Source organism: Palleronia pontilimi, assembly GCF_016412875.1.
Lineage (GTDB): Bacteria > Pseudomonadota > Alphaproteobacteria > Rhodobacterales > Rhodobacteraceae > Palleronia > Palleronia pontilimi.
Genome location: NZ_JAEKPD010000010.1, coordinates 108,486 through 215,334, shown reverse-complemented (window position 1 = coordinate 215,334; position 106,849 = coordinate 108,486). Strand labels below are relative to the sequence as shown.

104 protein-coding genes and 1 tRNA gene (1 of these 105 running past the window's edge) are annotated in these 106,849 nt (G+C 66.4%); 40 read left to right on the top strand and 65 right to left on the bottom strand.

The window, feature by feature from the left end; genetic code table 11:
* Both ILP92_RS12535 and serS read left to right on the top strand, forming a co-directional pair.
* Nucleotides 1-406: pentapeptide repeat-containing protein (locus tag ILP92_RS12535; protein ID WP_198916733.1), on the top strand; the 406-nt coding region annotated here is incomplete at its 5' end.
* 104 nt (nt 407-510) lie between these two features.
* Nucleotides 511-1,776, top strand: coding sequence for a serine--tRNA ligase (gene serS / locus ILP92_RS12530; protein WP_198916732.1), 1,266 nt, complete (start codon nt 511-513; stop codon nt 1,774-1,776).
* 51 nt (nt 1,777-1,827) lie between these two features.
* Here serS and ILP92_RS12525 read toward each other — a convergent pair whose 3' ends face one another.
* A complete protein-coding gene (locus ILP92_RS12525; RefSeq protein WP_198916731.1) occupies nt 1,828-3,054 on the bottom strand; it encodes a hypothetical protein in 1,227 nt (408 codons plus the stop codon).
* A gap of 251 nt (nt 3,055-3,305) precedes the next feature.
* On the opposite strand from ILP92_RS12525, the gene ILP92_RS18860 reads away from it, so the two are divergent.
* Both ILP92_RS18860 and ILP92_RS12515 read left to right on the top strand, forming a co-directional pair.
* Nucleotides 3,306-3,737, top strand: a complete 432-nt coding sequence (locus ILP92_RS18860) for a DUF2383 domain-containing protein (RefSeq protein WP_198916730.1) — start codon at nt 3,306-3,308, stop codon at nt 3,735-3,737.
* Between the two features lie 84 nt (nt 3,738-3,821).
* On the top strand, nt 3,822-4,505 hold the full coding sequence (locus tag ILP92_RS12515; protein WP_198916729.1) for a TspO-related membrane protein: 684 nt from the start codon (nt 3,822-3,824) through the stop codon (nt 4,503-4,505).
* Between the two features lie 8 nt (nt 4,506-4,513).
* On the opposite strand, the gene der is transcribed toward ILP92_RS12515, so the two are convergent.
* From der to ILP92_RS12500, 3 genes are read right to left on the bottom strand one after another with little or no spacing between them, the layout of a single operon-like run.
* Nucleotides 4,514-5,974 carry a ribosome biogenesis GTPase Der gene (der, locus tag ILP92_RS12510; RefSeq protein WP_198916728.1) on the bottom strand — a complete coding sequence of 487 codons (1,461 nt, stop codon included), beginning with the start codon at nt 5,972-5,974 and terminating at the stop codon, nt 4,514-4,516.
* Nucleotides 5,975-6,021: 47 nt separating this feature from the next.
* Nucleotides 6,022-7,329: a PQQ-like beta-propeller repeat protein gene (locus tag ILP92_RS12505; protein WP_198916727.1), complete on the bottom strand. Its 1,308-nt coding sequence runs from the start codon at nt 7,327-7,329 to the stop codon at nt 6,022-6,024.
* A 24-nt stretch (nt 7,330-7,353) separates the two neighbouring features.
* Complete coding sequence (locus tag ILP92_RS12500) at nt 7,354-8,007, bottom strand: hypothetical protein (RefSeq protein ID WP_198916726.1); 654 nt, start codon at nt 8,005-8,007, stop codon at nt 7,354-7,356.
* A gap of 229 nt (nt 8,008-8,236) precedes the next feature.
* Here ILP92_RS12500 and ILP92_RS12495 point away from each other — a divergent pair, with 229 nt between their 5' ends.
* The gene (locus ILP92_RS12495) at nt 8,237-9,454 is read left to right on the top strand and encodes an efflux RND transporter periplasmic adaptor subunit (RefSeq protein WP_198916725.1); all 1,218 of its coding nucleotides are present in this window, start codon (nt 8,237-8,239) and stop codon (nt 9,452-9,454) included.
* Nucleotides 9,451-13,197 carry an efflux RND transporter permease subunit gene (locus ILP92_RS12490; RefSeq protein ID WP_198916724.1) on the top strand — a complete coding sequence of 1,249 codons (3,747 nt, stop codon included), beginning with the start codon at nt 9,451-9,453 and terminating at the stop codon, nt 13,195-13,197. The genes ILP92_RS12495 and ILP92_RS12490 overlap by 4 nt, the downstream gene beginning before the upstream one ends.
* A 4-nt stretch (nt 13,198-13,201) precedes the next feature.
* Here ILP92_RS12490 and ILP92_RS12485 read toward each other — a convergent pair whose 3' ends face one another.
* Nucleotides 13,202-15,025: an ABCB family ABC transporter ATP-binding protein/permease gene (locus tag ILP92_RS12485; protein ID WP_198916723.1), complete on the bottom strand. Its 1,824-nt coding sequence runs from the start codon at nt 15,023-15,025 to the stop codon at nt 13,202-13,204.
* A 111-nt stretch (nt 15,026-15,136) separates the two neighbouring features.
* Nucleotides 15,137-16,282, bottom strand: a complete 1,146-nt coding sequence (locus tag ILP92_RS12480) for a LysM peptidoglycan-binding domain-containing protein (protein WP_198916722.1) — start codon at nt 16,280-16,282, stop codon at nt 15,137-15,139.
* A gap of 88 nt (nt 16,283-16,370) precedes the next feature.
* Between ILP92_RS12480 and ILP92_RS12475 the strand changes: the two genes are divergently transcribed.
* Nucleotides 16,371-16,952 carry an LOG family protein gene (locus ILP92_RS12475; RefSeq protein WP_198916721.1) on the top strand — a complete coding sequence of 194 codons (582 nt, stop codon included), beginning with the start codon at nt 16,371-16,373 and terminating at the stop codon, nt 16,950-16,952.
* Here ILP92_RS12475 and rarD read toward each other — a convergent pair.
* A complete protein-coding gene (gene rarD, locus ILP92_RS12470) occupies nt 16,874-17,782 on the bottom strand; it encodes an EamA family transporter RarD (protein WP_214650038.1) in 909 nt (302 codons plus the stop codon). The two genes, ILP92_RS12475 and rarD, sit on opposite strands and share 79 nt — an antisense overlap.
* Nucleotides 17,783-17,789: 7 nt before the next feature.
* Nucleotides 17,790-19,970: a divergent polysaccharide deacetylase family protein gene (locus tag ILP92_RS12465; RefSeq protein ID WP_198916720.1), complete on the bottom strand. Its 2,181-nt coding sequence runs from the start codon at nt 19,968-19,970 to the stop codon at nt 17,790-17,792.
* A 158-nt stretch (nt 19,971-20,128) separates the two neighbouring features.
* Between ILP92_RS12465 and ILP92_RS12460 the strand changes: the two genes are divergently transcribed.
* Nucleotides 20,129-20,710 carry an anthranilate synthase component II gene (locus ILP92_RS12460; RefSeq protein ID WP_198916719.1) on the top strand — a complete coding sequence of 194 codons (582 nt, stop codon included), beginning with the start codon at nt 20,129-20,131 and terminating at the stop codon, nt 20,708-20,710.
* Nucleotides 20,707-21,723: an anthranilate phosphoribosyltransferase gene (gene trpD, locus ILP92_RS12455; RefSeq protein ID WP_198916718.1), complete on the top strand. Its 1,017-nt coding sequence runs from the start codon at nt 20,707-20,709 to the stop codon at nt 21,721-21,723. The genes ILP92_RS12460 and trpD overlap by 4 nt, the downstream gene beginning before the upstream one ends.
* Before the next feature lie 10 nt (nt 21,724-21,733).
* On the opposite strand, the gene ILP92_RS12450 is transcribed toward trpD, so the two are convergent.
* On the bottom strand, nt 21,734-23,317 hold the full coding sequence (locus ILP92_RS12450; RefSeq protein ID WP_198916717.1) for an NAD(P)H-hydrate dehydratase: 1,584 nt from the start codon (nt 23,315-23,317) through the stop codon (nt 21,734-21,736).
* Nucleotides 23,318-23,486: 169 nt separating this feature from the next.
* On the opposite strand from ILP92_RS12450, the gene ILP92_RS12445 reads away from it, so the two are divergent.
* The 3 genes from ILP92_RS12445 to ILP92_RS12435 all read left to right on the top strand — a co-directional run bounded on the left by ILP92_RS12445 (nt 23,487) and on the right by ILP92_RS12435 (nt 26,049).
* Nucleotides 23,487-23,825, top strand: a complete 339-nt coding sequence (locus ILP92_RS12445) for a P-II family nitrogen regulator (RefSeq protein ID WP_198916716.1) — start codon at nt 23,487-23,489, stop codon at nt 23,823-23,825.
* A gap of 48 nt (nt 23,826-23,873) precedes the next feature.
* Nucleotides 23,874-25,280, top strand: a complete 1,407-nt coding sequence (gene glnA, locus ILP92_RS12440) for a type I glutamate--ammonia ligase (RefSeq protein ID WP_198916715.1) — start codon at nt 23,874-23,876, stop codon at nt 25,278-25,280.
* Nucleotides 25,281-25,587: 307 nt separating this feature from the next.
* Nucleotides 25,588-26,049: a hypothetical protein gene (locus ILP92_RS12435; RefSeq protein ID WP_198916714.1), complete on the top strand. Its 462-nt coding sequence runs from the start codon at nt 25,588-25,590 to the stop codon at nt 26,047-26,049.
* A gap of 82 nt (nt 26,050-26,131) precedes the next feature.
* Here ILP92_RS12435 and ILP92_RS12430 read toward each other — a convergent pair whose 3' ends face one another.
* Both ILP92_RS12430 and ILP92_RS12425 read right to left on the bottom strand, forming a co-directional pair.
* Nucleotides 26,132-27,214 (bottom strand): ABC transporter ATP-binding protein, encoded by a 1,083-nt coding sequence (locus ILP92_RS12430; RefSeq protein WP_198916713.1) that lies wholly within the window; start codon nt 27,212-27,214, stop codon nt 26,132-26,134.
* A gap of 191 nt (nt 27,215-27,405) precedes the next feature.
* Nucleotides 27,406-28,185: an SDR family oxidoreductase gene (locus ILP92_RS12425; protein ID WP_198916712.1), complete on the bottom strand. Its 780-nt coding sequence runs from the start codon at nt 28,183-28,185 to the stop codon at nt 27,406-27,408.
* Between the two features lie 261 nt (nt 28,186-28,446).
* On the opposite strand from ILP92_RS12425, the gene ILP92_RS12420 reads away from it, so the two are divergent.
* Nucleotides 28,447-29,454, top strand: coding sequence for a Hint domain-containing protein (locus ILP92_RS12420; RefSeq protein ID WP_198916711.1), 1,008 nt, complete (start codon nt 28,447-28,449; stop codon nt 29,452-29,454).
* 7 nt (nt 29,455-29,461) lie between these two features.
* Here ILP92_RS12420 and ILP92_RS12415 read toward each other — a convergent pair whose 3' ends face one another.
* Complete coding sequence (locus ILP92_RS12415; RefSeq protein ID WP_198916710.1) at nt 29,462-29,836, bottom strand: nuclear transport factor 2 family protein; 375 nt, start codon at nt 29,834-29,836, stop codon at nt 29,462-29,464.
* An 83-nt stretch (nt 29,837-29,919) separates the two neighbouring features.
* Here ILP92_RS12415 and ILP92_RS12410 point away from each other — a divergent pair, with 83 nt between their 5' ends.
* From ILP92_RS12410 to ILP92_RS12380, 7 genes are all read left to right on the top strand, one after another.
* Nucleotides 29,920-31,527: a peptide chain release factor 3 gene (locus ILP92_RS12410; RefSeq protein ID WP_198916752.1), complete on the top strand. Its 1,608-nt coding sequence runs from the start codon at nt 29,920-29,922 to the stop codon at nt 31,525-31,527.
* Nucleotides 31,528-31,625: 98 nt separating this feature from the next.
* Nucleotides 31,626-32,078: a hypothetical protein gene (locus ILP92_RS12405; protein WP_198916709.1), complete on the top strand. Its 453-nt coding sequence runs from the start codon at nt 31,626-31,628 to the stop codon at nt 32,076-32,078.
* A 95-nt stretch (nt 32,079-32,173) separates the two neighbouring features.
* Nucleotides 32,174-32,677, top strand: a complete 504-nt coding sequence (locus ILP92_RS12400) for a glycosyltransferase family protein (protein ID WP_198916708.1) — start codon at nt 32,174-32,176, stop codon at nt 32,675-32,677.
* A gap of 33 nt (nt 32,678-32,710) precedes the next feature.
* The gene (locus tag ILP92_RS12395) at nt 32,711-33,031 is read left to right on the top strand and encodes a hypothetical protein (RefSeq protein WP_198916707.1); all 321 of its coding nucleotides are present in this window, start codon (nt 32,711-32,713) and stop codon (nt 33,029-33,031) included.
* 109 nt (nt 33,032-33,140) lie between these two features.
* On the top strand, nt 33,141-33,896 hold the full coding sequence (locus tag ILP92_RS12390; RefSeq protein ID WP_198916706.1) for a C40 family peptidase: 756 nt from the start codon (nt 33,141-33,143) through the stop codon (nt 33,894-33,896).
* Nucleotides 33,897-34,009: 113 nt separating this feature from the next.
* The gene (locus ILP92_RS12385) at nt 34,010-35,476 is read left to right on the top strand and encodes a DEAD/DEAH box helicase (protein ID WP_198916705.1); all 1,467 of its coding nucleotides are present in this window, start codon (nt 34,010-34,012) and stop codon (nt 35,474-35,476) included.
* A gap of 10 nt (nt 35,477-35,486) precedes the next feature.
* Nucleotides 35,487-36,122: a hypothetical protein gene (locus ILP92_RS12380; protein WP_198916704.1), complete on the top strand. Its 636-nt coding sequence runs from the start codon at nt 35,487-35,489 to the stop codon at nt 36,120-36,122.
* A 71-nt stretch (nt 36,123-36,193) separates the two neighbouring features.
* On the opposite strand, the gene ILP92_RS12375 is transcribed toward ILP92_RS12380, so the two are convergent.
* The 32 genes from ILP92_RS12375 to ILP92_RS12220 all read right to left on the bottom strand — a co-directional run bounded on the left by ILP92_RS12375 (nt 36,194) and on the right by ILP92_RS12220 (nt 66,273).
* Entirely contained in the window at nt 36,194-37,861 is a 1,668-nt protein-coding gene (locus ILP92_RS12375; RefSeq protein WP_198916703.1) for a ribonuclease J, read from the bottom strand.
* A 1-nt stretch (nt 37,862) separates the two neighbouring features.
* Nucleotides 37,863-38,639 carry a type III pantothenate kinase gene (locus tag ILP92_RS12370; RefSeq protein WP_198916702.1) on the bottom strand — a complete coding sequence of 259 codons (777 nt, stop codon included), beginning with the start codon at nt 38,637-38,639 and terminating at the stop codon, nt 37,863-37,865.
* A 12-nt stretch (nt 38,640-38,651) separates the two neighbouring features.
* Nucleotides 38,652-39,389: a biotin--[acetyl-CoA-carboxylase] ligase gene (locus ILP92_RS12365; protein ID WP_198916701.1), complete on the bottom strand. Its 738-nt coding sequence runs from the start codon at nt 39,387-39,389 to the stop codon at nt 38,652-38,654.
* Nucleotides 39,379-40,818 carry an NADH-quinone oxidoreductase subunit NuoN gene (gene nuoN, locus ILP92_RS12360; RefSeq protein ID WP_198916700.1) on the bottom strand — a complete coding sequence of 480 codons (1,440 nt, stop codon included), beginning with the start codon at nt 40,816-40,818 and terminating at the stop codon, nt 39,379-39,381. Before nuoN ends, ILP92_RS12365 begins: the two co-directional genes overlap by 11 nt.
* An 11-nt stretch (nt 40,819-40,829) precedes the next feature.
* A complete protein-coding gene (locus ILP92_RS12355; RefSeq protein ID WP_198916699.1) occupies nt 40,830-42,383 on the bottom strand; it encodes an NADH-quinone oxidoreductase subunit M in 1,554 nt (517 codons plus the stop codon).
* Nucleotides 42,384-44,609, bottom strand: coding sequence for an NADH-quinone oxidoreductase subunit L (gene nuoL, locus ILP92_RS12350; protein WP_198916698.1), 2,226 nt, complete (start codon nt 44,607-44,609; stop codon nt 42,384-42,386).
* A gap of 6 nt (nt 44,610-44,615) precedes the next feature.
* Entirely contained in the window at nt 44,616-44,921 is a 306-nt protein-coding gene (nuoK, locus tag ILP92_RS12345) for an NADH-quinone oxidoreductase subunit NuoK (RefSeq protein ID WP_198916697.1), read from the bottom strand.
* A 96-nt stretch (nt 44,922-45,017) separates the two neighbouring features.
* On the bottom strand, nt 45,018-45,632 hold the full coding sequence (locus tag ILP92_RS12340; RefSeq protein WP_198916696.1) for an NADH-quinone oxidoreductase subunit J: 615 nt from the start codon (nt 45,630-45,632) through the stop codon (nt 45,018-45,020).
* 32 nt (nt 45,633-45,664) lie between these two features.
* A complete protein-coding gene (gene nuoI, locus ILP92_RS12335) occupies nt 45,665-46,159 on the bottom strand; it encodes an NADH-quinone oxidoreductase subunit NuoI (RefSeq protein WP_198916695.1) in 495 nt (164 codons plus the stop codon).
* A gap of 3 nt (nt 46,160-46,162) precedes the next feature.
* On the bottom strand, nt 46,163-47,200 hold the full coding sequence (nuoH, locus tag ILP92_RS12330) for an NADH-quinone oxidoreductase subunit NuoH (RefSeq protein WP_198916694.1): 1,038 nt from the start codon (nt 47,198-47,200) through the stop codon (nt 46,163-46,165).
* Nucleotides 47,201-47,221: 21 nt separating this feature from the next.
* Entirely contained in the window at nt 47,222-47,635 is a 414-nt protein-coding gene (locus ILP92_RS12325) for a YNQ4 family lipoprotein (RefSeq protein ID WP_198916693.1), read from the bottom strand.
* A gap of 6 nt (nt 47,636-47,641) precedes the next feature.
* Nucleotides 47,642-49,660 carry an NADH-quinone oxidoreductase subunit NuoG gene (nuoG, locus tag ILP92_RS12320; RefSeq protein WP_198916692.1) on the bottom strand — a complete coding sequence of 673 codons (2,019 nt, stop codon included), beginning with the start codon at nt 49,658-49,660 and terminating at the stop codon, nt 47,642-47,644.
* Between the two features lie 126 nt (nt 49,661-49,786).
* Nucleotides 49,787-50,134 (bottom strand): hypothetical protein, encoded by a 348-nt coding sequence (locus tag ILP92_RS12315; protein ID WP_198916691.1) that lies wholly within the window; start codon nt 50,132-50,134, stop codon nt 49,787-49,789.
* Complete coding sequence (locus ILP92_RS12310; RefSeq protein ID WP_198916690.1) at nt 50,134-50,544, bottom strand: DUF5333 domain-containing protein; 411 nt, start codon at nt 50,542-50,544, stop codon at nt 50,134-50,136. Before ILP92_RS12310 ends, ILP92_RS12315 begins: the two co-directional genes overlap by 1 nt.
* Nucleotides 50,545-50,641: 97 nt before the next feature.
* Nucleotides 50,642-50,968: a hypothetical protein gene (locus ILP92_RS12305; RefSeq protein ID WP_198916689.1), complete on the bottom strand. Its 327-nt coding sequence runs from the start codon at nt 50,966-50,968 to the stop codon at nt 50,642-50,644.
* Nucleotides 50,969-51,197: 229 nt separating this feature from the next.
* The gene (nuoF, locus tag ILP92_RS12300; RefSeq protein WP_198916688.1) at nt 51,198-52,484 is read right to left on the bottom strand and encodes an NADH-quinone oxidoreductase subunit NuoF; all 1,287 of its coding nucleotides are present in this window, start codon (nt 52,482-52,484) and stop codon (nt 51,198-51,200) included.
* Between the two features lie 50 nt (nt 52,485-52,534).
* Nucleotides 52,535-52,762, bottom strand: coding sequence for a DUF5337 domain-containing protein (locus ILP92_RS12295; RefSeq protein ID WP_198916687.1), 228 nt, complete (start codon nt 52,760-52,762; stop codon nt 52,535-52,537).
* Nucleotides 52,763-52,810: 48 nt separating this feature from the next.
* Nucleotides 52,811-53,653, bottom strand: coding sequence for a helix-hairpin-helix domain-containing protein (locus ILP92_RS12290; RefSeq protein WP_198916686.1), 843 nt, complete (start codon nt 53,651-53,653; stop codon nt 52,811-52,813).
* Nucleotides 53,654-53,702: 49 nt separating this feature from the next.
* Nucleotides 53,703-55,016 (bottom strand): NADH-quinone oxidoreductase subunit E, encoded by a 1,314-nt coding sequence (locus tag ILP92_RS12285; RefSeq protein ID WP_198916685.1) that lies wholly within the window; start codon nt 55,014-55,016, stop codon nt 53,703-53,705.
* Between the two features lie 16 nt (nt 55,017-55,032).
* Nucleotides 55,033-55,512, bottom strand: a complete 480-nt coding sequence (locus ILP92_RS12280) for a hypothetical protein (protein WP_198916684.1) — start codon at nt 55,510-55,512, stop codon at nt 55,033-55,035.
* The gene (locus ILP92_RS12275) at nt 55,509-56,720 is read right to left on the bottom strand and encodes an NADH-quinone oxidoreductase subunit D (RefSeq protein WP_198916751.1); all 1,212 of its coding nucleotides are present in this window, start codon (nt 56,718-56,720) and stop codon (nt 55,509-55,511) included. Before ILP92_RS12275 ends, ILP92_RS12280 begins: the two co-directional genes overlap by 4 nt.
* Before the next feature lie 6 nt (nt 56,721-56,726).
* Nucleotides 56,727-57,596, bottom strand: coding sequence for a sulfotransferase family protein (locus ILP92_RS12270; RefSeq protein WP_198916683.1), 870 nt, complete (start codon nt 57,594-57,596; stop codon nt 56,727-56,729).
* A gap of 4 nt (nt 57,597-57,600) precedes the next feature.
* Entirely contained in the window at nt 57,601-58,209 is a 609-nt protein-coding gene (locus tag ILP92_RS12265) for an NADH-quinone oxidoreductase subunit C (protein ID WP_198916682.1), read from the bottom strand.
* A gap of 12 nt (nt 58,210-58,221) precedes the next feature.
* Entirely contained in the window at nt 58,222-58,755 is a 534-nt protein-coding gene (locus ILP92_RS12260; RefSeq protein WP_198916681.1) for a NuoB/complex I 20 kDa subunit family protein, read from the bottom strand.
* Complete coding sequence (gene ndhC, locus ILP92_RS12255; RefSeq protein WP_198916750.1) at nt 58,746-59,114, bottom strand: NADH-quinone oxidoreductase subunit A; 369 nt, start codon at nt 59,112-59,114, stop codon at nt 58,746-58,748. Before ndhC ends, ILP92_RS12260 begins: the two co-directional genes overlap by 10 nt.
* Nucleotides 59,115-59,355: 241 nt before the next feature.
* Nucleotides 59,356-60,024, bottom strand: coding sequence for a glutathione S-transferase family protein (locus ILP92_RS12250; protein ID WP_198916680.1), 669 nt, complete (start codon nt 60,022-60,024; stop codon nt 59,356-59,358).
* Between the two features lie 189 nt (nt 60,025-60,213).
* Nucleotides 60,214-62,172, bottom strand: a complete 1,959-nt coding sequence (locus tag ILP92_RS12245) for an acetyl/propionyl/methylcrotonyl-CoA carboxylase subunit alpha (protein WP_198916679.1) — start codon at nt 62,170-62,172, stop codon at nt 60,214-60,216.
* 45 nt (nt 62,173-62,217) lie between these two features.
* Nucleotides 62,218-63,192, bottom strand: coding sequence for an NAD(P)H-dependent flavin oxidoreductase (locus ILP92_RS12240; protein ID WP_198916678.1), 975 nt, complete (start codon nt 63,190-63,192; stop codon nt 62,218-62,220).
* A gap of 4 nt (nt 63,193-63,196) precedes the next feature.
* Complete coding sequence (locus ILP92_RS12235; RefSeq protein ID WP_198916677.1) at nt 63,197-63,868, bottom strand: alpha/beta hydrolase; 672 nt, start codon at nt 63,866-63,868, stop codon at nt 63,197-63,199.
* Complete coding sequence (locus ILP92_RS12230; protein WP_198916676.1) at nt 63,865-64,494, bottom strand: DNA-3-methyladenine glycosylase family protein; 630 nt, start codon at nt 64,492-64,494, stop codon at nt 63,865-63,867. The genes ILP92_RS12235 and ILP92_RS12230 overlap by 4 nt, the downstream gene beginning before the upstream one ends.
* Nucleotides 64,487-65,230, bottom strand: coding sequence for a cobalt-precorrin-6A reductase (locus tag ILP92_RS12225; protein ID WP_368667880.1), 744 nt, complete (start codon nt 65,228-65,230; stop codon nt 64,487-64,489). The genes ILP92_RS12230 and ILP92_RS12225 overlap by 8 nt, the downstream gene beginning before the upstream one ends.
* Entirely contained in the window at nt 65,230-66,273 is a 1,044-nt protein-coding gene (locus tag ILP92_RS12220; protein ID WP_198916675.1) for a cobalt-precorrin-5B (C(1))-methyltransferase, read from the bottom strand. Before ILP92_RS12220 ends, ILP92_RS12225 begins: the two co-directional genes overlap by 1 nt.
* An 85-nt stretch (nt 66,274-66,358) precedes the next feature.
* On the opposite strand from ILP92_RS12220, the gene cobA reads away from it, so the two are divergent.
* From cobA to ILP92_RS12205, 3 genes are read left to right on the top strand one after another with little or no spacing between them, the layout of a single operon-like run.
* The gene (gene cobA / locus ILP92_RS12215) at nt 66,359-67,210 is read left to right on the top strand and encodes a uroporphyrinogen-III C-methyltransferase (protein ID WP_198916674.1); all 852 of its coding nucleotides are present in this window, start codon (nt 66,359-66,361) and stop codon (nt 67,208-67,210) included.
* Nucleotides 67,207-68,565 (top strand): cobyrinic acid a,c-diamide synthase CobB, encoded by a 1,359-nt coding sequence (locus ILP92_RS12210; protein WP_198916673.1) that lies wholly within the window; start codon nt 67,207-67,209, stop codon nt 68,563-68,565. The genes cobA and ILP92_RS12210 overlap by 4 nt, the downstream gene beginning before the upstream one ends.
* Nucleotides 68,562-69,788, top strand: coding sequence for an MFS transporter (locus tag ILP92_RS12205; protein ID WP_198916672.1), 1,227 nt, complete (start codon nt 68,562-68,564; stop codon nt 69,786-69,788). The genes ILP92_RS12210 and ILP92_RS12205 overlap by 4 nt, the downstream gene beginning before the upstream one ends.
* A 7-nt stretch (nt 69,789-69,795) precedes the next feature.
* Here ILP92_RS12205 and ILP92_RS12200 read toward each other — a convergent pair whose 3' ends face one another.
* The 4 genes from ILP92_RS12200 to cysS all read right to left on the bottom strand — a co-directional run bounded on the left by ILP92_RS12200 (nt 69,796) and on the right by cysS (nt 74,403).
* Complete coding sequence (locus ILP92_RS12200; protein WP_198916671.1) at nt 69,796-70,410, bottom strand: hypothetical protein; 615 nt, start codon at nt 70,408-70,410, stop codon at nt 69,796-69,798.
* Nucleotides 70,411-70,511: 101 nt separating this feature from the next.
* Nucleotides 70,512-71,255, bottom strand: a complete 744-nt coding sequence (locus tag ILP92_RS12195; RefSeq protein WP_198916670.1) for a squalene/phytoene synthase family protein — start codon at nt 71,253-71,255, stop codon at nt 70,512-70,514.
* A gap of 66 nt (nt 71,256-71,321) precedes the next feature.
* On the bottom strand, nt 71,322-72,938 hold the full coding sequence (gene cimA / locus ILP92_RS12190; protein WP_198916669.1) for a citramalate synthase: 1,617 nt from the start codon (nt 72,936-72,938) through the stop codon (nt 71,322-71,324).
* A complete protein-coding gene (gene cysS / locus ILP92_RS12185; RefSeq protein ID WP_198916668.1) occupies nt 72,931-74,403 on the bottom strand; it encodes a cysteine--tRNA ligase in 1,473 nt (490 codons plus the stop codon). Before cysS ends, cimA begins: the two co-directional genes overlap by 8 nt.
* Before the next feature lie 173 nt (nt 74,404-74,576).
* Between cysS and ILP92_RS12180 the strand changes: the two genes are divergently transcribed.
* Together ILP92_RS12180 and ILP92_RS12175 are read left to right on the top strand one after the other, a co-directional pair.
* On the top strand, nt 74,577-75,263 hold the full coding sequence (locus tag ILP92_RS12180) for an RraA family protein (protein ID WP_198916667.1): 687 nt from the start codon (nt 74,577-74,579) through the stop codon (nt 75,261-75,263).
* On the top strand, nt 75,256-76,074 hold the full coding sequence (locus ILP92_RS12175; RefSeq protein ID WP_198916666.1) for an isocitrate lyase/PEP mutase family protein: 819 nt from the start codon (nt 75,256-75,258) through the stop codon (nt 76,072-76,074). Before ILP92_RS12180 ends, ILP92_RS12175 begins: the two co-directional genes overlap by 8 nt.
* A 55-nt stretch (nt 76,075-76,129) precedes the next feature.
* Here ILP92_RS12175 and ILP92_RS12170 read toward each other — a convergent pair whose 3' ends face one another.
* From ILP92_RS12170 to ILP92_RS12160, 3 genes are all read right to left on the bottom strand, one after another.
* The gene (locus ILP92_RS12170) at nt 76,130-76,756 is read right to left on the bottom strand and encodes an outer membrane protein (protein ID WP_198916665.1); all 627 of its coding nucleotides are present in this window, start codon (nt 76,754-76,756) and stop codon (nt 76,130-76,132) included.
* Between the two features lie 237 nt (nt 76,757-76,993).
* Nucleotides 76,994-78,802, bottom strand: a complete 1,809-nt coding sequence (locus tag ILP92_RS12165) for an ABC-F family ATP-binding cassette domain-containing protein (RefSeq protein WP_198916664.1) — start codon at nt 78,800-78,802, stop codon at nt 76,994-76,996.
* A 39-nt stretch (nt 78,803-78,841) separates the two neighbouring features.
* Nucleotides 78,842-79,576 (bottom strand): GNAT family N-acetyltransferase, encoded by a 735-nt coding sequence (locus tag ILP92_RS12160; RefSeq protein WP_198916663.1) that lies wholly within the window; start codon nt 79,574-79,576, stop codon nt 78,842-78,844.
* 128 nt (nt 79,577-79,704) lie between these two features.
* Between ILP92_RS12160 and msrB the strand changes: the two genes are divergently transcribed.
* Nucleotides 79,705-80,097, top strand: coding sequence for a peptide-methionine (R)-S-oxide reductase MsrB (msrB, locus tag ILP92_RS12155; RefSeq protein ID WP_198916662.1), 393 nt, complete (start codon nt 79,705-79,707; stop codon nt 80,095-80,097).
* A gap of 11 nt (nt 80,098-80,108) precedes the next feature.
* On the opposite strand, the gene ILP92_RS12150 is transcribed toward msrB, so the two are convergent.
* Entirely contained in the window at nt 80,109-80,555 is a 447-nt protein-coding gene (locus tag ILP92_RS12150; protein ID WP_198916661.1) for an outer membrane protein assembly factor BamE, read from the bottom strand.
* A 90-nt stretch (nt 80,556-80,645) separates the two neighbouring features.
* Between ILP92_RS12150 and ILP92_RS12145 the strand changes: the two genes are divergently transcribed.
* Both ILP92_RS12145 and ILP92_RS12140 read left to right on the top strand, forming a co-directional pair.
* Entirely contained in the window at nt 80,646-81,188 is a 543-nt protein-coding gene (locus tag ILP92_RS12145; RefSeq protein ID WP_198916660.1) for a YceD family protein, read from the top strand.
* On the top strand, nt 81,189-83,417 hold the full coding sequence (locus ILP92_RS12140; protein WP_198916659.1) for a xanthine dehydrogenase family protein molybdopterin-binding subunit: 2,229 nt from the start codon (nt 81,189-81,191) through the stop codon (nt 83,415-83,417).
* Here the strand turns inward: ILP92_RS12140 and ILP92_RS12135 are convergent.
* Nucleotides 83,399-84,241, bottom strand: coding sequence for a metal ABC transporter substrate-binding protein (locus ILP92_RS12135; protein ID WP_198916658.1), 843 nt, complete (start codon nt 84,239-84,241; stop codon nt 83,399-83,401). The genes ILP92_RS12140 and ILP92_RS12135 overlap by 19 nt on opposite strands.
* Nucleotides 84,242-84,283: 42 nt before the next feature.
* Here ILP92_RS12135 and ILP92_RS12130 point away from each other — a divergent pair, with 42 nt between their 5' ends.
* Genes ILP92_RS12130 through ILP92_RS12120 form a run of 3 tightly spaced genes read left to right on the top strand, consistent with a single transcriptional unit; the run spans nt 84,284 to nt 86,273 of the window.
* Complete coding sequence (locus tag ILP92_RS12130) at nt 84,284-84,751, top strand: helix-turn-helix domain-containing protein (RefSeq protein WP_198916657.1); 468 nt, start codon at nt 84,284-84,286, stop codon at nt 84,749-84,751.
* Nucleotides 84,748-85,488 carry an ATP-binding cassette domain-containing protein gene (locus ILP92_RS12125; protein WP_198916656.1) on the top strand — a complete coding sequence of 247 codons (741 nt, stop codon included), beginning with the start codon at nt 84,748-84,750 and terminating at the stop codon, nt 85,486-85,488. Before ILP92_RS12130 ends, ILP92_RS12125 begins: the two co-directional genes overlap by 4 nt.
* Nucleotides 85,488-86,273 carry a metal ABC transporter permease gene (locus ILP92_RS12120; protein ID WP_198916748.1) on the top strand — a complete coding sequence of 262 codons (786 nt, stop codon included), beginning with the start codon at nt 85,488-85,490 and terminating at the stop codon, nt 86,271-86,273. Before ILP92_RS12125 ends, ILP92_RS12120 begins: the two co-directional genes overlap by 1 nt.
* Here ILP92_RS12120 and ILP92_RS12115 read toward each other — a convergent pair.
* From ILP92_RS12115 to ILP92_RS12085, 7 genes are all read right to left on the bottom strand, one after another.
* The gene (locus ILP92_RS12115) at nt 86,264-86,599 is read right to left on the bottom strand and encodes a dihydroneopterin aldolase (protein ID WP_198916655.1); all 336 of its coding nucleotides are present in this window, start codon (nt 86,597-86,599) and stop codon (nt 86,264-86,266) included. The genes ILP92_RS12120 and ILP92_RS12115 overlap by 10 nt on opposite strands.
* Nucleotides 86,586-87,359 (bottom strand): SDR family oxidoreductase, encoded by a 774-nt coding sequence (locus ILP92_RS12110; protein WP_198916654.1) that lies wholly within the window; start codon nt 87,357-87,359, stop codon nt 86,586-86,588. Before ILP92_RS12110 ends, ILP92_RS12115 begins: the two co-directional genes overlap by 14 nt.
* 62 nt (nt 87,360-87,421) lie before the next feature.
* Nucleotides 87,422-87,496, bottom strand: a tRNA-Val gene (locus ILP92_RS12105).
* 13 nt (nt 87,497-87,509) lie between these two features.
* A complete protein-coding gene (locus ILP92_RS12100) occupies nt 87,510-87,917 on the bottom strand; it encodes an HU family DNA-binding protein (RefSeq protein WP_235971369.1) in 408 nt (135 codons plus the stop codon).
* Between the two features lie 219 nt (nt 87,918-88,136).
* Nucleotides 88,137-90,539, bottom strand: coding sequence for an endopeptidase La (lon, locus tag ILP92_RS12095; RefSeq protein WP_198916653.1), 2,403 nt, complete (start codon nt 90,537-90,539; stop codon nt 88,137-88,139).
* 290 nt (nt 90,540-90,829) lie between these two features.
* Entirely contained in the window at nt 90,830-91,957 is a 1,128-nt protein-coding gene (gene tgt, locus ILP92_RS12090) for a tRNA guanosine(34) transglycosylase Tgt (RefSeq protein ID WP_198916652.1), read from the bottom strand.
* Nucleotides 91,958-92,063: 106 nt separating this feature from the next.
* Nucleotides 92,064-92,927, bottom strand: coding sequence for a class I SAM-dependent methyltransferase (locus ILP92_RS12085; protein ID WP_198916651.1), 864 nt, complete (start codon nt 92,925-92,927; stop codon nt 92,064-92,066).
* Nucleotides 92,928-92,976: 49 nt separating this feature from the next.
* On the opposite strand from ILP92_RS12085, the gene rimK reads away from it, so the two are divergent.
* From rimK to ILP92_RS12060, 5 genes are all read left to right on the top strand, one after another.
* The gene (gene rimK, locus ILP92_RS12080; RefSeq protein WP_198916650.1) at nt 92,977-94,377 is read left to right on the top strand and encodes a 30S ribosomal protein S6--L-glutamate ligase; all 1,401 of its coding nucleotides are present in this window, start codon (nt 92,977-92,979) and stop codon (nt 94,375-94,377) included.
* A gap of 34 nt (nt 94,378-94,411) precedes the next feature.
* A complete protein-coding gene (locus ILP92_RS12075; protein ID WP_198916649.1) occupies nt 94,412-96,076 on the top strand; it encodes a mechanosensitive ion channel family protein in 1,665 nt (554 codons plus the stop codon).
* A 79-nt stretch (nt 96,077-96,155) separates the two neighbouring features.
* Nucleotides 96,156-96,521, top strand: coding sequence for an SUF system Fe-S cluster assembly protein (locus ILP92_RS12070; protein ID WP_198916648.1), 366 nt, complete (start codon nt 96,156-96,158; stop codon nt 96,519-96,521).
* 29 nt (nt 96,522-96,550) lie between these two features.
* Complete coding sequence (locus tag ILP92_RS12065; protein ID WP_198916746.1) at nt 96,551-97,066, top strand: sugar O-acetyltransferase; 516 nt, start codon at nt 96,551-96,553, stop codon at nt 97,064-97,066.
* A 93-nt stretch (nt 97,067-97,159) separates the two neighbouring features.
* Nucleotides 97,160-97,537, top strand: coding sequence for a HesB/IscA family protein (locus tag ILP92_RS12060; RefSeq protein ID WP_198916647.1), 378 nt, complete (start codon nt 97,160-97,162; stop codon nt 97,535-97,537).
* 53 nt (nt 97,538-97,590) lie between these two features.
* Here ILP92_RS12060 and ispG read toward each other — a convergent pair whose 3' ends face one another.
* From ispG to hemA, 3 genes are all read right to left on the bottom strand, one after another.
* Nucleotides 97,591-98,718, bottom strand: a complete 1,128-nt coding sequence (gene ispG / locus ILP92_RS12055; RefSeq protein ID WP_198916646.1) for a flavodoxin-dependent (E)-4-hydroxy-3-methylbut-2-enyl-diphosphate synthase — start codon at nt 98,716-98,718, stop codon at nt 97,591-97,593.
* A 72-nt stretch (nt 98,719-98,790) separates the two neighbouring features.
* Nucleotides 98,791-100,029 carry a helix-turn-helix domain-containing protein gene (locus ILP92_RS12050; RefSeq protein ID WP_198916645.1) on the bottom strand — a complete coding sequence of 413 codons (1,239 nt, stop codon included), beginning with the start codon at nt 100,027-100,029 and terminating at the stop codon, nt 98,791-98,793.
* A 147-nt stretch (nt 100,030-100,176) separates the two neighbouring features.
* Entirely contained in the window at nt 100,177-101,400 is a 1,224-nt protein-coding gene (hemA, locus tag ILP92_RS12045) for a 5-aminolevulinate synthase (protein ID WP_198916644.1), read from the bottom strand.
* A 151-nt stretch (nt 101,401-101,551) separates the two neighbouring features.
* Here hemA and ILP92_RS12040 point away from each other — a divergent pair, with 151 nt between their 5' ends.
* The 3 genes from ILP92_RS12040 to ILP92_RS12030 are packed head-to-tail and all read left to right on the top strand — an operon-like array spanning nt 101,552 to nt 104,355.
* On the top strand, nt 101,552-102,922 hold the full coding sequence (locus ILP92_RS12040; RefSeq protein WP_198916643.1) for a M20/M25/M40 family metallo-hydrolase: 1,371 nt from the start codon (nt 101,552-101,554) through the stop codon (nt 102,920-102,922).
* Between the two features lie 40 nt (nt 102,923-102,962).
* Nucleotides 102,963-103,895 carry a nucleoside hydrolase gene (locus tag ILP92_RS12035; protein WP_198916642.1) on the top strand — a complete coding sequence of 311 codons (933 nt, stop codon included), beginning with the start codon at nt 102,963-102,965 and terminating at the stop codon, nt 103,893-103,895.
* Nucleotides 103,896-103,914: 19 nt separating this feature from the next.
* On the top strand, nt 103,915-104,355 hold the full coding sequence (locus ILP92_RS12030) for a GNAT family N-acetyltransferase (RefSeq protein WP_198916641.1): 441 nt from the start codon (nt 103,915-103,917) through the stop codon (nt 104,353-104,355).
* Here the strand turns inward: ILP92_RS12030 and ILP92_RS12025 are convergent.
* Nucleotides 104,350-104,889 (bottom strand): CBS domain-containing protein, encoded by a 540-nt coding sequence (locus ILP92_RS12025; protein ID WP_198916640.1) that lies wholly within the window; start codon nt 104,887-104,889, stop codon nt 104,350-104,352. The two genes, ILP92_RS12030 and ILP92_RS12025, sit on opposite strands and share 6 nt — an antisense overlap.
* A 115-nt stretch (nt 104,890-105,004) precedes the next feature.
* Between ILP92_RS12025 and ILP92_RS12020 the strand changes: the two genes are divergently transcribed.
* Nucleotides 105,005-106,420, top strand: coding sequence for a protein adenylyltransferase SelO (locus tag ILP92_RS12020; RefSeq protein ID WP_198916639.1), 1,416 nt, complete (start codon nt 105,005-105,007; stop codon nt 106,418-106,420).
* On the opposite strand, the gene ILP92_RS12015 is transcribed toward ILP92_RS12020, so the two are convergent.
* A protein-coding gene (locus ILP92_RS12015) for a DUF3179 domain-containing protein (RefSeq protein ID WP_198916638.1) crosses the window boundary here: on the bottom strand, nt 106,417-106,849 show its 3' end. Its footprint extends 527 nt past the window's final position; 433 of the gene's 960 nt are visible here — the last part of the coding sequence; the start codon falls outside the window, past its right edge; its stop codon occupies nt 106,417-106,419. The genes ILP92_RS12020 and ILP92_RS12015 overlap by 4 nt on opposite strands.

Here is a 106,849-nt window from a genome sequence, read left to right as displayed (position 1 = left end):
CCTCTACGGGGCGCATCTGGAGGGGGCGGACCTCTCCGGGACGCATCTGGAGTGGGCGAACCTCTCCGGGACGCATCTGGAGGGGGCGGACCTCGGCGGGACGCATCTGGAGGGGGCGGACCTCGGCGGGGCGTATCTTGACGGAGAAATATCCTTCGCTCCGGCTATTCTACGAGGTGCCGGAGCGAGGGATATTAATCTAGAACATATCCAATGCGAAACTTTCACGGAAGCCTTCGGCGATGCCAGCGTCACCCTGCCCGATGGCTATGCCGCGGGCGAAGGCAAGCTGTCGCACTGGAGCCCCGAGAAACTCGATTGGGAAAATTTTTACGAAGCCTGGCGCAAATGGCAGGCTGAACAACACCCCGACCTCCTGCCGCCCTACTATACCGCCGAGGACTGACTCCCAGCTTCATTTTTCCACAAATACCTGACCCGGCGCCTGCCACCCTTCCCCCCGCCCCGATCCTGTTGCATATCCCCCGCAGACCCATCCCGGAGGCCCCCATGCACGACATCCGCCTGATCCGCGACGACCCCGCAGGTTTCGACGCCGCCATGGCCCGGCGGGGGCTCGACAACGCCTCCACCCCCATCCTGGCCCTGGACGACGCCCGCCGCGCCGCCATCCATGCGGCCGAGACCGCCAAGGCCGCCCAGAACGCGGCCAGCAAGCAGGTGGGCGCCGCCAAGGCCGCGGGCGACGAGGCCGAGTTCGAACGCCTGCGCGCCGAGGTCGCCGCCACCAAGGCCCGCATCGCGGATGCCGAGGCCGAGGCCAAGGACCTGGACGCCCAGCTCACCAACATGCTCATGGGCCTGCCCAACATCCTGGCCCAGGACGTGCCCGACGGCGCGGACGACTCCGACAACGTCGAGATCAAGCGCCACGGCACGCCGCCCAGCTTCGACTTTCCCCCGCTCGAGCACTACCAGATCCCCGCCGCAAGCGGCATCGATTTTGAGACCGCCGCCAAGCTGTCGGGCGCCCGGTTCGCGGTCCTGTCCGGACCCGTCGCCCGCCTGCACCGGGCGCTCGCGCAGTTCATGCTGGACCACCACGTCACGCAGAACGGCCTGACCGAAACGATGACCCCCGTGCTGGTCCGCGACGAGGCGATGCTGGGCACCGGCCAGCTGCCCAAGTTCGCCGATGACAGCTACCGCACCACCAACGGCTGGTGGCTGATCCCCACGGCCGAGGTGACGCTGACCAACATCGTCGCGGGCCACGTGGTCGACGAGGATTACCTGCCCCGCCGCTACGTCGCCCACACGCTGTGCTTCCGGTCCGAGGCGGGTAGCGCGGGCAAGGACACCGCGGGCATGCTGCGCCAGCACCAGTTCGAGAAGGTAGAGATGGTGTCGGTCACCCACCCCGATGCGTCCGAGGACGAACAAATGCGCATGCTGGGCTGCGCCGAGGGCGTGCTCGAGGCGCTGGATCTGCCCTACCGCACGGTGAAGCTCTGCTCGGGCGACACAGGGTTCGGCGCGCGGCGGACCTTCGATATCGAGGTCTGGCTGCCCGGCCAGGACACCTATCGCGAGATCAGTTCCGTCTCGACCACCGGCGACTTCCAGGCCCGCCGCATGAACGCCCGCTTCAAGCCCGCGGGCGGCGGCAAGCCGCAATTCGTGCATACCTTGAACGGCAGCGGCCTCGCCGTGGGCCGCACCCTGATCGCGGTGCTGGAGAACTACCAGCAGGCCGACGGCAGCGTGGTGGTGCCGGAGGTGCTGCGCCGGTATATGGGCAAACAGGAATTGTAGGACCTAGGCGTTGCAACGTCTCGCCGGGCGTCCGTCGACCGCCGTACGGCGTTAAAGTTCCGGCGATACGTCTGGAACAGAGCTATCGTACTTCTCCACCATCTCAAGCTTGATGTCGCGATCCTTGATAACATTCTCTAACTCAAGGCGGATATCTCTGGCGGCAACATTATAACTTCTCAGTCTGTCGTTTCTTCCAACCGAATAAGAAATTGCCAAGATCGCTTCACAGGTTGCGCCACGCTCAACTTGATTCAGCATATCGGACGCATTTGCATATTCTTCGCGTGACGGTGTGCTCATCCCGAAGTTCCCGCGTATGCCATCGCAGCGAATATCGGAAACCTTCGCGTCCTTGATAGGATATTCCAGAACCTTGAAACGCTGAGCACCCATGCCTCCAGCGCCCACGACATAAGAACTCTCTCTTATCGGCTGACCATACTTTTCCGTTACAGCCTCAATAAGCCCTGCTTCTGTCGGCATTTTCTCCGGATCGTTCGAACTAACAGTTCTTTCGACACGGTAGGCGATCTGACCGCTGTGCCAGTGGGTCGGATAAATCGAGACAACTTTCTTTACCCCCGGTGTCTTGTTATCATAGACACTCGTTATCGTGTACTCTTGCCGCACCCCGACAGGATTGCGCCCGCCACGTGCAGCCCATTGCCAAGTTTCAGGTTTCTTTTTTTCATCCGCCACTGATAGCGTAGTCAAAAAATCGTAGCCTAGAGGGATGGAGTTGATATCTAAGTTTAATCCAGCAAACGAGGAACCTTCGGCGGGTTGACGAGATTCGACCAAGCTCTCGCTTGGCGAATCTTCAACGCTTGTCTCGCCTTCCGAGGATGTGATGTCACCGGAAGGCAATATCCCGATCTTCTGAATGAGAAACGCCGCGCAACTGTCGTCAGATATCTTGCCCGAAATTTTACGACCTTCGCTGACGAACTTGCCTTCGAAACCTACCATACGATAGCCCCGCGGTTTATCGATCCAGCGACGAGGGGTAGCGACTATAGCGCCGTTCTCGATCTGATAGTCGAGTTCGAATGAGCCCATGATCGGGCTACGCCCACGTCGGCTCTGGTAGAAGGCGAAAGTCGCTGTCTCTGTCCCGGTGTCGATCTTCACATCGACATCACGCAATCCGCCGCAGCTGTAGTGACCCTCCCACAGCTCAACGTTTTCTTGTGCCAAACAAACACCAGCAGAAAAGCAAAATCCGACAACGATAGACAACTTCCGCATAACACATCCCTGGTCGTAGTTCCTCATGAGGATGTTTCCATGGGGGATCGTATGGCGCAAGTGAAGGTTCAATATTTGCCCGTTATCTACGTCTTGGCAATCGGGCGTTGCATAAAAACGCCGCTTTCAAATGTAGGACATCCAGTAAATATTCTGCGACCTACTGTATCACCCGCAAACCAACCTCCGCCTCCTGCGGTGTCCCTCGGAATGCCTCCACTGGGGCCCCAAACTTCGAAAGGACATCCAATGGCCAGGAAGATCGAATTGCTGAAAATATGCATAAAAGCCTGATCGAAAGGCACTACGGCTGCAAGAACGCGCTGGACGGCGTGCTGAACAACGAAATCGGTGACTTCCTGCGCAACGCCCATAACCAATGCTCCGCGTTTCCCGATCGGCTGCACCAGACGATGGATCAAAACGGAATCGAGACCTCCGGAGGTGGCTCCACTGCCGCCTCCGCGCACCAAGCGCTGATGGATCTGCGCGAGGCGATCGGATCGGATCGGGCGGCGACGGCGTCTATGCCGGGGCCGCATGTGGCAAGGAACATCCAAATTCCGCCTATGACGACGCCATCGACGCGACCGGGGATGACCCGAAATACGACTTCCCGACCGAACAGCGCGCTAGGGTCGAAGCCGCATTCACGCAAGCGAAGTCCAAAGCCGCCTGACCACCGGCCCAGGGGTCGCGCTGTCTTCTGATGGACAAGCCCGCCCTGGCCCACACGCAGTGGGACTACGGCGTGAACCGCTTGCCATTTCCGGGCATTGCACCAGATGCTTCCCATGCCCCTCCTCACCCTCCTCTTCGCCATCGCCTTCTCGGCGGCTCCGTTCTTCGTCCCGTTCGACGGGTTCGACCCGGACCTCTACCCAGTGCCGCAGGACGATCCTCCGGTGCAGCCGGCGGGGTGGGCGTTCGCGATCTGGGGGCCGATCTACCTGTGGCTGGTCGCCAGCGCCGCCTACGGGGTCTGGAAGCGGCGGGACCATCCGGCTTGGGTCGCGCACAGGGGGCCGCTCTGCATCAGCCTGGCCGTGGGGGTCATCTGGCTGAGCGTCGCGCAGGTCTCGCCCGTCTGGGCCACCGTGCTGATCTGGGTCATGCTGGGCACCGCCATCGACGCCTACCTGAAATCGCCCGACGCCGACCTGGCGCTGGCCCGCGCGCCCATCGGCCTTTACGCGGGCTGGCTGACGGCGGCGTCGTCGGTGTCCATCGGCCTGCTCGCCGCGGGATACGGCCTGCTGGGCCCGGTGCCCGCCGCCTATCTGGCGCTGGTGATCGCGCTGACCATCGGGGCCGTCGTGCAATGGGCGCGTCCGTCGGTCACCTACCCCGCCGCCATCGCCTGGGCGCTGGTCGGCATCGCGGTGCAGAACGCGGGGCTGTTGCCGGGGCTGGTGATGATCGCGTCGGTCTCGGCGCTGATCCTGGCCACCTGGGGCGCGCGCAGCCTGCGCACCTGAGCGAGTGCTCAGGTGTCGGCGCGGCCCTTGCCCAGGTGCTTGCGCAGCCGCGAGGGCGTGGATTTCGTGCGGTTCTTGTAGGGGTTCGCATCCGATTGCGACCGCATGTACAGCCGGATCGGCGTGCCGGGCATGTGAAACGTGTCGCGCAACCCGTTGACCAAGTAGCGCGAATAGCTCGCGCCCATCTTCTCGGGGTTCGAGCACATGACCACGAAGCCGGGCGGCCGGGTCTTCGCCTGGGTCATGTAGCGCAGCTTGATCCGCCGCCCCGATGGCGCGGGCGGCGGGTGGGCTTCGACCATGCCCGAGAGCCACTGGTTCAGCTTGGCCGTCGTGACCCGCGTGTTCCAGACGTCATACGCGCGCTCGATGGCCTGCTGCAGCCGGTCCAGCCCCTTGCCCGTCAGCGCCGAGACGGTGACCAGCGGCACGCCACGCAGCTGCGGCAGAAGGCGCGCGCATTCCTCGCGCAGCATCTTCAGCTTTTCGGACTTGTCGTCCTCGGCATCCCACTTGTTGACCGCGATCACGACCGCGCGGCCCTCGCGCTCGGCCAGGTCGGCGATGCGCAGGTCCTGCTGCTCGAACGGGATCGCGGCATCCAGCAGCACCACGACCACTTCGGCGAATTTCACGGCCCGCAAGCCGTCCGAGACGCTGAGTTTCTCAAGCTTCTCCTGCACCTTGGCCTTCTTGCGCATCCCCGCCGTGTCGAAGATCCGCACCGGCAGCCCGTTCCAATCCATCTGGACCGAGATCGCATCGCGGGTGATGCCCGCCTCGGGGCCCGTCAGCAGCCTGTCTTCGCCCAGCAGCTTGTTGATCAGCGTGGACTTTCCGGCATTAGGCCGCCCCACGACCGCCACCTGCAGCGGCTTGTCGGGCGTCGGCACGCGGATGTCGTCGTCGCCGTCCTCGTCGTCGACGCTGACATCCGTTTCGGGTGTATCGGTGCGGTCACGCTCGGAAAACTGCTCGGACAGCGGCAACAGCTGCGCGTAGAGATCGTTCAGCCCCTCGCCATGCTCGGCCGACAGGCGGATCGGCTCGCCCAGTCCCAGGGAATAGGCCTCGATCACGCCGCCATCGGCCGCGCGGCCTTCGGACTTGTTGGCCGCGACGATCACGTTGCGCCCGCGCTTGCGCAGGATATCGGCCACCGCTTCGTCCACCGGGGTGACACCGACCCGCGCGTCGATCATGAACACGCAGACATCGGCCATGTCCACCGCGCGCTCGGTCAGTTTGCGCATGCGACCCTGCAGTGTATCGTCCGTGGCCTCTTCCAGGCCGGCGGTGTCGATCACGGTGAAGCGCAGATCGCCCAGCCGCGCAGCACCTTCGCGCAGGTCGCGCGTCACGCCGGGCTGGTCATCCACCAGCGCCAGGCGCTTGCCGACAAGGCGGTTGAACAGGGTCGATTTGCCCACATTGGGGCGTCCGACAATGGCAAGCGTGAAGCTCATTTGAACAGGTCCGATTGAAGCCTAAGGCGCGGGCCTTACACCCGCGCTCAGCGGAAGGCCAGCAATTGACCGTCCGACGATACCACGTAAAGCGTCTGTCCCGCGATCACGGGGTTGGTCGCGGCGCCGCCCGGAAGCGGCACGGATCCGACCAGGGCACCGGACTCGGGCGCGAAGGCGCGCAGCTGGCCGTCGCCCGACGCAACCCAAAGCCTGCCGCCCGCCAAAACGGGGCCGTAATGGGCGAAGACGCCCTGACGGCGCTTGGGGGCGTCGCGCTTGAAGAACGGCATGGGCGTGCCCCAGATCCGCGATCCCGTTGCCGCGTCGAGCCGCACAAGTTCCGACAGGTCCGACACCGCGAAGACCGACCCGCCCGCCACGACGACGGGCGACATGGCACCCTCGCGCGCGGACCAGAGCGTATCGCCCGAGGCCAGTGACACCGCGTTCGTCCGGCCCGAGGGGCTGCCCGCATAGACCACGCCGTCGCGGATCACCGGATCGCCCGAGATATCGGTGATCGACGCATAGACCTGGCCCAGCCGGGTGCCCGCAACGTCCGCAACCCAAAGCCGGGTGCCGCCACTGCGCAGGACACCGGCAAGTTCGCGGCTGGCGAAGGGGAAGACGACCGTATCGCCGGATACGGCGGGGGCCGCGCCGCCGACAACGCCCGAGGGGCTTGGTGTGCCGTCCTCGGTCCATTCGACCCGGCCCGTCGCCGCGTCAAGCGCCCAGCCGGTGGCGTCGCGTCCGACGATGAAGACGCGGCCGCCCGCGACCGTGGGCGCGCCCGCGGCGGCGGCGCCAAGCTCCTGGGTCCACAGGATCCGGCCCGTGGCGGCGTCGAGCGCGTGCAAATCGCCGAAGCCGGTGCCCACGAAAAGCCGCCCGTCGGCATAGGCCAGCCCGGCGCCCGAGGCATCGTCGGGATCTTCGCCCGCGCGGGTCACGTCGCGGGACCAGAGCGCACCGCCATTGGTGCCGTGGGCCATCACGCGCGCGCGGCTGTCCACGGTGAAGACTCGACCGTCGGCAACGACCGGATCGGCGCTGATGCGGTGCTTGCGACCGTCGCCTTGCCCGATGGGCGCGGCGAAGATCAGCCGGGGCGTTGCGGACAAGGCGGCGTGGGGGATCGTGTGCGACGGGTCGGACGCGCGGTGGGTCCAGGACGCCAGCGCCTGCGCGGCGGGCAGCGAGATCGGAGCCGAACGGTCCGTCTCGCCCACAGACGGGGCGTCGAGATCGGCGCGCAGGTCCAGACGCTCGCCTGACAGGACCAGCTGGCGCTCACCACAGGCCACCAGGGCGAGCACGCAGATGCCGATCAGAAGGCCGTTCTTACCCATCGCGTCGATCCCCGTGCTTCCTGCTCACGCCGCGTCCAGCGTCCCGCCCAGCGCCACAATCAACTGCCGCGCGCGTTGACGCAAGTCCCGTGTCGCAACGTCTTCCCCCAGGATCGTCTGCAAAAGTGCAAGCGCTTCGTCGGTGTCGCCCGCGCGCTGGTGCGCGATGGCCTGCTGCTCGATGGCCAGAAGCCGGTAGGGCGCCCCGGGTATGGTCAGCGGCTCGAGCCGGTCCAGCACATCCTGCGGTGCGTCCGTCGTCTGGGCGATCATCGCTGCCTTCAGCACCGCCAGTTCGCGGTAGATCTGCGGCAGGCTGGCGTCGCTGGCCACGGCATCGAGCGCGTCGCGGGTTTCGGCCACGGCCGCGTCCCCTTCCAGCCGGTCGGCCGCGAGCATGGCAACCAGTGCGCGGCGGGTGCCGTCGGCGTCGATTTCCATCAGCGCGGTGCGCCGGACCTCGGGCGAGTTCTCGGCAAGCGCCGCCAGTAACGCGTCTCCGAAGGCTTGCGCCTCGGCCCGCTGCTGGGCGCGCTGATATTCGACCACCGCGGCGCCGCCCACCAGCACGACCACGGCCAGGATGGCAATCCAGCCATAGCGCCGCAGCAGGCCATACAGGCGGTCGCGGCGCACCTCTTCGCTGACTTCGTCGATGAAACTGTCGGTATTGCTCACGGGCGGGCCTCCGGGCGTCGGTCTGGTCCGGGGCGTCTTACCGCGCGGACCGTTCCGTGCCAAGGGCGCGAATTTTGGCGCATACCTGGGCGGAGTGTCGCGAATCCCGCGACAAAACGGCATCTAAACCGATTAGTTCATTAATGCCCCTTCCCATATACTCCCGTCGCTCCTATTTCGCTACAAACAAGCCATCCCTGCTCGTTCCAACCGGCGAAAGCGCTTTGCCATGCGACTGTTCTCGATCCTCACCGCCCTGATCGTGGCCGGATGCTTGTATCTGCTGGTCTTCGAGCGCGAGGCCGTGCTCGGCTTCGCGGGCGCCGACGCAGTGGTGGGCTCCGAAGGCGAAGAAACCGTGGATCTCGATGCCGAACGGATCTCGGTCGTGGCGATCCGCTCGGAGGCACAGATGATCGACACGGCTGTCGTGACCCGCGGCCGGACCGAGGCCGAGCGCCAGGTCGAGGTCCGCGCCGAAACCAGCGGCAAGATCGTGTCCAGTCCGTTGCGCAAGGGCGCATTCATAGATGCGGGCGAGCTTCTATGCGAGCTCGACCCGGGAACGCGCCAGATCCAGCTTTTGGAAGCAGAGGCTCGGCTGGCCGAGGCCCGCTCGCGCCTGCCCGAGGCGAAGGCCCGCGTTGCCGAGGCCGAGGCCGCGCTGAACGAAGCGCGGATCAACCAGAACGCGTCGCTCAATCTCAGCCGGGATGGGTTTGCATCCGACTCGCGCGTGGCCCAATCCGAAGCTGCCGTGGAATCTGCGCTGGCCGCCGTCGAGGCGGCAAAAGCGGGCGAGCAAGCGGCAAGTTCTGGCGTCCAGTCCGCACAAGCCGCGGTCGCCGCGGCCGAAACCGAACTTGAGCGGCTGAAGATCACCGCGCCGTTTGCAGGCCTGCTTGAAGCCGACACCGCCGAGCTTGGCGCGCTTCTGCAGCCGGGATCGCTCTGCGCCACCATCCTGCAGCTCGACCCGATCCGGCTGGTGGGTTTCGTGCCCGAAACGTCCGTCGATCGCATCGAAGTGGGCGCGCGGGCGGGCGCGCGGCTCGCCACCGGGCAAGAGGTCGAGGGCCGCGTCAGCTTCCTGTCGCGCTCGGCCGATCCGCAGACCCGCACCTTCCGCGTCGATGTCGAAGCGCCGAACCCGTCCCTGGACATCCGTGACGGCCAGACCGCCGAGATCATGATCCAAAGCGACGGGCGCAGTGCACATCTGCTGCCGCAATCCGCGCTGACCCTGAACGACGAAGGCGATCTGGGCGTGCGGCTTGCCACCGAAGACAACACCGCGCTGTTCGCCCCCGTGCGCGTCATCCGCGACTCGGTCGAAGGCGTCTATGTGGACGGGCTCGACGACGAAGTGCGCGTGATCGTGCTGGGCCAGGAATATGTGGGCGACGGCGCACCGCTGGATGTCACCTTGCGCGAGGACGGAACATGACCGGGATCGTCGACTGGGCCGCGAGCCATGCGCGCATGGTGCTGGCCTTCATCCTGCTGTCGCTGACGGTGGGCGGCATCACCTATGTCAGCCTGCCCAAGGAAGGCGAGCCCGACATCGAGATCCCGGCGCTGTTCGTGTCGGTGCCGTTTCCTGGCATCTCGGCCGAGGACAGCGAGCGGCTTCTGGTCAAGCCGATGGAGACCGAGCTCAGCGACCTCGACGGCTTGAAGAAGCTGACCGGCACCGCGTCCGAAGGCTACGCGGGCGTCGCCATGGAATTCGAGTTTGGCTGGGACAAGTCCAAGATCATGGCCGATGTCCGCGACGCCATGAACAACGCCGAGGCCAAGTTCCCCGACGGCGCCGAGCAATATTCCATTAACGAGATCAATTTCAGCGAATTCCCCATCATCATCGTGTCGCTGACGGGCGATCTGCCCGAGCGCACGCTTCTGCGCGTGGCCAAGGATCTGCAGGACCGGCTGGAAGGGCTCGAGCCCGTGCTGGAAGCCGCCCTGTCGGGCCAGCGCGACGAAATGGTGGAAGTTCTCATCGACCCGCTGCGGCTGGAATCCTACAACGTCACGGCCAACGAGCTGATCACCGTCGTCACCCGCAACAACCAGCTGATCGCAGCGGGCGAGGTCGAAACCGACACCGGCGCCTTCGCAGTGAAGATCCCGTCCTCCTTCGACACCCAGCAGGATATCTACGAGCTGCCGGTGAAGGTAAATGGCGACAGCGTCGTGACGCTGGGCGACCTGGCCGAGATCCGTCTGACCTTCGAGGACCGCGTGGGCACCGCGCGGTTCAACGGCGAAAAGACGGTGGCCCTGCAGGTCGTGAAGCGCAAGGGGTACAACCTGATCGACACCACCGCGCTGATCCGCGACGAGGTTGCAAAGGCAGAAGCCGGGTGGCCCCAGGATCTGCGCCAGGCGGTGGAAGTCACGACGTCGAACGACCAGTCCCGCCAGGTCGAATCCATGGTCACCCAGCTCGAAGGCTCGGTTCTGACGGCCGTGGCGCTGGTGATGATCGTGGTGCTGGGCGCGCTCGGCATTCGCTCGGCCTTCCTGGTCGGCTTCGCGATCCCCACGTCCTTCCTGCTGTGCTTCATCCTACTCGGGATCATGGGCATCAGCATTTCCAACATCGTCATGTTCGGCCTGATCCTGGCGGTGGGGATGCTGGTCGACGGCGCCATCGTGGTCGTGGAATACGCCGACCGCCGCATCGACGAAGGTGCCGGTCCCATGACAGCCTTCACCGAGGCCGCCAAGCGCATGTTCTGGCCCATCGTGTCGTCTACCGCGACGACGCTCTGCGCGTTCCTGCCCATGCTGTTCTGGCCGGGTGTTCCGGGCGAATTCATGGGAATGCTGCCCGTCACGCTGATCTTCGTGCTGTCGGCATCGCTGATCGTGGCGCTGATCTACCTGCCCGTCATGGGCGGCGTCGCCGGCCGGATGAGCCGCGCCTTCCATGGCGCGTCGGAATGGCTGCGCGCCGTCCTGCCCTGGTTCGCGCGCGCGGCGCTGGTGCCGGTGGCGGGATACACGATGTTCCTGGGCGCGATGCAGACGCTCAACAGCCGGTACCTGCTGGGCGATCTGCCGCTCCCCGGCCCGGTATCGTTCCTGCCCGGCGCGATCCTGCTGGTGCTGGGCGCCTTCGCGCTGGCGATCACCGTGGGCTCGGTCCGCTGGACCCCTCGCGAAAAGCGCATCCGCGCGGGCCGTCACCGCACGCCCTTCGGATGGGTCATGAAGATGATCGTGGGCAACCCGGTGATGCCCGTGGTGGCCATCGCCGCCGTCGCGGCCTTTGTGGTGGGTACTTTCAGCTATTACGGTGCCAACAACAACGGCGTGGAATTCTTCGTCGAATCCGAGCCCGAACAGGCGATCCTGTATGTTCGCGCGCGCGGCAACCTGTCATTGGCCGAAAAGGACGCGATCCTGCGGCAAGCCGAGGACATCACGCTGAACACCGTAGGCGTGCAATCGGCCTTCGCCTTCGCGGGTGACGGCGGGCTGAACAGCAATACCGGCGGCGCGGAAGCCCCGCTCGACACGATCGGACAGGTCCAGGTGGAACTGATCCCCTGGGACGAGCGCCCGGCCTTCGCACGGGCCAATGACGAGGTCACGCTGGAAGAGCTCGATGGCGACCTGGTGATGGCCAATCTCGAGGAGCAGCTGGCCACCCTTCCGGGTGTCGAGACCGAGATCCTGAACCTGTCGCGCGGCCCGGCCAGCGGCAAGCCCGTGCATCTGCGTCTGAGGGGCGCAAACTGGACCGACCTGCAGGAAGCGACGCGGGTGGCTCGCGCGAAGTTCGAGACCACGGCGGGACTGGTCGACATCGAAGACAGCCTGCCCCTTCCCGGCATCGACTGGGAAATCGAAGTCGATGTCGAGAAAGCCGGCCGCTACGGTGCCGACGTGGCAACCGTGGGCGGCATGGTGCAACTGGTGACGCGCGGACTGCTGCTGGACACCATGCGCGTCGACACCTCGGACGAGGAAATCGACATCCGCGTGCGCCTGCCGCGCGAAGACCGGGTGCTCAGCACGCTCGACTCGCTGAAGGTGCGCACCGAGGATGGGCTGATCCCGCTGTCGAACTTCACCACGCGCAAGCCGGTGAACTCGCTGGGCCAGATCGACCGGATCGGGCAGGAACGCTATTTCGACGTGAAGGCCGACGTGGCAGCGGGCCTGCAGAAACTGGTCGACGGCGATGGCGGCATCGCCGCGTTCCTGCGCCCCGCCGACATGGCGGGTGTCGCCGCCGACGCGCCGCGGATCACGCTCGACGGGGCCGAAATGGCAGTCACGTCCCTGCAGGGCGCGGGATCGGTGCAGGCACTGGTCGACGGCGTGGCGAACGGCAATCTCAGTGCCCAGCCGGTCAACCCGAACGAGCGGATCGCCGTTCTGACCGAATGGCTGGAACAGGGCGAAAGCCCCCTGCCCGCGGGTGTCGATTGGGAATGGACCGGCGACCAGGAAGACCAGGCCGAAAGCGGCGCGTTCCTGATGAAAGCCTTCGCGGGCGCGCTGGGGCTGATGTTCATCATCCTGCTGGCGCAGTTCAACTCGGTCTACAACGCCGTCCTGGTGCTGTTGGCCGTTGTCCTGTCCACCGCGGGCTGCCTGATCGGGATGCTGGTCATGGACCAGCCGTTCTCGATCATCATGACCGGCACGGGGATCGTCGCTCTGGCCGGGATCGTCGTGAACAACAATATCGTCCTGATCGATACCTACCAGGAATACGAAAAATACATGCCCCGGATCGAGGCGATCATCCGCACCGCCGAGGACCGCATCCGGCCCGTGCTGCTGACCACGATCACGACTATGGCGGGTCTCGCGCCGATGATGTTCGGCCTGAGCCTGGATTTTATCGCGGGCGGCTATTCCATCGACTCGCCCACCGCGCTCTGGTGGAAGCAGCTGGCCACGGCGGTCGTGTTCGGCCTGGGCATCGCGACGGTGCTGACACTGATCTTCACGCCGTCGCTGCTGGCGCTCAGGGTCTGGCTGTCGCGCGGCGCCTACCGCTCCATGCGCGGGCTGGCATCGCTCAGCACCAAGTCGGTGCGCGAGGATCTGCAACTGTCGCGCAAGGCCAGGAAGACGACCGGGCTCGAGCTGCTGTGGCAGACCGCAGACGACCCGGACCAGCCGCAGGACGAACGGCCCTTGCCCGAGCTGCGCGCCGCCGAATAGGGCGTCAGGCCGCCGCTTCTTCGGCCTGCTGGCGGTACCAGAGCGAGGCGTAGCGCCCGTCGCGCAGCAGCAGATCGTCATGGCGCCCGCGCTCGACGATCACGCCATCTTCCAGCACCACGATCTCGTCCGCGTCCGCGACGGTGGACAGGCGGTGCGCGATCACGACCGTCGTGCGGCCGCGGCCCAGCATCCGAAGGGCGGTCTGGATGTCGGCCTCGGTCTCGCTGTCAAGCGCGCTGGTGGCTTCGTCCAGCAGCAGGATCGGCGGGTTCTTCAGAAGCGTGCGCGCGATCCCCACACGCTGCTTCTCGCCGCCCGACAGCTTCAGCCCCCGCTCGCCCACTTGCGTCTCGTAGCCATGCGGAAGGCTCGCGACGAAATCATGGATCCGCGCGGCCCTCGCGGCGTCCTCGATCTCGGACCGCGTTGCATCGGGCCTTCCGTAGGCGATATTGTAAAGGATCGTGTCGTTGAACAGCACCGTGTCCTGCGGCACCACGCCGATGCGCGCGTGCAGGCTGTCCTGCGTCACGTCGCGCAGATCCTGCCCGTCGATGCGGACCGCGCCGTCGACCACGTCATAAAAGCGGAACAAAAGCCGACCGATGGTGGACTTGCCCGATCCCGATGCGCCCACGATCGCGGTCGTCGAGCCGCCCGGCACCGTCAGGCTGACCCCCTTCAGGATCGCGCGCTCTGGCTCGTAGCCGAACACCACATCGTCGAGCACGACTTCGCCGTCGGTCACCGTCAGATCCTTGGCGCGCGGCTTGTCCTGAACCTCGGGCGGCTGTTCCAGCAGACCGAACATCTGCGCCATGTCGATCAGCGCCTGGCGGATCTCGCGGTAAACCGTGCCCAAGAAGTTCAGCGGCATGGTGATCTGGATCATGTAGGCATTGACCAGCACAAAATCGCCCGTGGTCAAAGCGCCCGCCTGCACGCCCATGGCGGCCATGACCATGACCCCCACCAGCCCGCTGGTGATGATCAGCGACTGCCCGAAATTCAGAAACGCCAGCGAATAGGACGTCTTGAGCGCGGCGGCCACGTATTGCTCCATGGCGCGATCGTAGCGCTCGGCCTCGCGCCGCTCGGCACCGAAATACTTCACCGTCTCGAAGTTCAGCAGGCTGTCGATGGCCTTCTGATTGGCATCGGTATCCTGGGCGTTCATCTCGCGCCGGATCTTCACACGCCACTCGGTGACGACGAAGGTGAAGGTGACATAGGCGGCGATGGTGACGGCCACCAACACCAGGTACCAGATGTCGAACAGCACGGCCAGGATCACGGCGATCATCACCAGCTCCAACACCAGCGGCCCGATCGAGAACAGTAAGAATCGTAGCAGGAACTCGACGCCTTTCACGCCCCGCTCGACGATGCGCGACAGGCCCCCGGTCTTGCGCTGGATGTGGTAGCGCAGCGACATGCGGTGAATATGGGTGAACGTCTCGAGCGCCAGCGCCCGCAATGCGCGCTGGCCCACGGCCGCGAACACCACGTCGCGCAATTGCTGGAAGCCGACATTCATCGCGCGGCTGACCCCATAGGCCACGGTCAGCCCGACGGCTCCCGCGCCCAGCATCCAGGCGGCCTGCGTCCCCTCGCCCGCCAACGCGTCCACGGCCGCCTTGTAGAAGAACGGCGTGACCACGGCCACGAGCTTGGCCACGAACAGCGCCACCAGCGCGATCACCACGCGCCGCTTCACCCATGGCTGGTCGTCGGGCCAAAGATAGGGGGCAACCCGCGCGATGACGCTCAGGCCACTGGCCTCGGGCTCAGTGGGATCGGAGGGAAGAACGGTGCTGCGTCTCATCCGCCCAGCCTTAGGCAGCGCGCGCGGAATTGACCAGAACCCGCTGCTTCATCTTTCCTCAAATACCTCGGGGGTGCGGGGGCAGCGCCCCCGCTCCGACGCTCCCGCCCGTCATTCCGGCACCGTGAAGATCTGGCCCGGATAGATCAGGTCCGGATCGCGGATCTTGTCGGCATTGGCCTCGAAGACGCGGACGAACTTGAAGCCGTCGCCGTAATTCTCGTCGGCGATGCGCCAGAGCGTGAAGCCGGGCTGCACCGTGACCAAGGCTACCTCGTTGCCCTCCGCGTCGCGCGAGAGGCGCGCCAGGGCCGAGGGCTCTTCCGGACGAAAAGGCGTCTCGGCGCGGGCCAGCACGCTGCCATCGGGGCCGAGCGTGTCGACACGCAGCGTGTAGACCCGGCTGTCCAGCGGCGGCAGCGCGGCGCGCCACTGGCCATCGGGCGCGGCGGTGACGGCGTCCACGGGGCGGTTGTCGATATAGATCTGCACCGCGCCCGACGCACGGGATCGCCCGCCCAGCGACACCTCGCCGCTGTCGCCATAAGTGATCGTGTCGATGGAAAGTCGGTGAAGCGCGTCTGGCGCGCTAGTGCCCGACTGCACGATCGACAGACCCGCGGCCTCGCGTCGCAGAACCGTGGGCGTCACCGGGGCGGACGCCACCGCATCCCGTTCGGATGCCGATAGCTGGCCCACGTCTGCGTCGGCCCTCTCGCCCGCGCCTTCGGGATCGCCGGTGTCCTGTCGTGCGGCATCTGCCGGAAGCCCGGCTGGGGATCGCGGCTGGATGATGAACGTCTCGTCCGCGGCCCGCGCTGGCGCATCGGTGCTGTCGGGCGTGGCCAGCGACAGGACGCGGGGCGTGTCGTCCAGCGGGACGGCGAAGAGGCCGACGAAGTTGCCGCCCGCATCCGCCGTCCCGGTCGCGACGGGCGCGCCGTCAAGCTGCAATTCGACCTCCACCCCGGGCGCGGCCCTGCCCGCGACGATGGCGCTTCCCTCGGCATCGACCCGGACCAGGTCCACCGCGATTGCGGCGCCGTCCCGCGCTACCTCGGCACTTTGGTCCGCAGCATCCGCGTCTTCCGCGACCTCAGGCGGTGGAGCGACAGGGGCAAGCGCCATCGGGGCTTGTGGCAAGCGATCCACCGCCAGCACCAATCCCAGCAGCGCAAGGGCCACCAGCCCCGCGCCGCCCAGGATCCCTTGCCGCGTTCTGCTGCCCACCATCGATGCGTCCTCGGGTTCGGCCATGGCCGGTTTCCCCGTGCTTGCGCTCGGGTTCACGCAACCTTAGCAACGGGTTGTTGATGCGTCAAAATCCACTCTCGAAGGCCAAGCCATGTCCGTTGCCCCCGCCTTGTCCGTCTGTGTCTATTGCGGCTCGCGCGATGGTGGCGATCCTGAATACGCTGCTCAGGCCGAACGGCTGGGCGCAGGATTGGCGCAGCGCGGCTGGCAGTTGGTTTATGGCGCGGGCGACGTGGGGCTCATGGGACGGGTGGCCCGCGCGGCGCAGGCGGCGGGTGGGCGCACGATGGGCGTGATCCCGGTCCACCTGATGGACATGGAGGTGGGCAAACGGGATCTCGACAGCTTCGTCGTCACCGAGACCATGCACGAGCGCAAGAAGGTCATGTTCATGAACGCCGACGCGGTGCTGGTGCTGCCCGGCGGCGCGGGATCGCTGGACGAGCTGTTCGAGGTGCTGACCTGGCGCCAGCTCGGCCTGCACGACAAGACGATCCTGCTGGTCAACGTGAAGGGCTACTGGGATCCGCTGATCGCGCTGATCGAGCACGTGATCGCGCGCGGTTTCGCGGGGCAGAACATCCGCGATTTCGTTCAGGTGGTCGATGATGCCGACGCCGCCCTGGCCGCGCTTCGCGCCGCGTTCGACGCGCGCCACAGCGACACCGAGTAAAGCGCCACCGCGGCCCAGATCAGCGGGAAGGCCCATGCATGCGCGCGGGTGAAAGGCTCGGCCAGCCAGATCACGCCGCACAGGAATTGCAGCGTGGGGTTCAGGTAGCTCAGGATGCCCAGCGTGGCCGACGTGATCCGCCGCGCGGCCATCGAGAACAGGATCAGCGGCAGCGCGGTCATCGGCCCGGTGGCGAACAGCAGCGCCGCCTGCACCGTGCCCCCGTCCAGCCCCGCGCCGCCCCGCCAGCCGATCCAGGCCAGCGCGATGGGCAGCAGGCACAGCACCTCGACCAGCACGGTGACCTGCGCGGGCGCGTCGAGCCCGCGCTTCAGCGCTCCGTAGATGCCGAAGCTGATCGCCAGCGTCAGGCTGACCCAGGGCGCCGCCCCCAGCCCCGCGGCCAGCACGCTCACGCCCAGCGTCGCCAGTGCCACCGCGATCCATTGGACGGCGGTCGGTCGATCGCCGAACAGGAACCGACCGATCAGCACGGTGACCAGCGGGAAGATGTAATAGCCCAGCGACGCCTCGACCACGTGGCCCAACTGCACCGACAGGATGAAGACCAGCCAGTTGAGCGAGATCATCGCCGCCGCCACGGCCAGCAGACCCAGCGACCGGCGGTCGGCGATCAGACGGCGCAGCGTGCCGCCATGGCCCTGCGCCCAGACTACCAGGCCGAACAGAATCGACGCCCAAAGCGTGCGGTGGGCCAGGATATCCCAGGCGGACACCGCGTTCAGCAGGTCGTAAAAGAGCGGCGACAGGCCCCAGACCGTGCTGCAGCCCAGGATCGCCGCGACGCCGACGGCCTTGTCCGAGATCAAGACAGGCTCAGGGGCTGAGCGCGCGGATCGCGGCCGTCACGGGCGCAAGCTCAACGCTTTCGGCCCGGTTGCCCAGCCGCCATTCCATCAGCGCGCCGCGGGTCTCGGGGCGGTTGCGCCCCACCAGGATCACCGCGTTTTCCTGCCGGGCGCGGAAGGCCGCCTGGTCGAGGAACCGCTTGACCGCGCGCAGGTCCTGGCCTTCGCCGTCGATCTGGCGGAAGACCAGGCCCGCGGGCACGTTCTCGCGCGCGGCGATCTGCTGGGCGCGGTTCAGACCTTGCGCGAAGCTGACCAGTCCCAGCCCCGAGTCGCCGAGCCGCCCCACCAGCGTCTCGATCGCGGCGCGGTTGTCCTGCACGTCGCTGGAGGGATCCGGCAGAACCGCGACGGCACCGTCCACGGCCCCCAGGCTAGCCTGCAGGGCCTGCTCGATATCCTGAGCGGCGCCTCCCCGAGGCAGCGACGGGATCACCAGCACCTCGTAGCCTTGCGCGCGGTATTGCGCGGCACGGGCGGCGACCTTGGGCTGACCGGCATCGAGTGCGACGCTCAGCGCCAGCGGCAGGTCGATCATCGGCCCGCCGTAATCCAGTAGCACGACGGAAACGATCGGCAGGCCCGCGGGATTGTCGAAGGGCTGGCCGTAATCATCCATCGCCACGCCCGTCAGCGAAATCGCTGGCTGCGACGCGGCTTCGGGATCGGCGGTTTCGGGCGATGCGGGATCGGCGGTGTCGGGCGCAAGCGCGGCCGTCCGCTGCGATGCGGGGCTGTCGGGCGAGTTGGGGGTCCGGGATCCGGATTGGTCGGCCTGCCCGGCGCTGTCCCCGCTCTGCGCGGTCGCCGCCTGAAGGCGCCGTTCGATCAGGTTGCTCGAGCGACGCGTGCTAGCCGCGGCTTGCTCTTCGGTCTCGGCCTCGTCTTCTGCCGTCGCGTCCTCGCTCAGCAGCGCGTCTTCGGATGGCACGGATGGATCGGGCATGGGCGTTGTCGCATCGTCACCGGTATCGGCTTCAACAGTCTCGTCGCTGTCGGGCGCGGGCTCGATCGGCTCAATTTGCGCCAGGCGGTTGACCCGCACGCGGTCGCGTCCGGTTGGATCGGGAGCGCGCGTCTCGACCGCATCCGGCGCGTCGTCCTTGTCGGCGGGACGATCGCCGGACCGGATCGCAGTCTCGAGCGCCGAGCGTTCGGTGACACGGTCGCCGTCGATCAGGGCCGAGGGCGCGACCATCGCCTCGGAACCCTCGCCGCCGGTGATCTCGGTGGCCGGGGCACTCGCGCGCCGCGGTGCATCAGCCTGATCCGGGGCACTGTCCTGCTGGGGCGTTGCAGGGGGCAGACTTTCGGGAACCGGCAGGATGGGTGCATCGCCGTCCGGGGCGCCATCCGCCAAGACGTCGCTGTCGCCAGTCGGCTGATCCAGCGACGGGCTGGCCGCGACATCGACCGGCGGGGCGACGTCATCGCGCGGGGGCGCGGTATCGGCCACCGGGGCGATGGGCGCCGTGCCTTCGGCCAGCACGGGCGCGCGATCAGACCCCTCGGGACGGTCGGGCGCCACCCCGTCGGCGGGCGCCGCGGGACCGTCCACCTCTGCCGAGACGCTGGGCGATGCGGCATCGTCCGGCGCGGTGGTGTCGGAGGTTTCGGAGGTTTCGACCCGCGGCGCGGCATCCGTATCGGTGGCAGGCTCGCCGACCTCTGCTACAGCTGCAGTCCCTTCCATTTCCGACGGCACCGACGGCGCGTCCACGGGCGGCGCGGCCTCTTCAGCCACGGACTCCTGATCCGGTGCGGTGTCGGCAGCCTGGCCGTCGTCGCCAGCGGCTTCTGTGGTCTCACGGGCGCCGCCGTCCTCGGGCGCAGTCTCCGCCGTCGCCGGTCCCGTGTCGGTGTCGGTCGCCTCGGCGTCGGCAAACTCTATCTCCGGCACGACGTCTTCCGCGGCCATGTCCGTTTCCGGCGCAGCGACATCAGAAGTCCCGCTCGGCGCGTCGGCCTCTGCCTGATCCTGCTGATCCGACATCTCATCGGTCGGTTCGGCTGCGGTGGTGACGTCGACCGTCTCTCCGGCGATCATGCTGTCGGCCTGGTCTGAAGGCTCGAGGGTGATTGCCGTCTCGTCGAAAGTCTGCGAGCTGACCACGATCAGGCCTGCCGAAACCGCTAGGCCGGCCGCCAAGCCCTTGAGAAGTCCTTGCGCCAAATCCGCTCTCCATCGCCTCGGTCTTGAGGTGTCATCACGGCACCGCTTGACGCTTCACTGCGCCTTTGGGCATGTATAGCCCGGTCGCGCCGGGGGATCACCCCCCTTGTTTGCGTCCAATGAAAGGATCGCGCGTGCTTCTGCTCATCGACAATTACGACAGCTTCACCTGGAACCTCGTGCATTACCTGGGCGAGCTCGGTGCCGATGTCGAAGTGCACCGCAACGACGCGCTGAGCGTCGGCCAGGCCCTGTCGAAGCGCCCCGCGGGCATCGTGCTGTCGCCAGGCCCCTGCACCCCGAACGAGGCAGGCATCTGCATCGACATGGTTCACGCGGCCGCAGACCAGGGCATTCCGCTACTGGGGGTTTGCTTGGGCCACCAGGCAATCGGCCAGGCCTTTGGCGGCAAGGTGCAGCGCCACAGTGCCATCGTTCACGGCAAGGTGGATCAGATGCACCACGAAGGCGACAGTGTTTTCAAGGGCTTGCCGACACCGCTTTCGGCGACACGCTATCATTCGCTGGTGGTGGACCGCGCCACCCTGCCCGACTGCCTGCAGGTGACGGCGGAATTGCAGGACGGCACGATCATGGGGCTGGCGCACCGGACGCTGCCCATCCACGGGGTGCAGTTCCACCCCGAATCGATCCGCTCGGCCCATGGCCACGACATGCTGCGCAATTTCCTAGACCTGTGCGCAATCCCGGCATGAGTGACCTGAAGCCCCTGATCGCCGTTGCCGTCGATCGTCCCCTGACACGCTCCGAGGCCGAGACCGCCTTCGGTATCCTGTTCGACGGCGAGGCTACGCCCAGCCAGATCGGTGGGTTCCTGATGACGCTGAGAACCCGCGGCGAGTCGGCCGCCGAATACGCCGCCGCCGCGGCCACCATGCGCGCCCGCTGCAAACAGGTCCGCGCGCCCGAAGGGGCGATGGATATCGTGGGCACCGGTGGCGACGGCAAGGGGACGCTGAATATCTCGACCGCGACCGCCTTCGTGGTGGCCGGCGCGGGCGTACCAGTGGCCAAGCACGGCAACCGCAACCTGTCGTCGAAATCGGGCGCCGCGGACGCTATCGCGCAGCAGGGCATCGACGTGATGGTCGGCCCCGAGGTGGTCGAGCGCGCGCTGGCCGAGGTCGGCATCGGCTTCATGATGGCGCCCATGCACCACCCGGCCATGGCCCATGTGGGCCCGACCCGCGCCGAACTTGGCACGCGCACCATCTTCAACATCCTGGGCCCCCTGACCAACCCGGCGGGGGTGAAATACCAGCTGACCGGCGCGTTCTCGCCCGACGTTCTACGGCCCATGGCGGAAACGCTGAACGCCTTGGGATCCAAGCGGGCCTGGCTTGTCCACGGCGGCGACGGAACCGACGAAATCTCGATCGCTGCGGCCACGAAAGTGGTGAAGCTCGACGCCGGAGAGCTGACCGAGACCGAGATTTCGCCCGAAGACGCAGGCCTGCCCGTGCACCCCTTCGAGTCGATCCTGGGCGGAACGCCCGCCGAGAACGGCGCGGCCTTCCGCGCGCTGCTCGATGGTGCGGCGGGGGCGTATCGCGATGCGGTCCTGCTGAACGCGGCGGCGGCCCTGGTCGTCGCGGGGCGGGTGGAGGATCTGAAAAGCGGCGTCGAGCTGGCGCGCGACAGCATCGACTCGGGTGCCGCGCTGGCAAAGGTGCACGGCTTGGCGCGGGTGGCGCCCCTGAAGACCTGACGCGCGGACGCTAGGCGCCCAGGCTTGCGAGCACCCCAGGGATCAGGTCCGGCAGGTCTTCGGCGATCAGGCCCGCACCGAAGCGGTGCGCCGCTTCCGCGTGCAGCCAGGCCGCGTCGCAGGCGGCATCGAAGGGCGACAGGTCCCGCGCCAGCAATCCCACGATCAGTCCCGACAGCACATCCCCTGCCCCGGCCGTGGCGAGCCATGGCACCGCGTGCCCGTAAACGGCGGCATTGATTGCGACCCGGCCCGTCGGCGTGGCGATGACGGTTGCAGGCCCCTTCAGCAGCACCGTCGCACCGATCTCGGACGCCGCATCGCGCGCGGCGTCTATTTCGCTGTAGGTGGCCCCTTCCCCGGCCGGAGCGTCGAGCCGTTCGGAAATGTCCGGGAAAAGCCGTGCGAATTCGCCGCGATGGGGGGTCAGCACGCAGCGCTTGTGGACTTGGGCGCGCAGATCGTCGTCACGTGCGATCAGGCTCAGCGCATCGGCGTCAAGCACGGTCGGTCGGCCCGCATCGAGCATGACCCGCAAAAGCGCCGCTTCGTGGTCCGTCAGTCCCAGCCCCGGACCCAGGCCGAGCGCGGTGATCCGCATGTCCGCCAGGACCTGTTCCAGATCGGTGGCATCCGTCACCGCCCGAAGCATGATCGCGTTCAGCTGTGCCGCGTTCTCGGTCAGCGCCGCGGGCTCGCATCCCAGGGTCACCAGCCCCGCCCCCACGCGCAGCGCCGCGCGCGCGGCCATGCGGGCGGCGCCGCCCTTGCCCACGCCCCCGGACAGAACGAAGGCATGGCCGTGGTCGTATTTGTGCCCTTCCACCTTCGCGACGGCACCGCGTGCGGGCGGCCCGAGCGTGGGAAGCCCCGCATCGGTGTCGGCAAGGCCGATATCGACGATGCGGACCCTGCCGCAGAGCTCGGGCCCGACGCCCAGCACGTGACCCCGCTTCAGCTTGTGAAAGGTCACCGTCAGATGCGCGCGAAAGCGGCTGGCGGCACCCGAGGCGTGCGGAAAAACCTTGCCGCTGTCGGCGCAAAGGCTCGAAGGTACATCCAGGGCCACCACCTTCGGGATGGGCCACTTGAAGTTGCCCACGGGCCGCAGGCCATCCGGCGACAGGTCGACGAAATCTTCAAGGTTGAAAGCCAGCGTCTCGAGCCCTTCGAGCGGGCGCGAAAGCCCGATGCCGAACAGCGCGTCCACGACGATGTCGGCGGCGCCCTCGCCGCAGACCGGGCCGTCATAGGACGCGTCGAGGGGCTGGATCGCGTCGATCCGGAGCCACCGATCCAGATTGGCGCGCGCATCCCCGGTGACGCTTTCGGGATCGCCCAGAAGCCGCACCTCGACGTCCCAGCGACAGCCCGACAAAAGGCGCGCGACGACGAAACCGTCCCCGCCGTTGTTGCCGGGACCGCACAGAACGACGGCCCGCCGCCGCCCGTGCCTGAGCTCCGGCCATTCCTCGAGAATGGCGTCCACCACGCCCGCACCGGCGCGCTCCATCAGCTCGATGCCGGACATGCTGCCGCTTTCCATGGCAGCCATTTCGATTTCGCGCATCTCTGCGGCAGTCAGAAGACGCATGGGTTTTCCCCTTTCCCAAACCGATGCGAGATGATGCACGTTGCACATAAATTGAGCAGGCTTTACGACTCTGCCCGAGCGAGCACACCCGCGTCCAGCCTATCCGATTGAGACCCGGGCGCGGAAGTGGTCTGACCCCAACTGAATACGTTCCGGAGGACTCCCCCAGATGAAAAAGATCGAAGCGATCATCAAACCGTTCAAGCTGGATGAGGTGAAAGAAGCGCTTCAGGACGTGGGTGTGCAGGGCCTGAGCGTGCTGGAAGTCAAGGGATTCGGCCGCCAGAAGGGCCATACCGAGCTCTATCGCGGCGCCGAATACGTCGTCGACTTCCTGCCCAAGGTGAAGATCGAGGTCGTGCTGGACGACAACCAGGTCGACCAGGCCATCGAGGCCATCGTGAACGCCGCCAAGACCGACAAGATCGGCGACGGCAAGATCTTCGTCAGCACCGTCGAACAGGCCATCCGCATCCGTACCGGAGAAACCGGGCCCGACGCGCTTTAAGCGGCAGGTCGGATCAGAACGAAAACCATCAAGGAAAGAGGGAATTCCATGAACAACAAGGAATTGATCCAGAAGATCGCCGACGAGGATATCGAGTATGTCGATATCCGTTTCACCGATCCGCGCGGCAAGTTGCAGCACGTGACGGTCATCAAGGACGAGGTCGACGAGGACTTCCTGGACGAAGGCTTCATGTTCGACGGATCGTCGATCGCCGGCTGGAAATCCATCGACCAGTCCGACATGAAACTGATGCCCGACGCGTCCTCGGCCTATATCGACCCGTTCTACGCCGAAAAGACGATCTGCGTGCACTGCACCGTGCACGAGCCCGACACCGGCGAGCGCTATGACCGCGACCCGCGCGCGACCGCGCGCAACGCCGAGGAATACCTGAAGTCCACGGGCATCGGCGACACCGCCTTCTTCGGCCCCGAGGCCGAGTTCTTCCTGTTCGACAACGTCAAGTATTCGACCGCGATGAATAAGGTCAGCTACGAGGTCGACGCGGTCGACGCGTCGTGGAACACCGATGCCGAGTTCGAGATGGGCAACATGGGCCACCGCCCCGGCATCAAGGGCGGCTATTTCCCCGTGAACCCCGTGGACGACGCCCAGGACCTGCGGGCCGAGATGCTGTCGACGATGAAGCGCATCGGCATGAAGGTCGACAAGCACCACCACGAGGTGGCGTCGTGCCAGCACGAACTGGGGATGATCTTCTCGACCCTGGTGGACCAGGCCGACAACCTGCAGAAGTACAAGTACGTGATCCACAACGTGGCACACGCCTACGGCAAGTCGGCGACGTTCATGCCCAAGCCCATCTCGGGCGACAACGGCACCGGCATGCACGTGAACATGTCGATCTGGAAGGACGGCAAGCCGATCTTCGCGGGTGACAAGTATGCCGACCTCAGCGATGAAGCGCTGTTCTTCATCGGCGGCATCCTGAAGCACGCCAAGGCGCTCAACGCCTTCACCAACCCGTCCACGAACAGCTACAAGCGCCTGATCCCCGGCTTCGAGGCCCCAGTGCTGCGCGCCTACTCGGCGCGCAACCGTTCGGGCTGCGTTCGGATCCCGTGGGCCGAGTCGCCCAAGGCCAAGCGTGTCGAGGCCCGCTTCCCCGACCCGTCCGCAAACCCCTACCTGTGCTTCGCGGCCCTGCTGATGGCGGGCATCGACGGGATCAAGAACAAGATTCACCCGGGCGAAGCCATGGACAAGGATCTCTACGATCTGCCGCCCGAAGAGCTGGCCGACATCCCCACCGTCTGCGCGTCCCTGCGCGAGGCGATGGAAGAGCTGGAAAAGGACATGGACTTCCTGCTGGCCGGTGACGTGTTCACCAAAAGCCAGATCGAAGGCTACATGGACCTGAAGTGGGAAGAGATCTACGCCTACGAGCACTGCCCGCACCCGATGGAATTCAAGATGTACTACAGCTGCTGATCCATCGCGGCCAAGCTGACAAGGGGCGTCCTTCGGGGCGCCCCTTTTCTTTGCGCAAATCCAGTCCGGATGGGTAGGTTTCGCAAATGCGCTGTTCGGTCTAGGTTTGTGGGATTATCCGCATGCGGGTGGCTGACTTTCGGTCACCGTGTGTTACCTAATTCGCTGAAAATCCGCTTCTGAACCATCATCTTGTCGAAACAAACTTCGCAAAAATACTGGATCATTCCCGTCACCGCCATTTTCCTGCCCAGATTGCTGATGAATGTTTCCGGCGGAACAACAGATTTATTCGATCGAGGACGCTATGCCCCAACCCGTCAACAGCATCGCCGCGACTCTGCGGTTCGCCAATTCCGCCGCACCGAAATTCTATGACCTCGCCAGCCCGATCTGCTGGTGCCTGCGACAGGCCGAGATCCACATCCGGGATCAGGACATGGGGTTCAGCGGCGACAGCATGAGTTTCGTGACCGACCACGGCACGATCAGCGTCAATCGCAAGCAAAGCAAGGCTGACTCCGTCGAGATCGCGATCGAGGTTTCCGCCGACTCGTCCGAAGATGTCACCGTTGCCCGCCAGATCTGCTACCAGCTGATCCATCGTCTGTGCCACCGCGCGAAGATCACCAGCATCGTCTGGCAGCCCAGCCGACAGGTGCTGCGCCCCGCCCAGTTCACCTGGGCCGTTCTGCAGGACATGCCGCGACGTCTGGGCGAAGTCACCCAGATCCGCCAAAGGCCCCACTACGGAGCAGCCATTCACTGACGAACGCGACACCGGCGTTGCGGCGAACGTCGGGCTATGCCGGAAGCGACCCGGGGCCCCGCCACGCATCGCCCTCAGCGTGTCACTTGCGCGGGAAGACGAAGCAACGGTCGCGGCGGATCATCAGCCACAGGGGCGTGCCCGGCTTGGGCAGGAACACGGACGGCACGGTGGCCATCATGGTGGCTCCGTTCGCATCCAGCTTGAACTCCACCAGGCTTTCCTTGCCGATGAACCGCGCGCGCTGGACCACGGCGCGGGCGGGTGTGCCGTCCTGCGCTGTCGGATGGGGCCCGCGCCCTTCACGGTCGAAGTCGATGCGGACATGCTGGGGCCGGATCGCGATGTCCACCTTCGTGCCATCGGGCTGTCCGGGTGCCAGGAACTGGCCGAAGGGCGTGTCGGTCAACGCGCCATTCACTTCGCCTTCGATCACGTTGATATCGCTGAAAAATGCCGCCGCTGCGCGGTCCACCGGCGCATTGTAGACATTGTAGGGCGCGCCGCGCTGCACGATATGGCCGTCCCGCATCAGCGCGATTTCGTCGGCCATGCGCATGGCTTCTTCCGGCTCGTGCGTGACCAGCAGGACCGCCGTCCCTTCTTCTTTCAGAAGCGCCAAAGTCTCGTCACGGATGCCGTCGCGCAACCGGTTGTCGAGCCCCGAGAACGGCTCGTCCATCAACATCACGCGCGGCTTCGGCGCGATGGCGCGCGCCAGCGCCACGCGCTGCTGCTCGCCGCCTGAAAGCTCGTGGGGATAGGCGTCAAGATAGCGCTCGAGCCGGACGCGTTCCAGCAGCTCCCGCGCGCGGGCCCGTTTCTGGGCGCGCGAGCCTTTCAGGCCGAACGCGACGTTGTCGGCGACGCTGAGATGCGGGAACAGCGCGAAATCCTGGAAAATCAGACCGACACCCCGCTGCTCGGGCAGGGTCAGGCCCGAGGGGCCGCACACCTCGACCCCGTCGATGCGGATGATCCCCGCCACCGGCGTCTCGACGCCCGCGATGGCGCGCAGGGTCGTCGACTTGCCGCAGCCCGACGGGCCCAGAAGGCACAAGACCTGCCCCGCCGCGATCGAAAGGGACACGTCCGTGACCACCTGGTGCCCGTCGAAGGCGCAGCAAAGATCGATTATTTCCAGTCGTGGCGGCACCGGGGCCATGCGTTTTCCCGACAATATCAGTCGGGCTTAGCTAGCAGCGCGGCCCGACCCCTTCAAGGGCAGGCCGCGCTGGTTTCGGATCGGCAGGGTCAGCCTCTGGTCGCTTGGAAGATGCCGATACGCAGACCGGAAAAGGGGAAACAAGGCCAACGGGTTGTGTCCCCCATAACCAAAACCTGACCGCCAGCCGATCACATCGACAGGTTCGTCGCGCCGCCATCCAGCAGGACGTTCTGGCCGACGATGAAGCCCGCATGGGTCGAGCACAGGAACGCGCAGGCCTGGCCGAACTCTTCGGGCGTGCCGTAGCGGCCCGCGGGGATCGTGGCCTGCCGCTGGGCACGGGCCTCGTCGAAGCTGACGCCCTCTTTTTCCATGACGCCCTTATCGAGCGCATCGGCGCGGTCCGTGCCGTGGATACCCGGCAGCAGGTTGTTGATCGTGACACCCTTGCCCGCCACCTGCCGCGACGTGCCCGCGACATAGCCCGTCAGGCCCGCCCGCGCGCTGTTCGACAGCCCCAGCACGGGAACCGGCGCCTTGACCGACACCGACGTGATGTTCACGACGCGGCCCCAGCCCTGCTCCATCATCGCCGGAAGGCAGGCTTTCATCAGCGCGATGGGCGTCAGCATGTTGGCATCGAGCGCCGCGATGAAGTCGTCGCGAGTCCAGTCCGACCACATGCCCGGCGGCGGGCCGCCCGCGTTGGTGACAAGGATGTCGGGGTTGCTGGCCTGTTGCAGCACCCGCATCTGGCCTTCCTCGGTCGTGATGTCACAGGCCACGGTGGTGACTTCCACACCGTAGGTGTCGCGAATCGCCTGCGCCGACGCTTCGAGCGTTTCGGCCCCCCGCGCGTTCATCACCAGGTCGCAGCCCGCTTCCGCCAGCGCACGGGCGCAGCCAAGCCCCAACCCTTTCGACGACGCGGTGACCAACGCACGCTTTCCCTTGATACCCAGATCCATGAACGCTCCTTTTGTTTCTATTTCGCTGTCTCGCGGCGCCCCGTGGTCCAGCCCGATTGTCGCCGATCATCCCGTAATCTGGCACGAATGCCCGCAATGGCCACGCCGCGTGGCCAAAGTCGCAAAAAGTCAGGCAAGACCACGTTGAAAAATTGAAAGATCACGGCAGATGACGTATCAGGTTTCGACTGGGTGCGCCGCCTGTTCCTTGGGGAAGGATCGGTGTCGGATCTTCACCCGCCATCCATGGAAGCTGCCGCCATGACCGTGCATTCATCCGTCGCGCTCCAGCCCGCGCAAAGCCTGCCCGTCTACTCCGCGGCCTGTTTCACGGCCGTGGACGGGGCCAACCTGGGCGACCCGATGTCCATCGCGGACGACCTGATCCTGGGCGACAGCTACCAGCTTCTGGCGGATGTGGACCGCGTCCGACTGGCCATCGGTCACTTGGCCGACCAGAAGCAAATGGTCATCGCTCTGCAATCCGAGACGGGGATGCCCGGCGCCGAGTTGCACCTGGATTGCGTCGCCACCTTCATGTCCACCGACGGCACGCTGGTCGAGATCGTCGTTGTGGTCGAGATGAACCGCGACCGCTGCACCATCGCCCAGGTCCACCTTTTCCCGCTCAGCCCGCTGCAAGCCCGGCGCGAATACACGCTGGTTCGCATCGACCGCGACGCCGCCGCCGCCCGCTTTGCCGAGGCAGCCTGCGTGTCCTTCACCCGCGGCACCCACATCGCCATGTCCAACGGCTGCCAAACACCGATCGAGGCGTTGAAAGTGGGCGATCTGGTTCTGACCCGTGACCACGGCCCCCAGAAGATCCGCTGGATCGGCCGGCAGACGGTCCGCGCGTCCGGGGTTTTCGCGCCGATCCGCATCGCGAAGGGCGTGCTGAACAACGAAAACGACCTGATCGTCAGCCCCAACCATCGGCTGTTCGTCTACCAGCGGCAGGATCACCTGCGCGCGGGTCGCGCGGAGGTGCTGATCAAGGCCAAGCACCTGCTGAACGGCACCAGCGTGACGCGCACCGATGGCGGCTTCGTGGACTACTTCCAGCTGCTCTTCGACCGGCACGAGATCATCTATGCCGAAGGCATTGCAGCCGAAACGCTGCTGGTCGATACCCGCACCCGGTCCGCGCTTCCGGCGGAACTGGGCGCCAGGATGACCGAAAGCGACACCCACGCCAAGGAATACGTGATTCCCCCCGGCGCGGGCGCGGTCATCGTCGACCAGCTGCGCCGCGCATCCGCCTGCTAGTCGCCGGTCAGCCGCCCGACGTGTAGAAGAACTCCTCGCGCGCGATCTTGTCGTTCCGAACCGTGTAAACCGCCACTTCGCGCATCTTCATGCGATCCTTAGTCTGCTTGTTCGTGGCATCCACGTCGTAGATCACGGCGAACTTGTCGTCGCCATGGGGGAACGGGCCTTCGACGCCCATGCTGTGCGTCTCCATGTGCTCGTCCCACCACGCGTGCTTGCCGCGTAGCGCGTCCAGACCCTTGGACACCCGGTCTTCCCCCTCGGGACTGGAGGCTTCGACCGACTCGGCGTCCTTGGCGTAGATCGTTTCCAGAAGCTGCGTTCCGTCGCCGTTGCGGACCCGGTCGACCAGCTCGTTGGCGATATCCATAAGGCTCATGACATCCTCCTGTCGTTGACCGTCCATCATAGCACGGATCGCGGGCGATTGCGCGCGGGACCGTGCCCGCTTATATGCCGCCCATGCTGGATCGCACCCATAACGCCGCCCCCCTGCCGCCCGAAATCGCGCGCCGCCGGACCTTTGCCATCATCAGCCATCCCGATGCCGGCAAAACCACGCTGACCGAGAAATTCCTGCTCTATGGCGGCGCGATCCAGATGGCCGGTCAGGTCCGCGCCAAGGGCGAGGCGCGGCGCACGCGGTCGGACTTCATGCAGATGGAAAAGGACCGTGGGATTTCCGTCTCGGCCTCGGCCATGTCCTTCGATTTCGGGAACTACCGCTTCAACCTGGTGGACACACCGGGCCACAGCGACTTTTCCGAAGACACCTATCGCACGCTGACCGCCGTCGACGCCGCGGTCATGGTGATCGACGGCGCCAAGGGCGTGGAAAGCCAGACCCAGAAACTTTTCGAGGTCTGCCGCCTGCGCGACCTGCCGATCCTGACCTTTTGCAACAAGATGGACCGCGAGGCGCGCGACACGTTCGAGATCATCGACGAGATCCAGGAAAACCTGGCCATCGACGTCACACCCGCCTCCTGGCCCATCGGTCAGGGCCGCGACTTCCTGGGCTGCTACGACATGCTCAACGATCGTCTGGAGCTGATGGACCGCGCTGACCGCAACAAGGTGGCGGAATCGATCCGGCTCGAAGGGCTCGACGACCCGAAGATGGCCGAGCATGTGCCCGCAGCGCTGCTGGAGCAGCTGCGCGACGAGGTCGAGATGGCGCGCGAATTGCTGCCGAAATTCGACCAGCAGGCGCTTCTGGACGGCACGCTGACGCCGATCTGGTTCGGCAGCGCCATCAACAGCTTCGGCGTCAAGGAACTGATGACCGGCATCGGCGATTTCGGCCCAGAGCCGCAGCCGCAAAAGGCCCAGCCGCGCCAGATCTCGCCCGACGAGGACAAGGTCACCGGTTTCGTGTTCAAGGTGCAGGCCAACATGGACCCCAAGCACCGCGACCGCGTGGCCTTCGTGCGCATGGCATCGGGCCATTTCAAGCGCGGCATGAAGTTGACCCATGTGCGGTCCAAGAAACCCATGGCGATCAGCAACCCGGTGCTGTTCCTGGCCTCGGACCGCGAACTGGCGGAAGAAGCCTGGGCCGGCGACATCATGGGCATCCCCAACCACGGCCAGCTGCGCATCGGTGACACGCTGACCGAGGGTGAAAGCCTGCGCGTCAGCGGCATCCCGTCCTTCGCGCCCGAGCTTTTGCAGAACTGCCGCGCGGGCGACCCGATGAAGGCCAAGCACCTGGACAAGGCGCTTAGCCAGTTCGCCGAGGAAGGCGCCGCCAAGGTATTCAAGCCGATGATGGGCGCGGGCTTCATCGTGGGCGTCGTCGGCGCGCTGCAATTCGAGGTGCTGGCCAGCCGGATCGAGCTGGAATACGGCCTGCCCGTCCGGTTCGAGTCGTCGCAATTCACCTCGGCCCGCTGGGTGTCAGGGGCAGACGCGGCGGTGGACAAATTCGTGCAGGCCAACAAGCAGCACATCGCCCACGACAGCGACGGCGACCTCGTCTATCTCACCCGCCTGCAATGGGACATCGACCGGGTCGAGCGCGACTATCCCGAGGTCAAGCTCACGGCCACAAAGGAAATGATGGTCTAGGCCGGCGAAGAGCCGCCAACTGACCAGAATACGTCTGGAATCTTAAAGCGATTCCGTTACCTTTTCGCTTAATTTTGTGTGCAGAAGAGGATCCCCTCATGCCTTCAAGCCCCCTGGCCGTCTCGGGTATCGCCCTAGCCACCGCGCTCTCCCCCGCCGCGGGGCTCGCCGGAACCGACCCTGTACAGGGATGGGACCTGCTGCGCGCCATCCAGACCGAAGAGGTCGAGACGGCCGACGACTGGTTCGTTACCAAGATCTTCCCGCCCCAGATGCGCGACGGCATCGCCGAGTTCGACCTGTCGGGCTACGCTGTGCCCGTCACCGATGGCGGCCAGGCGCGCGAATTCATTCTGGTCTCGGACCTCGGCTTCTGCCCGTTCTGCGGCGACCCCAGCCACGGCACTGCGCTGACCGTGATGTTGGACGATCCCATCGACACGCTCGAAGAAGGCCAGCGCGTCACCGTACGCGGCGCGCTCGAGCCGGTGCGCGATCCGGGCACCCTCATGTCCGCGATCCTGCGCAAGGGCCGCATCCTCGTCGACTGAGCCCGCATGCGGACCCGGCGCGAGGGCCGCGCTTGTGCTCGGCCAGCGTTTGCGCAAAAATCCCGCCGCCCGTGGCTTCGACGAGTATGCCTCTCATGAGTGACATCGCCGCCTTCACGCTGGTGCGCAACGACAGCTATTTCCTGCGCAAATGTATCGATCACTATGGCGCCGCCTTTGGCCTTCAGGCGTTGTTCGTGCTGCGCCACGGCAGCGACTGGACGATGCCCGCGCTTCCGCCCGGGGTGAACGTGCTGACATTCGACGGACCCATGCCGCGCGGCCCGCGCAACGACTGGTCGGCCGCGCTCTGCTCGGATTTCGCGGCCTTCCTGCTGGGCCAATACAAGGCCGTGGTCAGGGCCGATACCGACGAGTTTCTCGTCGCGGACCCGCAATCGGGACTGTCGCTTGCGGACGCGATCCTTGCCGAACGCGACCAGGGCTGCATCTCGGCGCTTGGCATTGACGTCATCCACGACATCGCGAACGAGTCTGCCCTGTCGCAGGAAGCGGGATCGATCCTCGCGCAGCGCAGGCACGGCGTCATCACGCGTGAATTCACCAAGCCCTGCGTCGTCTTCCACCCGGCCACCTGAGAGCGGGGCTATCACCGCGCCGATTTCCAGGAAGTGCGCATCTCGGACCGGCTGGTCTTGTTTCACCTGGCGCTGCATGACCAGGACATCGCCGACGCCCGGCTGGTCGAGCGCATCGACGGCGGTACGCACGAGTCGCTGAACCGCCATGTGAAGGGCCGCCTCAACCGGTTCGACGAAGTCAACGCAGCCACTCCTGCCCCCGGCGATCCGGCGATCGAAACGGCGCGCGCCCAGCTCGCCTCGCCACGCCCCGGCCGCGTGCGCACCCGCGTGGGACATATCGCCGAAGGGGCCAACGTGGAGCGCGGCATCCTGATCGAGATCCCCGCCCGGTTCGCCGAGGTCCTGTAGCCGCCGGTAGCGGGGACCGCGTCCCCTTGGCGCCACGCCCGAAAACGCGCCGTTTTGAGGCCACTGTGCTATGATCCGGCAGCCGTCAAAAAGGGCGAAAGGCAGCGGCATGACACCGATCCGAACCCGACTGGGCCGGGTGCTGGCCCGATACCTCGAACAGCGTGTCGCGGTGTATGAAAGCTTCGACGTGACCCCGCATGACGAGCTGTGCGCCGAAATGCAGCCCGCCGATGTGCTGCTTGTCGAGGGCGACACGCGCATTTCGACGGCGATCAAGTACCTGACGACCTCGACCTGGTCGCATGCCGCCTTCTTCGTGGGCGACGGGCCGGACCGCGACCTGATCGAGGCGGACCTGCAGGGCGGCGTGCATTACGCGCCGCTGAGCAAATACGGCCATATGAACACACGGATCTGCCGACCCGTCGATCTGGACTCCGCCGCGCGCGACAGGGTGGTCGGGCACATGCGGGCCGCCGTGGGCAAGATGTACGACCTGAAGAACATCGTGGACCTGGCCCGCTACCTGATGCCGCGCCCGCCCGTTCCCCGGCGCTTCCGGCGGCGGATGCTGGCACTGGGCTCGGGCGATCCGACACGGGCCTTGTGCTCGACCGTCATCGCTGAGGCCTTCCAATGCGTGCGCTATCCGATCCTGCCGCTGAACCATGGTCTGGCCCCCGACGGTCGGGCCGAGATCCTTCATATCCGCCACCATTCGCTGTTCGTGCCCCGGGATTTCGACCTGTCACCCTATTTCCGCATCGTGAAGCCGACGATCGAGCGCGGTTTCGACTATCGCGGGCTCGTCTGGGGCGACCGCCAAACTCCGCCGATCCCTGCGCCGATCCGTCACGATTGACGGAGTGGGCCATCCGCGGTAGCTACCCGCGCGACCGCGATGCGCGCGGTCGGGAAGCGGGGCGGCCAATTCGTCCTGAACTTGCGGCCGAGGCCGCAGAAAATCGGACGCACATGACAAAATTCAGCGATCTCAAGCTGGGCCCCAAGGTCCAGAAAGCCATCGACGAAGCCGGCTACACCACGCCCACCCCCATCCAGGCGGGCGCCATTCCCGCCGCGCTGGAAGGCCGCGACGTGCTGGGCATCGCCCAGACCGGGACCGGCAAGACGGCATCGTTCACCCTGCCGATGATCACCCAGCTCGCCCGCGGCCGCGCCAAGGCGCGGATGCCGCGCAGCCTGGTGCTGGCGCCCACGCGCGAACTGGCTGCCCAGGTGGCCGAGAATTTCGACACCTATTCCAAGTACGTGAAGCTCACCAAGGCGCTGCTGATCGGCGGCGTGTCCTTCAAGGAACAGGACCAGCTGATCGACCGGGGCGTCGACGTGCTGATCGCCACGCCCGGCCGCCTGCTGGACCATCACGAACGCGGCAAGCTGCTGCTGAACGACGTGAAGATCATGGTGGTGGACGAAGCCGACCGCATGCTCGACATGGGGTTCATCCCCGACATCGAGCGTATCTTTTCGCTGGTGCCCTTCACCCGCCAGACCCTGTTCTTCTCGGCCACCATGGCCCCCGAGATCGAGCGCATCACCAACACCTTCCTCAGCAACCCCGAAAAGGTCGAAGTCGCCCGCCAGGCCACCGCGTCCGAGACGATCGAACAGGGCGTGGTTCTGTTCAAAGGGTCGCGCAAGGATCGCCAGGCCAGCGAGAAGCGCAAGCTCTTGCGCACGCTGATCGACGCCGAGGGCGACAAGTGCTCCAACGCGATCATCTTCTGCAACCGCAAGACGGATGTGGATACCGTTGCGAAATCGCTTTCCAAGTACGGCTATGACGCGGCGCCGATCCATGGCGATCTGGAGCAGTCACAGCGCACCCGCACGCTGGACGGCTTCCGCGCGGGCGATCTGCGGTTTCTCGTGGCCTCGGACGTGGCCGCGCGCGGGCTCGACGTGCCCGCGGTCAGCCACGTGTTCAATTTCGATGTGCCGTCTCACGCCGAAGACTACGTGCACCGCATCGGTCGGACGGGGCGCGCGGGGCGCGAGGGCAAGGCGATCATGATCTGCGTTCCCTCGGACGAGCGTAACCTGGACGACGTGGAACGCCTGATCGGCAAACAGATCCCCCGTCTCGACAACCCGCTGGGCGGCGCCAGCGCCCCCGAGGAAACCGCCAAGGCCGAAGCTCCCGCGGCGCACGCGTCCGACGAAAAGCCGAAGCGCACCCGCTCGCGCCGCAAGAAGGAAGACGCGCCCGCCCCGGTCGCCGAAGCACCGGTCGAAGAGACCCGGACAGAGGCGCCGAAGCCCGAGCCGCGTCCCGCCCCCGAAGAACGCCCGCAATCGGGTCGTCGGCCGCGCGGCGGACGGGGCCGCGAGCGTCAGAACGACACCCCGGTCGTCGGCATGGGCGATCACTTGCCCACCTTCATCGAGAAGTCTTTCGAAGAGCGCATGACGCACTAGTTTGAAGGGCATGAGATATGCCCTTCTGACAGCCCTTCTTTGCTGCGCTTTCCCGGCCCTGGCCGAAGACATCTGCCGCGCCGACGTCAATTCCACCGAGATCCTCATCGACCGCGACGCGCTGGCGGTCGCGCCGGAAACGCCGTCCCTGCGGGAACGCGGCGCGCGCTGGGCGGGCTTGGGCGTCGACAAGGTGCTCGGCCGCCCGCCTGCCTGCGACAGCGAAACGCTGATCGCATTCCTGGCAAACGAAGTTCCCGACGAGGATCTCAGCGGCTACTGCCTGCTGCCCGACGATTTGCTGGGTTATCTGCTGGTTCCGGGCGAGCGGACGTTCCGCGGCCGCTGCGCGGTGACCACCTGCGACCGCGTGAATGCCGCAAAGGACGGGGCGCTCAACGTCGCCGGCGCGGCCACCGATATCGTCACCAACCGCCGCGAGGGCGAAAGCCGCACCAGCGCCGTGCTGCACGCGTCCGGTGCCGCCATGGTGTCGGGCAGCGCGGCGTCGGTGCTGTCCAGCCTGGGCACGGGCGCGGGCACGGCCCTGTCGGCAGCCCTGGCAGCCCCTGCCCTGGCCGGGGCCGCCGCCGTCAGCGTCGTGGCCGTCGGCGGCGCGGTCTACCTCTGCCACGACAGTGACTAGACTTCATCTTTCCCGAAATACCTTGCGGGGGGCCGCGCCAGCGGCGGGGGCGCAAGGCCCCCTCCAACATGTCAGTTCAGGCGCGACACCACGACTGTCACCTCGGGCTTGCGCCCGATCTCGTCCAGCGCGGTCTGCCGCGCGACCTTGCGCAGCTCGTCCTCCAGCTTGGCGTCGTCCATCAGCGTCTTGTCATTGGCGCGCTGCAGGAACTGGCCGAGATCGGCTTCCATCACGTCGACCAGCGACGTGTTCGACCGGCCCTTGTCGGGCAGGCCCATCAGCTCGACCCACGGATCGCCCAGCGGAGCGTCGTCTTCGTCGATGATCATGGTCACCACCGCGTGGCCATTCAGCGCCATGCGGATCCGGTCGCGCACGATGCCGTCCAGCGCACCGACCTGCACCGCCCCGTCCAGGTAAACGCGGCCTGTCTCGACATATTCCACGACCTCGGGCTTGTTGCCCGACAGCGAGACGCAGGTGCCGTTGGGCGCCAGCACACCGGCGCGGCCACCGGACTTGGCCAGCTTCACGTGTTCGCGCAGGTGCCGGTGTTCGCCGTGCATCGGGATCACCATCTGCGGCTTCACCAGATCGTGCATCGCCTGGATATCGGGCCGGTTGGCGTGGCCCGACACGTGGTAGCGCCCGCCATCATCGTCCACGACGTCCACGCCCTGCTCGGAAAACTGGTTCATGATCGAGATCACGCCCCGCTCGTTGCCGGGAATGGTCTTCGACGAGAACAGGAACGTGTCGCCCTCGGCCAGGGTCAGGCCCATGTACTTGCCGCGCGCCAGCTGCGCCGAGGCGGCCCGTCGTTCGCCCTGGCTACCGGTGACGATCAGCATCAAGTTCTCGCGCGGCAATTCGCGCGCGTCCTCTGGCTGGATCGTCGACGGGAAGTCGTGCAGCACCCCGGTTTCCACCGAAGCCTCGATCATCCGGCGCATGGCACGGCCCATCAGGCAGACCGATCGGCCCGCGGCGATGCCCGCTTCGGCCAGCGTCTTCACCCGCGCCACGTTCGACGCGAAAGTGGTCGCCACCACCATGCCCGGCTGTTCGGCCACCATGCGGGTGATCTCGGGCGCCAGCGACGATTCGCTGCGCCCTTCCGTCCCCGAGAAGATGTTGGTCGAATCGCAGACCAGCGCCTTCACGCCGCCTTTCGATGCCTCGGCCCACAGGTCGCGATCGAAGGCCTCGCCCACGCCGGGGTCGTAGTCGATCTTGAAATCGCCGGTATGGATTACGCGGCCGCCCTTGGTTTCGATCACCATGGCCGAGCTTTCGGGGATCGAGTGCGACACCGGCAGGAAACCGATATTGAACGGCCCGAACTGACGCATCTCGGGCCAGATGCCCATGACCTGCACCTTGTCGGGATTGTGCCCCTGCTCTTCCATCTTGCGGCGCGCGTGGTGGGCCGTGAAGGCGCGGGCATAGACCGGCGCGTCCAGCTTCGACCACAAATGGCCGATGGCACCCACGTGATCCTCGTGGGCGTGGGTGATGAAGATGCCTTCAATCCGGTCGCGGCGCTCTTCCAGCCACGTCACGTCCGGGAAGATCAGGTCCACCCCCGGTGTCGTGTCCATGTCCGGGAACGTCACGCCCAGATCGACCACGATCAGCCGTTCCTTGTCCGGTGCGCCGTAGCCATAGACGTAACAATTCATTCCGATCTCCCCCGCGCCTCCGAGGGGGAGATAGATCAGTCGTTCCTTGCTCATACTAGTTTTCCAAGTCCTTGTTATGGCGATAGATCACGGTCAGTCCGTGCATCGTCAGATTGTCTTCGAACACGTCGAACGACGCGTCCCCTTGCTGGAATAATGGCGCCAGCCCGCCCGTTCCGATAACTTTCATGGGGCGGGCGCGCTCCTCGCGGATACGCTCGACCACCCCGTTGATGAGGCCCACATAGCCCCAGAATATCCCTGATTGCATGCAATCGACGGTGTTCTTGCCCACCACCTGGTTCGGCTTAGTGATGTCCACCAGGGGCAAGGCCGCTGCTGCCTCATGTAGGGCCTGCAGCGACAGATTCACACCCGGTGCGATCACGCCACCCTCATAGGCGCCGTCACGTCCCACCACGTCGAAGGTGGTCGCGGTGCCGAAATCCACCACGATCAGATCGCCGCCATGCAGATCGAACCCGCCCGCGGTGTTCACCAGCCGGTCGGGCCCCACTGCCGTGCCTTCGTCCACGCGGACGCCGATGGGCAGCGCGCAGTCCGGCTTGCCCACGACGTAGGGGCGGCAGTCGAAGTAGCGGTTGCACAGGATCCGGAGGTTGAAGACCACGCGGGGCACGGTCGAACTGACGATGACCTCGGTCACCGTCACGTCGATGCCTTCCAGCTTCATCAGCGTCTTCAGCCAGACGTAATATTCGTCCGCCGTCCGTCGCCATTCCGTCGAGCAGCGCCAGGTGGCCAGGAACTCGGTCCCGTCCCACAGCGCAAACACCGTGTTCGTGTTGCCGCAATCAATCGCCAGAAGCATCCTCCCCGCCCCCTAGAAGAAGATATCGGCGGCGGCGATGCGGCGCTCGCCCTGGGGGGTGTCCAGGATCAGCTGCCCGGCCTCGTCGATGGTGCGGAAGACGCCGGTCAGTTCTTCCTGCCCGGTATCGGCGGTGATGACCTCGCCCAGGCGGGCGGCGTGGCGCAGCCATTTCTCGCGGATCGGCTCGAAGCCCAGCTGCTCCAGGATGCTTTCCTGCGTCGCGTAATGACCCGCAAGCCGCAGCAGGAAGTCTTCGGGATCGGGGGCCTCGTCCATCGCGACGGGCGGGAAGGCGGCGTCCCGGATGCCCGGCGGCACGTGCGCCAGGTTCACGCCGATCCCGATGGCCAGCCAATCGATCTGGCTGCCGTTGCTGGTCGTCTCGAGCAGGATGCCAGCCACCTTGCCCCCGTCCAGCAGCACGTCGTTGGGCCATTTCAGCGCCAGCCGCGACCGGTCCATATACAGCGCCAGCGTCTCGAACAGCGCATTGGCCGCCATGAAGCTGCGCAGGGCGGCCCAACCGGCGGTGCCCGTGGGGCGCAGCATCAGCGTGGCCGCGAAATTGCCCCGCGGGGTCTGCCAGCCGTGGCCGCGGCGCCCGCGCGCACCGGTCTGCTCAAGTCCGAGGATCCAAGTCGGATATTCCAGCTCACCCGCCAGCCGCAGCCCCTCGGCATTGGTGCTGTCGACGGTTTCGCGAACGATCTGGGCGTAGCCTTCGGGCCAGACGGGCTCAGTTGACAAGGGTTTCCGCCGCCAGCGCCGCCGCGCCCTCGATCCCGAAGAGGTTGATGACGCCCACCACCATGGCCGCCGCCGATACCATCAGGAAGCCCCACAGGATCGGGGACTTGCCGCCATTCAGTGCATCCGACTCGACGCCGAAATACATGTAGTAGACGATCCGCAGGTAGTAATACGCGGCGATGGCCGATGCGATCACGCCCAGCACCGCAAGCCACGCCATGCCCGCATCCACCGCGGCCGTCAGCACGTAGAACTTGCCGAAAAAGCCCACCAGCGGCGGCACGCCTGCCATGGAGAACATCAGGATCAGGACCGCCAGCGCCTTCGTCGGCTCGCGTTTGGCGTAATTGTTCAGCGCGTCGATACGCACGACCGGAACGCCGTCCTTTTCCATGGTCAGGATGAAGGCGAAGGTGCCGATATTCATGGTGACGTAGATCGCCATGTAGACCAGCATCGCCTGCACCCCGAAGGCGCTGCCGCTGGCCAGCCCCATCAGCGCGAAGCCCATGTGATTGATCGACGAATAGGCCATCAGCCGCTTGATATCGGTCTGCCCGATGGCCGCGATGGCGCCCAGGAACATCGACGCCACCGACAGCGCCGCCAGCACCTGCGTCCAGTCCGCGCTGACGCCGCCGAAGGCGTCGTGGACGACGCGCGCCATCAGGCCCATGGCAGCCACCTTGGGGGCGGTGGCGAAGAAGGCGGTGACCGGCGTGGGCGAGCCTTCGTAGACATCGGGTGTCCACATGTGGAAGGGCGCGGCGCTGACCTTGAAGGCCAGGCCCGCGGCGATGAACACCAAGCCGAAAAGCAGGCCCAGCGACGCCGTGCCCTCGCCCGCCGAGGCGATGATGCCCGAGAAGAGCGTCGTGCCCGCGAAGCCGTAGGTCAGCGACGCGCCGTAGAGCAGCAGGCCCGACGACAGCGCGCCCAGCACGAAGTATTTCAGTCCCGCCTCGGTGGATTTCACGCTGTCGCGGCGCAGGGCAGCGACGACATAGAGCGAGAGGGATTGCAGCTCGAGCCCCATGTAAAGCGCCATCAGGTCGCCCGCGCTGACCATGACCATCATGCCCACGGCGGCCAGCGCCACCAGCAGCGGGAACTCGAACCGTAACAGGCCGCGACGGGCCATGTATTCCTGGCTCATCAGCAGCACGGCGGCCGCCGACAGCAGGATCGTGACCTTGGCGAACCGCGAGAAGGCGTCGTCGTGGAACATCCCGTTGAAGGCCACGTTGTCGCCCGATCCCGAAAGCCCGATCCACGCCGCCAGCACCACGAACAAGGTCGCCGTGGACCAGACCAGCGCCGCGGCCAGCCCGTCCTTCACGGTATAAACTGCGGCCAGAAGGCCCAGCATCGCGTAGATCGACAGGACGATCTCGGGCGCGAGAATGGCGAAATCGGCAGAGCTCATACGCGGGATCCCTATTGTGCTTCGGCGACTTCGGTGTCCGCGGGCTGGCCCAGATCGGCCGCCGCCACCGCGTCGTCGTAATTGGTCAGAAGATCGGCCACCGCGGGTCCGATCCGGTCAAGCACCGGCGCGGGATAGACACCCAGCAGCAGCGTCATCGCCACCAGCGGGGCAAAGATCCACTTTTCGCGCGGGGTCAGGTCCTGGATGGTCTTCAGGCTTTCCTTGATCAGCGCGCCCATGACGACCCGGCGATAGAGCCAAAGCGCGTAGGCGGCGCTGAGGATCACACCGGTGGTGGCCACGGCGGCGACCCAGGTGTTGGTCTGGAACATGCCCATGAGGGTCAGGAATTCGCCCACGAAGCCCGACGTGCCCGGCAGACCCACATTGGCCATGGTGAACAGCATGAAGATCAGCGCGTAGGCAGGCATCCGGTTCACGAGCCCACCGTAGGCGTCGATCTCGCGCGTATGCATCCGGTCGTAGATGACGCCCACGCAAAGGAACAACGCGCCCGAGATGAATCCGTGGCTGATCATCTGGAAGATCGCCCCGTCCAGCCCCTGCTGGTTGGCGCTGAAGATACCCGCGGTGACATATCCCATATGCGCGACCGACGAATAGGCGATCAGCTTCTTCATGTCGGTCTGCGCCAGCGCCACCAGCGAGGTATAGACGATGGCAATGGCGCTGATCCACAGCACGAAGGGGGCCAGAAGCTCGGACGCGACGGGAAACATGGGCAGGGAAAAACGAATGAAGCCGTAGCCGCCCAGCTTCAGCAGGATCGCGGCCAGAACGACCGACCCGGCCGTGGGCGCCTGCACGTGGGCGTCGGGCAGCCAGGTATGGACCGGCCACATGGGCATCTTCACGGCAAAGCTCGCGAAGAAGGCGAGCCAAAGCATCGTCTGCAGGCCGCCCACGACCTGGAATCCCATGACGCTGATGGTGCCGTAGCTGAACTCGTGCTCCAGCAGCGTCGGGATGTCGGTGGTGCCCGCATCGCTGTACATGGCGATCATCGCCACCAGCATCAGCACCGAGCCCAGGAAGGTATAAAGGAAGAACTTGAACGCGGCATAGATACGTTCCTTGCCGCCCCAGATGCCGATGATCAGGAACATCGGGATCAGTCCGGCCTCGAAGAACAGGTAGAACAGGACCATGTCCAGCGCCATGAACACGCCCAGCATCAGCGTTTCCAGCAACAGGAACGCGATCATGTATTCCTTCACGCGGGTGGTCACGTCCCAGCACGACAGGATCACGATCGGCATCAGGAACGTGGTCAGCAGAACGAACAGCACGCTGATCCCGTCGACGCCCATCTTGTAGGTCAGGCCCAGGATCCATTCGCCTTCCTCGACGAACTGGAAGCCCGCGCCGGGCTGGAAGCCCGCCAGAACGAACAGCGACAGAAGGAAGCTGACGGACGTGGCGATCAGCGCCAGCCACTTGGCGTTCTTCTGCGCCGCCGCGTCGTCGCCGCGCAGGAACAGCGCCAGGATCCCGGCGGCCAGCGTCGGCACGAAGCAGATGATGGAGAGCAGGTTGTCCATTTATTCGGCCCCTCCGCCAAGCGTCATCCAGGTGATCAGCAGGGCGATGCCCAGCACCATGGCGAAGGCGTAGTGGAACAGATACCCCGACTGCGCCCGGCCTGCATAGCGGGTCAGCAACGGGATCAGCCCCATGGCCACGCCGTTGATGCCGCCGTCGATCACCGCGCCGTCGCCGCGCGTCCACAGGAAACGGCCGATCTTCTTTGCGGGCCTCACGAAGACGGCGTCGTAGATCTCGTCGAAATACCACTTGTTCAGCAGGAACTGGTAGAGGAACGGCTGGCTTTCGGCCAGGCGACCCGGCAAGTCGGGACGGCGGATATACATCAGCCACGACAGTCCAAGCCCCAGCAGCATGGCGAAGAACGGGCTGACCTTGACCCAGGTCGGGGCGTGGTGGGCATCGTCCATCACGTGATTTTCGGGAGCCATGTAGATGGCGCCTGCTTCCCAGCCGCCCGCCATGACCTCGCCATGGGTGGCGTCGGCCGCGTGGGAATCCTCGGTCGGCTCGGTGGCGTCGTCCACGGCCTCGGTCACGTCGCCCTGGGCCAGCTCCTCGACCGCTTCGCCGACGCCTTCGCCCGCGTCGTCCGTCGAACCGGCGGCGGTCTCGGAGCCGCTGGCGGCTTGCTCTTCGGTCGCTGACGCACCCTCTTCGCCATGGTCCTCGGCTGCCTCGGAATGCTCGGGGATGCCGAAGAAGCGGTTCACCTGCGCGTGGTCCCCGAAGAACGACCCGTACCAGATCATGCCCGCCAGCACCGACCCGAGCGCCAGCACGCCCAGCGGCGCCAGCATCACCATGGGCGATTCGTGCGCGTGTTCATGGGTGTGCTTGTCGCCGCGCGGATCGCCCCAGAAGGTCAGAAACATCAACCGCCAGCTGTAGAAGCTGGTCATGGCCGCCGCGAGCACCAGCAGCCAGAAAGCGTACATGCCCGGCTGCGACTGCGCGCCGAAGGCGGATTCGATCACGGCGTCCTTGGACAGGAAGCCCGCGAAGCCGATATGGGTCAGCGGGATGCCGACGCCGGTGATGGCCAGCGTGCCGATCAGCATGGCGAGGAACGTGTAGGGCAGCTTGTCCTTCAGCCCGCCATAGTTCCGCATGTCCTGCTCGTGGTGCATCCCGTGGATCACCGACCCCGCGCCCAGGAAAAGCATCGCCTTGAAGAAGGCGTGGGTGAACAGGTGGAACATCGCGACCGAATAGACGCCCACGCCTGCGGCCACGAACATATAGCCCAGCTGCGAACAGGTCGAATAGGCGATGACGCGCTTGATGTCGTTCTGAACGAGACCCACGGTAGCGGCGAAGAACGCGGTCGACGCACCGATCACCGTCACGAAGGCGGTCGCACTTGGGGCGTATTCCATGATCGGCGACATGCGGCAGACCAGGAAAACGCCGGCGGTCACCATGGTCGCCGCGTGGATCAGGGCCGACACAGGCGTCGGACCTTCCATCGCGTCGGGCAGCCAGGTGTGCAGGAACAGCTGGGCCGATTTGCCCATGGCGCCGATGAACAGCAGCACGGCGATGACCTCGGACGCGGTCCAGTCGCGCCACAGGAAGGTCAGCTGCGTCTCGGCCAGCTGCGGCCCGGCAGCGAAGATGTCGTCCAAGTTCACGCTGTCGACCATGAAGAACAGCGCGAAGATCCCCAGCGCGAAGCCGAAATCGCCCACCCGGTTCACGACGAATGCCTTGATCGCGGCGGCATTGGCACTCGGCTTGCGGTAGTAGAAACCGATCAGAAGATAGGACGCGACGCCCACGCCTTCCCAGCCGAAGAACATCTGGATCAGGTTGTCGGCGGTCACCAGCATCAGCATGGCGAAGGTGAAGAACGACAGGTACGCGAAGAACCGGGGGCGGTAGCTTTCGCCTTCCTTGAAGTTCTCGTCGTGGGCCATGTAGCCAAAGGAATAGAGGTGCACCAAGGCCGACACTGTGGTGATGACGATCAGCATGATCGCCGTCAGCCGGTCCAGCCGGATCGCCCAGTCGGTGGCCAGGGTGCCGCTTTCGATCCAGCGCAGGATCGGGATCTGCTGGGTGGTGCCGTCATGGGTCAGGAACACGATCCACGACAGGAACGCGGCCAGAAACAGCAGGCCCGTGGACACCCATTGGGCGGGCTTTTCACCGATGATCCGCCAGCCGAAGCCGCAGATCAGCGCGCCGATCAGCGGCGCGAACAGGATGATCGTTGCCATGTCGCGTCAGCCCTTCATCACGTTGACGTCTTCGACGTCGATGGTGCCCCGGTTGCGGAAGAAGCACACCAGGATCGCCAGGCCGATCGCGGCCTCGGCCGCCGCCACGGTCAGCACGAACAGCGTGAAGACCTGGCCCACCAGGTCGCCCAGATGCGCCGAGAACGCCACTAGGTTGATGTTCACCGCCAGCAGCATCAGCTCGATGCTCATCAGGATGATGATGACGTTCTTGCGGTTCAGGAACAGGCCGAAAATGCCGATGACGAACAGCGCGGCGGCGACGGTCAGGTAGTGCTCAAGTCCGATCATGGCGCGGGCCCTTTGATGTCAGAGGAACGCGAAACCGCCACCCAGAAGGATGATGACGGCCACGATGACGACGATGATGGTGGTGTTCGACATGGTCTAAAGCCCCTGCCCCGGTTTCACGTCCTTCAGTTCCATCGCCTTGGCCGGGTCGCGCATGATCTGGGCGACGATGTCCTGGCGCTTCACGTCGGTGCGGTGGCGCAAGGTCAGCACGATGGCACCGACCATGGCGACCAGCAGGATCAGGCCCGCCAGCTGGAACAACAGCAGGTAGTCGTCGTAGATCAGCTGGCCCAGAAGGTTGGTATTGGCGGCGTTCGAGAAGTCCTGCGGCCGGGCGGCCAGGTTCTGTTCGGCCAGGGGCGACACCTGCCAGACACCAAGGGCGATGCCCAGCTGCATCAGGATCACCACCCCGATCAGCAGGGCCAGCGGCATGTACTTGGCCATCTCGGCCTTCAGCTCGGCGAAATCCACGTCCAGCATCATCACGACGAACAGGAACAACACCGCGACGGCGCCCACATAGACGATGATCAGCAACATGGCGACGAATTCCGCGCCCAGCAGCACGAACAGACCCGCCGAGGACAGGAAGGCCAGGATCAGCCACAGCACCGAATGCACCGGATTGCGCGCAATCACGGTGAACAGCCCCGCCGCCACGACGGCGATGGCGAACAGGTAGAAGGCGAAATCGGCTGGGGTCATGATCTGTCCTCAGGTGTCCTTTGCGGCACCGCCTAGCGATACGGCGTGTCGATTTCCAGGTTGCGCGCAATCTCGGCTTCCCACCGGTCGCCGTTTTCCAGCAGCTTGGCCTTGTCGTAGTACAGCTCTTCGCGGGTCTCGGTCGAGAACTCGAAATTCGGGCCTTCCACGATGGCATCCACCGGGCAGGCTTCCTGGCAGAATCCGCAATAGATGCACTTGGTCATATCGATGTCGTAGCGCGTGGTGCGGCGGCTGCCGTCCTCACGCGGCTCGGCGTCGATGGTGATGGCCTGCGCGGGGCATACCGCTTCACACAGCTTGCACGCGATGCAGCGTTCTTCGCCGTTGGGATAGCGGCGCAGGGCATGCTCCCCCCGGAAGCGCGGGCTGATCGGCCCTTTTTCGTGGGGATAGTTCAGCGTGGCCTTGGGCGCGAAGAAGTATTTGAACCCCAGCCCCAGACCTTTGAACATGTCGAACAGCAGCCAGTAGCGACCGGCGCGGGCGTAGTCGAAGTTGCTCATGTATTAACCTCCCACGGCCCAGCGGGCATAGGCGCCGCCGAACCATTCGAAATGTGCGGCAAAGGAGACGAAGACCACCCAGGCCAGCGAAAACGGCAGGAATACCTTCCAGCCCAGCCGCATGAGCTGGTCATAGCGATAGCGGGGCACCACGGCCTTCACCATGGCGAACAGGAAGAAGAAGAACGCCATCTTCAGGACCATCCAGAACGCGCCGTCGGGCAGGAACGGAATGGGCGACAGCCAGCCGCCGAAGAACAGCAGCGACGTGACCGCGCAAAGCAGGAAGATCGCGATGTATTCGCCCGCCATGAACAGCAGGAACGGCGTGGATGAATATTCGACCTGGTAGCCCGCGACCAGTTCCGATTCGGCTTCGGGCAGGTCGAAGGGCGGGCGGTTAGTTTCCGCCAGGCACGAGATGAAGAACAGGAACACCATCGGGAAATGCGGCAGCCAGTACCAGCTGAACAGGCCGTAGCTGCCGTCTTGCGCGCGCACGATGTCACCGAAATTCAGCGACCCGGTGGTGATGATGACGCCGATGATAATCAGGCCCAGCGACACCTCGTAGGAAATCATCTGCGCGGCCGACCGAAGCGAGCCCAGGAACGGGTATTTCGAGTTCGACGCCCAGCCGCCCATGATAACGCCGTACACCTCGAGCGACGAGATCGCGAAGATGAACAGCACGGCCACGTTGATGTCGGCCAGCACCCAGGTTTCGTTGAACGGGATCACGGCCCAGGCCAGCATCGCCAGCACGAAGGACATGAGCGGCGCCAGCAGGAACACCGTGCGGTCGGCGCCCGCCGGGATGACGATTTCCTTCAGCACGTATTTCAGCGCGTCGGCCACGGTCTGCAACAGGCCGAAGATGCCGACCACGTTGGGGCCACGGCGCATCTGGACCGCGGCCCAAACCTTACGGTCGCCGTAGACCAGGAACAGCAGGCTGACCATCACGAAGGTCACGACCAGACCGGCCTGGGCGGCGACGATCAGGACGATTCCACCGGGTGTCGTCAGAAATTCAGACATGCGCGTGTTGCTCCGTCTTTGTCATACCGTGGGGATCCCGTCCTGTCGGCAGGTCGCCACGACGACTTCGGCGTCGAGATTTCGGCTGCCGCGCGGCAACGCGGGCGACACCGTGTAAACCGCATCTCCGCGCCAAATGCCACCCTTCTCATTCACATTCGTCCGGATATGGCGTGCAAACCCATAGCCCCGGATCAAGGCATATTGCGCCGCCGCGCAGCGCGCATAGGCGTCCACGTCGGCAGGCGCGCGGGCGCCACGCATTTCCACCAGGAAGTTCACCAAGTCGTTTTCCAGCAGCCGGGTCTGCACCCCTTCATAGACCGCGCCGTCGGGCGGGATCACGCGCGTGACCTCGGGGATATCCGGCGCGTCGTTCACCGAGGGATCGCACCCTGCCACCGCCAAAACCGCCAAGACCGCGACACCCCGCATCCCGGCCTACTCGGCCGCCAGGGCCGTCTGATGACGCGCCTTCGCGCCCGCGCTGAGTTCCGCCATGAGCTGGCTGGCCCGCGTAACCGGATTGTTGAGATAGTGATCGTCCAGTGCGCGTCCGAAGGGCTCGGATCCCAGGTCGCCCCTGTCCAGCGCGTCGCCTTCATTCTCGGCGATGTCGTCGACCAGGCCCAGATGCGGCACCGCCTCGACCATCGCGCGGCGCAGCTGCCCCAGCGAGTCGTAGGGCAGTTGCGAGTCGATCATCGCCGACAGCGCGCGCAGCACGGCCCAGTTTTCCTTGGCCTCGCCGGGCGCGAAGCTGGCGCGCAGGGCCAGTTGCGGTCGGCCTTCAGTATTGACGAAGAGGCCCTGTTCCTCGGTCCAGGCGGCGGTCGGCAGGATCACGTCGGCGCGGTGCGCGCCCCGGTCGCCGTGGCTGCCCTGGTAGATCACGAATGGCCCCTTGGGGATGTCCATCTCGTCGGCACCCAGCGCATAAACGGTATCGACCCCGTCCAGCGCGGAATCCACGCCGCCATCGGTCACGGCACCCACATCCATCGCGCCCACGCGGGACGCGGCGGTGTGCAGGACCAGCAGGCCCGATCCGGTGCTTTCGGCCAGCGCCTGCGCGGCGGCCAGAACGGCGGCCCCGTCGTCGCGGCGCAGCGCCGCCTGGCCGACGATCACGATGCTGGGCTTGTCGCGAACCTCGGAATGGTCGCGCCCGATCAGGTCGTCCAACGCCTGCGGGCCGTCGCCCAGATGCGCGTATTCGTAGGTCAGATCGACGGCTTGCCCAACGACACCCACATCCGCGCCCTTCAACCAGGCCTTGCGGATGCGGCTGTTGAGCACCGGCGCCTCGACGCGGGGATCGGTGCCGATCAGCATGATGGCTTTGGCGGTGTCGATATCCTCGATCGCCGCGGTGCCCACATAGGCCGCGCGGTTGCCCGCGGGCAACTTGGCACCGTCCAGGCGGCATTCCACCCGGCCGCCCTGCCCTTCGATCAGTTGCTTCAGCGCGAAAATCGCTTCCGTGGGGGCCAGATCGCCCACCAGACCGGCCACCTTCTTGCCCCGCAGTCCTTCGGCGGCGGCGCTCAGGGCCTCGGGCCAGGTGGCCGGGCGCAGCTTGCCGTTCTCGCGGATATAGGGCTTGTCCAGCCGCTGGCGGCGCAGACCGTCCCAGACGTAGCGCGAGCGGTCGGCCAGCCATTCCTCGTTGATGCCGTCATTGTTGCGCGGCAGGATCCGCATCACTTCGCGGCCCTTTGTATCCACGCGGATGTTGGACCCGAGCGCATCCATCACGTCGATGGTTTCGGTCTTCGTCAGCTCCCACGGGCGGGCGGTGAAAGCATAGGGCTTCGAGGTTAGCGCGCCCACGGGGCAAAGGTCCACGATGTTGCCCTGCATGTTCGAATCGAGCGTCGCGCCCAGATAGGACGTGATTTCCGCATCCTCACCGCGCCCGGTCTGGCCCAGCTCGGGCATGCCGGCGACCTCGGTGATGAAGCGCACGCAGCGGGTGCAGGAAATGCAACGCGTCATGTGCGTGCCCACCAGCGGGCCCAGGTCCATGTTCGTCACGGCGCGCTTGGGCTCGCGGTAGCGGCTGAAATCCACACCGTAAGCCATGGCCTGGTCCTGCAGGTCGCATTCGCCACCTTGGTCGCAGATCGGGCAGTCCAGCGGATGGTTGATCAGCAGGAACTCCATCACGCCCTCGCGGGCCTTCTTGACCATGGGGCTGTTGGTCTTGACCTGCGGCGGTGCGCCTTCGGGGCCCGGGCGCAAGTCGCGGACCTGCATCGCGCAGGACGCGGCGGGCTTGGGCGGCCCGCCCACCACTTCGACCAGGCACATGCGGCAATTGCCAGCGATGGACAGCCGTTCGTGGTAGCAGAAGCGTGGGATCTCGATCCCGGCCTGTTCGCACGCCTGGATCAGCGTCATGGCGGGATCGACCTCGATTTGGTGGTCGTCGATGATGATTTTGCGCAGATCGCTCATGGCCCTTGGTCTCCATGGGGTCCGGGCGCGCGGGGTCGTGCGCGCCGCTTGCGCAATCATGTAACGCTATTTGGCCGAAGGTAAAACCGCGCAATCGCGCGGTTTGCGCATTTGTCGCGGCTGCCGTCAGTCGCAGACGCCGCGAAACCGCCACGCATCGAGCCGACGATCGCTGTGGCGCACCGTCTTGGTCAGCTTGACCCGCTTCGAATTGAAGGTGTTCACGCAGTACTGCCCGGCACTGGCCGCGAAGATCGCGCGCGCTTCGGCTTCGGTGACGATGTTCGGGTACACGTACAGGTCGAACCCGTCGCGCAACTCGAACAGTTCCTTGCGGCCGATGACCAGCTCCCAGGTCGCGGGAACGGTCGTGGGCACGTATCCGGGCGGATGGGCGTCGACCCGACGGTCCTGCGCGCCCGCTGGAAGACCCAGCAGGCAGCCCAGTGTCATTGCAGCGAGAATGCGTCGCATCAGCTTCCTTTCAGCAAGCGACCCGCAGCTGTGCCACGGGCGATTTCCTCGCGCCCGACCTTGCAATAGCCCGACGCGTTCCCAGCCGTCGCCCCACGAGACGCAAGCTCGGCGCGGACTTCCGCGCGCAACGCGTCCTTGGCGGCGTCGTTATCCTCGAGCGCCTTCACGTCCGCTTCGGTATAGCCATTGTCGCGGGCGTATTTCTCGAGTCCCTTCAGCATAGCATAGGCGCGGACCAAACGGGGCGATATCTGGGGGCAATTCTTGCGAATCTCGTCGGCAAGACCGATGGCGTAGAAGCCGTCGCGCACGGTCTGGTTCTTTTCCAGCGGAACCTGCTGGGCGAAAACGGGCTGAGACAGCACCGATGCCAGCATGGCCAAGGGTAGCATCTTCGAAAGAGACATCTTTCACTCCAAAAGCGTGTGCCAATATGTCCGCACAAATCAGCTAAGGACCGATTAAACGGTCAGGGTGCCTCGCATCAAGGGCATCACGGCGACGTTATCGCGGATCGCAGCGTCCGCGGACCAGCGCCGTGCGTGCATCGAGGGGCCGAACCACCCAGTCATCCGGGCCGCCGCTGGTATCCCAGGTAATCTCGGACGAGCCGTAGCGGCGCATGCAGAACCGCGTGCCCTGGTAGCGCGCCGACTCGCGCCATTGCGATAGCGGCGCGCCGTTGGTCACGGTGGTGACGGTGAACGCCGGGCTGCCGCGTGTGGTCGAAATCTGGGCGCGAAACGGCAGGGGTTCTTCCGGCACCGCGCGCGAGAACAGGCCGACGCCGGGCAACGCACCGCAGCCGGTCAGGACTCCGAGACAGATCATCACCGGGAAAAATCTTTTCAAATCATCGACCCTTTCGTCGCGCAAGCGTCCGCCCACCCATGCCGATACCCCGCGCTGGCGGATTTCGCAATCTTTTGGGCGTGCGGGACTTCTTGCTGTCCGGGGTGAAAGACGCGCCGCCATCTATGCGGATCGCGTCTCAAGGCAGCCTGCGCCGGGATCTACCGCGCAGGAAAGCCCAACGACAGGAAGCCGACCGCGGGCGACCCTATTCGGCGGCGACGGGCTTGCGCTTATGCGCGATGCGATCCTCGATCTCGTCGCGGAAATGGCGGATCAGGCCCTGGATCGGCCAGGCCGCGGCGTCACCGAGCGCACAGATCGTGTGGCCTTCGACCTGCTTGGTCACGTCCAGCAGCATGTCGATCTCGGCCGGATCCGCGTCGCCCCGGACCAGCCGGTCCATGACCCGCATCATCCAGCCCGTGCCCTCGCGGCAGGGCGTGCACTGACCGCAGCTTTCGTGCTTATAGAACGCGCTGAGCCGCCAGATCGCCTTGATGATGTCTGTGCTCTGATCCATCACGATCACCGCCGCGGTGCCCAGGCCCGACTTCTGCTCGCGCAGCCAGTCGAAATCCATGATGGCGTCCTCGTGCATGATCTTGCCGGGCAGGCAGGGCACGGACGATCCACCGGGAATCACCGCCTTAAGATTCGACCACCCGCCCCGGATGCCGCCGCAATGCTTCTCGATCAGCTCCTCGAACGTGATCGACATGGCCTCTTCGACGACGCAGGGGTTGTTCACGTGCCCCGAGATCGCGAAGAGCTTCGTGCCCTTGTTGTTCTCGCGCCCGAAGCTGGAAAACCACGATGCCCCGCGCCGCAGGATCGTCGGCACGACCGCGATGGATTCGACGTTGTTCACAGTGGTCGGGCAGCCGTAAAGGCCCGCGCCCGCCGGGAAGGGCGGCTTCATGCGCGGCATGCCCTTCTTGCCCTCAAGGCTTTCCAGCAGCGCCGTTTCTTCGCCGCAGATGTAGGCGCCCGCGCCATGGACCAGGTAGAGGTCGAAATCCCATCCCGATCCGGCGGCGTTCTTGCCCAGCAGCCCGTCGTCGTAGGCCGCGTCGATGGCGGCCTGCAGCGCCTCGCGCTCGCGGATGTATTCGCCGCGGATGTAGATGTAGCAGGCATGGGCGTTCATGGCGAAGCTGGCGATCAGGCAGCCTTCGATCAGCGTGTGCGGATCGTGGCGCATGATCTCGCGATCCTTGCAGGTGCCCGGCTCGGATTCGTCCGCGTTGACCACCAGGTAGGACGGGCGCCCGTCGGATTCCTTGGGCATGAACGACCATTTGAGCCCCGTCGGGAAGCCCGCACCGCCCCGCCCGCGCAGGCCGCTATCCTTCATCTCGGACACGATCCAGTCGCGGCCCTTCTTGATGAGGTCGGCCGTGCCGTCCCAGTGGCCGCGCGCTTTCGCCCCGGCAAGGCTGCGGTCCTTGCGGCCGTAGATGTTGGTGAAGATGCGGTCCTTGTCGTCCAGCATGTGGGTCTTCCTCAGGCTTTTGCGGTGCAGGCCCGTTCCGGCCTTGGCACCTATTTCGTCTCGTCCTGGCGTTTGCGCCAGATCTGGTAGGTCACGACCAGCGCCCAGAAGAACGCGGCCAGCGCGGCCAGGTCGAACAGGAACACGAAGCGTGCGGGCAGGCCCAGGCGGCCGCCAAAGAACTGCGCGCCCATCCAGAGCACCATGGTCACCGCCATGACCAGCCCGACATTGCGGGCCTGTTTCGCCGTGGCGAGGCGGTTGTCGTCGCTAGCCATGGCGCAATTTCAGGGGCGCGTCGATGCGCCCAAATATCGCGCGTCCCGTCACGAGTGATCGGCTTTCTTCGAGAATTCCGTCTCGCCGCCCTCGGCTAGGACCTTCGCTTGCGGCACCCAGTCGTCGCGGGTCACGCGGCCCTTGAAGCCCTCGAGGTTGGCATCGACCCAGGCGACTTCCTGGTCATTCCAGCTTGCGATCTGGTTGTAGTGATAAAAGCCCATGCCGTGCAGCATTTCTTCCATCTTGGGGCCGACGCCCTTGATCTTCTTCAGATCGTCCGCGGTGCCGTCCCGGGGCCCGTCCAGGCGGGCGGGCGCGGTGCCCACATCGCGCGGGTCCACATCGTCGGCCATCGCCTTCGCCGTGCCAGTCGATGCGGCACCGGTCGCTTCCGCCTGCACCGATCCGCTGTCGGATGAGGTTTCAGCGCCCGGAAGCTTGCTGTTGTCGGTGGCGTTGGCGTTCTCGACGTTGGCGACCTCTCCGGCCTTGTCGCCCGCGGGTTCGTAGCGCCAGGATCCCTTGCGGGCCGCCAATTCCTGCTCGCCCTCCAAAAGCGTGCCCGTCTTGACCTTGCCTGCGCTGCCCGGCTCGACCCCGGCCGATCCGGGCTCGACCCCCGCGCTTCCGGCGGGCACCGTGCGATCGCCAAGCTTGCCGTCCGCGCTGGGACGCAGGCTGTCCGCGTCGGGGCTGCCGGTGTCCGCGCCCTTGTGGAACCCAAGGAACAAGAACACTGCGGCGACGGCCGCGACGAGGACCGCCAGGAAGATTGCGGGCGACAGATTGAAGCCGCCCAGAACCGACAGCGCCACGGCCGCGACGAAGCCGATCGCGCCGGCGATCGCGCCGACAATTACCATCGAACCCTGAGTTTGCTTGGTCATAATCACCTAATCCCTGTCCAAACGGGCCATTTTTCGACCCCCTGGAAGATTATTTAGCGCGCGAAGTCGGGTCTGTCTCCCCATCCCGCGCCAAAATGCGGGCTTGACCAACCCAATCGTCGCGCAGGACACGGCCCTTGAAGCCTTCCAGGTTGCGATCGACCCAGGCGATTTCGCGCGGAGTCCAGCTCGCGATCTGGTCGAAATGGTAAAAGCCCATCTCGTGCAGAAGCGCTTCCAGCTTGGGCCCGACACCCTTGATGTCCTTGAGGTCGTCGGCTTGCCCCTCGCGCGGGCCGTCCAGCGCGGCGGGCCGGGTTTCGTCGCCCTCGGCCACGTTCGCGGCGGCGTCGTTGTCGGCGGACGCGTCGGCATCCAGGGGGCCGGTGCCCGCGCCCGTGCGCTCGCGCGCGCTGCCCATGGCGGTTGCCGTTGCGCCTGCTTCGTGGATGTTGCGATCGGCCTTTTCGGGGGCGTCGATGACGCTACCCTCCTCCGGGCGCGCCTTGTTGACCTCGTCGGTTTCCTGCTTGGTCAAGCTCTTGTCGGTGACGGGCGTATTCGCCGCGGGCTTGGCGCCCGGCGTGGGGCTGTCAATGCCGCCTTTGGGGCCCAGAAGGTCGTCGCGGCTTTCGGGCGGTTGCGTCGCACCGGCCTGCACCGTGTCGCGCCATGGCGTCAGTAGGGGCACTTCGGTCCCGTCAATCCGCTTGATCGTATCGCCGAGCTCGGTGGCCAGCGTCACGCTGGCATTGCTGTCGTGATCGGCGTCCCCACCCAGCGACGTCAGCCCCGGCGCAGGCTCGGACGCGAAACGGCCCTGTTGCGACCCCGGCGTCGGCACCTCGCCCGCCGCCATGCGGTCGATGAGCGCGGCGAAATTGTCGGCCGTCAGATCCTCGTAGTAGTCCTTGCCGATCTGGGCCATGGGCGCGTTGGCGCAGGCGCCCAGGCATTCGACCTCTTCCCACGAGAACTTGCCGTCGTCGCTAAGCTGGTGCGCCCGCGGCGCGATCTTGTTCTTGCAGACCGCGATCAGGTCCTCGGCGCCGCAGATCATGCAGGACGTGGTGCCGCAGACCTGGATATGCGCAACGCTTCCAACGGGTTGCAGCTGGAACATGAAGTAGAACGTCGCCACCTCCAGCACCCGGATATAGGCCATGTCCAGCATCCGGCCCACTTCCTCGATGGCCGGGCGGCTTAGCCAACCTTCCTGCTCCTGCGCGCGCCACAGAAGCGGTATCACCGCGCTGGCCTGGCGGCCTTCGGGATACTTGGTCATCTGCGCCTCGGCCCACTCCAGGTTGGCGGGCGTGAAGGCAAAGCTGTCGGGCTGGTCGGGATGAAGACGGCGTAGCATCGGTTATCCTATCGGCTCAATTGGTCGCGGCGGCGCCGCAAAGCGTGTCTGACAAGGTCGCCCGGCGGCCACGGACCTCGATCGCGCCCGCGTCGTAAAGCGGCGTCGCGATGGCCTGCAACTGGGCGCGGCTCAGGCCCAGGCGGCCCATCACCGCATCGAGATCGCTGGCATGCAACGCGCAGTCGTTTGCGGCGAATTCGCCCAGGAACTGCTGTTTCGGCGTCGCGGCCGCCGTGTCGGGCGGGCAGAGAGAGGGCGGCACGCTGAGACGGCCGACCGCGTCTTCGGTCGCGGTGCCGTCGATCAGCAGGCCCGTCAGAGTGTCGCGCACGAATTCCGGCGTGAATCCTTCGGGTGCGAAAGTGTCGGCGACCTCGTGCGGGCCGACACTGCAGCCCTGCCGCGCCAGCACCGTGTAAAGCGCCACTTCGGTCTGCTCGGCCAAGACCGGGACCGGCAGCGCGCACAGGATCAGGACAAGGGCTGGTCTCACCGGTCGATTTCTCCGAACACCACGTCAAGCGTGCCGATGATGGCGGCAACGTCCGCCAGCTGGTGTCCCTTCGCCATGTGGTCCATCGCCTGCAGGTGCAGGTAGCCCGGAGCACGCAGCTTGGCGCGGTAGGGCTTGTTGGTGCCGTCGGCCACCAGGTACACGCCGAACTCGCCCTTCGGCGCCTCGACGCAGGCATAGGTCTCGCCCGCAGGGACGTGGAAGCCTTCGGTGTAAAGCTTGAAATGGTGGATCAGCGCTTCCATCGACGTCTTCATGTCGCCACGCGTGGGCGGGGCCATCTTGCCGCGCGCCATGACGTCGCCCGGCTCGTTGCGCAGTTTTTCGCAGGCCTGGCGGATGATCTTGATCGATTCGCGCATCTCGGCCATTCGGACCAGGTAGCGGTCGTAGCAATCACCGTTCTTGCCGATGGGGATCTGGAAATCGAATTCGTCGTAGCATTCATAGGACTGCGCGCGGCGCAGATCCCACGCTAGCCCCGAGCCGCGCACCATCACGCCCGAAAAGCCCCAGTCCTGGATTTCCTGCTCGTTCACGACGCCGATATCGGCATTGCGCTGCTTGAAGATGCGGTTTTCGGTCAGCAGACCGTCGATATCGTCCAGCACCTTCAGGAACGGGTCGCACCAGGCGTCGATGTCTTCGATCAGCTGCGGCGGCAGGTCCTGGTGGACGCCGCCGGGGCGGAAATAGGCGGCGTGAAGGCGCGCGCCGCAGGCCCGCTCATAGAACACCATCAGCTTCTCGCGCTCCTCGAAACCCCACAGCGGCGGGGTCAGCGCGCCCACATCCATCGCCTGCGTCGTGACGTTCAGCAGGTGGCTCAGGATCCGGCCGATTTCCGAATACAGCACTCGGATCAGCGACGCGCGGCGCGGCACTTCGGTACCGGTCAGCCGCTCGATGGCAAGGCACCAGGCGTGCTCCTGGTTCATCGGCGCCACGTAGTCCAGACGGTCCAGATAGGGCAGGTTTTGCAGGTAGGTGCGGCTTTCCATCAGCTTTTCGGTGCCGCGATGCAGAAGGCCGATATGCGGGTCGCACCGCTCCACGATCTCGCCGTCCAGCTCGAGGACCAGACGCAAAACACCATGCGCCGCAGGGTGTTGCGGGCCAAAGTTGATGTTGAAATTGCGGATCTTCTGTTCGCCCGTCAGGGCGTCGTCAAACTTCGTGCCATCCATCATGGGTCAGACCCTCACCATATTTGCGGACCAAGCGTCGGGAAGTGTCCCGAACCGGTCGCGGATACAATCGTATTGCGGAGCGAGCCACGTGCGCGCCATGTCGCGCTGCTCGTCCGTCATCTTCATGGGTGTGCCGGCGTGCACGCGGGTGCCCGTGTCGCCCTTGCGCGGCGCGATGCCAAGGAAGGCGCAGAGCCGTGTCAGACCATCGCCGCCGAACAGCTCTTCGTAGAACATCACCAGCAGACGCTTGGGATCCACCGCCGCGTCGAGCCGCCGCAGCGCGCCCGCGTAGTCGCCGCGAATGGCGATCTCGGTCTCGTCGCCGCGGAACGTCCGCTTGAGGATGCGCGCGGCCCGGTCGGGCGTGGCCGGATCGGGCGCCGCGCGGCGCTTGGCGATCATGCGAACGTGGCTCCAGAGCCGGGCAACGGGGTCGCGCAGCAGGTACACGAAGCGGGTATCCGGCAGAAGTCGCGCCATCTGCGCCAACCGCTCGACCGGCATAAGCGCGTAGGCGGGCGTCACGTCGCCGATCACCTTGGCCTTGCCCTGCCCGTCCCGAAGGTAGTCCAGATACGCATCGGATCCGCCGTCCCGCAGCGTCGCGATCCAGTCATCACGGTCGGCGATGCGCGTGTCGAAACTTCCCCACCGGTCCGCCGAGACCTTGCCGCGCCGCGCGATCAGGTCGTCGCGCGACCTCGTGACCTGCGCGATCTCCTTCGTGCGGCGATCCTCGTCCATCGTGTCGAAGAAATGCAATTCCTTGATGCTGCGCAGGTGGCAGTCCGGATGGGCCGCAAGCTGCTCGTGAAGCCAGCTGGTCCCCGCCTTGGTCGCCCCCACGCAGAACATCAGAACCGGTGCCATCGGGTCAGCCCTGCGCTTTCGTCTTCTCGTCGCCCGGCAACACGTAGTCGGCCCCTTCCCAGGGGCTCATGAAGTCGAACTGGCGGTATTCCTGCACCAACGACACGGGCTCGTATATCACGCGCTTCGTGACCTCGTCATACCGCACTTCGGTGTACCCCGTGGTCGGGAAATCCTTGCGCAGGGGGTGCCCGCGAAAGCCGTAATCGGTCAGCAGGCGTCGCAGGTCCGGGTGACCCGAGAAAAGCACCCCGAACATGTCGAAGATCTCGCGCTCGAACCAGTTGGCACTGGGATGGACGGCGGTGATCGACGGTGCCATCTCGTCCTCGCGCACCTCGGCCTTCAGGCGGATGCGGTGGTTCTGGTACATCGACAGGAAGTGGTACACCAAGTCGAAGCGCGCCTCGCGCGCCGGGTGGTCCACGGCCGTGATGTCGATCAGCGTGGTGAACTGGCAGTTGCGGTCGGTCTTCAGGAACTCGACCATCGACACAAGGGACGACAGCGCGACGTTCACCGTCAGCTCGCCGAACGCCACGTCGTAGCCCAGGACACAGTCCGAGCGCGCCGTCTTCAGATGTTCGCCGAGTTCGTGCAGCGATTCAGCCATGTTGGACGCTCCTTAACGGGTGATGGTGCCGGTGCGCCGGATCTTGCGCTGCAATTGCAGGATGCCATAAAGCAGCGCTTCGGCCGTCGGCGGGCAGCCGGGCACGTAGATATCCACGGGCACGATCCGGTCGCAGCCGCGCACGACGCTGTAGCTGTAGTGGTAGTAGCCGCCGCCATTGGCGCAGCTTCCCATCGAGATCACGTAGCGCGGCGCGGGCATCTGGTCATAGACCTTGCGAAGCGCGGGCGCCATCTTGTTGGTCAGGGTGCCCGCGACGATCATCACGTCGGACTGGCGCGGGGATGCGCGCGGGGCGATGCCGAAGCGTTCGGCGTCGTAGCGCGGCATGGACGTGTGCATCATTTCGACCGCGCAGCAGGCCAGCCCGAAGGTCATCCAGTGCAGCGATCCGGTGCGCGCCCAGTTGATGATGTCCTCGGACGAGGTCAGCAGAAATCCCTTGTCCGTCAGTTCGTTGTTCAGTTCCTGCGTGGCGTGATCAAGATCCACGCCCGCGGTGTTGGCTCCGGTCGCTATTCCCATTCCAGCGCCCCTTTCTTCCATTCGTATGCAAATCCGACGGTCAGCACCGTCAGGAAGACCATCATCGACCAGAACGCGGCGTCGGTCATGACGTTGAAACTGACCGCCCAGGGGAACAGGAACGCGATCTCCAGGTCGAAGATGATGAACAGGATCGACACCAGGTAGAAGCGCACGTCGAATTTCATCCGCGCGTCGTCGAAGGCGTTGAAGCCGCATTCATACGCGCTGATTTTCTCGGGGTTCGGGTCGCTGACGGCCAGGATGGCGGCCGCCAGGATCAGGATCAGGCCCAGCCCGATCGCCAAGCCCAGCAGGATCATGATCGGCAGATATTCACGAGAGAGGATGACATCCATGCGCGTGGGATCCTTCATGTCTTCGGTTCCGCCCGTCCGGCGGTCCACGATTGTTCTATTGGACTTAGACCCGAGCCTGCGCAGGGTCAACGGCAAGCGGCGGGTCAGATGGGCGCAGGCGCGCTTCCGAACGCTTCCAAAGGACCGGCATCGACCTGGTTTGGAAGCGCACGCACGGCCCCCTCGCCCCCGAACCGCGATCGCGGACAAAGACGGCGAGTGCGGCATCCCTGCACCGTGTCTAGGACTTCCACGCCTCGTAGAAATCCTGCCGGTACAGCAGTTCGGCCCCCGGGGGCGGCAGCGCCTTCTGGAACGTCTCGCGCTCGGTGATCTGGTCGTACCATCGCGCGACTTCCGGGAAGCCGTCCAGCCGGGCGAAGTGCCGCGCCATATACACCGCCTGCCCGACCGAGATATCGGCGGCCGAGAAGCCGCTTGTCAGCAGGTAATCGCGGTTCTCCACCGGGGTCGACAGGCGCGCTTCGATCGCGGCATAGCACTTCTCCAGCCGCTTCGCTTCCAGCTTCATCACCACCGGCGAGCGCATGGCGTCGTCGAACAGCACCACGTGCTGCTGGGTAAGCGCGGCGGCGTGCTGGCTGATGGTTTCGGCGAAATGCAGCCATATCAGGAAATCGGGCCGGTCGATATCGCCGGGCGGGCGGCCCAGCCCCCGATCGGCGAAGCGTTCGCACAGCACTTCGGTGATGGCCCCCGATTCCCAGATGACCTCGCCATCCAGGTGAAGGGCCGGCACGCGGCCCGACGGATTGATCGACAGGTATTCGGGATCGCGAAGCGACATATCGAAAGGGCGCACCCGCAGCTGAAAGTCCACGTCGAGCTCGTGCAGCAGCCAGAGCGTCCGCATCGATCGTGTCTGATGGCAATGGTGCAGAGTGATCATGGCATGTCCTGCGCTATCTCAGGGCAGGCCATATCAGAGCGATGGCGGATCGACCATTCAAAGCGCCGCACGCGCCCGTGACAGGCAGTTTGCCGCGCTGGAAACCGGCGCCGGATGCACGATTGACACGCATCCGACCCCCTTCCCCGCTTCTTCATTTACCCCGGCGCAAGGCGCCCCCACCCCGGATCACGGCGCATCGCTGTCGGCCAGGCGGATCAGCCCGTCCCCCGCGCTGACCTGCGATCCGGGCGAAACCAGCACCTCGGCCACCGTCCCGTCACGCCCCGCGCGCAGGACATGCTCCATCTTCATGGCCTCGAGCACAGCCAGCGCCCGGCCCGCCTCGACCCGCTCGCCCACGTCCACGTGCACGGCCTGCACAAGCCCCGGCATCGGCGCGATCACCACATCCGCGCCCGGACCGGCGGCCACGTCGCGGGCAAGCGGATCGACGATGTCGAACGCGTATCCCGGCCCCTGTGGCACGATCACGCGGCCCGGCAGGTGATGGACCGGCGGCATCTTCAGCCCGTCGATCCACCAGGCGCCCCCTCGCCACTGCGCGTCGAGCTCGGCGCCGTCCAGCAAGATGCGCCGCTGCGTGCCGCCTTCGCATTGCACCCGCGCGGTAAACGCGCGCTCTCCCAGCCGCATTGCGACGGCCTGACCCCACCTGGACCACAGCGCGAACCCCTGCAGCGCGTCGCCGGGCCGGTCGAGACCCAGCGCCGCCAGCGCCGCAAGGCCGACCACCGTATCCGGCGGCGGCGCAACCGCGACCAGCGCGTCCAGATCGCGCCCGATCAGCCCGGTATCGACCCGGCCCGCGACAAAGCCCTCGTGATCCAGCAAGGCCTGCAGAAACGCCTTGTTCGTGGCCGGACCGTCGATCACCAGCCGTTCCAGCCCGCCCGCGAGCGTGCGCAACGCGCCATCGCGGCAGTCGGCATGGGCGATGAGCTTGGTGATCATGGGGTCGTAATGGGGCGACACGACATCGCCTGTGCGCACGCCCGTCTCGACCCGCAGGCCATCGGGCCAGCAAAGCGCGGCGAGTCGCCCGGTGGCGGGCAGGAAGCCCGAGGGCACGTCTTCGGCGTAAAGCCGCACCTCGACCGCGTAACCAGTGATGCTCAGCGCCTCTTGCGCCATGGGCAAACCCTCGCCCGCGGCCACGCGCAGCTGCCATTCGACCAGGTCCACGCCGGTCACGGCCTCGGTCACCGGATGCTCGACCTGCAGGCGCGTGTTCATTTCCATGAAGTAGAATCCGCCGGTCTTCATCCGCCCGTCGCCGTCCACGTTGCCGCCATCGACGATGAACTCGACCGTGCCTGCGCCCGCGTAGCCGATTGCGGTGGCCGCGCGGACGGCGGCCGCGCCCATCTCGGCGCGCAGCGCATCGGACATGCCCGGTGCGGGTGCTTCCTCGACGACCTTCTGGTGGCGGCGCTGAAGCGAGCAGTCGCGTTCGAACAGATGCACCGCGCCATGGCCGTCGCCGAAGACCTGGATCTCGATATGGCGGGGATTGGCGACGAACTTCTCGACCAGGACGGCATCGTTGCCGAAAGAAGTGCGCGCCTCGGACCGGGCCGATGCCAGGGCGTCGGCGAAATCCCCGGCGCTCTCGACCAGCCGCATCCCCTTGCCGCCGCCGCCCGCGACGGCCTTGATGAGCACCGGATAGCCGATGCAATCGGCCTCGGCGGCGAGCGTGTCGCCGGATTGGTCGGTCCCGTGGTAGCCCGGCACGACCGGGACGCCCGCCTCGGCCATCAGCCCCTTTGCGGCGTCCTTCAATCCCATCTTGCGCATGGCCGCGGCCGACGGGCCGATGAAGACCAGGCCCGCGGCCTCGACCGCTTCGACGAAATCCGGGTTCTCGCTCAGAAATCCGTAGCCCGGGTGGATCGCCTGCGCGCCCGTCGCCAGCGCCGCCGCCACGATCGCATCACCGCGCAGGTAGCTGTCAGCGGGCGCCGAGCCGCCGATATGGACCGCCCGGTCGGCCATGGCCACATGGCGCGCTTCCCGATCCGCGTCGGAATAGACCGCGACCGTCTTCACCCCCAGCCGCGCGCAGGTATCTATGATCCGGCAGGCGATTTCGCCCCGGTTGGCGATCAGGATGGTTCGGAACATGGATGTCTCGCTTTCTAGGACGCAGTGTTCCGCATCGGCGGGATCTTAACAAGCCGCGGCGTCGGCACCTTCGTGGCTCAGAAGTCCGGCCCCGCGGGCCAGGCAACCGCGCGCCTGGGACACCAGGTCCCCCATGATCCGGGCGGCAGGCAGGCGCGCATGGATCAATCCGACCGCTTCGCCCACGACCGGTGTGGCGCGCGCCGCGTCGCCGTCGGCCATCGCGCGCGCCCAATCCGCGCGGGCCGCGTCATCGCCGCGCAACAGGTCCGCGCGCCCGTCCCAGCGGTCGGTGAAGGCAGTCGACAGCGTACGGATCGCGTAGCCGTCCGGCCAGGCGAGCCCCCGCGCCGCGTCGGGCAAGGCCCCCTTCACCGTGGCGTCGCCGGTCGCGGACAGCGCGGCGTCCACCAGCCCGTCCGCCACTAAGGCTTCGCGCGCGGCCCAGAACCGGCTGCCCAGCATCGCGCCCGACGCGCCCAGCATCAGCGCCGCCGCCAGCCCGCGCCCGTCGGCGATCCCGCCCGCCGCGACCACCGGCACCCGACCCGCCGCCAGGTCGACGATCTCGGCGACCAGCGAAAACGTGCCGCGCGACGCGCCGTGGCCGCCTGCCTCGCCGCCCTGCGCCACCAGCGCCGCCGCGCCCGCGTCGAGTGCGCGCGCCGCATGGGCGACGGTCTGGACCTGGCAGATGAGCGGGACGCCCGCATCGCGAATCGCGGGCGCGAAGGGCATCGGGTCGCCGAAGGACAGCATCAGCGCCCGCGGTCCGTGGGCCAGGGACTGCGCCAGCGTGTCGGCGTTGAGCGCCCAGGTGATGAAACCGATGCCAACCGGCGCGTCGGCCAGCGCCATCTGCGCGTCCAGCCAATCGGCATCTCCGTAACCGCCCCCGACAAGCCCCAGACCACCGGCGCGGCTGACCGCCGCGGCCAGTGCACCGCCCGCGACCCCGGCCATGGGCGCAAGGACGACCGGCGCGTCCAGACCGAAAAGGTCGCTCAGCGGCGTGCGCACGGCCTCACGCCTTGTCCAGGCCCAGACGGTCGCGCACGAAGGCCAGCGCCACGCTCAGACCGTCGGGCGCGATGCCGTGACCGGTGCCCTTCATCACATGGGCATAGACGTCGAGCCCCGCATCCTGCAGCGTCTGCGCGGCCTCGGGCAGGGACGCGGGCGGCACCACGTCGTCCTGGTCGCCGTGGATCAGCAACACCGGCGGCTTCGACCGTAACTCGGCCTCCAGGCTTTCGGGGCGCAACAACCGGCCAGAGAAGCCCACCAGCGCCGCCACCGGATATTCGCGCCGCAGCGCCACGTGCAACGCCATCATCGTGCCCTGCGAAAAGCCCATCAAGACAAGCTGATCGGCCTCGATCCCCTCGTCCACCATGAGATCATCGAGATAGGCGTTCAGATCCGCCACCGCCGCATCCATCGCCGACTCGGCCGCCGCCGGATCGGATCCATCCAGCCAGGGGATCGGAAACCACTGGAATCCCATGGGGTTAACGGTCGAGCGCTCGGGCGCGTCGGGGGCCACAAACACCGTATCGGGCAGGTGCGGCGCCAGCGGGTCGGCCAGGCCCAGCAGGTCGGCGCCATCCGCGCCGTAGCCGTGCAGGAACACCATCACCGAGCCTGTCCGCCCCGACGCGCTGTCGCGTCTCTTGCTGTCCAGAGTACGTGTCATCGGATCCCCTCGCGTTGCTTTTCATGGGCGTAGTAGGCCCAGAGCCCGCGCGCCGCAACGCCCCGCCAGGGCGACCACGGCTCGGCCAGCGCGCGCAACGCCTTGTCGGTGGGCCGCGCATCCAGCGCGAACAGCATTCGCGCGCCTTCCTGCAGCGCCAGGTCGCCCGCCGGAAAGACGTCCGCCCGGCCCAGCGCGAACAGCGCGTAGATCTCGGCGGTCCAGACCCCGATGCCCTTCACGGCGACCAGCGTGGCGATGACCTCGTCGCTGGGCGCGCGGGCCAGCGCGTCGAAGTCGATGCCCGCTTCGGCCAGCGCGCGCAGGTAGCGCTGCTTGGGACGGCTAAGACCGCACGCCTTCAGCGTCTCGTCGCTGGCCGAGACCACGACGGCCGGATCGTGCAGCCCGGCCTCTTCGACGCGGCCCCCGATGGCCGCCGCCGAGGCGACGCTGACCTGCTGGCTGACGATGGCCTGCACCAGCGCCGGGAAGCCGCCCGGACGCAGCCGGTCGGGCCAGGGTCCGCTGACCTTCAGTGCATGGGCGAAACGCGGCTCGGCATCCGCAAGCCACGCGGCCCCTTCCGCCACGCATCCCGCGCCCCGGATCACGCGCTCAGGCAAGGCGGCGGGCCCATGTAATCGCGGCGGCCACGGTTTCCAGCTTCAGCGCGTCGGGCTGCATCGGCCTGCGGATCATGGCGACGCGGATCCCCAGCAGACGCGCCGCATCCAGCTTCGAGCGGCTGGCCGAGCCGCCCGCGTTCTTCACCACCAGCCAGTCGACGCCCAGGCGCTCGAAGAGCCTCACTTCGTCATCGACGGTAAAGGGCGGTCGCCCGATCACCCAGCCCCCGTTGGGAAAGGGGAACGAGTCGGGGGCCGAATCGATCTGGCGCGCATAGATCGTGCGGTCGGCCAGCGGGGCGAAACGGTCCAGCGTCTGACGCCCCGTGGCCAGGAACACCGTCGCATCGGCTTCGATGAAGCGGGTGGCATCGGTTTCGTCGTTCAGGAACTCCCAGCGGTCGCCGTCGAGCGGCCGCCAGGACGGTCGCAGGATCTGGGCGTAGGGCACGTCCAGCTCGGCGCAGACTTCGGAGGACCGGTGGCTGATGGACGCCGCGAAGGGATGGGTCGCGTCCAGGACCGCGCCGATCCGCTCGTGACGCAGGTATTCGGCGAAGCCCTCGCGCCCGCCGAAGCCCCCGATCCGGGTCGGCACGCCCAGCGGCTGGGGCGCGCGCGTGGCCCCTGCCAACGACGCGGTCACCCTGAAATCCTGTCGCCCGCCCAGCGCCGAGGCGAGCTGTCGCGCCTCGGTCGTGCCTGCCAGCAAAAGCAGCCTCAGACCCGACATCAGGCGCGCGCCAGGATCGCGCCCGCGCGGTCGCAGACGACCACATCGACGGCAATCGGGGCGTCGCCGACCATCTGTTGCAACGCATCCCGTGCGGTCCGTGCCACGTGATCCGCCAGCGGCGGTCCCGCGATCTGAAGCGCCTCGAGCACCGTGTTCGCATCCCTCAGCGCCGGTTGCGCCATCTCATCGGCCAGCCGCCCGAAATCCACCTGGCTGCGGGCCGAATGCAGATCGCGCGCGCCCTGCCCCAGCTTCGTGAGCTTGGCGATGCCGCCGCCCACGGTCAGGCGCGGGACCGGGTGGCGCACCAGGTATTTGACCATTCCTCCCACGAAATCTCCCATATCCAGCATCGCATGGTCGGAAAGACCGTAAAGCGTTTGCGTGGCGCGTTCGCTTTGCGCTCCGGTTGTGCCCGCAACGTGCCCCAGCCCATTGGCGCGCGCAACATCGATCCCGCGGTGAATGGACGCGATCCAGGCGGCGCAGGAAAACGGGCGGACAACCCCCGTCGTGCCCAGAATCGACAGCCCCCCTTCGATGCCAAGGCGCGGGTTCCAAGTGCGGCGCGCGATCTCGGCGCCGCCGGGGATCCGGATCGTGATGTCGATATCGGGGCGTTGGCCGTATTCCGCCGCCAGCGCCTGCACTTCGGCCTCCATCATCCGGCGCGGCACGGGGTTGATCGCGGCCTCGCCCGGCGCGATGGGCAGCCCCGCCTTGGTGACCGTGCCCACGCCCTCGCCCGCGAAAAACCGCACGCCGCCGGGACCGGGTGCGACCCGCGCGATCACCAGCGCGCCGTGGGTCACGTCCGGGTCGTCGCCCGCGTCCTTGATGATGCCCGCCTCGGCCCAACCGTCGCCCGCCACGGCATGGGCCAGCGGCCAGCGCGGCACCTCGCCCTTCGGCAGCACGATGGAGGCGGTCACCGGGAACGCCCCGCCCCAGAGCGCGTGCAGCGCCGCTTGCACCGCGCCCGTGGCACAGGCCCCCGTGGTCCATCCGCGGCGCAGCTTTCGGTCTGGTTTGCGTGTCATCGCGGGCGACTATGGCGTAGCCACGGACGGGGCGGAAGCGTTGAAACCCCCTTCCCTTGCGCGGTGACAGGCGTATTAGAAGATCATGACCGACCCGATGCCCCTGCCCGGCCACGTGTGGCCCGAATTCCAGCCCGGATGGGTGTGGCTCTGCGGTGCGGGTCCGGGCGATCCGGGCCTGCTGACCTTGCATGCCCTGAACGCGCTGCGGCAGGCCGACGTGGTGGTCTATGACGCGCTGGTTGAGCCCACGATCCTCGACTGGGCCCCCGGCGCCGAGCGGATCTACGCGGGAAAGCGCGGCGGCAAGCCCAGTGCGATGCAGCGCGACATATCGCTGCGGCTGGTCGAGCTGGCGCGCAAGGGCCGCCGCGTGCTGCGTCTGAAGGGCGGCGATCCCTTCGTCTTCGGGCGTGGTGGCGAAGAGGCGCAAACGCTGGTCCAGCACGACGTGCCCATCCGGATCATCCCCGGCATCAGCGCGGGCATCGGCGGGCTGGCCTATGCGGGCATCCCCGTCACCCACCGCGACGTGAACCAGTCGGTGACCTTCGTGACCGGCCACGACCAGTCTGGAAACACGCCGCAAACCCTGGACTGGGCCGCGATCTCGCGCGGCAGCCAGGTCATCGTGATCTACATGGGCATGAAGCATATCGACCAGATCGCGGCGGCCTTGCTTGACGCGGGCCGCGCCCCATCCGAGCCGGTAGCCGTCGTCACGCAAGCCACGACCGACGACCAGCGCGTGCTGGAAACGACGCTGGCCGCTTGCCCCGCCGACATCGACGCCGCGGGGCTCGAGCCGCCGGCGATCATCTGCGTTGGGCGATCGGTGCTGATGCGCCAGGCGCTGGACTGGCAGGCGCAGGCGCGCGGCGAAAGCGCGCGCGACACCGACCCGCTTGGACGCGGACGCCCTGCCGAAAGCGCATGACGGCGCGCGGCCTGATCGTCGCGGCCCCCGCCTCGGGAAGCGGCAAGACCACCGTCACCCTCGGCATCCTGCGGGCGCTGAAACGGCGCGGATTGAAGGTTTCCGGCGCCAAGTCCGGCCCCGACTACATCGACCCGCGCTTCCACGAAGCCGCCTGCGGGCAGCCCAGCGTCAACCTGGACGCCTGGGCCATGTCCGACACCCGCATCCGCAGCCTGGCCGCTGCCGATGGCCTGCTGGTGGTGGAGGGCGCGATGGGCCTTTTCGACGGCGCACCGCCGACGGGACGCGGTGCCACGGCCGATCTGGCGCGCATCCTGGGCCTGCCGGTGGTGCTGGTCGTGGATGCGGGACGGATGGCGCAGTCGGTCGCGCCGCTGGTGGCCGGTTTCGCGCAGCACGATCCGTCGGTGCGGATCGCGGGCGTCATCCTGAACCGGGTGGGAAGCGACCGGCACGAGAGGATGCTGCGCGCCGCGCTTTCGGCCAAGGGTCTGCCCGTGCTGGGTGCGCTGCCCCGCGACACGGGACTGTCCTTGCCGTCGCGCCACCTCGGGCTGGTGCAGGCGGGCGAACACGCGGAGCTGGACGCGTTTCTCGATCACGCGGCCGACCAGGTCGAGCGCCATGTCGACTTGGCAGCCCTGCACGCCCTGGCCGGGGCACTCGGGACCGGCAACGCCGAACTGCCAAACTTGCCACGCGACATGGTCGGCACCCGCATCGCCATCGCCCGCGATGCCGCCTTCAGCTTCGTCTATCCCCACCAAGTCGCAGACTGGCAGCGATCGGGCGCGCGACTATGCTACTTTTCGCCCCTGGCGGACGACCCCGTGCCCGAGGCCGACATGATCTTCCTGCCCGGCGGTTATCCCGAATTGCACGCGCATCGCATCGCCTCGGCGGATCGGTTCCTCGGCTCGCTGCGCGCGGCGTCCCGGACCACCGAAATCTACGGCGAATGCGGCGGCTACATGGTGTTGGGCGAGACGTTGACCGACGCCGACGGCACGCACCACCGGATGGCCGGGCTTCTGCATCTGGAAACCAGCTTTGCCGAGCGCAAGCTGACGCTGGGCTATCGCACCCTGACGGCGCTGGCCGGACCCCGAGCCGAACGCCGCTTCATGGCGCATGAATTCCACTATGCCACCACCCGGCGTGCCGAGGGTACGCCGCTGTTCCACGCCCGCGATGCCGAAGGGGCCGAACTGCCCGATATGGGCCTGGTCAGCGGTCGTGTCTCGGGCTCGTTCGCGCATCTCATCGACTCCGCGATCGCGTCCGGTGATGCTGCCGATCACGCGGGGCGCGCTTCCCCCCACGCGTTGCGTCCGGTAAGCCAGCGGCCATGACCGACGTCATTTTCCCCGATACCGACCGGACCGCACGGCGCAATGTCACGATCCTCGTGGGGGCGCAGGCGTTCCTGGGCGCGCAGATGCCCATGATCTTCGTGCTGGGCGGGCTGGCGGGCCAATCGCTGGCCAGCAATCCGTGTTTTGCCACGCTGCCCATATCGCTGATCGTGCTGGGATCGATGCTGGCCGCGCAGCCCCTGTCGGCGCTGATGCAGCGCTTCGGACGGCGCGCGGGCTTCCTGACCGGCGCGGCCTTCGGCGCCATGGGGGCGGGTGTGGGCGCGTGGGGTCTGATCGAGCAATCCTTCCCGATCTTCCTTCTGGGATCGCTGCTGACCGGCGGCTACATGAGCGCGCACGGCTTCTACCGCTTCGCCGCCGCCGACACCGCGTCCGACGCCTTCCGTCCCAAGGCGATCAGCTACGTCATGGCGGGCGGCCTGCTGTCGGCGCTGATCGGGCCACAACTGGTGAAGCTGACGGCGGATGCGATGGTCGTGCCGTTCCTTGGCACCTACCTGGCGGTGATCGTGGTGAACGTGCTGGGCGCCGGGCTGTTCGTGTTCCTCGACATCCCCAAGCCGACACCGCCGGACGAGAATTCCCCAAAGGGCCGCACCAAGCTGGAGCTGCTCCGCACGCCCCGCATTGCGGTCGCCATCATCTGCGCCATGGTCAGCTACGCGCTGATGAACCTGGTGATGACCTCGACCCCGCTGGCGGTTGTGGGCTGCGGCTTCGACAAGGCGAACGCGGCCGATATCGTGTCGGCCCACGTGCTGGCCATGTATGCGCCGAGCTTCTTCACCGGCCACCTGATCGCGCGTTTCGGGGTCGAGCGGATCGTGGGCATCGGTCTGGCCCTGCTGGCGGCGGCGGGGGCCGTGGCGCTGGCGGGTGTCGAGTTGACGAACTTCTTCGGCGCGCTGGTGCTGCTGGGGCTGGGCTGGAATTTCGGCTTCATCGGTGCCACGGCCATGCTGGCCGACAGCCACCGTCCTGAAGAGCGCGGACGCGTCCAGGGCATGAACGACGCGCTGGTCTTCGGCTGCGTGACGCTGGCGTCGCTCTCCTCGGGCGGGCTGATGAACTGCGCGGGCGGCACGGCGGAACAGGGCTGGAGCGCGGTCAACCTGGCCATGCTGCCGTTCCTGGTGCTGGCCTTCGGGTCGCTGCTGTGGCTTTGGATCCGGCGCGGCAGCGCCCGGATCGCCTGACCCCGGTCTAGAGCGACTGGTGGGTCATGAAGAACGGCATCCGCCATCTCCCGCCATGGGCGCCGAAGCGCAGCATGTCGTCCTCGGCCCCACCAGCGGGCGCGATTGTGCGGCGAATTCCGTCGCGCACGAGCTCGCGACCCAGCCGCGGGTAGACGCGGGCCGAATGCCCCATGTGCTCATCCTCGTCGCCCCGGCGCGACACGCCGACGCCCCGCGACACGATCTGCCAGAACGTGTCCGGTCCGGGCGGCCTTTCGCCACCGCGCAGCCTTTCGCGGGTCTGTTCCTCGATCCGCGCCAGTGTCGCGTCCTGCGACTCGCGGCGCTGGGCCGCGGTGGTGTCGTCGTACTCGTAGGCCCGCACCGCCATCCCGAGATAAGGATCCGCTTCGCTGGGCGGGATCGGCGGATGCAGGTGCATGTCGCTGGCGCCCGCCGTCGGCACCGGCGAGTTCATCTCGGACATGTTGACCTCGATGATGCCGGTATCGACGACGGTCGCGTGCGGTTCCCCGTCGATCACGTTCAGAAAGAAGAACTCGAACCGCGGCTCGTCGCCGGTGATTTCGGTCTTTCGTTCGATACGCAGACTGTATTCTATCCAGATAAGATCGGGCATGGAAGATTCCTTGTCATGGAAGGAACGGGACTCAGGGCGCGACCGGCGGTCCCGGCGACGCAACCCTATCATCAATCCGCCCCATGCGCAGCGAGGCGGTCTCAGATGGCCGCTTTTCGGAGCAAACGCGCGCGGCGACGAAACGGCGACAGCGCCAACCTGCCTGCAGCCACCCTTGCGGGGTCAGCGGCCGCCTGGCGCAGCAAGGGCTCGGCTTCCCACGCAGAGAGCGTCGCCACGCGCGCGGGTTTCGACAGGCGCACCCCCGCGATGTCACCCAGGGCCGCTTCCGCCAGACGGCGGATCGCGTTCGGGCCGTCATCGACCAGCGGCCGCATGCCGCGCGCCGCCAGGTCCGGCACCGCCTGGAACCAGCGCGCCAGCCCTTCGGCGAAGGCCACCTTGCGCACCGGCCCTTCTTCGTCCCCGGCGCCAAGCAGCCGGGCGGCCGTCCAGACTAGGTTGCCGGTGGACTGGTTCAGATGCGCGCGGAACTGCGCCTCGCTCAGAAACGGCGCGCGGGCGATATCCCAGCGGCGCGCGTCGGCGATGCGGCTGAGCGTGTCGCAGGCGACTGGGTCGAGGATCGCGGCCAGCGACGTCACGACTTCGTGGCGGCGCGGGGACTGGCCGGTGCGCAACTCGTCCAGCGCGTCGCGATACCATTGCAGGCGGATTTCGGCCAGCATGGGCTCGGACGTGACATAGGGCGCGCGCGCGATCTCGAGGTTCAGCGCGTAGAGCGGGAACAGCACCCGCCGGGCGTCGGGCGGTGCGGCCATGGCGGCCAGGAAGCGGTCCGGATCGCCGGTCTCGACCAGCGCGGCGCAGGCATTGACGCTCATCGCGCGGCACCGGGCGCGGATTTCTCGAGAAATCCGTCACGATTTCCTTGAGGAAATCGGGGCCGTTCAAATCGCATCGGCATCCCGCGTCAACTTCCAGTTCACCGCGTCCAGAAGCGCCTCGAAACTCGCATCCACGATGTTGGGCGACACGCCCACCGTGGACCACCGCCGCCCCTCGCTGTCCTCGCTGTCGATGATGACGCGGGTCACGGCCTCGGTCCCGCCTTGGGTGATCCGCACCTTGAAATCCACCAGCCGCATGTCGTCGATGGCGTCCTGGTAGGGCCCGAGATCCTTGGCGAGCGCCTTCGACAGCGCGTTCACCGGCCCCCGGTCGCTGCCGGTCTCATCCATCGATTCGCTGACCGAAAGCTTCTTCTCGTCGCCGATCTTCACGACCACCACCGCTTCCGACAGTGAAATCATCCGGTCGTACTTGTTCTTGCGCCGCTCGACCGTGACCCGGTAGCGCTTCACCTCGAAGAACTCCGGCACCAGCCTGAGCTCGCGCCGCGCCAGCATCTCGAAGCTCGCCTGCGCGGTGTCGTAGCTGTAGCCCTCGGCCTCGCGCGCCTTGATCTGTTCCAGGATCCGCGCCAGCGCCGGATCGCCCTTCTTGACCGTCAGCCCCATGGCCTTCAACCGCGCCCGCAGATTGGACTGGCCCGCCTGGTTCGACATGGGCACGATGCGCGCATTGCCCACCGCGCCCGGGTCCACGTGCTCGTAGGTCGTGGGATCCTTGGCGATGGCGCTGGCGTGAAGCCCCGCCTTGTGGGCAAAAGCCGACGCGCCGACGTAAGGCGCGCTGGGGCGCGGCACCCGGTTCAGGATATCGTCCAGCGTGCGGCTGATGCGGGTCAGGCTTTTCAACCCATCCTGCGTCACGCCGGTTCGGAACTGGCTGGCGTAGGGTTCTTTCAGCAGCAGCGTCGGGATCAGGGTGATGAGGTTTGCATTGCCGCACCGCTCGCCCAGCCCGTTCAGCGTGCCCTGCACCTGCCGCGCGCCCGCGTCGATGGCGGCCAGCGCACCCGCCTCTGCCATGCCCATGTCGTTGTGGGTGTGGATGCCCAGCCGATCCCCCGGGATGCCCGCGTCGATCACCGCACGCGTCACCGCGCCGATCTGCCCGGGCAGCGTGCCGCCATTGGTGTCGCACATGACGACCCAGCGCGCGCCCGCGTCGATGGCCGCGCGCAGGCAGTCCAGCGCGTAGTCCGGGTCCGAGGCGTAGCCGTCGAAGAAATGCTCGGCGTCGAACAGCGCCTCGCGACCTTGAGCCGCCAGATGCGCCACCGACGCGCGGATGTTCTCGACGTTCTCGTCGCGCGTGATGCCCAGTGCCTTGCGGACGTGAAAGTCATGGGTCTTGCCGACGATGCAGACCGACGGCGTACGGGCATTCAGGACGGCTGCCAGCACGTCGTCGTTCTGGGCCGAGCGCCCGGCCCGCTTGGTCATCCCGAACGCGGTCATGGTGGCGCGCGTCTTCGGCGCCGCCTCGAAGAAGGCGTTGTCGGTGGGATTGGCCCCGGGCCAGCCTCCCTCGATATGGTCGACGCCCAGCTCATCGAGCATGGCCGCGATGCGCATCTTGTCGGCGGTCGAGAACTGCACCCCCTGCGTCTGCTGCCCGTCGCGCAGGGTGGTGTCATAGAGGTAGAGGCGGTCAACCATCGACGCCCCATTTCCGACCTAATCTACGAGCTTCCTTAGTAAGCCAACGGCTCTGACCGGAGACATCTCCTTTGCCCGAAAGTCGTGCAAGCTCACCCGGTTTCCCGACAAAAGCCCGCGCAGGTTCATCGCCTTGTTTTAGACCGTCGATTACTTGAAGCCCAATTTGATCAAGATCATCTCGAATTGCGTCCGCACGCTCAAAATCCTTCTTCTCACGCAGCGCAAGGCGGAGCTTTAAAAGTTCATCGATAAGGCGGGTCGCCTCATTCTCAAATTCACGACCGATGAGCCACTCGCCCATGTCATCCTTCAAGAGACCGAGAAGCGCCGCGCTCGCCCTGAGTACTCCAGGGTCAATCTTCGCTTCGTCCACGCCTTTAGAAATTTCGTGAAGCAACGTAATCGCACCCACTGAGTTAAGGTCGTCCTTCAAGCAAGCGAGTAAACGCTCATCCTCAACGCCGGTTGAGCCGCCGCTCGAAAGCTCACGCCATCGCCGAAGGGTCCTTTCCGCCTCGCGCACGCGCTCCTCCGTCCAGTCCATCGGCTTGCGGTAATGCGTGGACAGCATCACGAAGCGGATCACCTCGCCCGGAACACCTTTGTCCAGCAAATCCCGCACCGTGAAGAAATTGCCCAACGACTTGGACATCTTCTTGCCCTCGACCTGCAGCATCTCGTTGTGCAGCCAGACCTGCGCCATCTGCGCGCCACCATGGGCGCAGGCCGATTGCGCGATCTCGTTCTCGTGGTGCGGAAACATCAGGTCGTTGCCGCCGCCGTGGATGTCGAAGCTGTCGCCCAGCAGTTCTGCGGCCATGGCCGAGCACTCGATATGCCAGCCCGGCCGCCCGTTGCCCCAGGGCGAGTCCCAGCCCGGCTGCCCATCGGAAGACGGCTTCCACAGCACGAAATCCATCGGGTCTTCCTTGTAGGGCGCGACCTCAACCCGCGCGCCCGCTCGCATGTCGTCCACCGACCGACCCGACAGGGCGCCGTACTTCTCGTAGGACCGCACGCGGAACAGCACGTGGCCCTCGGCGGCATAGGCATGGCCCTTGGCGATCAGGTCCTCGATCATCGCCACCATCTGCGCAATATATTCGGTCGCGCGCGGCATATGGGTCGGTTCCAGGTTGCCGATGGCCGCCATGTCCTCCAGGTACCACTGCGTCGTCTCGGCGGTGATGTCGCCGATGGAGCGCCCCGTCTCGGCCGCCCGCGCGTTGATCTTGTCGTCCACGTCGGTGATGTTGCGCACGTAGGTCACGTGGTCCGCCCCGTAGACATGCCGCAACAGCCGATAAAGCACGTCGAACACGATGGCGGGCCGCGCGTTGCCCAGGTGCGCGCGGTCATAGACCGTCGGCCCGCAGACATACATCCGCACGTTGCCGGGATCGAGCGGTGTGAAATCTTCCTTGCGGCGCGTCGCGCTATTGGTCAGGCGGATCTGTGTCATGGCCGCCTCTTGGCAAGTCCCGCGCGTCCGCGCAAGCCCCCCGCTCGGCCCCTCGCCTGCTTCATCTTTCCCGAAATACCTCGGGGGTGTGGGGGCTGGCCCCCACGCGTGGCGCAGCGTTGCAACCCGAACCCGCCCCGCGCAAGCTGGCGACAGCGCAACCGGAGGCACAGATGATCGAAGAACCCGTCAAGCTGATCGTGATGACCGATCGCCCGCGACCGACCGCGGCCCAGATCGCCGCCTTCCAGGACACGCCCACGGGGTTCGTCGTGGACGCCATGTTCGGGCGCGGCGCGCTGGACCGCCGCATCGCGCCCGTGGGCGGGCACCGGCACCGGGTGGCGGGACCGGCGCTCACGGCCGAAAACCAGCCCGCCGATCTGCTGGCGACGCTGGCCGCGCTCCATTTCCTGCAACCCGGCGACGTGCTGATCGGCGGCGCACAGGGCTGGCAGGGATGTGCGGCGGCCGGTGATCGGGTCTGCGGCATGGCCCGCAACGGCGGCGCGGCGGGCTTCGTCACCGACGGGCCGGTGCGGGACCTTGCCGGGATAGAAGAAGTCGGCCTGCCCTGCTGGGCCACCGGGCTGACGCCTGCCTCGCCCTTCACGACCGGGCCGGGCACGGTCGGCGGCGCGCTGCAATTCGGCGGATTGCAGGTCGCGACCGGCGACATGATCGTGGCCGACAGCGATGGCGTCGTGGTCGTGCCCATCGCCCGGATCGACGCCGTCATCGCGCGGCTCGACCAGGTGCGCGCGCTGGAGCAGGCGCTGGATGCAGAGGTGCGCGAAGGGATGCGGGTGCCACCGGCAATCCTGGACATGCTGCACAGCGAGGCGACCCGCCATGACTGATCCAGGCGAAACCTTTCGCGCCCTGCACCGGCCGGGCGATCCCTTCATCCTGGCCAATGCTTGGGATGCGGGCTCGGCGCGGATGCTGGCCGCCATAGGTGCGCAGGCGCTGGCCACGTCCTCGGCCGCGCATGCCTTCACGCTGGGCCTGCCCGACGGCAGCGTGACCCGCGACCAGGCACTGGCCCACGCGCAGGACCTGGTCGCTGCCACGTCCCTTCCGGTACAGGGCGATTTCGAGGATGGCTGGGGGGAAGATCCCGACACCGTGGCCGAAACCGTGCGCCTGTCCGCCGAGATCGGACTGGCAGGCATCTGCATCGAGGATGTGCCGGGGCCGGGCGGCGACAGCTATTCCCGCGATCTCGCGATCCAGCGAATCGTGGCGGGCGCCGCGGCGGCCCGCGCCCTGCCCCGCGATTTCGTCTTCTGCGCCCGCGCCGATGGCGTGATGACCGGGGCCTATGACCTGGACGAGGCTGTGGCGCGCCTCCGGGCTTTCGACGAGTCAGGCGCAGACGTGCTCTACGTGCCCATGCCGGGCGACCTGGCAGCCCTTGGCCGCGTTGTCGCGGCGACACGCAAGCCGGTGAACGCCCTGGCGGCCGGGCCGCTGGCGTCACACAGGCTGGACGAGTTTGCAAAGATCGGTGTCGCGCGCGTCTCGCTGGGCTCGGCGCTGGCGCGCGTGACCCACGGAGCGATCGCGCGGTGCGCGCACGCGATGTTTTCGGACGGCGATTTTACGGATCTGACCACCGCCATGCCCGGCGCGGATGTCGAGGCGCTTCTGCGGGCGGGCGGCGCATGAAAAAGGGGCGGACGCTTGCGCATCCGCCCCGGATTTTCAGATCCGATGGTTCGGATCAGAACTTGTAGGCAACGCGCGCCTGCAGGGTCGTCGCGTCAACGTCGATACCCGTGTCGTCGAAATCGTCGAACTGGTGGTACAGAACTTCCGCACCGGCGACGATGTTGTCGGTCACAAGGTAGTCGACGCCCAGGCCGACCAGCCAGCCCGTGTCGCTGAAGTCGTCGCCAAGCACTTCGGCAGAGGCGTATGCGGCACCGGCAACACCGTAGATCAGCGCCGAGCCGGCCTTGAAGCCGCCGCGCAGCTTCAGGCGGTGCACTTCGTCGATCGAACCGACGTCGTCGTCCAGATCGAAGTTGGCTGCGTTCAGGTCCAGTTCGGCACCCACGACCGCGTTGCCGAGATCGTAGTTGTAACCGGCGAACACGCCACCGATGGCGCCGTCGAAGTCGATGTCGGCGCTTTCGTCCACGGCGGTGGTGTCCTCGTCGTCCTCAACCTCGGCACTGCCCGTGCCGTAGCCCAGCGACAGACCGGCATAGCCACCGGTCCAGTTCGGCGTGGCGGCCGGCAGCGGGGCCAGCGGGACCGGCGCCGGCGCCGGCGCGATATCCATGCCGCCAGCGAAGGCGGTCGAACCGGCCAGAATGGCAACAGTCGTAATTCCAAAAATTTTCATGTCATGCTCCATAGTCATGTATGATTTCCACGTCGCGATCTTCGCCGCGCCGTTGTCCCTTAATGAGGGCACAAGCAGTCCATCAGCAAGCGAAGTTCGCCGCAATGAAACACTTCTCGGCGCATGATTGCATTAGTGCAATAGGTTATCGGCGTGAATTCGCCGATCGCGCCCCCAAGTTAAATGAATGATTGAGCAATTATGCAACCCCCAAATCTGCGGAAGGTGCAATCCGGCCTATTCGACCCGCGCTTCCAGGTCGAGCCACTCGTCTTCGGCTTTGCCCAGCGCCGCCTGGCGCGCGACAAGCGCCTCGGTCGCCTTGCGGAATTTCACCGGTTCGCGGGTGAAAAGCTCGGGATCGCCCAGCAGCGTCTCGAGCTTGTCGATCTCCGCCTCGAGCCGCGATATGACTTCGGGCAGTTCCTTCAGCCGATGCCGATCGGTGAAACTCAGGCTGGGCGTGGGTGTCGGCGCGCCGGACGACTTCGAATCGGGCACCTGCTTCGCGCCGCGCGGTTCGGTCACGTCGGCCGCGGCGGGCTTTTGATTCTGGTAATCGCTCCAGCCGCCTGCGTAGATCGTGGCGCGTCCCTGCCCTTCGAACGCCACCGTCTGCGTCGCCACCCGGTCCAGGAAATCGCGGTCGTGGCTGACCAGAAGCACGGTGCCATCGTATTCGCCCAGCAGGTCCTGCAGCAGATCCAGCGTTTCAATATCCAGGTCGTTCGTCGGCTCGTCCAGCACCAGCAGGTTGGACGGCTTGGCAAGGATGCGCGCCAGCAGAAGCCGCGCCTTTTCGCCCCCCGACAGCGATTTGACCGGCGCGCGGGCCTGCGCTTCGGAAAACAGGAAATCCTTCAGATAACCGACCACGTGCCGCGGCTGGCCGCGCACCATGATCTGATCGGCGGCGCCGCCGACCCGCATCTCTGGCGTGCCGGTCAGGCTGTCCCACAGCGTCATTTCCGGATCGAGCTGCGCGCGCGCCTGGTCGAAGACGGCGACTTCCAGGTTCGTCCCCTGGATGACGGTGCCGGTATCGGGCTGAAGCTCGCCCGTCAGCATCTTCAGAAGCGTGGTCTTGCCGACGCCGTTCGGCCCGACGAAGGCCACCCGGTCGCCGCGCTGGATGCGGATGTCGAGCGGCTGCAGGATCACCGTGTCGCCGTAGGATTTCGAAATGCCCTTCGCTTCGATCACCCGCTTGCCGGATGTCGGTCCGCCCGCCACTTCCATGGCCGCGGTGCCCTGGCGGCGGATCATGTCGGCGCGCTGCTCGCGCAAGTCCTGCAGCGCGCGGACCCGCCCCTGGTTGCGCTTGCGCCGGGCACTGATGCCTTCCACGGCCCACCGCGCCTCGGCCTTGATCTTGCGATCCAGCTTGTGACGCTGGGTGTCTTCCTCGGCCCAGGTGGCATCGCGCCATTCCTCGAAAGCGCCGAAGCCCTTTTCCTGGCGGCGCACCTGGCCCCGATCGATCCAGAGGGTCGCGCGTGTCAGCGCCCGCAGGAAGGCCCGGTCGTGGCTGATCAGCACGAAGCCCGCCCGCGTCTGCTTCAGCTGATCCTCGAGCCAGGCGATGGCTTGGATATCCAGGTGATTCGTCGGCTCGTCCAGCAGCATCAGTTCGGGCGCTTCGGCCAGCAGCTTGGCCAGCGCCGCGCGCCGCCGCTCGCCACCCGACGCCGTCGCCGGATCGCCGTCGGGATCGAATTTCAGCCCCTCGGCCACCATGTCGACCTTGTAGCTCTCGGCCTCGTCCAGCTCGGACGCCGCGAAATCGCCCAGCGTGGCGAACCCTTCCATGGACGGGTCCTGCTCCATGTAGCCGACGGTGGTGCCCGGCGGCAGGATCACGTCGCCCCGGTCCGGCTCGACCAGGCCCGCCATGACCTTCATCAGCGTCGATTTGCCCGACCCGTTGCGGCCCACCAGCGCCACCCGGTCGCCCGGTTGAATCACCAGGCTCAGCTCGTCGAAGACCGGATCGCCGCCGAAGGTCAGCGAGATATCGTTGAGTTGAAGAAGGGGTGCGCGCGCCATGGGCGGCACGTATGCGCGCGCGCGCCAAAGGTCAACGCGTCAGCGCGCGGTCTCGGCGCCCGCGATGGCGCGCAGCAGGCGTGCGCGCGCGGGCGGGATGGCGGCGATCTCGACGCCGGTAAAGACGTGCATGGTGCCCATGGTCCGGTCGATCACGGCGTGATCGCTGACCCAGCCGCCCATGCCCAGGTAGGTGCGCAGCAAGGGCGGCATCGCGGCCATCGCGCGCGCGGGCGCAACGGGTCCGGGTGTCAGCGGGACGGTCATCGCGGCCTTGCGGCGCGGTCTCCAGCGCGGCGGCGCCAGGTGCCGCGCGGCCAGATGCGCGAACGCGACGGCATGGGCCGCGGCATCGGTGTCGGGAAACGACGCACAGCCGAAGAGCAGCGCGATATCCTGCGCGTCCACCAGGCGCGTGAGCGCACCCCAGGCCAGGCGCACAAGATCGGGATCCTGCGATTCGGGATCCAGACAGAACCGCCCGATTTCGAGCATCGCGCCGGGATAGCTTTCGAGCGCGTCCAGATCGTAGAACTGCGCGGAATAGGATCGGGCGACGCCACGTCCATCGGCCATGGCGAAGATGCGGAACGATCCGCGCAGGACGCCCGTCGCGGAATCCTCGATCAGCACGTGCTGGCAGTGCGCGTCGAAGCGGTCTCCGCCAGCGCGGTCCGTGGGAAAGACCCGCGCGCGAAGGGCATGGGACGCCGCCAGATCCTTCTGCCCGTCCGCCGCGCGCGCCCGAAGCGCGCCGCGTTCCAGAATGATCATCGCCCCAACATCCTTCACAACGCCGCAACCCCCTTGGATGGGGACGCCATGTGTCTATCTAACTACACGACCGCGTTGCGCCACAAGAAACGATGGCGCGATGACGCAACAGACCAGAAGGAAAGCCCATGGAAAAGATCGAGAAATCAGACGCCGAATGGCGCGAGCAACTCAGCCCCGAAGCCTATGCCGTCACCCGTCAGCACGGGACCGAGCGCGCGGGCACGCACGAGGATTTTCCCGACGGGCCCGGCACCTACAATTGCGTCTGCTGCGGGCTGCCGGTCTTCGACCAGGCGCACAAGTTCGACAGCGGCACGGGCTGGCCGTCCTTCTACAAGCCCGCCGATGACGAAAACGTCGAAACAAGCGAGGACCGAAAGTTCTTCATGAAGCGCACCGAAGTCCATTGTGCCCGATGCGAGGCACATCTGGGCCATGTCTTCCCCGACGGCCCCGAGCCCACCGGTCTGCGCTACTGCATCAACGGCGTCGCGCTGGATTTCGACCGGAAGGACTAGCGCGGGACCGCCTATTCCAGGAAATCGGCCGCGTTGAAGTTGCCGAGGTTGCCGAAGAGCTGCTGCAGGAAGCCGATGCCTTGCACGTTCTCATCGGTCACGCGCCGCGACAGGGCCACGACTCGGCCCTGTTCGAGTCCGAACCGCTCGACATTGCTGACGGTGCCCGCATCGCTGAACGACACGGCCACGACCTCGCGGTCGATTTCTTCGGCGGGGCGGATCCCCGAAAGGCGGAAGCGGCTTTGCACGTAATACCAGCCATCCTCGTCCAGCACGCCCAGCGCCGTCGGCCGTCCGATCGCCTCGGTCACGTCGGCGCGGGTGGACACGCCCACGTTCAGCGCGGCCAGGTCTTCGTCCGGCGGCACGTAGCCGTGGTTGCGATACACCGACGAGCAGGCGGCCAGCCCCAGGATCGCCACCGCCAGCGCGATGCGCCGAAAAGCTGCCGTCATATTTCTGTCCGCCCTCTTGTCTTGCCGTCTTCGCTCGGCCTAACACCTGCTACAGCAAAGCGGACCCCCACATCAAGAATGGAGACGCGCATGTCGTCCAAAGCCACGTCCGAGCGTCTGCGCCTTGGTGCGATCGACCGCTCACGGCCCTACAGTTTCGATCTGGTCCCCGACGCGACAGTCCGCGCAGCACTGGCCGACGAGCTTGATCTGAGCGCCCTGCGCAAGCTGCGCTTCACCGGGCAGCTGATCCCCGAAGGCCGTGCCGACTGGCGGCTCGAGGCCACGCTGGGCGCCACCATGGTGCAGCCCTGCGGCATAACGCTCGAGCCGGTGACGACGCGCGTGGATGATCCCGTGACGCGCGCCTATCAGGCCGATCTGCAGGTGGCCGATCTGCCCGCCGAGCAGGAAATGCCCGAAGACGACAGCATCGAGCCGCTGCCCGACACGCTGGACCTGGCGGCTGTGATGGCCGAGGCGCTGCTGCTGGCTGTGCCGCCCTTTCCGCGCGCGCCCGGTGCCGAGATCGGCCAGGTCAGCGTGACCGAGCCTGGCCGCACGGCGATGAGCGACGACGACGCCAGGCCCTTCGCGGGACTGCGCGATGCCCTGAAGGGATCGGACGACTAGATGGGCCGTGCCGCCCGCATCGCCCGCCGCACCTTCTTGATCGGCAGCGCCGCCGTCGCGGGCGGCGTGGCTTTCGGCACCTACCTGGTGGTGCGCGACCCGAAGAACCCCTTGCTCGACTTCGTGTCCGAGCGCGAGGCGGCGATCACGCCCTACGTCATCCTGGACGCCACAGGCGTCACGCTCGTCACCCCCCGCGCCGAGCTGGGACAGGGCGCGACCAGCCTGCAGGCGGCACTTCTGGCCGAAGAGATGGACCTGGACTGGCAGTCCATCCGCACCGTGCCCGGCCCCCCCAGCCCGGCCTATTACAACGCCGTGGTGGCGGGCGAAGGTCTGCCGATCGCGGCCACCGACGACGGCTACCTTGCGCGCACCGGGCGCGCGGCGGGCGGTGCCCTGGCCAAGGTGCTGGGCCTGCAGATCACCGGCGGGTCATCCACCGTGCCCGACGCCTTCGACAAGCTGCGCGCCGCGGGCGCGGTGGCGCGCGAAGTGATCGTCTCGGCCGCCGCCGCCGAGACCGGCCTCGACCGCGACACCCTGCACACCGAGGCGGGCCACGTGGTCCTGCCCGACGGCACCCGACTGCCCTATGGCGCGTTGGCGCTTGCCGCCGCCCGTATCCCGGTCCCCGACGAGGTCGCCCTGCGCGACCCGTCGGAGTGGCGCCTTCTCGGGACCGAGTTCACAGGTCTCGAGACGCGCGCCAAGTCCACCGGCCAGGCCCGCTTCGGGATAGATTTCGACCTGCCGGGGATGCTTTACGCGGCAATCCGCCAGCCGCCGGTGCAGGGCAGCATCGCCACAAAGATCGACGACAGCGCCGCGCGGGCCGTCCGCGGCGTCGAGGACGTGGTGCGTCTGACAAGCGGCATCGCCGTCATCGCGACCTCGACCTATCCCGCGATGAAGGCCGCCAAGGCGCTGCGGATCATCTGGTCCGATGTCGCGGGCGAGGACAGCAGCCGAACCTTCGGCCGCCTGGCCGCCGCCATCACCGCCGACGCCCGCGACAGTCGCTTTCGCGACGACGGCACCCTTCCCGACCGCGCCGCCGATATGGCGCAGACCTATACCGTGCCCTATCTGGCCCACGCGCCGCTCGAGCCGATGAGCGCCACCGCGCAATTCGCCGACGGCGTCTTGCGGATCTGGACCTCGACCCAGGTGCCGCTGTTCCTGCGCGACAAGGCCGCCGATCTTGTGGGCGTGGCAAAAGACGCGGTCGAGGTCACCGTGCTGCCCGGCGGCGGCTCGTTCGGCCGCCGGTTGGAACTGGACTACGCCCTGCAGGCCGCCGAGTTGGCGACACGGACCCAAGGCCGCCCCGTCAAGCTGACCTGGACCCGCGAAGAGGACATGACCCACGATTTCCCGCGCCCCGCCGCCCTGGCGGAAGCGCGCGGCTGGGTCGCGGATGGCCGCGTGCAGGCGCTGGACCTTGCCATCGCCGCGCCCTCCACCGCGGCGTCACAGATGGGTCGGCTTGGCTTTCCCTCGGCGGGTCCGGACGTCGCCATCGTCGCGGGGGCGTGGGACCAGCCCTTCGCCCCGCCCGCGATCCGCGTGACGGGCTACCGCGCGCCCGAGGCGGTGGGCGTCAGCTCGTGGCGCTCGGTGGGCGCATCGGCCAACGTCTTTTTCCACGAAAGCGCGCTGGACGAGCTGATCCACGCGGCGGGCGCCGATCCTCTGGCCGAGCGCCTGCGCCTCTGCACCCACGCGCCGTCGATCCGCGTTCTGGAAGAGGTGGGCGCGCTCAGCGACTGGGGCAGCTCCCTGCCCGACGGCCATGGCCGGGGCGTCGCGTTCTGCCTATCCTTCGGCGTGTCGGTGGCCGAGGTGGTCGAAGTCGCGACCACGGCGCGGGGCATCAAGCTGATCCGCGCCTTCGCGGTCGCCGAACTGGGCCGCGTGCTCGACCCGGTCAATTGCGAAAACCAGATGCAGGGCGGTCTGGCCTGGGGTCTCGGGCACGCCATGTTCGCCAAGCTGACCTACAAGGACGGCGTGCCGCAGCAGACCAATTTCGACAGCTACCGCGCGCTGCGCATGCCGCAATGCCCCGACTTGGTCGTCAGGGCGCTGGAGACCACCGACCGGATCCGAGGCATCGGCGAGCCCACGGTGCCCCCCGCGGCCCCTGCCCTGGCCAACGCGATTTTCGCCGCGACGGGTCAGCGCATCCGCGCGCTGCCCCTAGCCGATCACATCGCCTTCGCCTGACAATCGGCCAAAGCGTCCGCGAAGCCGGTAAAGATCGACACGTAGCGCGCCAGACCGTCCAACGTCGGGTCGCCTTGCGGATCGGCGGTGACCACGGGCAGGTCGAAATCCGCGCTCAGCGCCTCGGCCTGCGACATGGGGTCGCCGGGCGCGGCAAGAATGCAATCCACCTCGCCCGCCGCGATCCGGTCGCGCAGCGCGCTCAGATGTTGCGCGCCAGGCGCGCTGGCGTGGCTGTCGCTGATGGCGGGATAGCGCGGTAATTCCAGATGGGCGAGCAGCCGCGACCAGCTGTCATGGGCCAGCAAAAGCCGCGGCGGATCGGACAAACCGCTCCGCACCGAGTCCAGCGCCCGCTCGACTTGCGCGGAATAGGTGCCGGCATCGTGCGGCGCGGAATGTCCCAGTGCGCGCCCGATGGCCCCTATCCACGGCGCCACGTGATCCGCATCGAGCCACAGGTGCGGGTCCTCGTCGCCATGCCCGTGATCCGCCTCTTCCGCGTCTTCCGTATGGGCATGTGCCGCGCCCACCACGTCGGCCAGGTTCACCGTTGGCACGCCCGCTTCCGCGATCGCCCGCTCAAGCGCGGGACTCAGGCCGCTGCCCAGGTGCACGATCAGGTCGGCCTCGGCCAAAGCCCGCGCCTGCGAGGGGCGCAAGGACAGCCCGTGCGGGTCCGATTGTCCCTCGGCCAGAACGGTTACGGGGCGATCCTGGACGACCGCGCCCACCAGGGCACCGACAATGGGCAGGTCGACGACGATGCCCTCGGCCCGCGCGGCACCGGTCAGCATCAGGAAAAACAGGATAGCTCTGAACATGGCGGACTTGCTACCCGCAATGTTATATCATATCAACCGCAAATGTCCTGTGACCCCTTCCATCGCCACGACCACGCCGCCTGCCACGACCGCACGCTAGCCGCGGTCGATGCGCTATGCGCCGAACGTGGCCTGCAGTTCACGCCAACACGACGCGAAGTGCTGGACCTTCTTCTGCGTGCACCGAAGGCGCTGGGGGCATATGACATCCTCGCGCAGCTGGCGGGCGATGGCGCGAAGGCGCCGCCCGTCGCCTATCGCGCGTTAGACTTCCTGGTGTCGAACGGCTTCGCCCACCGGTTGGAGAAGCTGAACGCCTATGTCGCCTGCGCGCATCCGGGCGACGCGCACCTGCCCGCCTTCCTGATCTGTCGCGCCTGCGACCGGGTAGCCGAGGCCGACGCGCCCCGCCCGCTCAACAAGGCCGCGCGCGAGCAGGGTTTCACCATCGAAGGCGTGGTGATGGAAGCCGTCGGGCTGTGTCCGGCCTGCGCGGACGCCGCTGAATGACCCTTGTGACGCTGGACCAGGTGCACGTGCTGCAAGGCGCGCGGCAAGTGCTCGATCACGTGTCGCTGGAATTGCGGCGCGGCGAAATCGTCACCGTGGTTGGTCCCAACGGCTCGGGCAAGACCACGCTGATGCGCACGATCCTGGGGGCGCTGGCCCCGGTCAGCGGCCGCGTCACCCGCCACCCGGACCTGCGCATCGGATACGTGCCGCAGCGTTTGAGCATCGACGCGACCCTGCCCATGAACGTCGCGCGCTTCCTGTCCCTGCCCCGCAGGCAATCGCCGCAGACTGTCGCAGCGGCGCTGGCCGATGCCGACCTGTCGGGTATGCAGGATCGCCCGGTCGCGACCCTGTCGGGCGGTCAGCTGCAGCGCCTGCTGCTGGCGCGCGCGCTGCTCGACGCGCCGGATCTGCTGATCCTGGATGAACCCACGACGGGCCTGGACCAGCCTGGCGCCGCGGCCTTCTATCGCCGGATCGAAGCCATCCGCGACACGCGCGGCTGTGCCGTCCTGATGGTCAGTCACGATCTGCACGTGGTCATGGCGGCATCGGATCGCGTGATCTGCCTGAATGGCCATATCTGTTGCCACGGCGCCCCCGAAACGGTCGCCTCGGCCCCCGAGTACCGCGCACTGTTCGGCAGCGGGACGCAAGGTGCGCTGGCGCTCTACAAGCACGAACATTCCCACACCCATCACGACCACGACCACGACCACGGATCGCATCGGTGATCTGGGACGATTTCCTGCTGCGCGCGGGGCTGGCAGGTCTGGGCGTGGTCCTGGCCGCGGCGCCCTTGGGCTGCTTCACCGTGTGGCGGCGGATGGCCTATTTCGGCGACGCCACGTCGCATGGAGCGATCCTGGGCGTGGCCCTGGCCCTGGTCGCGGGGCTTCCGGTGACACCGGTGGTGATCCTGACGGCGCTTGCGCTGTCGCTGGTGATGCTGCGGCTGGTGTCCCGGGGCCAAAGCGCCGACACCGCGCTGGGGGTCCTGTCGCACGGAGCCTTGGCGGTGGGGCTGGTGGCAGTGTCGTTCCTGCCATCTTTGCGCGTCGATCTCGAATCGCTTCTGTTCGGCGACATACTGTCGGTGCGCCCCGCGGACCTGCTGGTCATTTGGGGCGGCGCGCTGGTGGTGGTTGCGACCCTTGCGTGGCGCTGGCAGCGGCTGCTGACGGCAACGCTCGATGCCGACATGGCGCGCGCGGCGGGGATCGACCCGGTGCGCGAGTCGCTTTGGCTGACGCTGGGCCTTGCCCTGACCGTCGCGCTGGCGCTGAAGGTGGTCGGCGCGCTGCTGATCGCCGCGATGCTCGTGCTGCCCCCCGCCGCCGCACGCCCCCTGGCGAACACGCCCGAGCGGATGGTGCTTTGGACTGCTGTGCTGGGCGCGCTGGCGGTTTTGGGCGGGCTGGCCGCGTCGCTGCATCTCGACACGCCCGCGGGGCCCAGCATCGTCAGCTGCGCCGCGCTGATCTTCGTCGTGACGCGGACGGTCGCGCGTCAGCCCTGAAACACGATGCCGACGGCCTTGCAATCGCCATAGACGTCGGGTTTTTTCGAATGCACCCGCGCGTGGCGCACCGTGTCGAAGCCCGAGATGAAGCCGTGGATCGCGCTGGTCAGCTCTTCCTGGGTGGCGACGCGCTCGCCGTTGAAGCTGCGGATATGATCGGCCACCGCGTCGTAGTCGAAATACAGATCGCCATCGACGGCATCCACTTCGATATCGATCTCGGCGCTGACCAATACCCGTTGCATGGCGTCCTTCTCGAACTGGTGGATGCCCAGATACATATTGATCTCAAGCTCTTCCAGGACGACCTTAAAGCTCTTCATCAATCCGCCCCTCCTTGACCAGGAAAGCCACGTCGCGCGGCAGCGCCAGCAGCGTCTGACCGCCATCCAGCGCCGTGACCTGCCCGTTCTGGCCCTTTTCATCCCACATGAACTGAACGCAGTCCGCGATGTCTTCGGGAAAGACCCTGCGGCCCAGCGGATTGATCCGCGCGGACTTTTCGAAATTCTCCTGGCTCTGCTTGCCCGAGATCAACGTCACCGACGGCGCGATCCCGCAGACCCGCGGTCGGCCGTCGAATCGCAGCGCCATCATGTGCGTCGCGGACAGAAGGGCGGCCTTGCTGATCGTGTAGCTGAAGAAATCGGGGTTCAGCGCGAACAGCTTGTTGTCGAGCATGTTGACGATCAGCCGGTCGCCATCGCCGCCCTGCGCCGCCATCCGCTCGGACAGGTAGATCGGGGCCTTCAGGTTGACGGCCAGGTGATCGTCGAACGTCGCGTCGTCCAGCCCGAAGATGTCGTCGTTGTTGAAGGTCGACGCGTTGTTCAGCAGCAGATCCACCGGCCCGAACGCCGCGACCGCTCCGTCGAAGGTCGCATCTATGCCCGTGCGCCGGGCCAGGTCGCCCTGGACGATGGCGCAGCACGGCCGCGTGGCGTTCAGCTCATCGGCCAGCGCCTGCGCCGCGTCCGCCGAGCTGCGGTAATTCACGGTGACCTGCCAGCCGCGCGCCGCGAAATGGCGTGCCACCGCCGCCCCCATGCGTTTCGCGCCCCCGGTGATCAGAAGATGCGGCATCGCGCCCCCTTACGAAAACGGGCACCGCAATGGGTGCCCGTCGGCCGCCTGAGCGGCGAAAATGGTGGGTGATAAGAGATTTGAACTCCTGACATCTTCGATGTGAACGAAGCGCTCTACCACTGAGCTAATCACCCGTTGACGCGGTGTTTAGCTGTCCGCTTCGGGGTCTGCAAGACCTTCGGTTTCCTCAAGGGCCTGGGACGAGCGGCGCAGCTTCAGCGTCAGCGCCTGGCCGTTGGGCAGATCCTTGCGACGCTGCACGCGGAGCTTGCCGAAGGGTTGCAGGTTCAGCTGCTCGCCATCGCTGAGCGCCTGGCCCATGACCGCCAGCGTCGCCTCGATCACGGGCTTGGCGTCCTTCTTCTTGACGTCCGGGAGCTGGGCGATCACGCGCTCGATCACGTCCTTCTTCTTCACCTCGGGACCGGCCGCGACCTTTTCGGCGGGCTTCACCAGTGCAGGGGGCGGCGCGGCCGGGATCGGCGCAAGCTCGGGCTTGGGCGGCGCGCCGGGCGCAGGGGTCTTCGGCATCGGGCTGCTTGTCTTCTTGGCCATGCGGGCTGCCTTTTCATCCATGAGCGTACCGGACGGACCGGTATCCCTATTTTTCCCGCAAATGCCGCCCGTGAACAGGGCCAGATGCCCAAACAAGCGATTTTTGTCGCGAGCAAGGTCCGAAGGAGGTCCTCGCACAGGACGCCGACCGGATCTCCGGAACAAAAAAAGGCGCAGCCCTCTCAGGCTGCGCCCCGTTACTTCATCCGAGCCGCTCGATCAGTGCGTGACCGTCTGGGCCGGGTCCTGTCCACCGCCCATCCGCGCCTTCGCGTCGGCGGCTTCCTGGTCGGCCTCGTCCCAGCTGACGGATTCGGGCGCCTTGACCAGGGCGTGCTCCAGCACTTCCGACACGTGCGTGACCGGGATGATCTTCAGACCCTCCTTCACGTTGTCGGGGATCTCGGCCAGGTCCTTTTCGTTCTCTTTCGGGATCAGCACCGTCTTGATGCCCCCCCTCAGAGCCGCCAGAAGCTTCTCCTTCAGCCCGCCGATGGCCGACGCATTGCCGCGCAGCGTGACCTCGCCCGTCATGGCGATGTCCTTGCGCACCGGGATCTGGGTCAGCACCGACACGATCGCGGTGACCATCGCCAGACCGGCGGACGGACCGTCCTTGGGCGTCGCGCCGTCTGGCACGTGGACGTGGATGTCCAACGTGTCGAACTTCGGCGGCTTCACCCCGATCTTCGGGCTGATCGAGCGCACGTAGCTCGACGCGGCGTCGATGCTTTCCTTCATCACGTCGCCCAGCTTGCCGGTGGTCTTCATCCGACCCTTGCCCGGCAGGCGCAGCGCCTCGATCGACAGCAACTCGCCGCCGACGCTGGTATAGGCCAGCCCGGTGACGACGCCGATCTGGTCTTCTTCCTCGGCTAGGCCGTAGCGATGCTTCGGCACGCCCAGGAAATCCTGCAGATTGTCCGTGGTCACCACGACCTTTTCGGTCTCTTTGCGCACGATCATGGTCACGGCCTTGCGCGCCAGCTTGGCCAGCTCACGCTCAAGGCTCCGCACGCCCGCTTCGCGGGTATAGGTGCGGATGATGGCGGTCAGCGCATCGTCGGCAACCTCGAACTCGCCCTTCTTCAAGCCGTGGTTCTTGGTGACCTTGTCCAGCAGGTGACGCTTGGCGATCTGCGACTTCTCGTCCTCGGTGTAGCCCGAAAGCGGGATGATCTCCATGCGGTCCAGAAGCGGGCCCGGCATGTTGTACGAGTTCGCCGTGGTCAGGAACATCACGTTCGACAGGTCGTATTCCACCTCGAGATAGTGATCCACGAAGCTCGAATTCTGCTCTGGGTCGAGCACTTCCAGCATCGCCGACGCCGGGTCGCCCCGGAAATCCTGGCCCATCTTGTCGATCTCGTCGAGCAGGATCAGCGGGTTCGTCGTCTTCGCCTTCTTCAGCGCCTGGATGATCTTGCCGGGCATCGAGCCGATATAGGTCCGGCGGTGGCCGCGGATCTCGGATTCGTCGCGCACGCCGCCCAGGCTGATGCGGATGAATTCACGCCCGGTGGCCTTGGCGACCGATTTGCCCAGCGACGTCTTGCCCACACCCGGAGGGCCGACAAGGCACATGATCGGGCCTTTCAGCTTCTTGCTGCGCTGCTGCACCGCCAGGTATTCGACGATCCGTTCCTTCACCTTCTCAAGGCTGTAGTGATCGTCGTCCAGGATCTTCTGGGCACGATCGAGATCCTTCTTCACGCGGCTCTTGGTGCCCCACGGGATCGACAGCATCCAGTCCAGGTAGTTGCGCACGACCGTGGCCTCGGCGCTCATGGGCGACATGTTCTTGAGCTTCTTCAGCTCGGCCTCGGCCTTCTCGCGCGCTTCCTTCGACAGCTTGGTCTCGGCGACCCGCGCTTCCAGCTCGGCCAATTCGCCCGAACCTTCGTCGCCATCGCCCAGCTCCTTCTGGATCGCCTTCATCTGCTCGTTCAGATAATACTCGCGCTGGGTGTGCTCCATCTGGCTTTTGACGCGGGTCTTGATCTTCTTCTCGACCTGCAGGACGGACATTTCGCCCTGCATCATGCCATAGACCTTCTCGAGCCGTTCGCCCACGTCGAGCGTTTCCAGCAAGCCTTGCTTCTGTTCCACCTCGACGCCCAGGTGACCGGCCACGAGGTCGGCCAGCTTCGCGGGCTCGCGGGTCTCGCCCACGGCCGACAGCGCCTCTTCGGGGATGTTCTTCTTGACCTTCGAGTACCGCTCGAACTCTTCGCCGACGGACCGCAGCAGGGCTTCCACGACCTGCGGGTCGCCGGGAGATTCTTCCAGCTCGATGGCGTTCGCTTCGAAGAAGCTGTCGTTGGGGATGTAGTTTTCGATCTTCACGCGGGTGCGGCCCTCAACCAGCACCTTCACGGTGCCGTCGGGCAGCTTGAGAAGCTGCAGCACGTTGGCCAACACGCCGACGCGATAGATGCCGTCCTCGTCCGGATCATCCGCGCTGGGATCGATCTGGCTGGCCAGCAGGATCTGCTTGTCGTCCGCCATGACGTCTTCCAGCGCGCGGACGGATTTCTCGCGGCCCACGAAAAGCGGCACGATCATGTGGGGGAAGACCACGATATCGCGCAGGGGCAGCACGGGATAGGAGTGCTCGGTCATTTACTTTTCCTTTTTGGCAAGGATGTCCGATCCCACTTGGCGGCGATCCTGAGACATCCTCCGGTCTGGGCATATCTGGGGGCGGTCGGGGGCCGCTTCAACCATCTGTCGGGTCGGGGATGCCAACGATTGTGACCTTTCGCAGCCTGTCCCGCAAGCGCCCAATGGGTAGAATCTCCGCAATCTGGCGCCCGAGTTCCGCGTTTTGACGGCTGCACGAAGCGGGCGTCCCGCTCACGGGTCGATCACGTTTCGGTTCGCGTGCCGGGCGCCGGGGCATGCGGCCTGCGTCAGATCGGCGCGATATCTCCTTGGGCGCGCGCGGCGTGAAATTCGGCCTCCCACGCATCGAAAGCACCGGCCGCTATGGCGTCGCGCATGCCTGCCATGATGTCCTGGAAATAGTGAAGGTTGTGCCAGGTCAGCAGCATCCCCGAGATCATCTCGCGCGCGCGGAAGACATGGTGCAAGTAGGCGCGCGAATAGCTGCTGCAGGCGGGACAGCCGCAGTTTTCGTCCAGGGGGCGCGGATCGTCGGCGTGGCGGGCGTTCTTGATGTTGACCACGCCGTGCCGCGTGAACGCCTGGCCCGTCCGACCCGAGCGCGACGGCAGCACGCAATCCATCATGTCGATGCCGCGCTTCACGGCGCCCACGATGTCGTCGGGCTTGCCCACACCCATCAGATAGCGCGGCCGGTCGGCGGGCAGCATGGCGGGCGCGTAGTCGAGCACGCCGAACATGGCCTCCTGCCCCTCGCCCACGGCCAGGCCGCCCACGGCGTAGCCGTCGAAGCCGATGGACTTAAGCGCCTCGGCCGATTCCGCGCGCAGGTGTTCGGTGACGCCGCCTTGCTGGATGCCGAACAGCGCGTGGCCCGGCCGGTCGCCGAACGCGTCTTTCGAGCGTTGCGCCCATCGCATGGACAGGCGCATGGATTTCGCCACCTCGTCGTCGGTCGCGGGCAGCGCGGGACATTCGTCGAAGCACATGACGATGTCGCTGTCCAGCAGGCGCTGGATCTCCATGCTGCGCTCGGGCGTCAGATCGTGGATCGAGCCGTCGATATGGGATTTGAAGGTAACGCCCCGCTCGGTGAGCTTCCTCAGGCCCGCCAGGCTCATCACCTGGAACCCTCCCGAATCGGTCAGGATCGGGCGCTGCCAGTTCATGAATTTGTGCAGCCCGCCTAGCCGGTCAATCCGCTCGGCGGTGGGACGCAGCATCAGGTGATAGGTGTTGCCCAGCAAGATGTCGGCGCCGGTGGCGCGCACGGATTCGGGCAGCATGGCCTTCACGGTCCCGGCCGTGCCCACGGGCATGAAGGCGGGCGTGCGAATGTCGCCGCGGGGCGTCGTGATTGTGCCGGTGCGGGCCGCGCCGTCGGTGGCGTGCAGATCGAAGCTGAAGCGCGTCATGGCGCGCGGTCTAGGCCGAAACGGGGACACGCGAAAGGCCGATGTGGCGCGGGGCGGTAGCCGGTCGCCGGAGGATTTGCGGACCAGCGATGCAGGCCGGAGCGCGTCAGGCGACGGCGGTGAAGAAATTCACCGTGGCAGGCACGTGGACGCTATCGCTCCGGTCGTAGGCGGCGAAGGCAGCGGCGATTTCGGCGGTGACGGCGCGGCGGGTGGCCTTGTCGGCCTGGTGATGGGCAAGCACCGAGCTTGCGCCGCCAACCTGCGTGGCGAAGAAGGCGACCTGGTCCAGGGGGCCAGGCTGGATCAGGTCCAGCGCGCGGGTCTCGCCCGTCACATCGCGCCAGCCTGCGTCGCGAAGCCAGCGTTCGACCCGGGGCACGTCGCGCATCCGCATGGGCCCCGGCGCATCGGGATCGCTGTCGAGCGGGCCGGTCGCCCGGACCGCAAGCGCGCGGGGGATGTGGAACCACGGATTGTCCTCGGCCCGTGCCCAGGTGGCGAAGGTCAGGCGCGCACCGGGGGCGCAGGCATCCCGCAGGTTGGCCAGCGCGGAAACGGTGTCGTCGAAGAACATCAGGCCGAATTGCGACACGATGGCATCGAACGGTGCGCCGGGCGGCCTGTCGGTCTGCGCGTCGGCCTCGAGATACGTGGCATTCGCGGGCGCCTGCGCGCGCGCCGCGTCCAGCATCGTGGCCGAGATGTCGATGCCGGTGACGTGTTTCGCCTGGCAGGCCACCGCGCGGCTGAGCGCGCCCGCCCCGCAGCCGACATCGAGCACGGACCGACCCGACAGCGGTTCGGCGCGCGTCACCAGCATTTGCGTCACTTGCGCGAAGCCTGCGTCCAGGAACGGCGCCATGCGCACCCAGCGCGCGCCCACGTCGCCCGTCCAGAACTCTTTCATCGCGCGATTGCCCATGGCGACACTGAAGCAGAGCGCCCGACCGCCCGCCAGCCCTTTCACCGCCCCGCGCCCTGTGGCACAGACGCGGCCAACTGCAGGAGGGTCGTCCATGTCTGAGCCGCTGAAACTGGGATGGGAAGAATGGGTGTCGCTGCCCGATCTCGGCCTGCCCGCGCTCAAGGCCAAGGTGGATACCGGCGCGAAGACCAGCGCGCTGCACGCGTCCGATATCGAGCCCTTCGGCGCCGCCAGCAGACCCAAGGTGCGGTTTCTCATGCACCCCATCCCCAGCCGCCCCGAGCTTGCCATCGCCTGCTCGGCCCCGGTGGTGGACCGCCGCGAAGTGACGTCGAGCAACGGCGAGGCGGAACTGCGCTACGTCATCGAGACGCGGATGCGGGTGGATGGGCGCGAATGGCCGGTGGAATTGACCCTCAGCGACCGCGGCGCGATGCAGTACCGGATGCTGCTCGGCCGCCAGGCCTTCAGCGAGAACGTGATCGTGTCGCCGAACGAATCGTTCTGCCAGCCCAGGCTGGATTACGATGTCTATTCGTCCTCGAAGGTGCGCGAGGTCGCGCCGGACCGCGCTCTGCGCATCGCCGTGCTCAGCCGCGAAACCATGAGCTATTCGACCCGGCGTATCGTGGAAGAAGGCGAGCAGCGCGGCCACACTGTCGAGGTCATCGACACCTTGCGCTGCTACATGACGCTGAACGCCATGGCGCCCGATATCCATTACGACGGCAAGCGCCTGCCCCGCTACGACGCGGTGATCCCGCGCATCGGCGCGTCGATCACGCCCTACGGCACCGCCATCATCCGGCAGTTCGAAACCATCGGCACGTGGTGCATCAACGGCAGCGCGGGCATCACCGCCAGCCGCGACAAGCTGCACGCCCACCAGGTGCTCGCGCGACAGAAGATCGGGATGCCCACCACCGCCTTCGCGGCGTCGCCCAAGGATACGGGCAACCTGATGGAGCTCGTGGGCAGCGCGCCGTTGATTGTGAAGCTGCTGGAATCGACCCAAGGCAAGGGCGTCGTCCTGGCCGAGACCAAGAAGGCGGCAGAATCGGTCATCACCGCGTTCCGCGGCCTAAGCGCCAATTTCCTGGTGCAGCAATTCGTCAAGGAAGCAGCGGGCGAAGATATCCGTTGCCTGGTCATGGACGGCAAGGTCGTGGCGTCGATCAAGCGCACCGGGGCCCCGGGCGATTTCCGCTCGAACCTGCACCTGGGCGGACAGGCGGCCCCCGTCCGCATCACCAAGACCGAGCGCGAGACGGCGCAGCGGGCCGCAAAGGCGTTCGGCCTGGGGCTGGCCGGCGTCGACCTGCTGCGCGCCGCTGACGGGCCCAAGGTGCTCGAGGTGAATTCGTCCCCCGGGCTCGAAGGGGTCGAAAAGGCAAGCGGCAAGGACATCGCCGGGATGCTTTACGACATGATCGAAAAGCGCGCGCGCCCTGTGCCGGTCCGCAAGGCCCGCCGCTCCAGGAAATCGGCCTGAGGGAACCCGCGCGCGCTTCGCGTCGTTGCTCCGCATGGGACACTTCAATCTTCGCATCCTCGCGGCGATCCTGGCGGTTTGCCTGTCCGGACCGCTCACCGCGCAATCGACCGACACCGACGGCCCCGTCGGCACCTATTTCACGGTAGAGACGCTGAACCCGGGCCTGCCGCCGCGCCCCGATTACGTGGATCTGCGCACACCCCAGGGGGCCGCCGAGACGTTTCTGGACCTGGCCGAGCTGGGCGATCCCGCCATGGCCCACGCCCTGGATCTGAGCGCGTTCGATCCGGTCGACCAACCGGTGCTGGGTCCGCGCCTGGCCGAACAGCTGAACCTGATCCTGAAGCAACAGGCGGTCCTGTCATGGCGCTTGCTGCTGGAACGGCCCGACGCGCTGAACGCGGTTCAATCCAGCAACGTCGCCATGGCAGGCGAGCCGCGCCGCTCCATCCTCATCGGCGTGCTCGACGATGGCGACCGCGAGGCGGCGATCCGGCTGAACCGGGTGCGGCCCGAGGGCGGCGACCCGGTCTGGGTCTTCTCGCAGCGCACCGTCAGCCAGATCCCCGACCTCTACGCCGCCTACGGGCCCAGCGATCTGGAACGCAACCTGCCCGGCTGGCTGCGCGCCGAAACCATACTGGGCCTGAAGGTGTGGGAACTGGTCGGCTTGCCGATCATCGCGGCACTCGCCTGGATATCGGGATACGTCACCTGGCACGCGTTCCGCCGCATGTCGCACGAACAGCAGGGCTACTGGGAGCGCGTGACGCTGCGCGCCGTGCGCTGGCCGATCACGATCGCGGTCGTCACGACCGTGGTGCTGGTCGCCGCCCTGAAGGTCTTCACGGTGTCGGGCCTGGTCGCCTCGATCCTGACACCGCTGACCCTGATCGGCTATACCGGGGCGGTGCTCTTGTTCGCGCTGTCGGTGATCGACACGGCGCTGGACCGGATCGTGACCTTCGACAGCGAAAAACTGGCCGATCCCGACAATTCCACGATCCGCAACCTGGCCACTCTGATGACCGCCGGGCGTCGGGTCGCGATCGTGGTCGCCTTGCTGATCGGGACGGGGATCGTGCTGGCCTCGGCCAACGTGTTCCGCAGCCTCGGCTTTTCGCTTCTCGCCTCGGCCGGTGCGATCACGCTGATCCTGGGTTTCGCAGCGCGCACCGTGCTGGGCAATATCCTGGCCAGCCTGCAGATCGCCATCAACCGCTCGGCCCGCATCGGCGATCAGCTTCAGTTCGACGGCACGTTCTGCACGGTCGAGCGCATCCACTTCACCTTCGTGCAGCTGAAGACCTGGAACGGCCAGCGCAAGGTGGTGCCGGTCAGCTATTTCGTCTCGAAAGAGTTCGAGAATTACTCGATGGTCGATGGCGGCTCGGTCCGGTTCTCGCTGCTGACCCTCGCGCAAGAGGCCGATGTCGACGCGCTGCGCCAGCGCTTCATGGACATCACCGAACGCGACGACCGGGTGCAGCCGAAGGATGAATGCCGCGTGATCGTCACCGGCCAGGATGCGTTCGGCAAGCAGGTCCGCTTCGAGGCGCCGATTCCGAACCAGGGCGATGCGTGGCAGGCCGAATGCGACATCCGCGAAGCGATCCTGAAAGCCGCCCGCGAGATCGAGGACGAAACCGGCGCACCGATGCTTCCCAAGGGCGCTGTGGACGAGATGGCCGCCTGACGCCACCGGGGGCTGGACGCGGACGCGGCAAATCCTTATGTCTTTCGTCGGAAATAGCCGCTGGAAGGGACCAGACGCGATGAGCAGCACAGACGCCCCCCAGATGGAAGGCGCCCCCCTGATCAAGCCCTCCTCGACCGACCACCCCCTGCACGAGCAGGTCGTCGAAGCGTGCCGATCGGTCTATGACCCCGAAATCCCGGTGAATATCTACGATCTGGGGCTGGTCTATACCGTCGAGATCAATGACCAGAACGAAGTCCACGTCACCATGACGCTGACCGCTCCCGGCTGCCCCGTCGCGGGTGAGATGCCGGGCTGGGTGGCCGAGGCGATCGAGCCGCTGCCGGGCGTCAAGCATGTCGACGTGGAACTGACATGGGAGCCGCCCTGGGGCATGGACATGATGTCCGACGAGGCCCGGCTGGAACTGGGCTTCATGTGACGGGCGACGCCCGAACCATGCGCGAACGGATGGTGGCGGGTGCGCTCTACCATCCCGGTGACCCGGAACTGAGCGCCGCACGCACCCGGGCGCAAAGCCTGCTCAGAGCCTATAACCAGACCATCGTCGGCGAAGACGCCCGCGGCCCGCTTCTGGCCGCGCTGCTGGGCAGCTACGGCGCGGCCCCGGCCCTTCGCGCGCCGTTCTACGTGGATTATGGCTTCAACCTGCATATCGGCGATCATGTCTTCGCCAATTATGGCTGCTATTTTCTGGACGTCTGCGAAATCCGCATCGGCCACCGCGCGGCGATCGGCCCCTACGTGCAACTGCTGACCGCGGACCATCCGCGCGACGCTCCGAGCCGCGCCAAGATGCTCGAAAACGGCGCGCCCATCACCATCGGCGATGACGTGTGGATCGGCGGTGGCGCCATCGTGCTGCCGGGCGTCACCGTGGGCGACGGGGCGATCATCGGCGCGGGCGCGGTGGTCACGCGGGATGTGCCCGCGCACACGACCGTGAAGGGCAACCCCGCGCGGTAACGGTATTTTATTCGTCGGGCACGCGACAATCGCCCCCTTGAGACGCGTCGCCCGCACGCTTACCTTGGACCCAGACCACGAAGGAAGTGACCCATGTTCGGTATCCCCGGCAAGCAGGCCGTCTCGATCACCCCGGCCGCCGAAAAGCAGATCGCCAAGCTGATGGCGCGTGATGGCCACCAGGGCTTGCGCATCGGCGTGAAGAAGGGCGGCTGCGCGGGCATGGAATATACCATGGATTACGTGACCGAGATCGACGCCCATGACGAGCTTGTCGAACAAGGCGATGCGCGGGTGATGATAGCGCCCATGGCGCAGATGTTCCTGTTCGGCACCGAGATCGACTACGAAATCAGCCTGCTGGAATCGGGCTTCAAGTTCCGCAATCCCAACGTCGCGGACGCCTGCGGCTGCGGCGAGTCGATCAAGTTCAAGGATGTCGAGGAGCTCGCCGCCGAGCGCGACGCCTGACCCGGCAACAATCCCGACCTTAACTTCTGAATTCTTCCCGAGGACGGGGCGCCCTACTCGGCCGCCTCGGCCGCGGTTTCAGCCTCGATCTGCGCCGCGCGCGCTTCGACCTGTTCCACGATGTGTTCGACCATCTGCTCGTTGGACAGTTTGTGGCTTTGCTTGCCCGCGAGATACACCATCCCGGACCCCGCGCCGCCTCCGGTGAAGCCCACGTCGGTCATCAGCGCCTCGCCCGGCCCGTTTACCACGCATCCGATGATCGACAGCGACATGGGCGTCTTGATATGGGCCAGCCGGTCTTCCAGGATCTCCACCGTCTTGATCACGTCGAACCCCTGCCGCGCACAACTGGGGCACGAGATGATGTTGACGCCCCGGTGCCGCAGGCCCAGCGATTTCAGGATCTCGTACCCCACCCGCACCTCCTCCACAGGATCGGCGCTGAGCGAGACGCGAAGCGTATCGCCGATCCCCATCCACAGCAGGTTGCCCAGCCCGATGGCTGATTTCACCGTGCCCGCATTCAGGCTGCCCGCTTCGGTGATGCCCAGGTGGATCGGCGCGTCGGTCGCGTCGGCGATGCCCTGGTAGGCAGCGGCGCTCAGGAACACGTCGCTGGCTTTCACGCTGATCTTGAACTCGTGGAAATCGTTGTCCTGCAGGATCTTGATGTGGTCCAGCCCCGACTCGACCATCGCATCCGGGCACGGCTCGCCGTATTTCTCCAGCAAATCCCGCTCGAGCGAGCCCGCGTTGACGCCGATCCGGATTGAGCACCCGTGGTCCTTCGCCGCGCGGATCACTTCCTTCACACGGCTGTCGTCGCCGATATTGCCGGGATTGATCCGCAGGCAGGCCGCGCCCGCCTCGGCGGCCTCGATGGCGCGCTTGTAGTGGAAATGGATGTCCGCGACGATCGGCACCGGGCTTTCGCGGCAGATCTCGCGCAGGGCCGTGGTGGCGGCGACATCGGGGCAGGACACCCGCACGATATCGGCCCCCGCCTCGGCGCAATCGACGATCTGTTTCAACGTCGCCGCCGCATCGCCGCTGTCGGTATTGGTCATCGTTTGGACGGCGATAGGGGCGTCGCCGCCCACTGGGACGCGACCCACCATGATCTGGCGCGACTTGCGGCGATAGATGTTCTTCCAGGGACGGACGGCGTTCAGCGACATCGAGGGCTCCGGGCTTGCACAATGTCCCAGACCTAATGTCGGGGACCGTCGAAGCCAACCGGTGCGGCGATCTTATTCGGCGACCGGGACGTCGTTGACCGGGGGGGCGGGCGTCGCCTGCAACTCGGCCACGACGCGGGCAAGCGCCTGGTCGGCGGCGATATCGGCCGTCTGGTATGTCTGGGTCAGGTTCTCGACGCTGAGCGCCAGGTTCGACGTCACCTGCCCGTTGCCGCCCGCCGGGCCGTAAGCCGTTCCGTTCAGGCTGAAATAGATCGCGCCGGATTCCCCGGTGCGCAGGGTCGCGGGCTCTTCGGTGGCGGGCAACACGAAGGTGTCGCCTTCCTGCATGGTCTGCTCGTAGATCGTGGTGCCATCGGCCGAGCGCACCCTGACCCAGCTTGGCCGCACGGCCACCAGAAGGACCTCGGGCACGGCTTCGGTGACGACCTGGACGGCCGATTCCGGCAGGCCCATCCCGGGCTGCACGATATCGGCATCGGCGATCTGGACGTCTTGTCCCGGCAGGTCGGGCGGTGTCGGCGCGGGCCCAAGCCCGCTGAACGTGCCCGAGTGGCGCGGGTCGAGATTGGCGATGGGACCGTCACGCGCAACCATCACCGGCACGTCAAGCGCCTGCGGGCGGTAAAGGCGGTCAAAATTCTCGGGTGCGGCGGTGGCGATCTGGGTCGCATCGTCGTCCTGCGGGACAAGCGGGCGCGCGCTGTCGAGCGGGTCGATATCGGCCACCACCTGCGGCGCCTGGTCGACCGGCACAAGCTGCACCTTCTGCACTTCGTTCAGCACCGAATAGCCGCCATACCCGATCAGGCCAATCAGCGCGAAGAGCACGCAGACGGATCCGATGGCACTGGGCTCGATCCGGCTGAGGAAGCTGTCGCCTTTCGGCACGAAGCCCAGGGGCGAGTCCAGGAAGGGATCGCGCACCTGCTGCGCCGCGCGCGCCTCCTTGCGCTTGGACGACGCGGCTTCGGACATGCCATGGGCGGTCTCGAAGTTCGACTCGACGCAGAACGCCTTGAAGGCCCAGTCCGGATCCAGTTCGAGATAGCGCGCGTAAGAGCGGACGTAGCCCGCGATGAAGCCGGGCGTCTCGAACGCCGAGGGGTCCGCGTTCTCGATCGCGGCGATGTAGGTCGCCTTGATCTTCAGTTCGCGTTGGACGTCGAGAAGCGATTTGCCGAGCGTGGCGCGTTCGCCCCGCATGACATCACCAAGTCGCAGATCGAAATCATCGAAACCCTTGATCTCGACCTCCTCCGGTTCCTGCTGGCGGAAACGCCCGATCATGTCCCGCACCCCTCGCAACTAATCCGTGCCCTTTTGCAGGCCAAACCGGGTGTCCATACCGCGATTCGAGCCTTGGGCCGCTCTTTTGCAGCGAAAGTAGCACAGGTTAAACCCACGTGGACACTTCTTTTGCGGACAGACCGTATTTTATCCGGCCAGATCGGCGCGATTTAGCGCACATTGCGACCACAATGCATCCATTGCGGTTACCAAAGCGTTAACCTCATCGGGTCCATGCACCGGGGAAGGCGTAAAGCGCAACCGCTCGGTGCCGCGGGGCACGGTCGGGAAGTTGATCGGTTGCACGTAGATCCCGTAGGTTTCCAGCAGCATATCCGACATCATCTTGCAGTGCACCGGATCGCCCACATGGACCGGCACGATATGACTGCCGTGATCGATCAGCGGCAGACCCAGGCCCTTCAGCCGCATCTTCAGCGTCCGTGCCTGCGACTGGTGGACGTCGCGCAGGTGCTGGTCGGTTTTTAGATGCCGGACCGAGGCCGCAGCACCCGCCGCCGTGGACGGGGTCAGCGACGTAGTGAAGATGAAGCCCGGCGCGTAAGACCTTATGGCGTCGCACATTTTCGCGCTGGCCGCGATGTAGCCGCCCATCACGCCATACGCCTTCGCCAGCGTGCCGTTGATGATGTCGATGCGCCCCGCAAGCCCGTCCCGCTCGCTCACGCCACCCCCGCGCGGGCCATACATGCCCACAGCGTGGACCTCGTCGATATAGGTCAGCGCGCCGAATTCTTCGGCCAGGTCACAGATCTCGGCGATCGGCCCGAAGTCGCCATCCATCGAGTAGATGCTTTCGAACGCGATCAGCTTGGGCGCCTGCGGATCATCGGCTTCCAGCAGCGCGCGCAGGTGCGCCACGTCGTTGTGACGGAAGACGCGCTTGGCACCGCCGTTGCGGCGCACGCCCTCGATCATCGACGCATGGTTCAGCGCATCGGAATAGATGACAAGCCCCGGCAGGATCTTCGGCAGCGTCGACAGGGTCGCATCGTTGGCGATGTAGGCGCTGGTGAACAGCAGCGCCGCTTCCTTGCCGTGCAGATCGGCCAACTCAGCCTCGAGCGCCTTGTGATAGATCGTCGTGCCCGAAATGTTGCGCGTGCCGCCGGATCCGGCGCCCACGGCATCCAGCGCGTCGTGCATCGCCTGAAGCACCGCAGGATGCTGGCCCATGCCCAGGTAATCGTTGCCGCACCAGACGGTTACGGGTCGCGTCGTCCCATCGGGCCGGGTCCAGGTCGCGTGGGGAAAATTGCCCCGCTCGCGCGCGATGTCGATGAAGGTGCGATAGCGGCCTTCGTCGTGCAGTTTCTGAAGGGCGGCGTCGATCTGGGCGTCATACGTCACGGGTCTGCAGCATCCTCAATCTGATTTGATCGCTAGATAGTCCGAAAACCCGGCAGGTCACAGGGGCTAATTTGTCTCAACCCGGGGCGCCGCTCTGGACGGCCCGGAAACCGCTGCTAGGCTCGCCGGATATCCCCGTACGGAGCGTCCCATGAGCCTTGATGCCGTCCTTTCCAAACTCGACGCCGATCTCGATCAGGCAGTCACGCGGCTGCAGGAGTTCCTGCGCATCCCGTCGATCTCGACCGATCCGGCCTACAAGTCCGACGTCGCCGACGCCGCGCGCTGGCTGGTGCAGGACCTCAGCAGCATCGGCGTGACCGCCACGGCGCATCAGACGCCCGGTCATCCCATGGTCGTGGGCCACGGCGGAGACAGCGGCCGGTCGCTGCTGTTCTACGGCCACTACGACGTGCAACCGATTGATCCCCTTGAGCTTTGGGATCGCGATCCGTTCGATCCTGTGGTTGAGGACGGGCCGAACGGCAAGGTGATCCGCGGCCGTGGCACGGCGGACGACAAGGGTCAGCTCATGACCTTCGTCGAGGCCTGCCGCGCCTGGAAAGCGGTCCACGGCACCCTGCCCGCGCGCCAGACCTTCCTGTTCGAGGGCGAAGAGGAATCCGGCTCGCCGTCGCTGGTGCCCTTCCTCGAGCAGAACCGCGACCTGCTCTCCGCCGATCTGGGCCTGATCTGCGACACCGGTCTTTACGATCCGCAGACCCCCGCCATCACGACCATGCTGCGCGGTCTGCTAGGCGAGGAAGTGACCATCGAGGGCCCGTCGAAGGACCTGCACTCGGGCGCGTTCGGCGGCCCGGCCATGAACCCGATCCGGGTGCTGGCCAAGGTGCTGGCCGGGCTGCACGACGCGCAGGGCCGCGTGACGGTGCCCGGCTTCTACGATGACGTGGAAGAGATCTCGGACGAGGTCGCGCGCCAATGGGACGCGCTGGATTTCGACGCCGAAAGTTTCCTGGGCGCGGTCGGGCTGTCGCACCCGGCGGGCGAAGCGGACCGCAGCGCCTTGCAGCAGATCTGGGCGCGCCCGACATGCGAGGTCAACGGCATCAAGGGCGGATATGCGGGCGCGGGCTTCAAGACGGTGCTGCCTTCGCGGGCCAGCGCCAAGATCAGCTTCCGGCTGGTGGCCGCGCAGGATCCACTGAAGATCCGCGAAGCATTCCGCGCCATGGTGCGCGATGCGATGCCGCCCGACTGCACGGTCAGCTTCCACGACCACGGCGCGGCCCCGGCCAGCCGGATGGACATCTCGGACCCCGCCTTCGAGGCCGCGCGCCAGGCGCTCAGCGCCGAGTGGCCGAAACCGGCCGCCTATGTCGGCGCGGGCGGCTCGATCCCGGTGGCGGGCCACATGCAGAAGATCCTGGGCATCGATTCGATGCTGATCGGTTTCGGACGCAGCGACGACCAGATCCATTCGCCCAACGAGAAATATGACATGGACAGCTTTCACCGCGGCATGCGGTCCTGGGCGCGCATCTTGGCTGCCATCGCGTGACGATTTTTCGCCGAAAAATCGCGCCCCCCGGAGAGCTTGCATGAAGGTCATCATCGACACAGATCCCGGCCAGGACGACGCCGTCGCCATCCTGCTGGCCCTGGCCAGCCCCGAGATCGAGGTGCTGGGCATCACCGCCGTCGCCGGGAACGTGCCGCTGGCGCTGACCGCGAAGAACGCCCGCATCGTGTGCGAACTGGCCGAGCGTCCCGACATAAAGGTGTTCGCGGGCTGCGACCGGCCCCTGATCCAGCCGCTCGTCACCGCCGAACACGTCCACGGCAAGACCGGGCTCGACGGGCCCACCCTGCCCGAACCCACCATGGCGCTGCAGGACGCCCACGCGGTCGACTGGATCGTCGACACCCTGCGGGTCCATGATCCGGGCACGGTGACGCTATGCCCGCTCGGCCCGCTCACCAATATCGCCATGGCGCTGAACAAAGCCCCCGATATCGCCTCGCGCATCGCCCGGATCGTGCTGATGGGCGGCGCCTATTTCGAGGTCGGCAACATCACCCCCTCGGCCGAGTTCAACATCTACGTCGACCCCGAGGCCGCCGATATCGTCTTCAAGTCGGGCGCACCGATCACCGTGTTGCCGCTGGACGTCACCCACAAGGCGCTGGTCACGCAAGCCCGCAACGATGCGTTCCGCGGGCTCGGCACCAGGGTGGGCACGGCGGTGGCCGAAATGACCGACTTCTTCGAGCGGTTCGACAAGGAGAAATACGGCTCATTGGGCGCGCCGCTGCACGATCCCACCGTGATCGCCTGGTGCCTGCGCCCCGATCTGTTCTCGGGCCGCGAGATCAACGTCGCCATTGAAACGCGCTCGGATCTGACGCGCGGGATGACCGTGGCCGACTGGTGGGGCGTCACCGACCGGCCCCCCAACGCTCATTTCATCGGGGATCTGGACGCGCAGGGCTTTTTCGACCTACTGACCGAGCGACTGGGCCGCTACGCCTGAACCGTCGAAGGATCACATCATGTCGGCCAAACTGCGCCTTGCCGCGCCCGATGACCTGCCCAAGCTCGACAAGCTGATGGCCGCCTGCCACGCCGAGTTGAAGATCAAGCTGGACGACGACGCCCGCACCATGGCGCTGTCCCCGCTTCTGGACGGCCAGGTGCCCGGCGCCGCCTACCTGATCGGGCCGCCCTCCAGCCCGGTGGGCTACGTGCTGCTGCGGTTCGGATATTCCGTTCAGGACGGCGGCATGGTCGCGCGCATCGACGAGCTTTTCATCCGGCCCCCCGTGCGCGGCCGCGAAATGGCGTCCGAGGCGCTGCGCAGCGTTGCCAAGACCCTGCGCGCGGGCGGGATCGCATCGCTGCAGGCCGATCTGCCCGATGGCGCGCCGGAAAAGCTGTTCCGGCGCCTGCTTTTCAAGGTCTCCGCGCAGAACCACGCGCATCTGGCGCTATAGAACGACCGCGATCACCACGATCATCACCAGCGTGTACAGCATGATGCCGCCGCCGATCAGCACGGTGGGGAAGTTCCGCGACAGCGACGCGCGCGTCATCTGCGTGGCCTGGTTGATCAGGTCCGGCCAAGTATAGCTGACGAAATCGCCCTGCGTGAACACCGCCTTGATCCGGTTCTCTGAATCCACCACCGGCAGGCGGCGGAACCGCTCGTTCGACATGATGCGCAGCCAGTCGACCACATCGTCCGTTTCGCGCGCCAGGCGCGGGTCGGCGGTCATGATCTCGCCAAGGGTGGTGGATTTCGCGTCCCGCCCCTGGTTCACGATCTTGCGCATGATGTCGCGCTCGGTCACGACGCCGGTCACCTTGTCCTGGTCGTCGACGATGATGACCGAGCCGTAATTCTTGTCGCACATGGCGGCGACGGCCTCTTCGACCTTGCGATCCTTCAGCATGGTCAGGGGCTTGGGCTTCGAGCTGTACTCGGCCCGGTCCATGATCCGCATCCCGCTGCGTTCTTCGGCTTTCATCTTGGGGCTCCAAATAAGGTCACTGACTGGTGAATTGACGTAGCGCAAAAGCCCACAGGTCCAAGGCTTTCCGAACGAGACTGCATTTCCTACATGTCTGTGGCAAGGAGCGCCCATGACCCTGACCCTGCCCTTCGACAATTCCTACGCCCGTCTGCCCGCGCGGCTCTTCGCCGAACAGGCACCGACACCCGTCGCCGCACCGCGCCTTCTGGCGTTGAACACCGAGCTCGCGCACGAGCTGGGGCTCGATGTCGACCAGCTTCGCAGCGCCGACGGCATCGCGGCCCTGGCGGGCAACGCGGTCCCCGATGGCGCGCGGCCCATCGCCCAAGCCTATGCCGGGCACCAATTCGGCAATTGGGTGCCGCAGCTGGGCGACGGGCGCGCGGTGCTGCTGGGCGAGCTCGACACCCCCCTTGGCCGGGTCGACCTGCAGCTGAAGGGCGCGGGCCGCACGCCGTTCAGCCGGGGCGGCGACGGGCGCGCTTGGCTGGGCCCGGTGCTGCGCGAATACCTGGTCAGCGAGGCGATGCACGCACTGGGTATTCCCACCACCCGCGCCCTGACGGCCATCGCCACCGGCGACGCGGTCCTGCGCGAAGCGCCGTTTCCGGGGGCGGTGCTGACCCGTGTCGCGCGCTCGCATATCCGGGTCGGCACGTTCCAGTATTTCGCGGCCCGCGGGGACGTCGAGGCGCTGCAGGCGCTGACGGACCATGTCATCGCGCGGCACTACCCGCAGGTGGACGGCCCGTGGGGGCTGCTCGACGCGGTAATCGACGCCCAGGCGCAGCTGGTGGCGAAGTGGATGAGCGTGGGGTTCATCCACGGCGTGATGAACACCGACAACATGAGCGTCGCGGGCGACACGATCGATTACGGACCCTGCGCCTTCATGGATGCCTATCACCCCGACCGGGTGTTTTCGTCCATCGACCAGTTCGGCCGCTACGCCTATGCCCGCCAGCCGGACATCGCGGCCTGGAACCTGGCGCAACTGGCGTCGTCATTGCTTCCGCTTCTGGGCGACGAAGCCCCGGCGATCGAGCGCGCGACCGCCATGATCCACGCCTTCCCCACCCGCTTCGGAGATCACTGGCTGGCGCTGTTTCGCGCCAAGCTGGGGCTGCATACCCCGCGGGATGGCGACGCGGACCTGATCGGATCGCTACTGGACAGGATGGCGGCGGGCCAGGCCGATTTCACGTTGACCTTCCGCGGGCTGGCGGACGGCGCCGCGCGTTCGCAGTTCAGCGACCCCGCGATGTTCGATCAATGGGCCGAGCTGTGGAACCGTCGCAGAGGCGACGACCGGCCCGACATCGCGCCCGACCTGGACCGCGTCAATCCCGCGATCATTCCGCGCAACCACCGCATCGAAGAGGTCATCCAAGCCGCACTTGCGGACGATCTTGCGCCGTTCCACGCGCTTCACGCGGCGCTGAAGACACCGTTCACGGATCATCCCGACTTCCGCGAGCCGCCCGCGCCGGACGAGGTCGTGCAAGCCACGTTCTGCGGCACCTAGCGGCCGAGCATCCACTGCCCGTCGGGGAAGAACGCGTCGAAGGCAAAGGCGAACATCACGTCGTAGGGCAGCTTCATGCCCGCATCGTCCACCACCCGGACGGTCCCGACCTCGCGCCCCTGCCCGATCCGGCCCGTATCCAGCGCCGAGGCCTGGCCTTCTTCCCAGGAAAGCCGCACGCCCGCCTCCTCGATCCGTCCCGCCGCGCGCACCCGTTCCAGCGGCCAGGCACGGCCCCCGACGGCGACGACCCGCGCCAGCGGCGCGATCCCGTGCGGCGGCGGATCGCCATCGTAAAGGAACGGCCGCGCCGCGCTATCGTAGTTCACATAGGGGTTGCGGCCGTAATCGCGCGCGAAGCCGGGCGACAGCATGACCAGCCCGTCGGGATGCGCGTCGCGGTATTGCTCCCAGCTTTCCATGACGCCC

What these genes read in the sequence shown, in the direction of transcription:
- serS (WP_198916732.1), top strand. Translation starts at nt 511, where the DNA reads ATGCACGACATCCGCCTGATCCGCGACGACCCCGCAGGTTTCGACGCC.
- ILP92_RS12525 (WP_198916731.1), bottom strand. Translation starts at nt 3,054, where the DNA reads ATGAGGAACTACGACCAGGGATGTGTTATGCGGAAGTTGTCTATCGTT.
- ILP92_RS18860 (WP_198916730.1), top strand. Translation starts at nt 3,306, where the DNA reads ATGCATAAAAGCCTGATCGAAAGGCACTACGGCTGCAAGAACGCGCTG.
- ILP92_RS12515 (WP_198916729.1), top strand. Translation starts at nt 3,822, where the DNA reads ATGCCCCTCCTCACCCTCCTCTTCGCCATCGCCTTCTCGGCGGCTCCG.
- der (WP_198916728.1), bottom strand. Translation starts at nt 5,974, where the DNA reads ATGAGCTTCACGCTTGCCATTGTCGGACGCCCCAATGTGGGCAAATCG.
- ILP92_RS12505 (WP_198916727.1), bottom strand. Translation starts at nt 7,329, where the DNA reads ATGGGTAAGAACGGCCTTCTGATCGGCATCTGCGTGCTCGCCCTGGTG.
- ILP92_RS12495 (WP_198916725.1), top strand. Translation starts at nt 8,237, where the DNA reads ATGCGACTGTTCTCGATCCTCACCGCCCTGATCGTGGCCGGATGCTTG.
- ILP92_RS12490 (WP_198916724.1), top strand. Translation starts at nt 9,451, where the DNA reads ATGACCGGGATCGTCGACTGGGCCGCGAGCCATGCGCGCATGGTGCTG.
- ILP92_RS12485 (WP_198916723.1), bottom strand. Translation starts at nt 15,025, where the DNA reads ATGAGACGCAGCACCGTTCTTCCCTCCGATCCCACTGAGCCCGAGGCC.
- ILP92_RS12480 (WP_198916722.1), bottom strand. Translation starts at nt 16,282, where the DNA reads ATGGCCGAACCCGAGGACGCATCGATGGTGGGCAGCAGAACGCGGCAA.
- ILP92_RS12475 (WP_198916721.1), top strand. Translation starts at nt 16,371, where the DNA reads ATGTCCGTTGCCCCCGCCTTGTCCGTCTGTGTCTATTGCGGCTCGCGC.
- trpD (WP_198916718.1), top strand. Translation starts at nt 20,707, where the DNA reads ATGAGTGACCTGAAGCCCCTGATCGCCGTTGCCGTCGATCGTCCCCTG.
- ILP92_RS12450 (WP_198916717.1), bottom strand. Translation starts at nt 23,317, where the DNA reads ATGCGTCTTCTGACTGCCGCAGAGATGCGCGAAATCGAAATGGCTGCC.
- ILP92_RS12445 (WP_198916716.1), top strand. Translation starts at nt 23,487, where the DNA reads ATGAAAAAGATCGAAGCGATCATCAAACCGTTCAAGCTGGATGAGGTG.
- glnA (WP_198916715.1), top strand. Translation starts at nt 23,874, where the DNA reads ATGAACAACAAGGAATTGATCCAGAAGATCGCCGACGAGGATATCGAG.
- ILP92_RS12435 (WP_198916714.1), top strand. Translation starts at nt 25,588, where the DNA reads ATGCCCCAACCCGTCAACAGCATCGCCGCGACTCTGCGGTTCGCCAAT.
- ILP92_RS12430 (WP_198916713.1), bottom strand. Translation starts at nt 27,214, where the DNA reads ATGGCCCCGGTGCCGCCACGACTGGAAATAATCGATCTTTGCTGCGCC.
- ILP92_RS12425 (WP_198916712.1), bottom strand. Translation starts at nt 28,185, where the DNA reads ATGGATCTGGGTATCAAGGGAAAGCGTGCGTTGGTCACCGCGTCGTCG.
- ILP92_RS12420 (WP_198916711.1), top strand. Translation starts at nt 28,447, where the DNA reads ATGACCGTGCATTCATCCGTCGCGCTCCAGCCCGCGCAAAGCCTGCCC.
- ILP92_RS12415 (WP_198916710.1), bottom strand. Translation starts at nt 29,836, where the DNA reads ATGAGCCTTATGGATATCGCCAACGAGCTGGTCGACCGGGTCCGCAAC.
- ILP92_RS12410 (WP_198916752.1), top strand. Translation starts at nt 29,920, where the DNA reads ATGCTGGATCGCACCCATAACGCCGCCCCCCTGCCGCCCGAAATCGCG.
- ILP92_RS12405 (WP_198916709.1), top strand. Translation starts at nt 31,626, where the DNA reads ATGCCTTCAAGCCCCCTGGCCGTCTCGGGTATCGCCCTAGCCACCGCG.
- ILP92_RS12400 (WP_198916708.1), top strand. Translation starts at nt 32,174, where the DNA reads ATGAGTGACATCGCCGCCTTCACGCTGGTGCGCAACGACAGCTATTTC.
- ILP92_RS12390 (WP_198916706.1), top strand. Translation starts at nt 33,141, where the DNA reads ATGACACCGATCCGAACCCGACTGGGCCGGGTGCTGGCCCGATACCTC.
- ILP92_RS12385 (WP_198916705.1), top strand. Translation starts at nt 34,010, where the DNA reads ATGACAAAATTCAGCGATCTCAAGCTGGGCCCCAAGGTCCAGAAAGCC.
- ILP92_RS12380 (WP_198916704.1), top strand. Translation starts at nt 35,487, where the DNA reads ATGAGATATGCCCTTCTGACAGCCCTTCTTTGCTGCGCTTTCCCGGCC.
- ILP92_RS12375 (WP_198916703.1), bottom strand. Translation starts at nt 37,861, where the DNA reads ATGAGCAAGGAACGACTGATCTATCTCCCCCTCGGAGGCGCGGGGGAG.
- ILP92_RS12370 (WP_198916702.1), bottom strand. Translation starts at nt 38,639, where the DNA reads ATGCTTCTGGCGATTGATTGCGGCAACACGAACACGGTGTTTGCGCTG.
- nuoN (WP_198916700.1), bottom strand. Translation starts at nt 40,818, where the DNA reads ATGAGCTCTGCCGATTTCGCCATTCTCGCGCCCGAGATCGTCCTGTCG.
- ILP92_RS12355 (WP_198916699.1), bottom strand. Translation starts at nt 42,383, where the DNA reads ATGGACAACCTGCTCTCCATCATCTGCTTCGTGCCGACGCTGGCCGCC.
- nuoL (WP_198916698.1), bottom strand. Translation starts at nt 44,609, where the DNA reads ATGGCAACGATCATCCTGTTCGCGCCGCTGATCGGCGCGCTGATCTGC.
- nuoK (WP_198916697.1), bottom strand. Translation starts at nt 44,921, where the DNA reads ATGATCGGACTTGAGCACTACCTGACCGTCGCCGCCGCGCTGTTCGTC.
- ILP92_RS12340 (WP_198916696.1), bottom strand. Translation starts at nt 45,632, where the DNA reads ATGACCCCAGCCGATTTCGCCTTCTACCTGTTCGCCATCGCCGTCGTG.
- nuoI (WP_198916695.1), bottom strand. Translation starts at nt 46,159, where the DNA reads ATGAGCAACTTCGACTACGCCCGCGCCGGTCGCTACTGGCTGCTGTTC.
- nuoH (WP_198916694.1), bottom strand. Translation starts at nt 47,200, where the DNA reads ATGTCTGAATTTCTGACGACACCCGGTGGAATCGTCCTGATCGTCGCC.
- ILP92_RS12325 (WP_198916693.1), bottom strand. Translation starts at nt 47,635, where the DNA reads ATGCGGGGTGTCGCGGTCTTGGCGGTTTTGGCGGTGGCAGGGTGCGAT.
- nuoG (WP_198916692.1), bottom strand. Translation starts at nt 49,660, where the DNA reads ATGAGCGATCTGCGCAAAATCATCATCGACGACCACCAAATCGAGGTC.
- ILP92_RS12315 (WP_198916691.1), bottom strand. Translation starts at nt 50,134, where the DNA reads ATGCGACGCATTCTCGCTGCAATGACACTGGGCTGCCTGCTGGGTCTT.
- ILP92_RS12310 (WP_198916690.1), bottom strand. Translation starts at nt 50,544, where the DNA reads ATGTCTCTTTCGAAGATGCTACCCTTGGCCATGCTGGCATCGGTGCTG.
- ILP92_RS12305 (WP_198916689.1), bottom strand. Translation starts at nt 50,968, where the DNA reads ATGATCTGTCTCGGAGTCCTGACCGGCTGCGGTGCGTTGCCCGGCGTC.
- nuoF (WP_198916688.1), bottom strand. Translation starts at nt 52,484, where the DNA reads ATGCTGGACGACAAGGACCGCATCTTCACCAACATCTACGGCCGCAAG.
- ILP92_RS12295 (WP_198916687.1), bottom strand. Translation starts at nt 52,762, where the DNA reads ATGGCTAGCGACGACAACCGCCTCGCCACGGCGAAACAGGCCCGCAAT.
- ILP92_RS12290 (WP_198916686.1), bottom strand. Translation starts at nt 53,653, where the DNA reads ATGACCAAGCAAACTCAGGGTTCGATGGTAATTGTCGGCGCGATCGCC.
- ILP92_RS12285 (WP_198916685.1), bottom strand. Translation starts at nt 55,016, where the DNA reads ATGCTACGCCGTCTTCATCCCGACCAGCCCGACAGCTTTGCCTTCACG.
- ILP92_RS12275 (WP_198916751.1), bottom strand. Translation starts at nt 56,720, where the DNA reads ATGGATGGCACGAAGTTTGACGACGCCCTGACGGGCGAACAGAAGATC.
- ILP92_RS12270 (WP_198916683.1), bottom strand. Translation starts at nt 57,596, where the DNA reads ATGGCACCGGTTCTGATGTTCTGCGTGGGGGCGACCAAGGCGGGGACC.
- ILP92_RS12265 (WP_198916682.1), bottom strand. Translation starts at nt 58,209, where the DNA reads ATGGCTGAATCGCTGCACGAACTCGGCGAACATCTGAAGACGGCGCGC.
- ILP92_RS12260 (WP_198916681.1), bottom strand. Translation starts at nt 58,755, where the DNA reads ATGGGAATAGCGACCGGAGCCAACACCGCGGGCGTGGATCTTGATCAC.
- ndhC (WP_198916750.1), bottom strand. Translation starts at nt 59,114, where the DNA reads ATGGATGTCATCCTCTCTCGTGAATATCTGCCGATCATGATCCTGCTG.
- ILP92_RS12250 (WP_198916680.1), bottom strand. Translation starts at nt 60,024, where the DNA reads ATGATCACTCTGCACCATTGCCATCAGACACGATCGATGCGGACGCTC.
- ILP92_RS12245 (WP_198916679.1), bottom strand. Translation starts at nt 62,172, where the DNA reads ATGTTCCGAACCATCCTGATCGCCAACCGGGGCGAAATCGCCTGCCGG.
- ILP92_RS12235 (WP_198916677.1), bottom strand. Translation starts at nt 63,868, where the DNA reads ATGACACGTACTCTGGACAGCAAGAGACGCGACAGCGCGTCGGGGCGG.
- ILP92_RS12225 (WP_368667880.1), bottom strand. Translation starts at nt 65,230, where the DNA reads ATGTCGGGTCTGAGGCTGCTTTTGCTGGCAGGCACGACCGAGGCGCGA.
- ILP92_RS12220 (WP_198916675.1), bottom strand. Translation starts at nt 66,273, where the DNA reads ATGACACGCAAACCAGACCGAAAGCTGCGCCGCGGATGGACCACGGGG.
- cobA (WP_198916674.1), top strand. Translation starts at nt 66,359, where the DNA reads ATGACCGACCCGATGCCCCTGCCCGGCCACGTGTGGCCCGAATTCCAG.
- ILP92_RS12210 (WP_198916673.1), top strand. Translation starts at nt 67,207, where the DNA reads ATGACGGCGCGCGGCCTGATCGTCGCGGCCCCCGCCTCGGGAAGCGGC.
- ILP92_RS12205 (WP_198916672.1), top strand. Translation starts at nt 68,562, where the DNA reads ATGACCGACGTCATTTTCCCCGATACCGACCGGACCGCACGGCGCAAT.
- ILP92_RS12200 (WP_198916671.1), bottom strand. Translation starts at nt 70,410, where the DNA reads ATGCCCGATCTTATCTGGATAGAATACAGTCTGCGTATCGAACGAAAG.
- ILP92_RS12195 (WP_198916670.1), bottom strand. Translation starts at nt 71,255, where the DNA reads ATGAGCGTCAATGCCTGCGCCGCGCTGGTCGAGACCGGCGATCCGGAC.
- cimA (WP_198916669.1), bottom strand. Translation starts at nt 72,938, where the DNA reads ATGGTTGACCGCCTCTACCTCTATGACACCACCCTGCGCGACGGGCAG.
- cysS (WP_198916668.1), bottom strand. Translation starts at nt 74,403, where the DNA reads ATGACACAGATCCGCCTGACCAATAGCGCGACGCGCCGCAAGGAAGAT.
- ILP92_RS12180 (WP_198916667.1), top strand. Translation starts at nt 74,577, where the DNA reads ATGATCGAAGAACCCGTCAAGCTGATCGTGATGACCGATCGCCCGCGA.
- ILP92_RS12175 (WP_198916666.1), top strand. Translation starts at nt 75,256, where the DNA reads ATGACTGATCCAGGCGAAACCTTTCGCGCCCTGCACCGGCCGGGCGAT.
- ILP92_RS12170 (WP_198916665.1), bottom strand. Translation starts at nt 76,756, where the DNA reads ATGAAAATTTTTGGAATTACGACTGTTGCCATTCTGGCCGGTTCGACC.
- ILP92_RS12165 (WP_198916664.1), bottom strand. Translation starts at nt 78,802, where the DNA reads ATGGCGCGCGCACCCCTTCTTCAACTCAACGATATCTCGCTGACCTTC.
- ILP92_RS12160 (WP_198916663.1), bottom strand. Translation starts at nt 79,576, where the DNA reads ATGATCATTCTGGAACGCGGCGCGCTTCGGGCGCGCGCGGCGGACGGG.
- msrB (WP_198916662.1), top strand. Translation starts at nt 79,705, where the DNA reads ATGGAAAAGATCGAGAAATCAGACGCCGAATGGCGCGAGCAACTCAGC.
- ILP92_RS12150 (WP_198916661.1), bottom strand. Translation starts at nt 80,555, where the DNA reads ATGACGGCAGCTTTTCGGCGCATCGCGCTGGCGGTGGCGATCCTGGGG.
- ILP92_RS12145 (WP_198916660.1), top strand. Translation starts at nt 80,646, where the DNA reads ATGTCGTCCAAAGCCACGTCCGAGCGTCTGCGCCTTGGTGCGATCGAC.
- ILP92_RS12140 (WP_198916659.1), top strand. Translation starts at nt 81,189, where the DNA reads ATGGGCCGTGCCGCCCGCATCGCCCGCCGCACCTTCTTGATCGGCAGC.
- ILP92_RS12135 (WP_198916658.1), bottom strand. Translation starts at nt 84,241, where the DNA reads ATGTTCAGAGCTATCCTGTTTTTCCTGATGCTGACCGGTGCCGCGCGG.
- ILP92_RS12130 (WP_198916657.1), top strand. Translation starts at nt 84,284, where the DNA reads ATGTCCTGTGACCCCTTCCATCGCCACGACCACGCCGCCTGCCACGAC.
- ILP92_RS12125 (WP_198916656.1), top strand. Translation starts at nt 84,748, where the DNA reads ATGACCCTTGTGACGCTGGACCAGGTGCACGTGCTGCAAGGCGCGCGG.
- ILP92_RS12115 (WP_198916655.1), bottom strand. Translation starts at nt 86,599, where the DNA reads ATGAAGAGCTTTAAGGTCGTCCTGGAAGAGCTTGAGATCAATATGTAT.
- ILP92_RS12110 (WP_198916654.1), bottom strand. Translation starts at nt 87,359, where the DNA reads ATGCCGCATCTTCTGATCACCGGGGGCGCGAAACGCATGGGGGCGGCG.
- ILP92_RS12100 (WP_235971369.1), bottom strand. Translation starts at nt 87,917, where the DNA reads ATGGCCAAGAAGACAAGCAGCCCGATGCCGAAGACCCCTGCGCCCGGC.
- lon (WP_198916653.1), bottom strand. Translation starts at nt 90,539, where the DNA reads ATGACCGAGCACTCCTATCCCGTGCTGCCCCTGCGCGATATCGTGGTC.
- tgt (WP_198916652.1), bottom strand. Translation starts at nt 91,957, where the DNA reads ATGACGCGCTTCAGCTTCGATCTGCACGCCACCGACGGCGCGGCCCGC.
- rimK (WP_198916650.1), top strand. Translation starts at nt 92,977, where the DNA reads ATGTCTGAGCCGCTGAAACTGGGATGGGAAGAATGGGTGTCGCTGCCC.
- ILP92_RS12075 (WP_198916649.1), top strand. Translation starts at nt 94,412, where the DNA reads ATGGGACACTTCAATCTTCGCATCCTCGCGGCGATCCTGGCGGTTTGC.
- ILP92_RS12070 (WP_198916648.1), top strand. Translation starts at nt 96,156, where the DNA reads ATGAGCAGCACAGACGCCCCCCAGATGGAAGGCGCCCCCCTGATCAAG.
- ILP92_RS12065 (WP_198916746.1), top strand. Translation starts at nt 96,551, where the DNA reads ATGGTGGCGGGTGCGCTCTACCATCCCGGTGACCCGGAACTGAGCGCC.
- ILP92_RS12060 (WP_198916647.1), top strand. Translation starts at nt 97,160, where the DNA reads ATGTTCGGTATCCCCGGCAAGCAGGCCGTCTCGATCACCCCGGCCGCC.
- ispG (WP_198916646.1), bottom strand. Translation starts at nt 98,718, where the DNA reads ATGTCGCTGAACGCCGTCCGTCCCTGGAAGAACATCTATCGCCGCAAG.
- ILP92_RS12050 (WP_198916645.1), bottom strand. Translation starts at nt 100,029, where the DNA reads ATGATCGGGCGTTTCCGCCAGCAGGAACCGGAGGAGGTCGAGATCAAG.
- ILP92_RS12040 (WP_198916643.1), top strand. Translation starts at nt 101,552, where the DNA reads ATGAGCCTTGATGCCGTCCTTTCCAAACTCGACGCCGATCTCGATCAG.
- ILP92_RS12035 (WP_198916642.1), top strand. Translation starts at nt 102,963, where the DNA reads ATGAAGGTCATCATCGACACAGATCCCGGCCAGGACGACGCCGTCGCC.
- ILP92_RS12030 (WP_198916641.1), top strand. Translation starts at nt 103,915, where the DNA reads ATGTCGGCCAAACTGCGCCTTGCCGCGCCCGATGACCTGCCCAAGCTC.
- ILP92_RS12025 (WP_198916640.1), bottom strand. Translation starts at nt 104,889, where the DNA reads ATGAAAGCCGAAGAACGCAGCGGGATGCGGATCATGGACCGGGCCGAG.
- ILP92_RS12020 (WP_198916639.1), top strand. Translation starts at nt 105,005, where the DNA reads ATGACCCTGACCCTGCCCTTCGACAATTCCTACGCCCGTCTGCCCGCG.